This is a genomic window from Microcoleus sp. K5-D4, assembly GCF_036704575.1.
In the GTDB taxonomy this organism is placed as follows: domain Bacteria; phylum Cyanobacteriota; class Cyanobacteriia; order Cyanobacteriales; family Microcoleaceae; genus Microcoleus.
Genome location: NZ_JAUBSD010000015.1, coordinates 1 through 88,628, shown reverse-complemented (window position 1 = coordinate 88,628; position 88,628 = coordinate 1). Strand labels below are relative to the sequence as shown.

General features: G+C 46.3%; 79 protein-coding genes, 1 tRNA gene and 1 pseudogene. 46 read left to right on the top strand and 35 right to left on the bottom strand.

Features of this window, described 5'->3' with window-relative positions; translation table 11 throughout:
- Together QUA77_RS07345 and QUA77_RS07340 are read left to right on the top strand one after the other, a co-directional pair.
- A pseudogene (locus QUA77_RS07345) lies at positions 1-141 on the top strand (photosystem II q(b) protein); the annotation flags it as partial.
- Positions 142-578: 437 nt separating this feature from the next.
- A complete protein-coding gene (locus tag QUA77_RS07340; RefSeq protein WP_333449715.1) occupies positions 579-1,349 on the top strand; it encodes a GerMN domain-containing protein in 771 nt (256 codons plus the stop codon).
- A gap of 115 nt (positions 1,350-1,464) precedes the next feature.
- Here QUA77_RS07340 and QUA77_RS07335 read toward each other — a convergent pair whose 3' ends face one another.
- From QUA77_RS07335 to efp, 3 genes are all read right to left on the bottom strand, one after another.
- Positions 1,465-1,857: an ArsR/SmtB family transcription factor gene (locus tag QUA77_RS07335; protein WP_006631662.1), complete on the bottom strand. Its 393-nt coding sequence runs from the start codon at positions 1,855-1,857 to the stop codon at positions 1,465-1,467.
- A gap of 30 nt (positions 1,858-1,887) precedes the next feature.
- Positions 1,888-2,445 carry an acetyl-CoA carboxylase biotin carboxyl carrier protein gene (gene accB / locus QUA77_RS07330; protein ID WP_333449714.1) on the bottom strand — a complete coding sequence of 186 codons (558 nt, stop codon included), beginning with the start codon at positions 2,443-2,445 and terminating at the stop codon, positions 1,888-1,890.
- A gap of 206 nt (positions 2,446-2,651) precedes the next feature.
- Positions 2,652-3,209, bottom strand: a complete 558-nt coding sequence (gene efp / locus QUA77_RS07325) for an elongation factor P (RefSeq protein ID WP_333041804.1) — start codon at positions 3,207-3,209, stop codon at positions 2,652-2,654.
- A gap of 437 nt (positions 3,210-3,646) precedes the next feature.
- On the opposite strand from efp, the gene QUA77_RS07320 reads away from it, so the two are divergent.
- From QUA77_RS07320 to thiL, 3 genes are all read left to right on the top strand, one after another.
- Complete coding sequence (locus QUA77_RS07320) at positions 3,647-4,771, top strand: peptidylprolyl isomerase (protein WP_333449713.1); 1,125 nt, start codon at positions 3,647-3,649, stop codon at positions 4,769-4,771.
- 242 nt (positions 4,772-5,013) lie between these two features.
- The gene (locus QUA77_RS07315; RefSeq protein ID WP_333449712.1) at positions 5,014-5,328 is read left to right on the top strand and encodes a hypothetical protein; all 315 of its coding nucleotides are present in this window, start codon (positions 5,014-5,016) and stop codon (positions 5,326-5,328) included.
- 32 nt (positions 5,329-5,360) lie between these two features.
- Positions 5,361-6,356: a thiamine-phosphate kinase gene (thiL, locus tag QUA77_RS07310; RefSeq protein ID WP_333449711.1), complete on the top strand. Its 996-nt coding sequence runs from the start codon at positions 5,361-5,363 to the stop codon at positions 6,354-6,356.
- Between the two features lie 71 nt (positions 6,357-6,427).
- Here the strand turns inward: thiL and QUA77_RS07305 are convergent, their stop codons facing one another.
- Positions 6,428-7,084: a hypothetical protein gene (locus QUA77_RS07305; protein WP_333041810.1), complete on the bottom strand. Its 657-nt coding sequence runs from the start codon at positions 7,082-7,084 to the stop codon at positions 6,428-6,430.
- 156 nt (positions 7,085-7,240) lie between these two features.
- Complete coding sequence (locus QUA77_RS07300; RefSeq protein ID WP_333449710.1) at positions 7,241-8,431, bottom strand: cysteine desulfurase family protein; 1,191 nt, start codon at positions 8,429-8,431, stop codon at positions 7,241-7,243.
- 110 nt (positions 8,432-8,541) lie between these two features.
- On the opposite strand from QUA77_RS07300, the gene QUA77_RS07295 reads away from it, so the two are divergent.
- Positions 8,542-8,685, top strand: coding sequence for a hypothetical protein (locus tag QUA77_RS07295; RefSeq protein WP_333449709.1), 144 nt, complete (start codon positions 8,542-8,544; stop codon positions 8,683-8,685).
- Here QUA77_RS07295 and QUA77_RS07290 read toward each other — a convergent pair whose 3' ends face one another.
- A complete protein-coding gene (locus QUA77_RS07290; protein ID WP_333140808.1) occupies positions 8,686-9,090 on the bottom strand; it encodes a DUF7682 family zinc-binding protein in 405 nt (134 codons plus the stop codon).
- 191 nt (positions 9,091-9,281) lie between these two features.
- On the opposite strand from QUA77_RS07290, the gene QUA77_RS07285 reads away from it, so the two are divergent.
- Both QUA77_RS07285 and QUA77_RS07280 read left to right on the top strand, forming a co-directional pair.
- Positions 9,282-10,943, top strand: coding sequence for a DUF655 domain-containing protein (locus QUA77_RS07285; protein WP_333449708.1), 1,662 nt, complete (start codon positions 9,282-9,284; stop codon positions 10,941-10,943).
- Positions 10,944-11,142: 199 nt separating this feature from the next.
- On the top strand, positions 11,143-11,787 hold the full coding sequence (locus QUA77_RS07280) for a hypothetical protein (protein ID WP_333041817.1): 645 nt from the start codon (positions 11,143-11,145) through the stop codon (positions 11,785-11,787).
- A gap of 136 nt (positions 11,788-11,923) precedes the next feature.
- Here QUA77_RS07280 and cax read toward each other — a convergent pair whose 3' ends face one another.
- From cax to QUA77_RS07250, 6 genes are all read right to left on the bottom strand, one after another.
- Positions 11,924-13,024 (bottom strand): calcium/proton exchanger, encoded by a 1,101-nt coding sequence (gene cax, locus QUA77_RS07275; RefSeq protein WP_333041818.1) that lies wholly within the window; start codon positions 13,022-13,024, stop codon positions 11,924-11,926.
- 219 nt (positions 13,025-13,243) lie between these two features.
- A complete protein-coding gene (locus QUA77_RS07270) occupies positions 13,244-13,702 on the bottom strand; it encodes a hypothetical protein (protein ID WP_333041819.1) in 459 nt (152 codons plus the stop codon).
- Between the two features lie 382 nt (positions 13,703-14,084).
- Entirely contained in the window at positions 14,085-14,705 is a 621-nt protein-coding gene (locus QUA77_RS07265) for a DUF6391 domain-containing protein (protein WP_333064845.1), read from the bottom strand.
- 182 nt (positions 14,706-14,887) lie between these two features.
- Entirely contained in the window at positions 14,888-15,598 is a 711-nt protein-coding gene (locus tag QUA77_RS07260; RefSeq protein WP_333449707.1) for an MORN motif-containing protein, read from the bottom strand.
- A gap of 102 nt (positions 15,599-15,700) precedes the next feature.
- Positions 15,701-16,453 (bottom strand): MORN motif-containing protein, encoded by a 753-nt coding sequence (locus tag QUA77_RS07255; RefSeq protein ID WP_333449706.1) that lies wholly within the window; start codon positions 16,451-16,453, stop codon positions 15,701-15,703.
- 183 nt (positions 16,454-16,636) lie between these two features.
- Positions 16,637-18,049 carry a hypothetical protein gene (locus QUA77_RS07250; RefSeq protein WP_333449705.1) on the bottom strand — a complete coding sequence of 471 codons (1,413 nt, stop codon included), beginning with the start codon at positions 18,047-18,049 and terminating at the stop codon, positions 16,637-16,639.
- A 229-nt stretch (positions 18,050-18,278) separates the two neighbouring features.
- Here QUA77_RS07250 and QUA77_RS07245 point away from each other — a divergent pair, with 229 nt between their 5' ends.
- From QUA77_RS07245 to QUA77_RS07225, 5 genes are all read left to right on the top strand, one after another.
- Positions 18,279-18,947, top strand: a complete 669-nt coding sequence (locus tag QUA77_RS07245; protein WP_333449704.1) for a retropepsin-like aspartic protease — start codon at positions 18,279-18,281, stop codon at positions 18,945-18,947.
- A 426-nt stretch (positions 18,948-19,373) separates the two neighbouring features.
- A complete protein-coding gene (gene gpmI, locus QUA77_RS07240; protein ID WP_333449703.1) occupies positions 19,374-20,972 on the top strand; it encodes a 2,3-bisphosphoglycerate-independent phosphoglycerate mutase in 1,599 nt (532 codons plus the stop codon).
- Between the two features lie 335 nt (positions 20,973-21,307).
- Positions 21,308-21,547 (top strand): preprotein translocase subunit SecG, encoded by a 240-nt coding sequence (gene secG, locus QUA77_RS07235; protein ID WP_015175238.1) that lies wholly within the window; start codon positions 21,308-21,310, stop codon positions 21,545-21,547.
- Positions 21,548-21,638: 91 nt separating this feature from the next.
- Positions 21,639-22,385 carry a peptidase gene (locus tag QUA77_RS07230; protein ID WP_333449702.1) on the top strand — a complete coding sequence of 249 codons (747 nt, stop codon included), beginning with the start codon at positions 21,639-21,641 and terminating at the stop codon, positions 22,383-22,385.
- A gap of 75 nt (positions 22,386-22,460) precedes the next feature.
- Complete coding sequence (locus QUA77_RS07225; RefSeq protein ID WP_333449701.1) at positions 22,461-22,895, top strand: NUDIX domain-containing protein; 435 nt, start codon at positions 22,461-22,463, stop codon at positions 22,893-22,895.
- A gap of 290 nt (positions 22,896-23,185) precedes the next feature.
- On the opposite strand, the gene QUA77_RS07220 is transcribed toward QUA77_RS07225, so the two are convergent.
- Positions 23,186-23,698, bottom strand: coding sequence for a rhodanese-like domain-containing protein (locus QUA77_RS07220; protein WP_333041832.1), 513 nt, complete (start codon positions 23,696-23,698; stop codon positions 23,186-23,188).
- Between the two features lie 379 nt (positions 23,699-24,077).
- Between QUA77_RS07220 and QUA77_RS07215 the strand changes: the two genes are divergently transcribed.
- Genes QUA77_RS07215 through QUA77_RS07205 form a run of 3 tightly spaced genes read left to right on the top strand, consistent with a single transcriptional unit; the run spans position 24,078 to position 28,274 of the window.
- Positions 24,078-24,800: a hypothetical protein gene (locus QUA77_RS07215; protein WP_333449700.1), complete on the top strand. Its 723-nt coding sequence runs from the start codon at positions 24,078-24,080 to the stop codon at positions 24,798-24,800.
- A 48-nt stretch (positions 24,801-24,848) separates the two neighbouring features.
- Positions 24,849-26,777, top strand: coding sequence for a P-loop NTPase fold protein (locus QUA77_RS07210; protein ID WP_333083795.1), 1,929 nt, complete (start codon positions 24,849-24,851; stop codon positions 26,775-26,777).
- A 42-nt stretch (positions 26,778-26,819) separates the two neighbouring features.
- Positions 26,820-28,274, top strand: a complete 1,455-nt coding sequence (locus QUA77_RS07205) for a DUF1802 family protein (RefSeq protein WP_333449699.1) — start codon at positions 26,820-26,822, stop codon at positions 28,272-28,274.
- A 59-nt stretch (positions 28,275-28,333) separates the two neighbouring features.
- On the opposite strand, the gene QUA77_RS07200 is transcribed toward QUA77_RS07205, so the two are convergent.
- The 3 genes from QUA77_RS07200 to QUA77_RS07190 form a co-directional block, all read right to left on the bottom strand.
- Positions 28,334-29,050, bottom strand: coding sequence for a Uma2 family endonuclease (locus QUA77_RS07200; RefSeq protein WP_333449698.1), 717 nt, complete (start codon positions 29,048-29,050; stop codon positions 28,334-28,336).
- Positions 29,051-29,183: 133 nt separating this feature from the next.
- Positions 29,184-32,195 carry an EAL domain-containing protein gene (locus QUA77_RS07195; protein ID WP_333449697.1) on the bottom strand — a complete coding sequence of 1,004 codons (3,012 nt, stop codon included), beginning with the start codon at positions 32,193-32,195 and terminating at the stop codon, positions 29,184-29,186.
- A 275-nt stretch (positions 32,196-32,470) separates the two neighbouring features.
- Positions 32,471-33,304: a prohibitin family protein gene (locus QUA77_RS07190; RefSeq protein ID WP_333449696.1), complete on the bottom strand. Its 834-nt coding sequence runs from the start codon at positions 33,302-33,304 to the stop codon at positions 32,471-32,473.
- 626 nt (positions 33,305-33,930) lie between these two features.
- On the opposite strand from QUA77_RS07190, the gene nfi reads away from it, so the two are divergent.
- From nfi to QUA77_RS07135, 11 genes are all read left to right on the top strand, one after another.
- The gene (gene nfi, locus QUA77_RS07185; protein WP_333042515.1) at positions 33,931-34,584 is read left to right on the top strand and encodes a deoxyribonuclease V; all 654 of its coding nucleotides are present in this window, start codon (positions 33,931-33,933) and stop codon (positions 34,582-34,584) included.
- A 454-nt stretch (positions 34,585-35,038) separates the two neighbouring features.
- Positions 35,039-35,269: a KGG domain-containing protein gene (locus QUA77_RS07180; protein WP_006631632.1), complete on the top strand. Its 231-nt coding sequence runs from the start codon at positions 35,039-35,041 to the stop codon at positions 35,267-35,269.
- Positions 35,270-35,891: 622 nt separating this feature from the next.
- Entirely contained in the window at positions 35,892-36,422 is a 531-nt protein-coding gene (locus QUA77_RS07175; RefSeq protein WP_333042512.1) for an FHA domain-containing protein, read from the top strand.
- Between the two features lie 101 nt (positions 36,423-36,523).
- Complete coding sequence (locus tag QUA77_RS07170; RefSeq protein WP_333449695.1) at positions 36,524-38,527, top strand: FHA domain-containing protein; 2,004 nt, start codon at positions 36,524-36,526, stop codon at positions 38,525-38,527.
- Positions 38,528-38,670: 143 nt separating this feature from the next.
- Complete coding sequence (locus QUA77_RS07165; protein WP_333042508.1) at positions 38,671-39,099, top strand: hypothetical protein; 429 nt, start codon at positions 38,671-38,673, stop codon at positions 39,097-39,099.
- 180 nt (positions 39,100-39,279) lie between these two features.
- Entirely contained in the window at positions 39,280-40,419 is a 1,140-nt protein-coding gene (locus tag QUA77_RS07160; protein WP_333042507.1) for a DNA cytosine methyltransferase, read from the top strand.
- A gap of 196 nt (positions 40,420-40,615) precedes the next feature.
- Positions 40,616-41,956, top strand: a complete 1,341-nt coding sequence (miaB, locus tag QUA77_RS07155; RefSeq protein WP_333449694.1) for a tRNA (N6-isopentenyl adenosine(37)-C2)-methylthiotransferase MiaB — start codon at positions 40,616-40,618, stop codon at positions 41,954-41,956.
- Between the two features lie 193 nt (positions 41,957-42,149).
- Positions 42,150-43,220, top strand: coding sequence for a D-alanine--D-alanine ligase family protein (locus QUA77_RS07150; RefSeq protein WP_333449693.1), 1,071 nt, complete (start codon positions 42,150-42,152; stop codon positions 43,218-43,220).
- A gap of 261 nt (positions 43,221-43,481) precedes the next feature.
- Positions 43,482-44,564: an AI-2E family transporter gene (locus QUA77_RS07145; RefSeq protein ID WP_333449692.1), complete on the top strand. Its 1,083-nt coding sequence runs from the start codon at positions 43,482-43,484 to the stop codon at positions 44,562-44,564.
- Positions 44,565-45,150: 586 nt separating this feature from the next.
- Positions 45,151-46,386: an HhoA/HhoB/HtrA family serine endopeptidase gene (locus QUA77_RS07140; protein ID WP_333449691.1), complete on the top strand. Its 1,236-nt coding sequence runs from the start codon at positions 45,151-45,153 to the stop codon at positions 46,384-46,386.
- A gap of 263 nt (positions 46,387-46,649) precedes the next feature.
- Positions 46,650-47,522: an MBL fold metallo-hydrolase gene (locus QUA77_RS07135; protein WP_333449690.1), complete on the top strand. Its 873-nt coding sequence runs from the start codon at positions 46,650-46,652 to the stop codon at positions 47,520-47,522.
- A 223-nt stretch (positions 47,523-47,745) separates the two neighbouring features.
- Here the strand turns inward: QUA77_RS07135 and QUA77_RS07130 are convergent, their stop codons facing one another.
- From QUA77_RS07130 to gcvH, 3 genes are all read right to left on the bottom strand, one after another.
- Positions 47,746-48,078: a hypothetical protein gene (locus QUA77_RS07130; RefSeq protein ID WP_333449689.1), complete on the bottom strand. Its 333-nt coding sequence runs from the start codon at positions 48,076-48,078 to the stop codon at positions 47,746-47,748.
- Positions 48,079-48,196: 118 nt separating this feature from the next.
- A complete protein-coding gene (gene gcvP / locus QUA77_RS07125) occupies positions 48,197-51,148 on the bottom strand; it encodes an aminomethyl-transferring glycine dehydrogenase (RefSeq protein ID WP_333449688.1) in 2,952 nt (983 codons plus the stop codon).
- A 383-nt stretch (positions 51,149-51,531) separates the two neighbouring features.
- On the bottom strand, positions 51,532-51,921 hold the full coding sequence (gene gcvH, locus QUA77_RS07120) for a glycine cleavage system protein GcvH (protein ID WP_333449687.1): 390 nt from the start codon (positions 51,919-51,921) through the stop codon (positions 51,532-51,534).
- A gap of 59 nt (positions 51,922-51,980) precedes the next feature.
- On the opposite strand from gcvH, the gene QUA77_RS07115 reads away from it, so the two are divergent.
- Positions 51,981-52,814, top strand: coding sequence for an alpha/beta hydrolase (locus tag QUA77_RS07115; protein ID WP_333042491.1), 834 nt, complete (start codon positions 51,981-51,983; stop codon positions 52,812-52,814).
- A 114-nt stretch (positions 52,815-52,928) separates the two neighbouring features.
- Here the strand turns inward: QUA77_RS07115 and gcvT are convergent, their stop codons facing one another.
- From gcvT to QUA77_RS07100, 3 genes are all read right to left on the bottom strand, one after another.
- Positions 52,929-54,080, bottom strand: coding sequence for a glycine cleavage system aminomethyltransferase GcvT (gcvT, locus tag QUA77_RS07110; RefSeq protein WP_333042489.1), 1,152 nt, complete (start codon positions 54,078-54,080; stop codon positions 52,929-52,931).
- A gap of 192 nt (positions 54,081-54,272) precedes the next feature.
- A tRNA-Ala gene (locus QUA77_RS07105) sits at positions 54,273-54,345 on the bottom strand.
- Positions 54,346-54,498: 153 nt separating this feature from the next.
- Positions 54,499-54,702, bottom strand: coding sequence for a hypothetical protein (locus QUA77_RS07100; RefSeq protein WP_190659577.1), 204 nt, complete (start codon positions 54,700-54,702; stop codon positions 54,499-54,501).
- 976 nt (positions 54,703-55,678) lie between these two features.
- Here QUA77_RS07100 and QUA77_RS07095 point away from each other — a divergent pair.
- Both QUA77_RS07095 and QUA77_RS07090 read left to right on the top strand, forming a co-directional pair.
- On the top strand, positions 55,679-56,281 hold the full coding sequence (locus QUA77_RS07095) for a hypothetical protein (protein ID WP_333449686.1): 603 nt from the start codon (positions 55,679-55,681) through the stop codon (positions 56,279-56,281).
- A gap of 169 nt (positions 56,282-56,450) precedes the next feature.
- Positions 56,451-56,798 carry a transposase gene (locus tag QUA77_RS07090; protein ID WP_333449685.1) on the top strand — a complete coding sequence of 116 codons (348 nt, stop codon included), beginning with the start codon at positions 56,451-56,453 and terminating at the stop codon, positions 56,796-56,798.
- Positions 56,799-56,973: 175 nt separating this feature from the next.
- On the opposite strand, the gene QUA77_RS07085 is transcribed toward QUA77_RS07090, so the two are convergent.
- On the bottom strand, positions 56,974-57,435 hold the full coding sequence (locus QUA77_RS07085) for a cupin domain-containing protein (protein ID WP_333449684.1): 462 nt from the start codon (positions 57,433-57,435) through the stop codon (positions 56,974-56,976).
- Positions 57,436-57,696: 261 nt separating this feature from the next.
- Between QUA77_RS07085 and QUA77_RS07080 the strand changes: the two genes are divergently transcribed.
- The 3 genes from QUA77_RS07080 to QUA77_RS07070 all read left to right on the top strand — a co-directional run bounded on the left by QUA77_RS07080 (position 57,697) and on the right by QUA77_RS07070 (position 61,900).
- Positions 57,697-59,151 (top strand): folate/biopterin family MFS transporter, encoded by a 1,455-nt coding sequence (locus QUA77_RS07080; RefSeq protein WP_333449683.1) that lies wholly within the window; start codon positions 57,697-57,699, stop codon positions 59,149-59,151.
- A gap of 130 nt (positions 59,152-59,281) precedes the next feature.
- Positions 59,282-60,778 carry a carotenoid oxygenase family protein gene (locus QUA77_RS07075; protein ID WP_333449682.1) on the top strand — a complete coding sequence of 499 codons (1,497 nt, stop codon included), beginning with the start codon at positions 59,282-59,284 and terminating at the stop codon, positions 60,776-60,778.
- Between the two features lie 222 nt (positions 60,779-61,000).
- Entirely contained in the window at positions 61,001-61,900 is a 900-nt protein-coding gene (locus tag QUA77_RS07070; RefSeq protein WP_333449681.1) for a DUF4436 family protein, read from the top strand.
- Between the two features lie 116 nt (positions 61,901-62,016).
- Here the strand turns inward: QUA77_RS07070 and QUA77_RS07065 are convergent, their stop codons facing one another.
- On the bottom strand, positions 62,017-62,871 hold the full coding sequence (locus tag QUA77_RS07065; protein ID WP_333449680.1) for an SGNH/GDSL hydrolase family protein: 855 nt from the start codon (positions 62,869-62,871) through the stop codon (positions 62,017-62,019).
- A gap of 358 nt (positions 62,872-63,229) precedes the next feature.
- Between QUA77_RS07065 and QUA77_RS07060 the strand changes: the two genes are divergently transcribed.
- The 8 genes from QUA77_RS07060 (at position 63,230) to QUA77_RS07025 (ending at position 71,725) form a co-directional block, all read left to right on the top strand.
- Entirely contained in the window at positions 63,230-63,472 is a 243-nt protein-coding gene (locus tag QUA77_RS07060) for a DUF7219 family protein (protein WP_333061297.1), read from the top strand.
- Positions 63,473-63,578: 106 nt separating this feature from the next.
- Positions 63,579-64,112, top strand: a complete 534-nt coding sequence (locus QUA77_RS07055; RefSeq protein WP_333449679.1) for an RDD family protein — start codon at positions 63,579-63,581, stop codon at positions 64,110-64,112.
- 38 nt (positions 64,113-64,150) lie between these two features.
- Positions 64,151-64,339: a 50S ribosomal protein L33 gene (gene rpmG / locus QUA77_RS07050; RefSeq protein ID WP_190658616.1), complete on the top strand. Its 189-nt coding sequence runs from the start codon at positions 64,151-64,153 to the stop codon at positions 64,337-64,339.
- 168 nt (positions 64,340-64,507) lie between these two features.
- Complete coding sequence (gene rpsR, locus QUA77_RS07045) at positions 64,508-64,723, top strand: 30S ribosomal protein S18 (protein WP_006631377.1); 216 nt, start codon at positions 64,508-64,510, stop codon at positions 64,721-64,723.
- A gap of 313 nt (positions 64,724-65,036) precedes the next feature.
- On the top strand, positions 65,037-67,043 hold the full coding sequence (locus QUA77_RS07040; protein WP_333449678.1) for a ribonuclease R family protein: 2,007 nt from the start codon (positions 65,037-65,039) through the stop codon (positions 67,041-67,043).
- A 446-nt stretch (positions 67,044-67,489) separates the two neighbouring features.
- On the top strand, positions 67,490-68,932 hold the full coding sequence (locus QUA77_RS07035) for a 1-acyl-sn-glycerol-3-phosphate acyltransferase (protein ID WP_333449677.1): 1,443 nt from the start codon (positions 67,490-67,492) through the stop codon (positions 68,930-68,932).
- A gap of 157 nt (positions 68,933-69,089) precedes the next feature.
- Positions 69,090-69,977, top strand: a complete 888-nt coding sequence (locus QUA77_RS07030) for a histidine kinase dimerization/phospho-acceptor domain-containing protein (protein ID WP_333042321.1) — start codon at positions 69,090-69,092, stop codon at positions 69,975-69,977.
- 284 nt (positions 69,978-70,261) lie between these two features.
- Positions 70,262-71,725: an IctB family putative bicarbonate transporter gene (locus QUA77_RS07025; RefSeq protein WP_333449676.1), complete on the top strand. Its 1,464-nt coding sequence runs from the start codon at positions 70,262-70,264 to the stop codon at positions 71,723-71,725.
- A 282-nt stretch (positions 71,726-72,007) separates the two neighbouring features.
- Here QUA77_RS07025 and QUA77_RS07020 read toward each other — a convergent pair whose 3' ends face one another.
- The 3 genes from QUA77_RS07020 to smpB form a co-directional block, all read right to left on the bottom strand.
- Positions 72,008-72,238 (bottom strand): Osc7112_2153 family protein, encoded by a 231-nt coding sequence (locus QUA77_RS07020; protein WP_333061305.1) that lies wholly within the window; start codon positions 72,236-72,238, stop codon positions 72,008-72,010.
- Positions 72,235-72,951 carry a tetratricopeptide repeat protein gene (locus tag QUA77_RS07015; RefSeq protein ID WP_333042317.1) on the bottom strand — a complete coding sequence of 239 codons (717 nt, stop codon included), beginning with the start codon at positions 72,949-72,951 and terminating at the stop codon, positions 72,235-72,237. The genes QUA77_RS07020 and QUA77_RS07015 overlap by 4 nt, the downstream gene beginning before the upstream one ends.
- Positions 72,952-73,673: 722 nt before the next feature.
- Positions 73,674-74,141: an SsrA-binding protein SmpB gene (gene smpB / locus QUA77_RS07010; RefSeq protein WP_333042316.1), complete on the bottom strand. Its 468-nt coding sequence runs from the start codon at positions 74,139-74,141 to the stop codon at positions 73,674-73,676.
- A gap of 127 nt (positions 74,142-74,268) precedes the next feature.
- On the opposite strand from smpB, the gene xrtO reads away from it, so the two are divergent.
- Positions 74,269-75,843 (top strand): exosortase O, encoded by a 1,575-nt coding sequence (gene xrtO, locus QUA77_RS07005; protein WP_333449675.1) that lies wholly within the window; start codon positions 74,269-74,271, stop codon positions 75,841-75,843.
- Entirely contained in the window at positions 75,833-78,733 is a 2,901-nt protein-coding gene (locus QUA77_RS07000; RefSeq protein WP_333449674.1) for a TIGR02921 family PEP-CTERM protein, read from the top strand. The genes xrtO and QUA77_RS07000 overlap by 11 nt, the downstream gene beginning before the upstream one ends.
- A gap of 205 nt (positions 78,734-78,938) precedes the next feature.
- Here the strand turns inward: QUA77_RS07000 and QUA77_RS06995 are convergent, their stop codons facing one another.
- The 4 genes from QUA77_RS06995 to QUA77_RS06980 form a co-directional block, all read right to left on the bottom strand.
- A complete protein-coding gene (locus QUA77_RS06995; protein WP_333040003.1) occupies positions 78,939-79,241 on the bottom strand; it encodes a Rieske (2Fe-2S) protein in 303 nt (100 codons plus the stop codon).
- A gap of 142 nt (positions 79,242-79,383) precedes the next feature.
- On the bottom strand, positions 79,384-80,052 hold the full coding sequence (locus QUA77_RS06990; protein ID WP_333040001.1) for an HAS-barrel domain-containing protein: 669 nt from the start codon (positions 80,050-80,052) through the stop codon (positions 79,384-79,386).
- A gap of 146 nt (positions 80,053-80,198) precedes the next feature.
- Complete coding sequence (locus QUA77_RS06985; RefSeq protein ID WP_015175937.1) at positions 80,199-80,390, bottom strand: NAD(P)H dehydrogenase subunit NdhS; 192 nt, start codon at positions 80,388-80,390, stop codon at positions 80,199-80,201.
- A gap of 131 nt (positions 80,391-80,521) precedes the next feature.
- Positions 80,522-81,592, bottom strand: a complete 1,071-nt coding sequence (locus tag QUA77_RS06980; protein WP_333039998.1) for an Mrp/NBP35 family ATP-binding protein — start codon at positions 81,590-81,592, stop codon at positions 80,522-80,524.
- Between the two features lie 190 nt (positions 81,593-81,782).
- Between QUA77_RS06980 and hemF the strand changes: the two genes are divergently transcribed.
- Positions 81,783-82,826: an oxygen-dependent coproporphyrinogen oxidase gene (gene hemF, locus QUA77_RS06975; protein ID WP_333039996.1), complete on the top strand. Its 1,044-nt coding sequence runs from the start codon at positions 81,783-81,785 to the stop codon at positions 82,824-82,826.
- A 57-nt stretch (positions 82,827-82,883) separates the two neighbouring features.
- The gene (locus QUA77_RS06970; RefSeq protein WP_006631392.1) at positions 82,884-83,246 is read left to right on the top strand and encodes an STAS domain-containing protein; all 363 of its coding nucleotides are present in this window, start codon (positions 82,884-82,886) and stop codon (positions 83,244-83,246) included.
- A gap of 245 nt (positions 83,247-83,491) precedes the next feature.
- Here the strand turns inward: QUA77_RS06970 and QUA77_RS06965 are convergent, their stop codons facing one another.
- On the bottom strand, positions 83,492-84,112 hold the full coding sequence (locus tag QUA77_RS06965) for a chromophore lyase CpcT/CpeT (RefSeq protein ID WP_333039995.1): 621 nt from the start codon (positions 84,110-84,112) through the stop codon (positions 83,492-83,494).
- A gap of 134 nt (positions 84,113-84,246) precedes the next feature.
- A complete protein-coding gene (locus QUA77_RS06960; protein WP_333039993.1) occupies positions 84,247-85,419 on the bottom strand; it encodes an RNA-guided endonuclease TnpB family protein in 1,173 nt (390 codons plus the stop codon).
- A 344-nt stretch (positions 85,420-85,763) separates the two neighbouring features.
- Here QUA77_RS06960 and psb29 point away from each other — a divergent pair, with 344 nt between their 5' ends.
- Positions 85,764-86,477: a photosystem II biogenesis protein Psp29 gene (gene psb29 / locus QUA77_RS06955; protein WP_333449717.1), complete on the top strand. Its 714-nt coding sequence runs from the start codon at positions 85,764-85,766 to the stop codon at positions 86,475-86,477.
- A gap of 243 nt (positions 86,478-86,720) precedes the next feature.
- Here the strand turns inward: psb29 and QUA77_RS06950 are convergent, their stop codons facing one another.
- Both QUA77_RS06950 and QUA77_RS06945 read right to left on the bottom strand, forming a co-directional pair.
- Entirely contained in the window at positions 86,721-87,257 is a 537-nt protein-coding gene (locus tag QUA77_RS06950; RefSeq protein WP_006631395.1) for a late competence development ComFB family protein, read from the bottom strand.
- Between the two features lie 208 nt (positions 87,258-87,465).
- Complete coding sequence (locus QUA77_RS06945; RefSeq protein ID WP_333449716.1) at positions 87,466-88,407, bottom strand: M23 family metallopeptidase; 942 nt, start codon at positions 88,405-88,407, stop codon at positions 87,466-87,468.
- Between the last annotated feature and the right edge of the window lie 221 nt (positions 88,408-88,628).

Sequence of the window (88,628 nt, the reverse complement as noted above, 5' to 3'; positions counted from 1 at the left end):
AATACTTGGGCTGATGTGATCAACCGCGCTAACTTGGGTATGGAAGTAATGCACGAGCGCAATGCTCACAACTTCCCGCTTGACTTGGCTGCAAGTGAAGTCACCCCAGTAGCTTTGGTTGCTCCTTCTATCAATGGCTAAGTTTTAGCAATTGATTGACAAAAAGCGCTCCTAGAAATAGGGGCGCTTTTTGTTTTGGGAAAATATTTTTCTAGAACAGTTTCTATCCGTTAAATCCCTTAAATCCGTTACCCCCCTTACCTCCGTTACATCCATCCGTGGCCTTCCTTCTTGCTTTTTACTTATTTTTTCTTCCTTTATTCTTTAATTTTTTATGATTACTATAGAATATAGCCACTAGGTTGATTGAGATACTGTGACATACTCCACGGGCGAAATCTTATATTATGGTCTAGGATTCCAATAGTCAGATTCAGAATATGTTGGGCTTGCTATAAAGTTTTCGCGAGCAGCAATGCAATTGTGTCAATTCCAGAATCTAACCATAGACAAATGTAGCTGATCAGGAGTCGCTCCTCACCGTCCCAAGCGCTCTATCTGTAAGGAGAATTTGTATTATGAAAGATGGACAAGAAGTACGCCGCGTCTCCACAGCCGTCATTGCCGGTGTTTGCGGGTTGGCTTTACTGACGGGAGGGGGCATTGCCTGGTGGACCGCGAACCGTTCGCCAACCCCTGCAGATACGCAGTCTTCTGCTCAAACTACCGCTCCCCCCCTTTCCCCAAGTTCTGTGGAATCTCCTGGTGTAGTTATCCCCGTACCCCCTCCAAATCCTGTACAAGTGCCACAGGTTCAGACGCCGCAGGTTCAGACGCCGCAGGTGCAGACGCCGCAGGTTCAGACGCCTAACGCTTTGGTGCCAAAGTCGCCGCAGCCGAAGCCTTTGCCGCAGACTGATGTCCAGACAGTGCAAGTCTACTGGGTTAAAGATGCGAGCGGCAAATTTGAGGGAGTTCCTACGAAAGTAGCTGTCAAACAAGCTGACAAGCCTGATGCAGCTTTACAAGCTGCTTTTAACAGTTTGTTGGCGGGGCCCAAGGATGGAACTGTTTCGAGCGAAATTCCTAATGGGACAAAACTCAGGGGTTTGAGTGTTAAGAATGACGGAGTTTATGTCGATTTGTCGGCAGAATTTACTTCGGGGGGAGGGAGCAATTCGATGACTGGCCGGTTAGGGCAAGTTATCTATACGGCTACGAGTTTACAACCGAATACCAAGGTTTGGATTTCGGTGGAAGGGAAGCCTTTAGAACTTTTAGGCGGCGAAGGTTTGGAGGTGGCTCAGCCGAGTACCCGCCAAAGCTTTGACAAAAATTTTCCCCTTTAGTAGTTATGAGTCATTAGTTACAAGTGATTAGTAATCGGTCTGAAGGCCGAGAATAGGAATTGATAACTGATGACTCATGACTGAGGATTGAGGATTGAGGACTGGCAACTAATTTTCAGTGCTTCGTCGTTAGGCTAAATGCTCGAAAGTGTAGGGCTTGCTGTTCGATCCGGCTGGCAAGCCGATCGCACACCATATTACACAGCTCAAAAATTAACTCGTCTTGCACCTTATAATAGGCTGAAGTCCCTTCACTCCGGCGAGTGAGGATACCAGCTTGGAGCATGAGTTTTAAGTGCTTAGAAACATTGGCTTGACTCGTTTGAGTAGCTTCCACCAATTCTTGCACGCATTTTTCGCCGTCGCGAAGCAAGTTCAAAATTCGTAAACGCATGGGTTCGCTCAAAATACTGAAATACTCAGCAACTTGTTGCACGACCTCTTGCGGGACAGGCTGGGATGACTTCATCAAACTCACCGGAGAGAAGTGATCGGGAAATATTAGCATTTATTCTGTCCATAACAATAAAGTAATGCTTCAATCCGGATTAATTCGCATCAACACTTGACCGTATTCGACAGGTTCGCCATTTTGAACTAAAATTTCCATCACTTGACCGGAGACTTCATCAGCATCGATCTCGTTCATCAGCTTCATCGCTTCGATAATACAAACTGTCTGGCTGACCTTGATGCGATCGCCCACGTTGACAAAAGGTGGCTCATCAGGAGCAGCAGCGCGATAAAACGTTCCTACCATCGGCGAGATAATTGGCACCCATTTCGTATCGACAGAAGCAGGTACGGCAGCGGGTACGGCGACAGGGGCGACGGGTACAGGGGCAGCCTGATCCGCTGCTAAATTTTGGTCAACAGCAGGAGGGGACGCTAAGGTGGGGCTAGGAACCGCGCCCAACGCGCTCGGAGCGACAGTCGCCACGGCAGCAGGGAGCGCAGCAGAGGTGCCTGGTGAACTTGCCAGAATGCCTTTGCGTACTGTCAGTTCAATATCCCCACTTTTTAAGGTCAGTTCCGAAATGCCAGTTTTGTCTAATACAGTTAGCAGGTCACAAAGCTGGTTTAAGTCTAGTTGCACAGCAGATTCAAGGGTAATTGAGAATTGAAAATTGAAAATTGAAAATTGAAAATTAAGAACCAGGCGAAGCTAAGAGCATCAACGACTTTGGAGGCAAAAGGGATAGTTTTTAAGCTGTGAGCGATGAGTATTGAATTGGGACTTCTTTAACTCATAACTCATAACTCAGAACTAAAAACTAAAAACTCCCTTTCCCTCCCTCGTTTCTACTCTCGACCGAGGTACTTGTCTTCACGAGTATCAATCCGAATCCGTTCTCCAATGGAAATAAATAGAGGCACCATAATCTGAGCTCCGGTGGAGAGGACGGCGGGTTTACTGCCACCGGTGGCAGTATCTCCTTTGACTCCGGGATCGGTTTGTATCACTTCCAAGACGACAGAGTTGGGCAGTTCCACTTCCATGATTTGGTCGTTCCAGCGCAGGATGCTGACTTCCATCCCTTCATTGAGGTACTTGACACGATCGCCTATTTGCTTAGCATTGAGGCGACTTTCCTCGTAAGTTTCCATATCCATAAAGACGAAATCGTCGCCCTCTTTATAGGTATGCTGCATCACACTCTTTTCCAGGTTGGCTTGAGGCATAGTCTCGCCCGCCCGGAAGGTTTGTTCTACTACGTTTCCGGTTTGGACGTTTTTTAATTTTGTCCGCACGAAAGCCGAGCCTTTTCCTGGCTTGACGTGGAGGAATTCGATAACCCGCCACACGCCGTTATTCCATTCAATTGAAACACCTGGTCGAAAGTCGTTACTGGAGATCATATAAATTTTTGTGGGCAATCCCGTCGCCTTTGGGCACGGGGGAACTACAGTCAGTCGATTTTAGATTTTAGATTTTAGATTTTAGATTTACTCCACAGATGAATGGGGGAGATTTAACCTTGGTCTAAAATTTTGATCTCTCCACGACAGGAGTCTGGGGATTGTATCCGTTTTTGAGCGGGTCAGGTTAAAGCCGCAGTCTAGCTGACGGCATCAAAAAGCAATTGGCATTTTATTTTACCGTTCAAAGGGAGCAAGTGCTTTACTGAAATGTTAATGGCAGTGGGCAGTGGGCTGTTGTCAGTTGAGTGTTGAGTATTGACTGTTGTTAGTGGGTAACTCCTCCCGGGCCAAACCAACAGACACTTTAGATGGGTGGCAGCTTAGAGGGCGGGCAGCGCTGTGGGAAGATAAGAGAGGCAATAAAAGTTAAAGTTATGTTGCATTGGCCTAATTTCTCGATCGATACGTGCAAGCGCTGGGTCAAAACCGTCGCTTTAGCGCTCTTGCTGTTCACTCTCTCCCTGAGTTTCAGTGCAGTCTCCCATGCCAAACGCCCCAGCAGCAGTATGCCTGCTGGGAATGCGATTACGGACGGGCGGGCGCTGCTGCGCTTCGCTTTACCTATTGACAATCAGACCGTACGAGAGTTGCAAATTAGTCTCGAAGACATTGGCAACCACATACGATCTAAACGTTGGGGGCCTATTAGCAGCGATGTCAGTAAAGCTTCCAGGATTCTCAACCTTCGGGAATCTGACCTTTTAGAAAGTATTCCCGACGCCAAAAAGCCGGAAGCTGAGGCGCTAGTTGCAGGAGTCAAGGAGAAAGTTGCTCAACTGGAAAAGGCTGTTGAGGCTAAAGACAGGGACAAAGTGATTGACTTGAAAGCCACCATCCTAGGTTCGGTAGGCGAAATCGAAGAGTTGATGGTGACAAAGTTTCCGTTTGAAGTGCCTGCCAAGTATGCTAATCTGCCTCAACTGAAAGGGCGCGCTACAGTGGCTGTACAAACTGAAAAAGGGGAAATTACTGTTGTGGTTGACGGCTACAGCGCCCCGGTTACGGCTGGTAATTTTGTGGATTTAGTGGATCAAGGTTTTTATGACGGTTTGCCGTTTATTCGATCCGAAGAATCCTACGTTTTGCAAACCGGAGACCCCGAAGGCAAGGAAGAGGGTTTTATTGACCCAGCTACTGGCAAATACCGGAATGTTCCGCTGGAAGTGCTCGTCAGGGAGGAAAAAGAACCTATTTACGGGATTACTCTAGAAGATGCGGGGCGTTATCGCGACGAACCTGTTTTGCCTTTTTCTGCTTTCGGTACAGTGGCCATGGCACGTACAGAAACTGACCCTGATAGCGCTTCTTCTCAGTTTTTCTTTTTCTTGTTTGAACCTGAACTCACGCCCGCTGGCCTGAATCTGTTGGACGGCCGCTATGCTGTTTTTGGTTACATGATTGAAGGAAAAGAAGTTTTGGAGCAACTGAAGCAGGGAGACAAGATTGTATCTGCTAAGGTAGTGAAAGGAATCGAAAATTTGGTGCGACCTCAAGTTTAATTAATGACGGCGATTGAAATCGCTTTTACACCAAAGTGACGGCGATTGAAATCGCTTTTACACAAACAAAGCCCGCCTGCGCGGGCTCAAAAAATCAATAGTGACAGGCATTGAAATCTTTTCTAAATAAAGGTAACGGCGATTGAAATCACTTTTACACAGACAAAGCCCGCCGAAATCATGCTGGAAGAAGAGATAATTTTTATAGTTTCGTTATTGAAAGTAGGAATTCAATCGAGAATATGGCTATTTTACAATTTTTATTGGTAATGGGTTTGGGCGGATTCGCAGGCTTGTTGATTGTAAAAAATGTGAATGAAAACAATCAAAAGCAGCGGTTGGATGAGGCTTTTTATCAGTTGTTGGAAACTCAAAACAGTCAAATTTCGCTGATTCAACTGGCGGCTAATGCTAGGGTTGAGGCTGAAGTTGCTCAGCAGTATTTAACTCGGCAAGTTAAGATTTTTTCGGCGGTTTTAGAGGTAGATGATGAAGGGGATACTTTTTATAGGTTTCCTAGGTTGCGCTTGCCACCGAGTTCGGGTAAGGAATGGTGAATTGAGAAAGTGCGATCGACTAATTCAAATTTATGCAAGTTAAAGATATCGGTGAACAAGGCCTTTTAAGAATATTGCAAAAATTCTGCCCCGCAGAGATAGTTGGTGATGATTGCGCTGTCATGCCTACAACTCCCAACAAATCTCTCGCTATCACTACAGATATGTTGGTGGATGGAGTGCATTTCAGCGATCGCACTACGGGGCCTTATTACGCAGGATGGCGCGCCGCAGCAGCGAATTTGTCGGATCTGGCTGCGATGGGAGCAAAGCCTCTGGCGGTGACTGTAGCCCTCGCTGTGGCGGCGGATACGGCTGTGGAGTGGGTTGAAGAGTTTTATCGGGGGATGACGGCTTGCTTGCAAGAATATGATACGCCGATCGTCGGTGGCGATGTTGTGCGATCGCCCGTGGTGACGGTGGCGATTACTGCTTTCGGACAAGTTGAGTGCGATCGTACCATTAGTCGGTCAAATGCGCGATCGGGCTGGGCGATTGTCGCTACTGGGATTCACGGAGCCTCCCGCGCGGGATTAGAATTGCTGTTAAATCCAGAATTCGGGCAAAATCTTACAGAAGTCGATCGGGCTTCTTTAATTCTCGCTCACCAGTGCCCTAAACCGCGGCTGGATGTTTTGCCGGTTGTTTGGGAGATTTTAGATTCTGCGGGTGAGTTTTCCATCGCCGGAATGGACAGCAGCGACGGTTTAGCAGATGCGATTATTCAAATTTGTCGGGCTAGCAGTGTTGGCGCAAAAGTCGATCGCACAAAAATACCAATTCCCAATATTTTCAGCGAAATCGTATCAACCGAAAAAGGTTTAGATTGGGCATTATACGGCGGAGAAGATTTCGAGTTAGTGCTGTTTTTGCCGATCGCGAATGCTGAGTTATTGCTGGAAAAAATAGGAAATGGTGCTGCAATTGTGGGAATCGCTACGGGTAGCAGCGATATCTGGTTGACTGATAGCAGCGGTATTTATCCTGATGCTATATTAAAGCTCGATCAAGGATTTCAACACTTCTGAATTATCTCGTTTGTCCGCATAGGCGGACTTGGTTTGTATAGACGCGATTTTAAGCGCCTGGTTTTTGCCCGTTACAGATTTTCCGCCAGCGAACCGTTGATTCTGTTATTGTAGGCAGTAGCTAGATTATTTTGGGTTTGCGTCCATTTTTCACTACCGGGTTCGCGATTATTTAAAACTATTTGATAACCAGTAATGGCAATTTCAATATTATTCGCTCTATTCCCACTTGGAAAGTCACTAATATGAATACTCAAATTTTCAATAAGACCGATAATTGAGCTAATTGTTTCTGAGTTTTCGCCAGCAATTAACTTCTGCGCCACTTGCTGTAAAGTCTCGGCAAAACTGGCATTAAGGAGATGTTGTCGCCCTTCCAGCATGGGGTAAATTACTGCTATATTTCCCTTGCTATCTTGTTCGGCTTGCAATAATTCTAGGAAAAAGTTTGCATACTCTTGGAAATTTTCACTGACCGAGTTATTGCTATCTCCGTCATCGTTGATATCGAGGATTTGCGCTAGGTAACTAGCTAGATGTCGAAGGAATTTAGCGCCATTTTCCCCTCCTTGTTCTGCCAAGGTTGAGGCTACTAACTCGCAAGTTTCCAGAAATCCGCGATCGAGTAATTCTGAGTTATCCTGTAATATCTGCGATTCGTCTCCATTGGGGGCATTCAGCAGGGTGTGAATTAATTGCAGATAGGCTTGGGCGCGGTTTTCTTCCATTATGGGGAGTTGTGAATAACACCGGAATAGATTTTATCATGATTGGGGGTGGGTTTTTGGGGTTGTTTCTGATTTTTGATGATTTTGACCGCAGATGTTGGCGGATGTACGCGGATGGACGCTGATAGATACGGCTATCTAGGTTTGCAGTTAATCTTAACGTCTAGATAATGCTACCTTTGGCATTAATCTATCTAAGATTTGCTCGATCGCAATTACTGTCCAATCAATATCAGCTTCTGTGGTTTCTCGTCCTAGAGTTAATCTAATTCCACCAACTGCGCCGATTTCGTCATATCCCATTGCTAATAATATCGGACTGGGAGTTAGTTTGCCGCTGCTACAAGCGGCACCGGAACTAATGCCAATTCCGGCTAAATTTAACTGTCTCACCATAGTTTTGCCTGTGATTTGCTCTGTGTCTCTCTTTTGGTAAGGGCGACAGGATGGGGAGACGATGCAAAAACTGACGTGGTGGGGCAGTCGGTAATATCGATCGCCCGTTGGTACTAAACTGGGTACGTGGGATAATCGGTCAAAAAGTCGATCGCGCAATGCAATTAACCTCGGCGTTTCCACATCTATTTCCTGCAATGCTAACTCCGCCGCCACGCCAAAACCGACTATTGCCGGCAGCGCTTGCGTCCCGGAACGCAGTTTCAATTCTTGACCACCACCGCCTAACATTGGCATTAATTCTACTCCCGGACGCACGTAAAGCGCGCCTGCACCTTGTGGCCCGTAAAGTTTGTGACTGGAAACCGAAAGCAAGTCTACCGGCAGTTTCTGCACGTCAACTTGCAGCTTGCCGGCAACTTGAACTGCATCGGTATGAAACATGATATTGCGATCGCGCGCAATTTGTCCTAATGCCTCGATTGGTTGCAGCGTGCCAACTTCGCTTTGTCCGTAAATGATTGAAATTAACACTGTATTCGATCGCAGCGACTCTTGCAAATCCAAAGGGTGAATTCGCCCAAATTTATCCACCGGTAGGCGCGTCACTTCCCATCCCAACTGTTCGAGTTGTCGCGCCGGTTCTGCTACTGCGGAGTGCTCTACGCTGGAGATAATAATATGCTGTGGCTTTGTATAAAGACGGGCAATTCCCATAATTGCCAAATTGTCCGCTTCAGTGCCGCCACTGGTAAAAATTATCGATTCCGGTAGCGCGTTAATCAAGCTAGCAACCTGCATTCTTGCTAATTCTAAAGCTGTCGCCGCCCTTTGTCCCCACTCGTGCAAGCTGGAAGGATTTCCCCACTGCTGAGTGAGAGCTTTTTGCATGGCTTGAATCGCTTCTGGGCGTGTCGGCGTTGTAGCACTATAGTCGAGATAAATTTGCATGGCTTTAATTAAATGACGAACTAATAATGAATGATTGACTACCTAATGAATAAGGCACTTATCCTAAAGGCATAAATGATTATTGACTCATGACTCATGATTGTTAAATTATGACTGATCGCAACCGCCAATTGCCAACTAATAACGGCAAGCCAACTCACAACTGTCAAATCCCAACTCCCAACAGTCAACTGTCAACTCCCAACCCTCCTCTCTTGCAAGCTGTCAACTGTCAACTGCCAACTGTCAACTGACTAATGACTTCCTGGTTTGCAGACGTTGTAGTCTTCGTGCGACAAAACTTTTTGGGGAATTAAGAAAGTGCCGCAATCTTCACAAAGCATTCTGTAGTTGCGAGTTACAGGAATACTGATTATCAAACGGTTGTGACGCAGGCGTTTGCCGCCGAAATCTCTGTAATTCTTATTTTCGCCCAAAGCTGCTATAATTGCCCGGGCTTTGGTAACTACGTGGTCGGGCAGACCTCTGAGATCGATGATATCTCTAGCAAATGATGCTTCCCTCTCTTGTTTTTTGGTTTGTTTTTGTGTCAGCACTTCAACGTAATGCTGCTGCGCCACCAACTCTTGCGTGCAGCGATGGCACGCTTTACCATATCCTTTGTGACCGCACGGAAAAATTGTTTTTCTTTTAGCCATAAAGCAGCGGTATAGGGTTTGACCCACGCCCCTGAATGCTGCTACCCTACCAGTGATGCTTCCGGCATCGAGGCAGTTCTACAAGACGCAAAATCTATTCCCTTGCATAAATTTAATAGGTTGTAACTTTACTTTATCCAATAGCTTTGAACTGTGGTTCGGCTAATAACCTCTATATTTTTTAAAATTTTGTGGCTGTATTGTATTATCATTTACTCGGTTTCTGTTGTGCTGGGCTGGTGGCGCTCAATCTGGCGGGCTGCGGACAAACAAAGCAAGACGTGCAGAATTTACCTCTCAGTCTGGCTCCATTGCCTCAAGACCCCTTGTTGCAAGTATACTTCAATCAGTCGATCGCTTCGAGTTATACAGAGCCTTACCGCCAGCAAACTAGACCTGGGGATGATTTAGAAAACTTAATCGCTGTTGCGATCGCTAATGCTGGATCGACGATAGATGTAGCGGTTCAGGAGTTTCGCTTGCCCAGTATTGCGAGGGTTTTGGCCGATCGACAGCGATCGGGAATTAAAGTGAGATTAATTGTCGAACATATCTATAGTCGCCCTTGGAGCGATTTTACAGCTCAGGAGTTAGCGAAATTACCGGAAAGAGAGCGCGATCGTTATACCGAATTTGTGCAACTTGCCGATGGCAATAAAGATGGTAAATTGAGTGCCGATGAAATCAAGCAAAATGATGCTTTGGTAATTGTCAAGGATGCGGGTATTCCTGTAATTGACGATACTGCTGACGGCAGTAAAGGCAGCGGTTTGATGCACCATAAATTTGTGGTAATTGATGGCAAAACCGTAATCGTCACTTCTGCTAATTTTACCACAAGCGATATACATGGCGATTTCAAGACACCAGCAAGTCGCGGCAATGCGAACAATTTGCTGAAAATTGAAAATGCTCAAGTAGCGCAACTATTTACTCAAGAATTTAACATCATGTGGGGCGACGGGCCCAAAGGCAAACCGGACAGCAAGTTTGGCATCAAAAAGCCGTTTCGTCAAGTGCAAAAAGTAAGAGTAGGGAATTCGATAGTTGGGGTGCAATTTTCGCCGACGGCTGCGACTTTGCCTTGGGAAAAAAGCGCCAACGGTTTGATAAATCGAACTTTGGGTAGTGCTAAAAAGTCGGTTGATTTGGCCCTGTTTGTATTTTCGGCTCAGCGGTTGTCAAATACTTTGGAAATTGAAGCTGGGCGAGGAGTGGCGGTGCGAGCTTTAATTGACTCTAACTTTATTTATCGCTCTTACAGTGAAGGTTTGGATATGATGGGGGCGACTTTGATGCAAGATTGCGGGTTAGAAACTGACAATCGCCCTTGGAGAAAGCCGCTGACCGCAGTGGGAGTGCCGCTGTTACCAATGGGCGATCGCCTGCACCACAAATTCGGCGTTGTGGACGGCAAAACGGTACTTACAGGTTCTCACAACTGGAGTGAGGCGGCAAATCACGGGAATGACGAGACGCTGCTGGCGATCGAGAGTCCCACAGTTGCGGCCCATTTTGAGCGGGAGTTCGATCGGCTTTACAAAGGCGCCATATTGGGAATTCCCGCCCGAATCAAACAGAGAATTGATGCTAAGAAAAAAGAGTGCGATTCACTACAAGCAGCATCAAAATCTGCGGGTGCCAAACCTCAAATTGCTGCTAAAAAATTAGTTAATTTAAATACAGCCAGTCAGGAAGAATTAGAAACCTTGCCCGGGGTTGGCCCGAAGTTAGCCGAGAGAATTATTGCAGCGCGACAGCAGCAACCTTTCACTTCTTTAGAGGATGTGGCACGGGTACAGGGAGTTGGGGACAAGATTTTAGAGAGATGGCGCGATCGAGTAACTTGGTAGTTAAGTTCATACTCAGGACTTCATTCCTGGCTCTACAAAGTTCGCAGTCAGGACTTCTGTTTTTCCTTTCGCAACTAAGCATCAAGGACTCAAATCTTCACTAAAAAACTATCCGAGCGACTTTGACAACATATCTGCTGTCAAGTTAAAATAATAAGTTGTTAACAAAAGGCTATCTATTTACATTAGAGGTAGAGAGATGAAACACGCCATATTTGTTACGGGTAGACCAAAAATCCAATTTCTAGCTATTTTCCTGGGGGCAATTTTTTTGACGCTAGCAGCTTTCACAGTCAGCGCTCAGCAGACTAACGAAGCACAATTTAGGGTCAAAAACGAAAACACTTTTAATATTAATTTGATTCAATTTAAGCGCATTGAATATGTAGGTTCATGTGCAGGTACTGTCTTCTCTCCTGATTCGCAAAGCGCTCGATTTGTCTCCAGCAAGACTCCCCCCGGCCCTAACAGGAGGGTGATGATTAAAAATGTGACTGATGGCATGGAAACTAACCCCTATCCCTACACAGACAGAGGTTACGACAAAGGAGAATTTTCCGAGGATTTTGGATTTAAGTTAGGTAACAGTCACAAAACAAGAACTTTTTCGGTTTTAGAGGGAGAAAATAAGTTTCTCTATGAAATTAAAGAAAATGACCAAGTTATAGAACAGGGTGCCCTTACGGCTGAAGTTTCTATACAAAGCTTAGGTACTTTTCCCCGTCAGCAAATTTGTGAAGATAAGGTGGAATGTCGGGATACTTCTGATTGTCGCGACCGTAAAGGCAGAAAAAGAAGTTGCAGACGAGAGTGTTTTCCTGTTCAACAGTGTCGCTGTCCGTAATTACTTTCTGTCCTAAAATTATTTTTTTAATTAAGGGCCGAAGACAAAGAGGAATAACAAACCAGAAATAAGATAAGTTATTTTCCAGGGAAGAGGGGCAACCCCGGAGGGTTGCCCCTCCCAGAAAATTATTGGTTTAAGTAATGGGGTGAAAGTAAAATGCTGCTCCTAAGACGATATATGTTGCTAAAAGCAGCACTCCTTCGAGCCAATTAGAACGCCCGTCGAGACTAATTAGATTAGCAATTGTCACCGCAATGGCAACTGCAACTACTTCAAAGGGATTGAAGTTTAAATCCATCGGCTGATGAATCACTAATCCGATAATCACCAACACCGGCGCTACCAGCAAAGCAACTAGCAAACTCGATCCCATCGCCACAGAAACCGACAAATCCATATTGTTTTTCATCGCCACTCCCACAGCCGTTACATATTCGGCAGCGCCGCCAACAATCGGCAACAGAATTACCCCTGTAAATAGCGGCGTCAATCCCAATCCTTTGGTAGTTTCTTCGACAACGCCAACGAAAATTTCTGATTCAAAAGCAACGGCAACAGTTGAGGCAACTAGCACCCCTATCCACAGCCACAAATTCGGTTTGTGCGTAGTAGATTCCTCTTTGGTATTTTGCGGATTTTCTGACTCTAGTTCTAGTAACCCAACATCGTAAAGATAGCTGTGAGTTTTTAATGAAAATAGGAGAGTTAGAGCGTAAACTGCAATTAGGACGATCGCAGTTATTAAGGAAAGATTCTGAATGGCTGCGGGTTCGACTCCATTGGAGGTGTAAATTACCATTGTCGGCAGCAGGATTGCAATCACTGCTAGAGTCATTGTGGAACCGTTTACCCGCGCGATAATGGGTTTAAATTCCTGTTCTTTGTAGCGGATTCCTCCTAACAGCATGGAAAATCCCATGACTAAGAGCAAGTTGCTGATAATTGTACCTGTTATGCTGGCTTTCACAATGTCAATTAATCCAGCTTTCAGGGCAACTATGGCAATAATTAATTCCGTAGCATTGCCGAAGACTGCATTTAATAAGCCGCCTATGGAGGGGCCTGTGACGATCGCCACTTCTTCTGTTGCTGTACTCAACCAAATCGCCAGAGGTATAATGCCTAAAGCGGATGTGATGAAAACTGCCAGGGAACCCCAGTGCAAATACTCAGCGGCGATGGAAATGGGGATGAAAATTAACAGCGCTATAGAAAGAATCTTTTTGATTGACATAGGAACTCGGATGGTGTATTGAAGAGTGAGGTTTAGCTAGCGGAGCGATCGTCAAGTTGATTTTACATGATTCAACTATCCTCTGACTCACCCAAATACGGATACAAGCCCCGGACTTAAGTTGTGGAGAGCAATCATGGTTTAGACAAAAGTTATACCCCCAGTGAACGGCTGTGGAGTGAATCTAAAATCTAAAATTTGAACTAGACTGACTGTTGTCTATCTGAGAAAAAGTGCGCCGTCATTCCGAATCCTTAAAGATGTTTTATCCAAACCTAAATCATTTGTCTCGTCTAATCTTACCTCTACTGTTCCTTCGCCACCAGGTTTCAAACTGGGTTTCAATAATGCGCCATCTAGTCGCCTAAATACAATTGAGGTCGGTAGTGTCAATGCTGGCAGCGCGACTGTTGAATTTTCCGCTAAACTCTGGCGGTTAGTCTGTCCAACCACCTGAAAAAATAGTCGATCGTTGGTTTTATTCGTTAATCTAACATTGACTTTGCCATTAACGGGAACTATTTTGCCGTCAGGAGCTTTTTCGGGTTCGTTAGTTTGGGATATTTCGCCAGCAAAACTCGCAGATTCGGTGAAAGGCAAAACGCTGTTGGCTACTACGGCTAAGCTGACAGCCAGTAGACTTGGCAGCCAGGTTTTATCGATCGGTAATTTGCACATTTATTTTGTTGACTTTGGATCTAAAAATTCTAATAAGGGATTTTACCTTATCCTGCTATTTTCTGACAAGTCGCCTAGGAAGTAAATCCGAGCTTTTCATAGCTGACACATTAGCGGTAAAGATGAAATTTTAATATAATATGAAGTTATAAAAATATGGAAGATATAGATATTAGTATGTAGTGCCCAGTTATCGAATAAAAGCACGTTGATAAGTCGCCCCAATTAACTTTTGAATAGTACCGATTCTCTCAAAATGATGAATAAGGAAGAAGGAAGTTAGGCAACAAAGCCGTGTAGGGGATTTAACGGGTCGAAGTTGAGGGAAGAAAGAAGATTGTGTCAATTTTCCCCCTCTTCCACTCTTCCCCTCCCCCAGCAACTATTCAACCCAACGTACCCGCACAAAATGAGCTTCGCGTCCCCAGAAGTCGTGACTTACGGTAATATCAACAACACTCAAATTAAACGGAATAGCAGTTGTAACGTAACGCTGAGCCAGAGATCCCACATCAGGAGCTAACTGAGCCGCAGCAGCCGCCGCTGCACCCAAACCTAACAGTTGCAGAATGGGCCCCCGAGGCAGGGCTAAATTGATGCCTACAGCAAGTCCTGCCGTCAGCAGCATTGCCACCGACAAATTCGTGCCACAGCGGGGATGTACAGCTAAATCCCACTCTCCGCTGCCAATCCGCTGCAAAGCCTCGCGCACAGCCTGACGCAACTGTGCAATGTTAACGTGGCCATAAAGATAAAACCCTTGATCTGTGGACATCCCGCCCAATAACTCATTATCGGTTCTTGCTGTGGTCGCACCAAACGATTGACTTAGTACCCAAACCGTAGCGTGTTCCAAAGCATGAACTTGGCGCAAAGTCAAGACTTCCTTCAAACCGGGCACAAAATTGAGTTGTCGCAACAAATCAGCATCTTGAGTCCGCTGCGGGGCAAAGTCGAAGGGAAACTGGCCGGTGCGGCCGGAAGCAGAAGCAGTAGTTGTCATATCAAAACGCCTCCATTAACTCCATTAAGTGGATATTTAACATTAGCAATTCGGTTGAGAAAAAGCCGATGATAAATTATCAATAGTTTTGACTTTAAAACCTAGCAATGGCAGGTTTTGTGCAAAAAATATTAGCCCTCCACCTGCCCTTACTAATAGATTAGATCGCACTTATTCCCAGTTTATTGCTCTTGCCGCTGGCCGTCGCGGAATACTCCCGGAATTCGCCGGCCTCTGGTATCGATAATTGTGCCTTTGCCGTGAGGCAATCCCTTGCGTAACTCTCCCTGATAGCGGATACCGTTGGAGAACGAACAGTTACCCCTGCCATCAAGTTCTTGAGTATAGAACTGTCCCGAACACCGACTGCCGTCAGCCCGGGTGAACGCTCCCGTACCTAAAGGCTTGCCCCCTAAAAATTGACCCACAAAGCGATCGCCATTAGCAAAAATGAATTGCCCTTGTCCCGTGGGCACGCCTACTTTTTGATCGAGAGAAAACGACCCTATATAGCGATCGCCATTAGTAAAAATAGCAGTCCCGGAACTAACTTTGCCATCTCGGAATATGCCCTCCACGCGGGCGTCGTCCTTAAATATAAATTGTCCTCGACCATTTGGTTTACCCAGACGGAACTGCCCCTCATAGCGATCGCCATTGGAATATATGTATACCCCAGCGCCACTGGGCAAACCGTTAACGAACTGTCCGATGTAGCTATCACCGTTGTTATAATCGCACCTAACTCTACCTGTAGCGATAGTTGGTACGCAGCGGCCTGTTCTAGCTTCTGTTCCTTGCGCCATTGAGGGCAAGGGATAAGTCGCGTAACTACCAATTAACACTGATGCAACTAATAGAGGGATTCCACTGGTTTTTAAACGGGAAATCATTAACTAAGTCTCTCCTATGCGCTTCTGGATATTATTTTCCTTCGTCATTTGTCTTTTGTCCGATTTCTGGTCAAAAGTTGCCTGAAAACCTCAATTTATCCTTTACGAAACTCCGGGTTTGCCGTTGCGAAATACCCCCGGAAAGCGCCTACCGCTAGCATCGATCATCGTCCCGACACCGTGAGGCACTCCCTTTCGCAATTCTCCTTCATAGCGCGTCCCGTTGGGGAAAGTGCAGGTGACACTAGCATCAAGTTCTTGATTAAAAAACCTGCCAGAACAGCGAGTGCCGTCTTTGCGTACTAATACCCCAGGGCCAAAGGGCGAGCCTGCAAAGAATTGTCCTTCATAGCGATCGCCATTGGTATAAAAAAATTGACCTCGCCCTGATGGTTGACTGCTAATGGCATCAGTCTGAACGTTCCTGACGACTGCGAAGTTTCCGACATAGCGCTCGCCGTTGGCGAAAACGACCGTCCCAGATCTCATTGTGCCGTCTTGGAACACGCCTGTGTAGCGGGCATCATCTTTAAAAATGAATGTCCCTCTACCATTTGGCACTCCATTCCGAAAATTTCCTTCGTAGCGATCGCCATTAGCGTACACGTAGACTCCACTGCCGTCGGGCAGGCCGTTGACGAAGTTTCCCTCGTAGTTATCGCCTCCCTCGTAATTGCATTTTACTCTCCCCGTCGGAGGGTTTCCTTGGCAGAATGGAGAGCGTTTTCCTTCTTCTGGTTTTGGATCAGGTGTTGCTTGAGCCATTGATGGCTGGGGATTCAAGAGATTAGTGGCGCTGCCGATAGAAGAAGCAACTAATATCACCATCCCTAGTTTTTGAATTGAACCGAGCATGATCAATCTCCTTTAACTTCAATTACTAATAGGGATTTTCTAGAAGGGAATACTGACTGAAAATTCCTCTATTTTTTAATCCCTGTACTAATTTTACCTTCAGGTTCGAGATCTGCTCTAAATGCAAAAAGGCAAAAACTCTAAGTTTTGCCTTTAGCATTTTTCCTGCTTTACTGTCAATTTTCAGCGTCGCGCTGAGCTATTCGGATTTGGGAGACGGCTAATAACTGCATTGGCTGGTTGTGTTTGGCGACTGGCGGGTTTTTCGCCCACACCTTTGGCTACCTCAACGCCGTTTTCCTCCAGAATCACGATCGGATCGGCTCCTTGCTTGAGATCGACCCGCTTCACCAACACTTGCCCGTTAGACAGCCGCTGCCCGACTTTGACATATCGGCTGGTTGGTTCATTCGGTACTTTGACAATCACTTGCGTCTCGTTCCCGACTTTTACCACCCCGCTGACTTCAGTGCCTGTAGCAAGGTCAGTAGAAGGCGGTGGCGGAACTACTGGGATCACCGGAGGCGGCGGGGGATTTGGGTCTACCCACTGGGGCGGGCGCTTGTCTACTGGCAGTTCCGGCAGATCCGGCACTCCTATGGGTCTCGCTGCTATTGGTTGGGGGGGGCGCGGGGGTCCTGGACGGCGAGTCTGGGGATTCCGCGCATCTTGGGGTCTACTTGCTATTGGCCCAGTAGTTCCAGGAGGGCGGGTGCCAGTACCTCTTCTGACCCTGGCATTGGGGTCTCTCCATTGGGGGGGGCGCTTGTCTACTGGCAGTTCCGGCAGATCCGGGACTCCTATGGGTCTAGCTGCAATGGGTTCGAGTCCAGGCGGGGATGTACGAGTAGGACCTAACTGAGGAGCATCTAGCCCCGGAACTATGGGCGGCAAGCCAATTTGTCCCCCGGTGCCTCCGGGTAAGGAACCATTTCTGCCACCGCCACCGCCATTTAACCGAGGAGGAGTTCCCCCTGGTGGAACTATGGGACGCGAGTCAATTTGCGCCCCATCACCTCCGGGAAGTAAATTTCCCGATCGACCTCTTAGTTGCTGAGTGCCGGCTCGACCGCCCGTGGGTCCTCTGGGGATAGTAACCGTCTGATTAGGCCTGTTAAGTGGGGGGGGAGCCAATAACTCGGGAAGTTCGGGTAGCACGGCAACTTGTCGCTGTGGCAGTTTGGGGAGTTCTGAGGTAGTCCCGCCCGCTCCGTTGGCTCCTGGAGGGATTTGTAATACGATCGGCGGCAGTGGCCCAAAGGGGTCTAACTGAGAAGGATTGGCTGTCACAGGGCCTTGGGGTACTGGCTGAAGCGGAAGCGTTGGATTCCTGTCCTTTTTGTTGCCGATGCCTGTTTGAGCCTGTCTTGCTCGTTCGTCTGGGTTGGTTGATCGAATTAACCCTGGAGGCTGGGCGGCTACTATTGGAGACTGGAAAGTCTGAGTTCCTGGGGTGGGGCTGGCAGAGGCGGCCGGAGACGGAGAGGCTGCACTGGGACTAGGGCTGGGGCTGGCTGTGTTGCTGCCCTCGCCACCACAGCCTGCGATCGAGAAAGCTAGTAGTCCTATAGTCGCAAAATATAAAAGTTTGTACATTGCCGATCGCCCCTAACTGCTTAATTTCAAGATATCCAACAAGGCTCTGCAATTACAGCCTGTTGCCGTTTATCAGTTTATCTGTGTTCGATGTTATGCGATCGCTTGAAAATTGCCAAGTTTTCCTGATGATCTGATCCGGGGATCAAGCGATCGGTTTTTGGGAGCGGGTTAGGATATCAGTGGCGGTTGTTGTTCGACATATTGAATCAATTAAGGTATTTAGATAATGGCAAAAGTGATTCTCAAGCGAATTTGGCGATCGGGCTTTGTTTTTGCGACCGTTTTGGTGGGTGTGGGATCGGCGGGCGGCGAGGTGCATTCTCATTCACATCAGCCAGAAACTCAGGTGATGACATTGGTGCCCGATATGAGTTCCCAGCAGCTCGTGAAGCGGAGCTATCCCGAAGGGAATCGCACTATAACGGGCTCGGAATTCACAACTGGCAAATTGTACTCTCAGTTTTGGAACCCATCCAATCCTGGTGCTAAACCCCCAGCAAATCAACCGGCTAAGCCACCGGGGAATCCACAAGTATTTCAAGCTAAAATCAAGCGTCGCGCAGGCGGGACGCCGGTGATTGATGTGGTATTTAACGGCAACAAGACTTTTGAGATGATTCTCGATACCGGGGCGAGCGGCACTTTGATTTCTCAGCGGATGGCTACTGCACTGGGAGTAAGGCCGGTGCGTACCGTGAGAGCAGGGATCGCTGATGGTAGCGTTGTCGAGTTCCCGATCGGTCGAGTGCGATCAATTCGGGTTGGGGGTGCTGTGATCCAAAATGTCGAAGTGGCGATCGCCAAACAAATGCCAATAGGTCTGCTCGGTCACGATTTCTTTGGCAATTACGATGTCAAAATTAAAAAAGATGTTGTAGAATTTTATGTCCGCTGAAAGTGAGCCGATTCGGAAACGGATTTGGGTTCAACTGGTTTAAAGTTATTCCCAGCCCAGTCAAAGCGGTTTAATCTCTTCCTTTAGGCAGTAGTAAAAGTCAGCCATCTGTGGTACTGTTCTTAGTGTTTCAATAGCAACCTACCGTTGAACAATTCGTGAAAATGCGGCGGCAAAAGCAGGGTCGCTGTTGGTGAGATCGATAACAGCCTCCGACTGTGCATTCACAGTACAGGGCAAGGCAATCAATTAAACAATTCCCAAAGCAGGTCGAGATTAGTTCCCAAAATACTGTGGCTAAGGGAATTGTGGTGGGCTTTGTTCAGCCGGAGCCTAAAAAATATGTAAACTGATTAGCGGCAAATGTTCCGCAAAATCGGAAATCATGACGATCGAGAAATTAATTATTGTAAATAAGGTATTCACATGGCACAAGCGTCTGTATCTCCTGTAGTGCTGATTATTCTAGACGGCTGGGGTTATCGTGAAGAAAAAGACGGAAATGCGATCGCCGCTGCAAAAACACCCGTGATGGACAGTCTCTGGGCCGCTTATCCCAGAACTCTGATTCACACATCGGGCCGGGCGGTAGGGCTGCCAGACGGGCAAATGGGTAACTCAGAGGTTGGTCACTTGAATCTGGGCGCGGGCCGCGTCGTTCCTCAAGAGTTGGTGCGGATCTCGGATGCAGTGGAAGATGGTTCTTTGCTCAACAATAAAGCGCTGGTTGGGCTTTGCGAGAAAGTCAGCGCCACGGGCGGCAAGTTACACCTGACTGGTCTTTGTTCTGAAGGTGGGGTTCATTCCCATCTCAGTCATATTAAGGGTTTGCTGCAATTAGCAAAGGTACAGGGAATTTCTGATGTTTGCATTCACGCGATTACTGACGGTCGTGATACTACTCCGAAAGAGGGTGTCGAAGCTCTAGGGAAGATTGAAAGTTATATCGCAGAGGTAGGGGTCGGTCGGATTGCGACCATCAGCGGCCGCTACTACGCGATGGACAGGGACAAGCGCTGGGATCGGGTGCAGCGGGCTTACGAGGTGATGACGACTGAGGGTGCTCCTGATGGTCGATCGGCTGTGGATGTGTTGCAGGCCTCCTATGCTGAAGGAGTGACCGACGAGTTTGCAGTTCCGACTCGAATTGCGCGCGGAGCTGTGACATCCGGCGATGGGATGATTTTCTTTAATTTTCGCCCAGACAGGGCTAGAGAATTGACTCAGGCTTTTGTATCTCCCGATTTTAAGGGGTTTGAACGGCAGTTAATTGAGCCGCTGGCGTTTGCGACTTTTACTCAGTACGACCCGAAACTATCGGTAATGGTGGCTTTTGAACCGCAGAATTTGAACAATATTCTGGGCGAGGTGATTTCTAAGCACGGTTTGCAGCAGTTGCGGACGGCGGAAACTGAAAAGTACGCTCATGTGACTTATTTTTTTAATGGGGGTCTGGAAGAGCCTTTTTTAGGGGAACACCGGGAGTTGGTGCAGAGCCCGATGGTGGCGACTTACGATGAGGCGCCCCAGATGTCGGCGGACTTGGTGACGGATGGGGTGGTGACGGCTTTGGAAAAAGGCATCTATTCGTTTATGGTGATTAACTACGCTAACCCGGATATGGTTGGTCATACGGGGATGATGGATGCGACGATAATTGCGATCGAAACTGTGGATAAATGTTTGGGGCGGCTGTTGAGCGCCATTAGTAAAGCTGGGGGAACGGCAATTATTATTGCCGATCACGGAAATGCTGAGCAGATGTTTGACGAGGACGGGAATCCCTGGACGGCTCACACTACTAACCCGGTGCCGTTTATTCTGGTAGAAGGCGAAGGTCGGAAGATTCCGGGTCACGGAACGGATGTTCCTCTGAGGGCGGATGGTTGTTTGGCGGATATTGCGCCGACGATTCTGGAGCTGTTGAGGTTGCCTCAGCCCCCGGAGATGACGGGACGCTCTATGATACGATCGGCTGAGTTTGAAGTTCGTGCCAATCGCACTCCGGTGCGAGTCCGATTGTAGAAAGTCTGGGTCAAATCTCGCTACAGGTAGGGACGGCACTGCCCATAGGTGTCAACTTAACGTCAAACGTAATACCGGTCTGCTGTTTGACGATTAGGCCTCGATCCCCCCTAGCCCCCCTTAAGAAGGGGGGGACCGGAAATGGATCAAAGTCCCCCTTGTTAAGGGGGATTTAGGGGGATCTAGACTCAGGTAAAAGCGATATTTATCAAGGGTTTTAGGCTTAAGTTGACACGCCTTGGACTCTTGGAGTGTCTCTGCATAAATTGTGTGCGATCGACCGAATTTGATATGATAATAAATTACCGATTACTAATTACCAATTACTCCAGATTATGAATATTGTTTCTGTGTTACAAGTTATCTGGTCTTTGTCTGCTTTAGGACTTGTGGTTTTTGTGTTGCTGCACAGTCCTAAAGGCGATGGTATTGGAGGGATTGGCGGACAAGCTCAATTGTTTACCAGCGCCAAGAGTGCAGAAACGAGTCTGAACCGGATTACTTGGGGTCTGTCTATTGTTTTTATGGGTTTGACGGTGATTTTGAGTGCCGGTTGGTTGGCGCCTAAGTTATAAGATTTGGATTTTTAACCGCAGATGAACGCAGATAGACGCAGATAATATCAAGTTCATCTGCGTTTATTTTCGTCTATCTGCGGTTGCAACAATGCGGTTGTGGAAAGTTACAGTAAAATCTCGATTGCTGGCTGGTTTGGGATTGGCTGTATGTTGTTTTAGCCTGATAATTTTTACTCAGGTTAATACTCCGGCGGCGACTGTTTCTTCTCTCCCGAATAGTTTTCCGAATCCACAGGTTCATCCTTTGCCGCCAACGCTGGCGAATTGGCAAGATTCCACGGATAGTGGTGATTATTTTGACCAGGTTAAGCCACCGAAATTCGGTTACTTGTTGTGGTCTAAGTTTCCGATTAAGGTTTATGTTGAGCGTCCCGTTGATGCTAATAAGTCTGAAGAATGGGTGGCGGCTGTGTTGGATGTTGTCCGGGAATGGGGGGTTTATTTGCCTTTGGAAGTGGTGGATAGTTCGGAGGTGGCTGATATTAGGATTTTACGTCGGGCTCCGCCTTTGCGTCAAGGGGTTTTACGATCGCGCTCTGGAGAGGCTACCTATGAATTGTACGCCCGTCGGGATGGGTATAAAACTGTGTTATCTCATCGGTTTTCGGTTTATTTGAATCCGAATCAAGTGGGTAAGTATATTCCGGCGACGGCGCGGCACGAGTTGGGTCACGCTTTGGGAATTTGGGGCCACAGTTTGATGGAAACTGATGTGCTTTATTTTTCTCAGGTGAGAAATCCTCCGCCTATTTCAGCGAGGGATGTTAATACTTTGAAGCGGGTTTATGAACAGCAGACTCGCTTGGGGTGGGAATTTCAGATACTCGGCGATTGAAATCGCATCTACACCAATTAAGTGCGCTTACGCGGACTAAAAAAAACATAATAGTTAATAGGAAATATCAGGAAAATGAAAGATGAATGTTTTGGGATTGTGCCGATTTTTGGAAAGGAAGCTGATGCTTTGTTTTTGTTAATTCAACATCAAGCGGGACATTGGGCGTTTCCGAAAGGTCACGCGAACCCCGGGGAATCTCCTGCAGAAACGGCAAGGCGGGAATTTCTGGAGGAAACAGGTATATCGGATTTTGAAATGCTTGATGAGCCGAGTTTTACCGAACACTATTCTTTTGTTAAGGATGGGGAGCCGATTGAAAAGACTGTGACTTATTTTTTAGGTTTTGTCAATTCGATGGAAGTTGTTTTGCAAGAGGAGGAAGTTCAAAATTCTGCTTGGCTTGCTTTTGAGGAAGCGGTTAAACGGATTACTTTTGATGCAAACCGCTTAATGTTTGGGGAAGTTAAGGCATATTTGGATGGCAGGAAGTTAAGAGTCGGCGGTTGAAACCAAGGCTATACAAAGGAAGTCACTCTGTAAGAGACTAAGAAAATTGAGGCAGGATTTGGTATAAGTCAATATGGTTCAGTTAAGCCCGATCCCCTTCTTAAGGGGGGGACAAGAAGTTACTCAAAGTCCCCCTTCTTAAGGGGGATTTAGGGGGATCTCCGGGGAATAAACAGTTTTAACCCAAGCGTATTGGGGTATAAGTTCTGATAGAAAAACCCGGTAACTTTTGCGATACCGGGTTTATTAAGTGTCAGATTTTATGGGCGACTCCTGCCGCCAATCTGAGGTTATTTGTTGATTTTCTGAGCTTCGGCGTGGTGTTGCAAGCGAGAGAAAACGTTGTAGGCGTCGGGGCCGGGAGTATCGTGTTCGGCAGCGCCGTCGATGGGGCCGTCAATGGCTTTCCAAGCAGGAATTCCGCCTTTTAGTTCGGCTACTTTTTGAAAGCCTGCTGCGCGGAGAAGATTGGCAGCTTCGGCGGTTTGTTGGTCGTTTTCGCCGTAGATGTAGATGTCGCGGATGGGTTCTAAACTCGATTGTGCTCTAGCGACTAATTCGTCCATTGGCATCATTACTGCGCCGGTAATGTGGCTTTTGGTGAAGCTTTCAAAATCACGAGCGTCGATGATTGTGAGTCCGGGTTCGCCCCAATCTAAACGGGCTTTGAGGTCGTGGCTAGATGCTTGAGCTTTTAAACCGGGAGGGGTGGGAGTAACGTCGGGAAGTTTTTCTTTGATGTTGGAAATTTGGTCGGGAATAGTTTTCATGGGTAAAATGTTGTTCAATGTTTTGATTGCCATTGCAATGTAACAAGAGGTTTAGGTTGAATTCGTCTTTCTAAAGGCTGAATCTGGCATTGAACTAAAGTCGCAGTTAAGCTGATTTGCTGGTTATTAGCTGCGGTTGGGATCGCTACATTTGTTGAGGTTGCTAGAGTGTAGCGGGCTGTGCTAAAAATTGTTTCGATCGCATTTGGTGCAGAGAATTTGAACTGTGATCGCTCGTTTGATTCGCTATTTTATCAAAAGAACACATTTTAGTCAATTCCAATTATTTTTAAATGAAATTTGCATAAGTTGTGGGTAGCCTCCGGCGGAATTTTTCGGAAAAGTTTAAATGTTTCCCAGCAAGGTTTCTGGTAAGATTTGATAGTAAGAACAAGTATTTAAAGGTATAGATATGTCTGAGAAAGATGAAATTGCGGTGCCTAAATCTTTGACACCTGAAGAGCAAGCGCTTTGGGATGCGAAGGCGAAAGTTCGGGTACTGCTGAATTTGTGGGATTTGAGCGGCGGGAAGATGAAGGTGAAAAAGGGGGAGTTGACTAAGCGGATTGTGCGGACTAATGAGACGAGTCAGAGATATGTGGAAGTGCTCGGCGAGTTGCAGGCAAGTGGGGCGATCGAGTATTCGCTGGTAAATCGGGTGACGCTGGTGGAATTGAGCGCTAAGGGGAAAGAAGTTTTAGCGCAGGGGCTCAAAAGTAAGGATTCTTTGTTTGAGTTTGATGGTTCTCAAATTGGTACTCGGTTGGGAAATTCTTTGTTGAAGTGGATTCGGCATCAGGATGGTGCGACGAGTGTTGCTGTTGAGAAGGGGAAGGGGGATGTAGGGACGATCGCATCCTATGACGATTTTAAAGCTGTGGCGCTTGATGTGTATGACAGCTTGAACCGGGATTATAACTTGGACGATTTAGTGCCGATTTATCGGATGCGTCGGGCGATCGGCGAAAGGGTAGGGCGATCGGAGTTCAATGAGTGGCTGTTGGAAATGCAGGCTAATGACATTTTTCAGCTTATAGGTGGTGAAATGACAGACATCACGCCCGATAAAACTGAAGATTCTATCAAAACTGCACTTGGTGCACTCCGTTACTATGTCAAACGGCTAAATCCTTAAAATTGGCCTAAATCCCTTTGTAAATTCGTTAACCTCACACAAAAAATCATGACTAATTCTTCTTTTTCTTCCATTGAAGACCTGAACGCCGCTCTTTTAAATCAAAATCCATTTGCTAAACCTCCTTTTCTCAATGCTGGTGATGTTTGGGGCCAGGAATTCTTCGATGTTGAGACAATAAATGCCCACGCCTCTGATGCTGTATTTCAGGCCCTAGCTCAAATTCGTGCTGGTCACTACCAGACAACTTCCATCGCTATAACGGCTCAGGATGGAACTGGCAAAACTCACATTATTAGCCGTATCCGCCATCGCCTACAGGAGCATGGCGGGGGCTTGTTTGTCTACGCTAATAAATATGGTAATATCAATCAAATTAAGCAAGGATTTCAGCGAATATTGGCTGAGAGCCTGGGAAAGATTGGTAGAGATGGGGTGAGACAGTGGCAAGAACTAGCAACGGCAATGGCTAACAATGCTTTAAAGGTTTCCAAACCCAATGCTAAAGTTTTTTCTCCTCAAGAACTATTGGGAAAATTTAAGGCAGGCACGCCCAAGCAACTAAAAAAGTGGGTTAAGGATCTAACAAAAGCATTTCTGCAAGCGAAAAGTGTTAACGATCCTGATATTGTCAAGACAATTTTTTGGACACTCTCCGACGAGCAATCACTTTATGCAATCAAATGGTTAGAGGGTCAAGAACTTGCTAAATACAAAGCCGATGAGTTGGAACTACCAACTCAATGCCAATCTTTTGAGGCGGTTTTGCAAATCTTAGATTTGATTAGTGAGTACAAGGAACTGGTTATTTGCTTTGATGAGTTAGACACGCCTGATGCCTACGACGATATTAGTGGCTTACACATCAGTCAGATTGTTGCAGGACTTATCAAAGATTTGTTTCAAAATCTAAACCGGGGTTTGATACTGAGTGTAATGATGCCTCCTCAATGGAGCAATAAAATAAAGCAGCTACCTGGTGGAGTGTTCACTAAGGTTTCGGTTCAGGGAAATCCGATTGACTTGAAATACATGGATGCAGAATCAATTGTTAACTTAGTTAGCTTTTGGTTAGACAAATATTATGAACGGCAAAACTTAACTCCTCATGAGCCAATTTATCCATTCACTCAAATTCAACTTAGCGAGCTTGGCAAAGGAAAACCCACTGCTAGAGAGGTTTTGAAGTGGTGTAAAGAAAATTGTAAGCCTCCTATTTCTACGGGTGAAGGTACTAAAAATCCCGATATTTCTAATCCCGTTGAACTTGCTTTTGTCAAAGAGCTAGAGGAAGACATAGGAAATGATTTAGAAGATAATTATCTGCTTGCTGATGCTATTTTATTTGGATTTCAGAGTTTGATTGGTCAGACGGTGGAAAGAGTAACAGTTGAGGAAGCCACAGATCGAGTTAGAAAACGTGGAGGCAAGGATGATTACATCAATTTCAAAGTAATTGGTAAAGACAACGGAAAAGATGTAATCATTGGAGTAGCAGTGCTTCAGTATGCTGGTGGCAAAGGGTTAGGAGCGGGTTTAAGAAGGTTAAATGATTACGAAGCTTTTAATCTGACTCGTGGTTGTTTGGTTCGTTCCCAGAGCAAAAAGATTACTTCCTACCTTGAGCAACAGTATCTTGTCCCGCTCATTAAACAGCAAGGTGGAGAGTATGTCGAACTGAAAGAAGATGAAATTAAACCGCTGTTAGCTATTCGGGCTGTTCATCAGAAGCGCGAAGTAGATTATGGGGTGAGTGAGGAGGAAATTTTCAATTTTATTACAGAAAAAGGTGCTGAGAAAATGCTAGGGGCTAGCAACCCTTTGCTTACAGAGATTCTTAGCGATCCGTCCTATCAGGTTCCTACCGATCTAATAGAAGATGAACCCGTAGCTGTAGCGGAGTCTATTATGGATGACTTATCCGAGTCAGAAGAATTAGATAAGTCGTGCGATAATTTACTGAGCGACTTTAATTAAGGCTTCCTAAACTATCAACTTCATATTGGGACAAATACTCTCATGTCGTTAGTCAATATTGACAGGGCTATCCGTTTGCCGGCCCCAGACGTAGAAGGTTTAATCCAAGGGCGAATGATTGCAGCGATAGTTTGGCGAATGTTTAATCAGGGAGAACAATATGCACTCTATCCTGGCAATGTTTCAGGTGATTTGCCTTGCGATGGATATTATCGATCGCATTTTTTACCCGTTGCTCAAAAGGCACTTGCTCAGTTAAATTCAGATAAAGTTTCGATCGAAGCTTGGGCTAGGTGCGAATTTTGCCAACCGCTGAACGATTCTGAATCATTAGAGGCTTTGTCGCGGTTAACAGTCTGGAAAACAGAGGCATTACAGCAAATTCTCCAGCAGCGTCCTTTTATTTTTGTAGCTTACCTGCGGGTTTATTTGCTGCCTCAGCCGCTGGAAATGCCAGTGCATCCCAGCGGCAACTTTGTATCTTTGCCGCATTCCCTAACTGTTACTGATTCAACGCCAGTGTTGAGCGAGTCTATCTTTGCTAAACGCCGTAAAAAGCTGGAAAAACTAGAGCCGCCAGAACATCCTGAATTGGAAGAGTTGCAAAGTGCATTAGTGCATTTATCCACCACCAACCCAAAAGCCAAACAACTAGACGCAGAAATCAAAATGTTTCTAGGTTGGTCGGAAAAATTACCAGCAGCAAAACCAGATCCTGATTTAGATTGGATTAAAACGATCGCAGCTTTGGGAAATCGCAGCATAGAACTAGAAGAAAAAAAAAGCAACTATCAAGCAGGCACCGATTTTGAGAATATCACACGTCAAAGTCTTGAATTCTTAGGATTCAAGATTGAGAATGCCTACAAAGGCGGTGCTGGTGGCTTAGATTTATTTTGCTCCCAACCCTATCCCTTAGTTGGTGAGTGTAAAGCGGGTAGACTTATCCCCAGTCGAACTGCTGAGGAATTGATTAAACTGGGAGGAATGCACTTAAGTCGGGATAAATTTTTAGAATCTACCAAGTTAGTGATTGGCCCAGGCAATCCTTCGGTGGATATGTTGAAAGCAGCACAAGAATGGAAAGTTAGTATTATCAATGCCATGACTTTACAGAAGCTAGTTGAGTTAAAAGCTAAATATCCAGGTGCTGTCAACTTAGTTGAACTCAAGCCCTATCTAGAAATGGGGCGGCAAATTGACGACTGGATTAAGGATTATATTCAGAAAGTTGAAAGAGAAATTAGGCTGCGCTCGCAAATCATACAAGCAGTTAAACAACTATGCTCAGATAGCGACTTTACAACGGTTGTTGAGATTAAAGTTCAATACAATGCTACATTTGCCGCCACTGATTCTAAGCTGACAAACGAATCAGTAAAGGATTTGACTATAGAACTTTCTTCACCGCTGACGGGTTACTTAGGGCGAATTAAAGGAGATAATGGGCAAAGTGATCGCTTTTATTTCCTGCGCGACTTGCCGCTAGATGATTGAGATACATCAAGGGCGATTCCCTACGGGATAGCTTCGCCGCGCGTACTCGATCCAATTTCCTACACAGCATCAGGATCTACGCCCAATTCCCGCAACCTCGCCGCCAACCTTTCAGCTTTCTGCAATTGAGCTTGTTCTGCCTTAATTAACCCTTCTACCAATGGCGGATCTAAAATTTCATTGACTGATAATCTCAGATTGGGAAATACTACAGATACCATTTCCTCATCCGGCAAGTAATCTACCTGTGTATAAACGTCATCACCTTCGGGAAATGCCATAACTCGCACCCGCTGTCTGTTTTGTGTCGGATCAACAATCACATATTCCGGCACGTTAGCCTGTTCGTATTCTGTTCGTTTAAGTACATAATCGGCTCGCCGATCTTGGCTCACTACTTCTACTACAAATAAAGGTGTTTCGCTCAAGTCTAAGATGCCAGAACCGGGTCTGGCAAGAGCTTGTTCCCACAAACTTTCTGTGCAAACAACTACATCGGGAATCCGAGATGTCGCCTCTTCGGTTCTGACTCCTACAGAAGTTTTGACGACTAAATCGAGATTGTGTTCAGCTAGGTAACGCTGCAATTTATAAACCCAAAATTCGCAGATGCTTGTATGTAATGCGCTAGCCGTTGCTATCGGTATTAATTTGCCTTTGTACAATTCATATTGTACATCGTCATTGCTTTGATAAACTCTGTATTCTTCAAAGGTCAATGTCGGCGAAGTATCGAGCTGTTTTTCTTCGACTGCTGGCACAACAGATTGAGACATATATTTTTTCCTATCTCTATAGTTTGCTATTATACTAAATTTTGATTTTAACACCCAAGGCATTGAGTACGAAAAGATCGATCGCCCTTATTGACAATCAAGCAATTTGATCCGGTTAAATATTTGGTTCAGTTCACCATTTGGGCGATCGCCTCAACAAGGCTGTAGCTGCCTCACTGTCGAGAGGTTTAGAGAAAAAGTACCCCTGACCGTACTCGCAGCCGATCGCCCGCAGTTGAGCCAATTGGACGGCGGTTTCGACCCCTTCTGCCACTACCTCCATCCCCAAACTGCGGGCCAGCATCACGATCGCCCGCACGATTTCCAAATTTTCGCCCATTTCCCCGATGCGACTGACAAAAGAGCGATCGACCTTCAAAATATTAATCGGGAACTTGTGCAAATAACTCAGAGACGAATAACCAGTGCCGAAATCATCAATGCACAAATCAATCCCCAAGTCTCTCAACTGCGAAAGCATCGCCGCCGCCGCTTCCCCATCTTCCATCACCACACTCTCAGTAATCTCCAACTTCACACAGCGAGCGTCAACACCCGTTTCCTGGAAAACTTGCTTAATTTGCTCGATGGATTCCGGTTCCGCAAACTGCCTCCCCGAAAGATTTACTGCTACAGTCAGCCGCGAATTTCCCACAGGTAAATTCAAACTCTGCCACTTAATAATTTGGCGACAGCTTTCGTTCAAAACCCACAAACCCAAAGGCATGATTAACCCAGTTTCCTCAGCCATCGCAATAAATTCCATGGGGGAAACTAAACCCCTTTCCGGGTGCAGCCAGCGCACCAGCGCCTCAAATCCGATAACAGAACCCGTTTTTAAACTAACGATCGGCTGATAATAAACAGTAAAAGGACATTCCAATTTTAAAGCAGTCACTTGCGACTTCGGACGCTCCAATCTCCGATCAATTTCACTCATCGGCGAGTTTTCCGCCGCCGTCCCACAGGCGAAATCCACTATCGAATATTTCAAATTTAGTTCTTCAACCGACTCCCGCAAATCGTGTTCCAAGTGCATCAAAGCCACAGCCTGAGTGTGCATCGCACGGGTAAAAACTTCGTAGCGAGCTTTACCGAGAGCTTTTGCCCGGTACATTGCAATATCAGCATCGCGCAAAATATCTCCCGGCCACTGATATTTGTCGGTACTCAAAGCAATGCCGATGCTAGCAGTAATTAAAACTTTATTACCTTCCAAATTCAGCGGTCGTTCGATCGTTTTGAGAATTGCCTTTGCTTGGGCGATCGCCTCATCAACACCATGAATTTCTTCCAGCAAAATCACAAACTCATCTCCCCCCAGACGAGCCACCGTATCGCCTGGCCGCAAACAAGTCAAGAGACGGCGAGCGACAGCCACCAACAGCCGATCGCCCGTGCGGTGTCCCTGACTGTCATTAATCACCTTAAACCTGTCCAAATCCAGAAACAGCACCGCAAACTGCTCGCTCGGATGCCGTTGGGCGCGGGCAAAAGCTTGGCCCAACCTGTCAGTCAACAAAGCACGGTTCGGCAACTCCGTCAGCGCATCGTGCAAAGCATCGTGCAACAATTGTTCTTCAGCCAGCTTGCGCTCAGTCACGTCGTGACAGTTGACCACAATTCCCCGCACCGAAGGTTCGTCGAGCAAATTAGTCGCCACCGCTTCCAACACGCACCACGAACCGTCCTTGTGTTGCACTCGGTATTCCGCCATTCCCAGGCTAACTCTCGGCATTTGCATGACACCTTTGAACACTTGATCGACTATCAGCAATTCGTCAGGGTGAATCAAGTCAAATATAGACCGGCCGAGGACTTCCGCCGTCGGGTAGCCCAAAATCCGCTCTAGGGAAGGAGAGACATAGCGGCAAAAGCCTTTCTCGTCGAGAATTACAATAATGTCTCTAGCATTTTCAATCAACGATCGAAAGCGCTTCTCGCTTTGCCGCAGCTCTTGTTCGGTGCGCTTCCGGTCAGTAATATCGGTATTCATGTAAATCAGACCGACAATTTTCCCTGTAGGGTCTTTAATAGCATCGGCCCGCAGCAACACTTGCAAAGTTTCACCGCTTTTAGTGCGGTTGGTAATTTCACCAGACCAAGAATAACCTTGGGCGATCGTGTGGAGTACCTCCCTGGCGACTGCGGGGTCAGCAAAAACTGCCGATATACCTCCGGCTAGTTTAAATTCCTCTGCGGTGTCCCATTCAAATAGCTGAGAAAACGCTTGATTTTGATAAATGTGAGTGCCGTTCGCATCGCTGATCCCGATCGCGTCACTCGAACTTTCCACCGCCTTGCGAGTCAGCACCAGAGCTTCTTCTGCCCGCTTGCGCTCGGTAATGTCAATCCCTACCAGACAAGCTGCTCTGCCACGATCGTACTTTTGAGCCACAATCAAATAATATCCCGCCGACTCTCCGCCGTCGGTTTTTACCTTAACGTTGAGTTCTTTAACCGCTTCCGTAGCGTCGCTGCCAAAAAACTCCACCACAAAAGAGTTAAAATCCGAGCTAGCGCCCAGAAAACCAATATCTTGACCGACAAAAGCCGACGGCCGCAAACCATGCAGTTTGGCTAAGTGCTGGTTAACCCCCAAATAGCGCAAATCCGAGCTAATCCAAGATACTGTTCCCGGAACTGCTTCCAAAATCGTTTGCAGTTGGTCGTTAGCTTGCTGCAATGCTTGTTGCACTTCACATATTGGTTCCGACAAGTCAGATTGAACTCCTACAAAGTGAGTCAAATTAGCGTTGTCGTCTCGCACGGGAGATAGCGATAATTTGGCCCAAAATGGAGTGCCGTCTTTGCGGTAATTTTTGATTGGTGTCTGGATTTCTCGACCTTGGCGCAAAGCGTCGCGGATCTTAGCTACAGTAGTTCGATCTGTATCCGGGCCTTGCAAAAATCGGCAATTACGCCCCAAGATTTCACTGGCGCAGTAACCTGTCATCCGTTCAAAGGCCGGATTGCAATAAATTATGGGACAATCCGGTGCATTGGCGTCAGCAATGACAATGCCGCTGCTAGTAGCTGCCAAAGCTCGATCGCGTAGCCACAGGGCTTCTGACGCAGTATGGCGATCGCCGACATCCCCGACTTCATCTAAATTAGAAATTGACTGGTTCTCCCGATCTCCCATCAGCCGAACTTTCAAGCAAACCTTTACAATTTCCGAGTTGTTTCTTACTCTAACGTTTTTCAGGACTCGCGCAACGTAAATTGTATCTCCGCATTTAAGTAAGCGGGATTTCACGTTAGTTGCTTGGTATTTTCTACCCTTGCTGTTGGGCATTTAAAAAAGCACATCTTCACTTCCGCAGTGAAAAACCCTCCATTCTTCTCCCCCTCAGACTCTCTCCCCCTCTCCCCTTCTCCCCTTCTCCCCGCGCCCTGGCAATCATGATCTGCAGCAGCTTATTTAGCAGGAGTTGCAGCTTGAGAAGTCGGCGGCGCAATATTAATTAATGGCAAAGTTCCGCCTCCTCCCATTACTGTCGGAAACTGACCGTTCCATTTTTCAATTGCTTGCTGCTGCAAAATTTCTGCCGTTAAAGTTTGTCGCTGCAAGCGTTGAGCTTCTGCATGACCTTTAGCACGGTTGATTTCAGCTTGAGCGTCTTGGGTTGCTTTTTGAACTGTAAATTCTGCTTGTTTGGCCTCTTGTTCTGCTATTTGTTTGGATTCGATGGCTTTGCTAAATTCTGGAGAAAAGCCAAAATTGATTAAAGAAACATCTCTGACAATGACGCCGTAAGGTTCCAAACGCTTTTTGAGGCTGTTGTCGATTTCAGTTTTGAGTTCGGTGCGCTTAGTGATAATTTCTTCTGCGGTTTTTTTAGAAGTTGCTGCTTTGAGAACTTCAGAAATTGCCGGACTTAGAATGCTGGCAACAATTTTTTCTTCGTCTCCTATTTGTTGGTAAATTTGATTTACTTGGGCGGGATCTACATTCCAGTTGACTGCCAAATCTGTAGTAATGCTTTGCAAATCTTTGGATGCTGCATCGGCTTTCAAATCTGTTTTTTGTACCCGCACGCTGAGAGTTTTTACAGAGGTGACGAGCGGTAAAATCGGGTGAATGCCTTCATCTAAAATCGCGTCTTGAACTTTCCCGAAGCGCATCATAACGCCGCGTTCCCCTGGGCCGACAATGGTAAAAGGTCTTAAAATCAAGGCTGCGATAATGAAGACGATGCCACCGACGATGTAGAGAGCTAGGTTGTACTTAACACTTTGCATGGTTTTCATATGTTGATTCACCTATGTTGTGTTACTTGATGTTAGTTTTATATTCATCTTATCTAAGATTATAGCTTCATGTTAATGGTGCAACAGCTCATAAATTCATTGATTTTTTTTCATAAAAGTCATATAGTTGCGAGGATCAGGGAACATCTTAGCTCGATGAGCGGGGATGTACAATGGCACTTGTAGCTGGGTGAGATTATTGATTAATAAATGTTTCAATCATCTTGACAAAGAGGACTTTTTTAGATAAAGCAGAAGTAAAGAAAGAACTCGATCGCTCTTTGACAAGCGATAAAATGGCGATCGCAAAGATAAAGCTTTCTAGAAAGCTAAAAAATCAGCATCAAATAGGTATTTTTTGTAAATTTTGAGTAGAAAATTGGAGAAGGGTGTCGATAAAACCTTTGGGGGTGGGTTCAAGCACAAGCGAAAGATAGAATTTTACTCTCCGACCTACAGACTCTATTTGTAAAATTAGCCTAGGTCGCCTTGCTCAACCCTCCGGAGTAGGAAAAAAGACTCCTTTGGCAAGTTAGGAATTTATAGCTACAAACGATAAAAATCCGAGTTTAAAAATGGCCGAAAAGAAGTTAAGCTTAGATGAGAACGGTTGAAGAGAAATCAAAATGTTGCAGCGACACCCTTGGCCGCAGACAGTTGAAGAGGCGATCGCCATTCAAGAACAGCTTCGGTCAGAGGTAATTACCGCCAATCAACTGGAGACAGTTCAGTACGTCGCAGGCGTAGATGTCGGCTACGACAGTGTAAACGATGTATCGCGGGCCGCTGTAACAGTTCTGAGCTTTCCCGACTTGCAGTTGCAGCAGCAAGCTGTGGTTCGCAGTCCTACCACTTTTCCTTATATTCCGGGTTTCCTGTCTTTTCGAGAAGTGCCTGCCGTTCTCGAAGCTTTAGAAAATATCAGTTTGAGGCCAGACTTGATATTGTGCGACGGGCAAGGACTAGCGCATCCCCGCAGATTCGGTCTTGCGTGCCATTTGGGGGTTTTGACCGGGATTCCCACGATCGGAGTTGCCAAAAATCGATTTATTGGAGAACATTCAGAAGTCGGACTCGACCGGGGCAGTTGGCAACCCTTGCTTCTGGAGGGATCAACGGTAGGCGCAGCGCTAAGGACGCAAACAGGGGTAAAACCGATGTATGTTTCGATAGGTCATAAGGTAAACTTGATAAGTGCGATCGAGTACGTCCTGCGCTGCGCCCCAAAATATCGCTTACCAGAAACAACTCGATCGGCAGACCAACTAACATCGGGATAACTGGCAAGCGCGGAAGGCATCAAAAAAAAAGTAAAAAGACCAAAAAAGCATCCGTCTTTGGACTTTTAATTTTTGATGTGGCGCCGCCCGAGTCAAAAAATCCTCTGAGTCTACTGCCAATCAGCTTTCGGTTCCATCCTTCCAGCGAACTAAAGAATGACTATACCTGAGAAAGAGGTATAAAAGTTGGGGGGGTTTATAGAATGATGGAAAGACAGTAACCAGCTTAAAACATTGGCGGCTCTAACTATAGTGGCCGGGCGTGAACTATTTTTAGTTCACATTTGTAAATTATGAAATATTCATCCTGCGAGTTAAACCAAAAGCTTAGATTCGTCTGATGAGGTTTCATAATTTACCGTCGGATATCTCACCACTGACTGGAAGTAACCATCACAGTGGGAGGCGAAGGCGCGATCGAGCTAAAAAATCAGAAACAAACAAGGAGACAGTCATGGCTGAGAAAAGCAAACGCGGATTCGCTTCTATGGATGCAGAAAAACAGCGCGCAATTGCTAGCAAAGGCGGAAAAGCTGCACACGAGAAAGGAACTGCACACGAATTCACCCCTGAAGAAGCCAGACAAGCTGGTCAAAAAGGCGGCGAAGCTGTCAGCAGAAATCGCGAACACATGGCTCAAATTGGTCGCGAAGGCGGTCGCAAAAGCCGCAAGAGCGAAGCTTAAGTCTTTCAAGGCTGGCCCTGTAATGAAAGATTGCACAGTTGCAGCGTGAGAGATAGCACTAGGACAGTAAACGTTTGAGGAGGTGGGGCGATCGAAGTTACCAAGGTAGTTCGATCGCCCCACCTCCAAAATTCGTGACTAGCGCACCAAAGCTTCGCAAATGTGAAAACCCCACAGGAATTAGTTTTTAGCAATCGCTGCTCAATCTTTAACGGCAAATTTTTAACAAAGCTGCACTGCGGTCAAGAATTTTGCGGGGAAGAAAAGCGCGCAAGCGCGAGTCAGTCTCTCAAAAACAGCCAATACGAGCACTAAAAGCCCCGAATTCAGGGCTTTTTTGTTTAGCTGCACATAATATTTTTATATCAATTCCGGTTGCACTCCTCATGATGGTTGACTGTTGACTCTTGACTCTTGACTCTTGACGGGCGGGTCGAAAAACTGAATAGTTGAGTGTTAACTGTTGACTCGATTTTATTATTTCGATGCAACCGGAAACGATATTAGAAGTTCGATCGAGTGGGCGTCAATAATTATAATTAAGTTTTTTGGTGAGGAAGTCCGTCCTCAAAATAAATCAGCTAATATTTTTTTATTATATTTTTGAGCTAACTATAAAATCATGACAAACCAGCTCACTTTAGCATGGACAGAAGCTGGGGTGCGTCAAACTCAGACAATTCAAAACGGACAGCCGAGCAAAAATCCGGGAACCGTGAGGCTAGGGCGCGATCCGGCGAAGTGCGATATAGTATTTTCGCATCCCAGCGTATCGGGGCTGCACGTTGAAATATTTTTTAATCAGGAATTGCAGGAGTATGCAGTGCGGAATTTGCGCGAAAGCAATCCGCCGCTGGTAGATGGAAAAATTCTCGCCCGAGGCGAAGCAAAATTGAACTCGGGAAGTCACATCCATTTAGGGCAAGTGCAAATCGAGGTGGTGAATGTGACGGAGGTGCAGGTAGCCGCGCCCCAGACAGTTTTGCTGTCTGGGCCTCCCGCACCTGGTAATTTTCAGCAGACGGGGCCTTCAAAATACGGTTTGCAGTGTCCCAAATGCAGCCGAATTTCGCCTTACGCGCAGTTGAATGCGGGGTGTCCGTGGTGCGGTACTTCTTTGGCGGCGGCGGCGAGTGTGATGATCTCTCCGTGAGAGTTTGAAAAAGGGAAAATCGGGCTATCCGCTAAACACTCTCAACTTCAAAAATCTTTTTTGCAGAAAGCTCAAAGCCGACGGCTGATGTTTAAAAAATCATGAATTCTCAACCCTTGCGCCTGCGACTGACTTGGACAGATACAGCTACGGGGGATTGTCGATCCCCGATACTCGACTTACCCATCGCTTTGGGACGAATTTTTGAAGCTATGCCCCCTACAATCAACGGGAAACGAGTTTCTCGAATTGCCCTCAGCAGCAGTCAAGTTTCTCGCTTTCACGCAGTGATTGGCACCGAAGGTAACAGTATTTTACTTACTGACACGGGCAGCCGCAACGGTACTTTTGTTAACGGCATTCGCCAAACCCGTTGCGTGCTGGCAAACGGGGATATGCTGCAAGTTGGGCCCTACGCGATCGGCATTTCTTTTGCTGTGAATTCCCCTGAAATGCCGTCGGTCAATTTTCACATTTTCTTTAACCCGCAGACCAATGGGCCAGATCCGGCGTTGGGGCAGCCAGTAATGTTGCAGCTTCCTCAAACAAGGAGTAGGGGAGAATTTCCGCCGATCGAATTTTTGCAAGCTTCTCAAGTGTCAATGCGATCGATCGAATCTAGGGGACTGCCTGTGGCAGAAGTTGATTGGGCTGCTGTTGGCGGTGGTTTAGGCAGCTTTATTTGGGTGGATTTGCTGAGAATTTGCGGCGTGAACACAGAGCGAATTGCGGTTTTGGGCATGGAAAAGCAGCCTTACGCCCGCTATCTGCGTTTGTGCCTGAATTCTCAAATTCCGCTGCGGGAACGCCTACGATCGAATTCTGACTCTTGTCCAGACAACATTTGGGGGTGGCCTCCCTATGCTTTGCGGGAAGCTTGGCAGGAATTGCGGAAAGGGGGTTTGGGGATGTCGTTGAAGTTGATGTGGCAGGTGTTTGCTGAACCGACTTTTGCCGAAACTTATACGCCTCGCGCTGGTAATGTGTTTGATTCTATTGACAGGGAAGTCGATCGAATTGGGTGGAATCAGATGTTTCGCTACGGTAGAGTGCGGGGAATTCGCAAAACAGATGACGGCAGGTACGCGATCGCTTATTCTCGATCGAATGCGGATCACCGCGACCACGCTTTTTTAATCGCCAAATACGTACACTTAGCCACCGGCTATCCCGCCATTCAATTTCTGCCCGATTTGCAAGCTTACCGCGAAAAAACCCAGGATTTTGAGTCGGTTGTCAACGCTTATGAAAGCCACGACGGCGTTTACGAAAAATTGGAGGCCAGCGGCGGCAGCGTGTTAATTAGAGGCCGGGGAATTGTGGCTTCGCGGGTGGTGCAGCGAATTTACGAAGCGCGACAGCGGAACCGCAATATTCAAGTATTGCATTTGATGCGATCGCCCAAACCTCAAGGTAACAAATTTAAACTCGCTCAGCGAAGAGTCGAAAATCACTACGAATTTCAACCTTTCAACTGGCCAAAAGCTTGCTGGGGCGGCGAACTGCGAGTAATTTTGGAAAAAGCCGCCCCCGAATTGCGGCCGCAGTTGCTCACCGACTGGGGCGGAACTACTACAGCCCAGCGCAGCGACTGGCAGCGGATTGTCAAAGAAGGTTTAAGTCAAGGATGGTATCAAATTACCTTCGGGGAAGTCGAGCGAGTCGAGCGCGACAGTCAAAACCGCACAGTGACGTACATTCAGGAGAAGGAACTCAAGGGGCAAATTAAGTTAGAAGCTGATTTTATTATTGATGCTACGGGTTTGGACGCTAAGGTAAAAACCAGTCCCCTGTTAAATGATTTGGTAGCTCAATATAATCTTCCCCTCAACGGTTTGGGCCGGCTGAGTGTTAACAACGATTTTGAAGTGCCCGAATTGCGGAATTCTTCTGCTAGCAACACAGAAGGGCGGGTATACGCAGCCGGCGCGATTACTCTGGGAGGGCCTTACGCGCCAGTAGACAGTTTTTTGGGCTTGCAATACGCCGCCTTGCGATCGGTTGAAAGTCTGGCCGCCAACCGAGTTGCTGGTGTGCGGAAATTGAGCGTTTGGCGATCGTTTGTGCAGTGGTTGAAGTGGATTTTAAATAAATCTCCCGACTAACTTGAAGGACGAAGTTCGGCAACAAGCAATGTAGAAGATTGAATTGATTTAACTGAGCTTCGCGTTCAATCTAAAATCTAAAATCTAAAATCCCAAATCGCACAACCTTCCCATTCAATCTAAAATCCAAAATCTAAAATCGCATGACTCCCACCTTATTCGGCCGCTGGCAAACTCGATTATTTTTATTTGCCACCGTAGGCGTTTTAGTTACGCTGCCCTTTTGTCTGGGTTTAATTACCTCCCAATCAGGCTCAATCTTTTTCTGGATTTTAGGGTATGTAGCGATTTGGGGCCTCGGCTGGGATGCTTTATATATCTACATCCAACAGTTCCGCTGGGATCGAGATTGGCCCGGCGCGTTTCAATTACTCGCTGGAATTTGGGAAGCACTTTTTGTGTTATTTTTAATCAAAATTATCGGTTTGCCGGGGATACCTGCACAAGATTTTGACTTGGGAGCTTTTGCCTTGCATTATAGTTTAGTGTGGCTGGCTATTTATCTGGCATCCCAAACACTGATGCGGATTTTGTTTCCCCACTGGCGTTTCCGAGGCGGGCAATGGTTGTAATAATACCTGTAGGGGCAGTTTTTACCAACAAGAATCGCCTCAAACCAATAATCTCATAAACCCGCTCCGGCCATTCTACCAATTCCCAATTCCCTACAGAATTTACAGTCAGGTGTACCGAACCCTGGGCACTCAACATAATTTATAGTAAGCTCAACTCAAAATTGCTCTGATCCTTCAATGCACCGTCCTCCTTGTATTTTCTCATTTTTTTCGGGTTCTGGCTTCCTCGATTTGGGCTTTGAGTCGATCGGCTTTAATGTAGCGTATGTCAATGAAATTTTCCCACCTTTCATGCAAGCATACCGCTATTCTCGGCAGTGCCTGAATTTGCCGCTACCAGAATACGGATATTGCGAAGGAGAGGAAGCAGATGTAACTCGACTTGTAGGGGGAGAAGCAGCTTTTCGCCTGCGGGAATTAATGCAAGATGCCCGCAAGCATCACGATATTGTAGGATTTATCGCGGGGCCGCCTTGTCCTGACTTTTCTATTGGTGGTAAAAACCGAGGTGGGGAAGGAGATAAAGGCAAACTTTCAGCTTCCTACATTGAATTAATTTGCCAACAGCAGCCGGATTTCTTTTTGTTTGAAAACGTCAAAGGTTTGTGGAGAACCCAAAAACATAAAGCTTTTTACGGGGAACTAAAACATCAGTTGGCTGATTCTGGATACGTTTTTGCCGAACGTTTAATTAATGCGATAGAATACGGTGTGCCGCAAGATAGGGATAGAATTATTTTGATTGGAATTAAAAAAAGCCTTATCAAAAATCTGGGCATTTCCCTAGAAGAAAAAAGCCAAATGTTATCCGAAAGTTTATTTCCTTGGCAAGGTCATATATTATATCCCAAATCAGAAATTTTTTCTCATCCTTGGCCTGAGAGAAATGCCTTTGCAGCCGATAACTTCTTGCCTTGTCCTGATGACCTGCCCCAAAATTTAACGGTAGAATTTTGGTTCCAAAAAAATGACGTTCTCAACCATCCCAATGCCAAACACTATTTTCAACCCAAAGCAGGCATTAAGCGGTTTGCGTCCGTTGATGAAGGAGATGATTCAAAAAAATCTTTCAAGCGATTGCACCGGTGGCGTTATTCGCCAACAGCTTGTTACGGCAATAACGAAGTTCACTTGCACCCTTACAAACTTCGCCGGCTTTCAGTTGCAGAAACACTGGCTATTCAGTCACTGCCAAAAGATTTTGCACTGCCGGAAAAGATGACGTTGACTAATATGTTTAAAACTGTTGGCAATGGGGTTCCTTATTTGGCTGCACAAGGTATTGCCAAAACAATTTTACAGTTTTTATATAACTAAAAAAAACGAATAGCCAGATACCCAACTTCGCCGAATTTGTCGGGTATCTAAAACTCTTTGTAGTGCTAAGGGGCGCATTGCGTACCCTACAATTACTAAAATTCCCAATTACCAGACGTATCTCGTTTAACACAGAAGTGTTATAATAAAGTGTTAAGGTTGAAAACCTATATTTTTTATTTGCCTGCAATTCGCCATGACCGTTAAACCCCGCCGCTATCACATCACTACTTTCGGATGCCAGATGAATAAAGCCGACTCGGAACGGATGGCCGGCATTCTGGAAAATATGGGCTTTGAGTTCTCGGAAGACCCGAACGAAGCTAGCTTAATTCTCTACAATACTTGCACGATTCGCGACAATGCCGAACAAAGAGTTTATTCTAACCTCGGAAGGCAAGCTCATCGCAAGCGCCAAGAACCGGGTTTAACTTTAATTGTAGCTGGATGCGTGGCGCAGCAGGAAGGTGAAGCGCTGCTGCGGAGAGTGCCGGAATTAGACTTAGTAATGGGGCCGCAACACGCTAACCGACTTGAAGATTTGCTGGAACAAGTTTTTGAGGGCAATCAAGTTGTGGCGACAGAAGCTGTTGAGATTATGGAGGATATTACTAAGCCGCGCCGCGACAGCAAGGTGACTGCTTGGGTGAATGTAATTTACGGCTGCAATGAACGTTGCACTTATTGTGTTGTCCCCAATGTTCGCGGGGTTGAACAGTCGCGAATGCCGGAGGCAATTCGGGCGGAAATGGAGGATTTGGGCCGTCAAGGTTACAAGGAAGTAACTTTGTTGGGGCAAAATATTGATGCTTACGGACGCGATTTGCCGGGGACAAAACCGGACGGCAGCAACCAGCATACTTTGACGGATTTGCTTTATTTTGTTCAGGATGTGCCGGGAGTCGATCGCCTGAGATTTGCTACTAGCCACCCGCGCTATTTTACGGAAAGATTGATTAAGGCTTGTGCGGAATTACCGCAGGTTTGCGAACATTTTCACATTCCTTTTCAGTCCGGGGATAATGATATTTTGAAAGCGATGTCGCGAGGCTATACTCAGGAGAAATACCGCCGGATTATTGATACAATTCGCCATTATATGCCCGATGCTTCGATTACTGCTGATGCGATTGTCGGTTTTCCTGGGGAGACGGAAGCGCAGTTTGAGAAGACTTTGAAGTTAATCGAAGACGTGGGTTTCGATTTGGTGAATACTGCGGCTTATTCCCCGCGCCCGGGAACGCCGGCGGCTTTATGGGAAAATCAGTTGAGTGAGGAGGTAAAAGCCGATCGCCTGCAACGAATCAATCATGTAGTCACAACAACGGCGATGGAACGATCGCAGCGCTATTTCGGACGCACTGAAGAGGTTTTGGTGGAAGTCCAGAATCTCAAAGATTCAACTCAGGTGATGGGACGCACTCGCGGCAATCGTCTCACATTTTTTAAGGGCGATATTGCAGAATTGGCGGGTAAAATTGTGCGGGTTAAAATTACAGATATTCGCGCTTTTAGTTTGACGGGAGAAATGCTGTAAGCTGTTGGGGCATTTAAATTGTATGTCAAGAAATAATCAAACTATGACTGGGGAGTTTCTTCGATACCGCCCGCAATATACAATTTAAATTCGCAACAGCTTATGCTTAATTCTTAGTTTCTGTCGCATACTTCCTGTGATAGCTGCGCTAACTGCGTGTATATTTGTCAAAAAGTACCGGGAGTATTGAAAAATGACAAAGATGCGGATCGGGCTATTGTTCGGGGGGCGATCGGGCGAACACGAAGTCTCAATTAGTTCGGCGCGGGCGATCGCCCGCGCCCTCGCTGCTGAGGAAAATGCCTCTAAATACGAAGTTCTGCCCTTTTACATCCAAAAAAACGGCCGCTGGCTGTCGGGAACATTACCTCAACAAGTCTTAGCCAGCGGAAAACCTCTGGAAATAGAGGAAGAACTAGGACAAAACGACTCTCCCGCTGGACAGTTTCCTAATTTTAATGCCGTAGATGTTTGGTTCCCAGTTTTGCACGGACCAAACGGTGAAGACGGTACGGTGCAAGGGTTACTGAAATTAATGCAAGTTCCTTTTGTCGGTTCCGGGGTTTTAGGTTCGGCGCTGGGAATGGATAAAATTGCCATGAAAATGGCTTTTGCTCATGCTGGTTTGCCGCAGGTAAAATACATCGCTGTCAACCGTTCCGAAATCTGGTCTAATCCTTGCGTTTTCCCCAAACTGTGCGATAAAATTGAAGCAACTTTGGGCTATCCTTGCTTTGTAAAACCCGCTAATTTGGGTTCGTCTGTGGGAATTTCTAAAGCTCGATCGCGCGCTGAATTAGAAGCAGCACTCGACAGCGCCGCCAGCTACGATAGGCGGATAATTGTCGAAGCGGGTGTAGTTGCTAGAGAATTAGAATGTGCTGTTTTGGGTAACGACAACCCCCAAGCTTCAACGGTGGGAGAAATTAGTTTTCAAAGCGATTTCTACGACTACGAAACTAAATATACCCAGGGACAAGCCGACTGCTCAATCCCCGCAAAAGTCAGCGCTGCGATCGTCTCCCAAATCCAAGAAATGGCAGTAAAAGCATTTTTGGCTGTAGACGCGGCAGGTTTAGCGCGAGTAGACTTTTTCTACATTGAATCAACCGGAGAAGTTTTGATTAATGAAATCAACACTTTTCCCGGCTTTACAGCTACCAGTATGTATCCGCAAATGTGGGCAGCGGACGGCATTTCTTTCCCGGAATTAGTAGACCGTTTAATTCAATTAGCTCTCGAACGGCACGGGGAAAAAGGTTGAATCGCGCGCTGCCAACTGCTGCCTTGCCAACAGCAAAAAATATTTTTTTCGCAGGTGATATATCCATACCAGCGGAAACGATATAACATGGTTGTGGCAGGCAGTGCCTGCCAGCAACCCAATTTCCGCTGCGGGTCGATCAACTGGGAATTTTCAGCGGTCGGGTATAAATAAATGCAACATAAAATGGTTAACGGAGAAGGGCGAATAGCAGTGTCAATCTCACATCTTGCATCTCAAATTTTAACTCGGTTAACTTAGATGAGACGTTTCACTCAACTGCCGCAGTGGTGGACTTACGGACTGGTATTTCCCCTAGCGGTACTCAACTGCTGGTTAGCCCTCCTAGTCTTTGAATATTTTCGCGCCCTGATTACAGTTTTGGTCGTCGCCACAGTGCTGTCTTTTTTGCTAGATTATCCAGTGCGCTTTCTGCACAGATACGGCCTGAAGCGCGATCGAGCAGTTTTGTCGGTATTGTTTTTGACTTTACTGCTATTGGTGGTTTTAGGTCTGACTCTAGCCCCGATTCTGCTAAACCAAATTACTGAACTTGCCACCCGACTGCCGACTTGGATAGTTTCTGGCACAGAACAGATTGAAGCGTTCAACAAGTGGGCGGAAAATCGCAATCTCCGCATTGATGTCAGCGGTTTGACTACCCAATTGAGCGATCGACTTTCATCTCAATTGCAGTCTCTCACTGGCGAAATTCTCAAATTTGGCTTGGGTGCTGCAGACAGTCTGTTGAATTTCCTCCTCACAATAGTCGTGACATTCTACTTGCTCTTGCACGGCGATCGCGTATGGGAAGGATTGTTTAAATGGTTTCCTTCCAAGCTAAGCCTTCAATTGCGAGAGTTGCTGGCGCGAAGCTTCCACAACTACTTCGTCGGGCAAGCAACTTTGGCAGGTTTGATGGGACTGTCTATCACTGTTGCTTTTTTAATTTTGCGAGTTCCCTTCGGACTTCTGTTCGGTTTGGGTGTGGGTGTAATGACTATGATTCCCTTCGGGGCACCTTTCAGTATTTGCATTGTCAGTTTGCTGATCACATTAAACAATTTTTGGCTCGGCGTTACAGTTTTAGCTGTCGCTACAGTAATTGAGCAAATAATTGAAAGCGGGGTTGCTCCTCGGTTATTAGGCGGTTTTATCGGTCTCAATCCTGTGTGGATTTTAGTGGCGCTGCTGGTGGGGGTTAAGGTGGCGGGAGTCGCAGGTTTGTTAGTGGCTGTGCCGATGGCTGGTTTTATTAAGAATACTGTTGATGTTTTGGAGAGTTCGAGGAACAAGTCGAGGGAAATCGATTCGGTTAGTTCCATTGAACATATGGAGCAATAAAATTCCTCCCTAGGTTCAACTTTTAGATTTGAAGAGAGTTTTTGCAGGCTATTTTGACTTAGGTTTAGTTGGTACTTTAGCTTGAGGCTTTACAGGTTTTTTACTTCCTGCTTTCGGGTGAGGCTTTCCGGTGCTTTAGCTGCTATCCTTCCTGGATGCAGGCGGGGTCAAAAACTCCGTTTCTAGGTTAACGTCGATCGCTCACAACGAAGATTTTGCGTAGAAACCGGTTTTTTTTGAGTGCAAGCAAGATTGTTGTTGACTTCGGATATCAATCCAGTGAAAAGTTCGCGGGAAATGCGGAATATGCGAGCTGGCTACCGTAGTTTGTATTATCGCACTCAGACAGCAAGTCGCCAGTGCCGACCCAGTTCGATCGCACTCAAAAGCTCGATTTCACAAACAAGTTGCCTGCGACTGTCCGGTTTCTACCCCAGCTTGTAGGGTAAACCCCACCAGTCAAGCAGACATCACAAATGCTTGAATTAAAATTAAAGAGCCTTTACTTCTAACTTAATTACAGTAGGTGCTAAAAATGCAAAACCATAATTATAACTCTCGCTCTAACTCTCACCAAATCAATACTATGTCAACTCAAAATATGCCTGCATCTCAGCGTTCTCGCACTTTTGCGTTGCCGAAAAAAATTGCTTTTTTATCTCTCCTTTTACTCGGCTCCACTGCAACTGTTGGGTGCAACGCCCTAACTTCTCAAGTTCCTGGAAGTTCTAACGCCATTCAAGCTGAACCTTCAACTACAGCGCCAATCTCAGCATTGCCTGCAAATATACTGCCCTCTCAAGACTCTAATTTTGTCACTAAAGTTGTGCAGGAAGTCGGCCCGGCAGTGGTGCGGATCAATTCGTCTCGCACGGTTACGAACCAAGTTCCAGATGAGATACCCGAGCAATTCCGCCGCTTCTTCGGTTCAGAATCTCCGATTGCGCCGGGAAATCGGGTAGAACGGGGTTCAGGTTCGGGTTTTGTTTTTGGTTCTGATGGCCGCATTTTGACTAACGCTCACGTCGTTAACGGGGCGGATACGGTGACGGTAAAACTGAAGGATGGCCGCGAATTTGTTGGCAAAGTTTTAGGCGTAGATACAGTTACTGATGTGGCTGTTGTTAAAATAGAAGCTAACAATTTGCCTGTGGTGAGTTTGGGCAAATCTGAAGAGTTACAGCCGGGAGAATGGGCGATCGCGATCGGCAATCCCCTCGGTTTGGACAATACTGTGACTGTGGGCATTATTAGCGCTACAGGCCGTTCTAGCGCCGATGTCGGTGTTCCCGACAAGCGCGTCAGCTTTATTCAAACCGATGCTGCGATTAATCCCGGCAATTCCGGTGGCCCGCTGCTGAACCAGCGCGGTCAAGTTATCGGCATGAATACGGCGATTATTCAAGGCGCTCAAGGATTGGGTTTTGCGATTCCGATCGATCGAGCACAACAAATTGCCGACCAATTAGTAACAGCAGGAAAAGCCGAACATCCTTATCTCGGCGTTCGGATGTTGAGCATTACTCCCGAAATCAAGAGAGAATTTAATCAAAATCCCAACACCAAATTGAGGCTGACTGAAGATAAAGGCGTGTTAGTTTTGGGAGTTGCGAAAAATTCTCCGGCGGCACAAGCTGGAGTTCGCCTTGCGGATGTGATCAAGAAAATCAACGGTACAGAAGTAAGTGATGCTGGCAGCGTACAGCAAATTGTCGAGAAAAGTACAGTGGGCAGCGATCTGCAGCTTGAATTGAGCCGCGGCGGACAACCTGTTACTGTGGCGGTGAAAGCGGGTGCTTTTCCAGCGGATCTGCAGCCGTAGAATTGTTGATTGAAACTTATATCTTGCACGCACAAGCAAGAGTCCGGCAGGGCTTTAAACCCCTGCCTCAAAGTATCAGTCCTATCCAAGAGGACTGATACTAATCTACTGTCAATAAATACGGATTAATTATTAGTCGGTTTTAACATTAGTCGGTTTTAACCGGATTGTGCTGTGATAGGGTTTCAACCCCCGTCGGCAGGTCAGGGGTACTCGTTATAGTAAGTTACCATAATTTATATGGGTTATTAAGAGGTAGAAAGATGGCTAACATTAATCGGAGGCGTACTGAAAATATTAACGGTAACTTTTATGTAGACAGTACCTGCATTGACTGCGATACTTGTCGGTGGATGGCACCTGAAGTATTTGGTCAAGCGGGAGAACAGTCTGCGGTTTACCACCAGCCAACTAATGAAACTGAAGAAATGCGATCGCTCGCGGCTCTTTTGTCTTGTCCCACAAGTTCGATCGGCACTGTAGAAAAACCCAAAAGCATCAAACAAGCCCAGCAACTGTTACCCGCACTCGTAGCAGAAAATGTCTATCACTGCGGCTACCACTCAGAGAAATCCTACGCCGCAGCCAGCTATTTAATTGTCCGTCCCGAAGGAAATATTTTAGTTGATTCTCCCCGTTTTGTGCCGCCGCTAGTCAAAAACATAGAAGCAATGGGCGGCATTCGCTATCTGTACTTGACTCACCGCGATGATGTGGCAGATCATCAACAATACCGCGATCATTTTGGCTGCGATCGCATTCTCCATGCTGATGAAATTAACCCGGGTACTCGCAGTGTAGAAATTCAATTGTCAGGCAGAGAACCGCATCAAATCGCAGATGATTTGTTGATTATTTCTGTACCCGGTCACACGAAAGGTCACACAGTTTTGCTGTACAATAACAAGTTTTTGTTCACCGGCGATCATCTTGCTTGGTCGGAAAGCTTGCAGCAGCTAGTTGGCTTTCGCGAAGTCTGTTGGTATTCTTGGTCGGAACAAATCAAATCTATGCAAAATTTGGCTAATTACTCGTTTGAATGGGTGTTGCCGGGACACGGCCGCAGGTATTATGCCGATCGACAAACAATGAGCAATCAAATGCAACAGTGTGTTGCTTGGATGCTCAGTGCTTAATACCGCAGATTTCAACTAAGTGAAGTACATTCACCCCACCCGCCCTATCGAGTACCCTCCCCTTAATAAGGGGAGAGTTGGGGAGGGGTGTACTCCATTTAGATGCCAAACGCTGTAGTTGAAAACCCCTTTTATTCTCCGCCGTTGAAACAACTATTAGATACACAAAGTCCTAGCAGAGGGGGACTAAGAAGAAGTGGGGATATTTAAGCCGGATTGGGTATTAAGCCTTTGGAATGGCAACCAAAGTGATAGAATTAGCGGGATAAGTTGCCTGAAAACCGGCGGCGCTGACACCTAAATCGGTCTGACGGACGATCGCCTGCAAATTCGCATCGCTATAACTGTAAACTTGAGCTTTGGTGGCTGGGTTAAATCCTTTCAAACTCAACTTGCTGGTCAAATTTTGGCTAGTTTTATTAATAATTACCAGCGTCAGAGTACCATCACTGGTACGATCGGCTGCGTAGATTGACAAAAGCCCTTGATCTGTGCTAGCTGAGCGCACCCAAGTATCGCCGTACTTACCGCCTTTTCCGTCGTAATTCATGTACATTCAGAAAGCCTAAGCCCCCGGTTCCGATATACATTTAAATTTTATTTTTTGGACGGGCTAGAAGCACCCCACAAGATTATATGCGTAAGGTGCCCATTGCCCACCCGGAGAGACTTATTTAACCTTGACTGTAAGCCTCCATTGGCAAACAAGAACAGACAAAATTGCGATCGCCAAACGCATTATCTATCCGCCCCACCGCCGGCCAAAACTTATATTCGCGAGTCCAAGGTGCCGGATAAGCCGCTTGCGCGCGAGTATAAGGACGATTCCACTCATCAACCATCAGAGATTCTGCGGTGTGCGGCGCATTTTTTAACACATTATTTTGCGCGTCAACATTACCGTTCTCAATCTCCGCAATTTCAGCTCGAATTGCAATCATTGCATCGCAAAAACGGTCTAATTCCTGCTTCGATTCGCTTTCGGTAGGTTCCACCATTACCGTACCAGCAACCGGCCAAGAAACCGTCGGCGCGTGATAGCCGTAATCCATCAATCGTTTAGCGATATCTTCAACTTCAATAGCCGCAGACTTTTTGAGTGATCGCAAATCTAGAATACACTCGTGCGCCACTAAACCCGCTTTCCCTTTGTACAAAACCGGATAATAAGATTCTAAGCGTTTTGCCATGTAATTAGCATTAAGAATTGCTACTTTTGTTGCCTCAGTTAAACCCACTCCTCCCATCATCCGAATGTACATCCAAGAAATAGGCAAAATGCTAGCACTTCCCCAAGGCGCTGCGGAAACAGCACCAACTGTTGACTGTTCACTGTTAACTGTTGACTGTTGACTGTTAAGAATAGAATGACTGGGCAAAAATTCTACCAAATGAGACATTACCCCAATCGGCCCCATTCCCGGCCCGCCGCCGCCGTGGGGAATACAGAAAGTTTTGTGCAAATTCAAGTGACAAACATCAGCACCAAAATCACCAGGGCGGCACAAACCAACTTGAGCATTCATATTTGCGCCGTCCATATAAACTTGTCCACCGCAGTTGTGGACAATCTCGCAAATCTCTTTGATTTCTTCCTCAAAAACGCCGTGCGTAGATGGATATGTCACCATCAAAGCCGCCAGTTCATTTTTGTGTTTTTCTGCTTTTTTATGTAAGTCAGCAACATCAATATTGCCCTGGGAATCGCACTCTACAGCAACTACTTTCATCCCCGCCATCACTGCGCTAGCCGGATTTGTACCGTGGGCGGACTGGGGTATCAAACATATATTTCGGTGAGATTCGCCTCGGTGTTCGTGGTATTGGCGAATAACTAACAAACCCGCGTATTCGCCTTGGGAACCGGCGTTTGGCTGCAAAGAAATTCCCGCAAAACCTGTGGTTTCTGCCAGCCACTGTTCTAGTTGCACGAACATCTTTTGATAGCCACGAGTTTGATCGCGGGGTGCAAAGGGATGTATCTTGCCAAATTCTGCCCAAGTCACGGGCATCATCTCTGCAGTGGCATTCAATTTCATTGTGCAAGAACCCAAGGGAATCATCGATGTATTTAGCGATAAGTCCTTGGCTTCTAAACGGTGCAAATACCGCAAAAGTTCAGTTTCTGAATGATAGCTGTTGAAAACTGAATGGGCGAGATAGCTGCTGGTGCGATCGCAAAAATCTGGTAATGTCAGATATAAGCTCAATGCGTCTGCATCCAGCGGAATGTTGAGAGCATTCTGCCCGTCCGCCCTGATATAATCTTTATCCTGTGCAAAAATTTTCCACAACTCTTGCACATCTTCAACGGTGACAGTTTCATCTAAAGTGATTCCCACTGTCGAATCATCGAAAACTCGGAGATTAATTTTGCGAATTTTAGCAGCTTCTAGAAGTTCTGACAGCGGTTTATCTCCCAATTCTACCCGCAAAGTATCGAAGAAATGTTGAGAACCAATTTTGTATCCGAAACTTCTTAAACCGGATGCCAAAAGTGCCGTTAAACTCCATACTTTCTCAGCAATGTCTTTCAGTCCAGACGGGCCGTGATAAACAGCATACATACTCGCCATCACTGCCAGCAAAACTTGAGCAGTACAAATATTGCTAGTAGCTTTTTCGCGGCGGATGTGCTGTTCGCGAGTTTGCAAAGCCAAGCGCAAAGCAGATTTGCCGTTGGCATCTTTAGAAACGCCGACAATTCGCCCGGGAACTTGCCGTTTAAACTCTTCTCGCGTGGCGAAATAGGCTGCGTGGGGCCCTCCAAATCCCATCGGCACTCCGAAGCGCTGAGTGCTTCCTACAGCTATATCCGCGCCGAATTCGCCGGGGGGTGTGAGCAAGCAAAGGCTCAATATGTCGGCGGCGACTGTGACTAATGCGCCGACTTCGTGTGCCGATCGAATAAAATCGGTATAGTCGTAAATTGCGCCGTCTGTGGCGGGGTATTGCAGGAGAGCGCCGAAGATTGTACGATCGAACTCAAAGCTTTGATGGTCGCCGACAATCACCTCAATTCCCAACGGCTTAGCGCGAGTTTGCACCACTTCAATAGTTTGAGGGTGGCAATCTTGGGAAACAAAAAACGCTTTTGCCCCCTTCTTGCTGGCGCCGTAACTCACCGCCATCGCTTCCGCCGCCGCTGTCCCTTCATCCAGCAAAGAAGCGTTGGCAATTTCCAAACCAGTGAGGTCAATTATCATGGTTTGGAAGTTCAGTAAAGCTTCCAATCGCCCTTGAGCAATTTCGGCTTGGTAGGGAGTGTAAGCTGTATACCAGCCGGGATTTTCTAGGATATTCCGCTGGATGACGGGGGGAGTGATGCAGTCGTGATATCCAGTGCCGATGTACGATCGAAATACCTGATTTTTTGCAGCAATTTCTTTCAATTCTGCCAAAGCGCTGTACTCGCTTTGCGCTGCGGGAAGTTGTAGGGGTGCAGAAATGCGAATCGCCGCTGGAACCGTTTTGTCAATCAACTCATCGAGGCTGGAAATGCCCAAAACATTGAGCATTTGCTGGATTTCGCTGGGTGTCGGGCCAATGTGGCGGCCCGCAAAACCATTGATGGAGGAAAGGTTTTGCTGCTGACTGGGTTCAAGTTGAGGGCTGTAGAGTACCAAGGCGGATTCTCCTGAATAGACTTTTGCTTCTTTGTTTGTAACATTTTGCTAAGAAAACCAGGAAGATTTTCTGCGTCTCTCAAAGTCCGACAGGGGTTGAAACCCCTGTCTCATAGCTAAAGTCGTCTTCAGACGACTAAGCAAGATTTTTTGCGTGTATCAAAGTCCGACAGGGGTTGAAACCCCTGTCTCATAGCTAAAGTCGTCTGAAGACGACTTTAGATTAAGCTGCACTTATCGCAACTCCCCGCGCAACTGGTTAGTATTTCAGTCGTCTTTAGACGACTTGTGCTAAAAGCCCCGTGGGTTTCAACCCCTGGCGGATTGCGGAATTATCAACGAGTCCTAGCCCCCAATTCCCACTCAAAACTCAAAACTCAAAACTACTCCCCTTCCACCATTTTGCGATACTCCGGGGCCGAGAAAGCCTCGTCTGCTTCGCTGGGATTGTCAACGCGCACTTTCAGCAGCCATCCAGCGCCATAGGGGTCTTCCGCCAAATTTTCGGGAGACTCTATAATGTCATCATTGCGTTCTACAACTGTACCGGTAACTGGTGCTTTCAAGTCTTCAACGGCTTTCACTGACTCGACTGTACCGAAAGCTTCTCCCTTTTCCAACCCTGCACCGACTTCTGGCAAATCTAGAAACACGATATCGCCGAGTTGGTCAACTGCAAAGGCACTGATGCCGATGGTGGCAATTTCGCCTTCGAGTCGGATGTATTCGTGGGTGTCTAGGTATTTCAGGTCATCGGGGTATGTTAGTGCCATGTCTTTTCTCGCAATAAAAAAGTATTAGTTAAATCTTATTCAACTATGAGCCTTTAGTGATGGCTAACTGGAACAAAAAAAATATTAAACGCTTGCTTTTTGGAGAATTTTCTGTCAAAAGACTGATGCTATCTATAATTTTTATTTACGCATTTCTGTGTTTTTACGGTTTCTTTTTTTCAGAACGGCTAATTTTTCAACCTCCCCCATCTAGTCAGAGTAATAGCAGGGAAGTTATCAAAGTTAGCTCAGCTAATGGCGTGAAAATTTCTACTGTTCATTTTCCTAACCCGCAAGCTCAATATACCATACTTTACAGTCACGGAAATGCGGAAGACTTGGACAGCATTTTGTGGCTACTCAGAGAGATTCGAGATAGCGGGTTTGCTGTGTTTGCCTATGATTATCAAGGTTACGGCACGAGCCAGGGAAAGCCTTCTGAGTATAATACTTATCGTGATATTGAGGCTGTTTACAATTATTTAACCCAACAGTTGGGAGTACCTGCAAAGCAAATTATTCTTTACGGGCGTTCTGTGGGGGGTGGGCCGGCAATAGATTTGGCGTCGCGGCAAAAAGTCGGCGGTTTGGTGGTTGAAAGTTCCTTTGTTTCGGCTTTTCGGGTGTTGACGCGGATTCCGATTTTACCCTTTGACAAGTTTGTGAATATTGATAAAATTGGCAAAGTGCGATCGCCTGTTTTGGTGATACATGGTAAGGCTGATGAGGTGGTGCATTTTTGGCATGGAGAGCAGTTGTTTGCAGCGGCAAAGCAGCCGAAATTGAATTTTTGGGTTGATGGGGCGGGTCATAATGATTTGATGGATGTGGCGGGCGATCGCTATGCTGCAACTTTGCGACAATTTGCTAAGCTAGTAGATGAGTCTTCTTGACCACAATTATGAGCAACGGGCTAGAAGCCCGTTCCACAACAACACATACACTTACACTTTATTGTGAACCATTGCTGTGAGCAACTCCCCTGAATTAATGCTCACCTACTTAAGTTAAATGGGGCGATTTTGCGATCGATAAAATGGTTTTTTCACCACACTAGCCGGATAGTTTTTTCCGCGAATTTCGACCTCTAATTGCTGACCGATTTTAGCTAATTTTGCCGGAACAACCGCGAGGCCCACTGCCCGATTCAAAGTAGGCGATAATGTACCGCTTGTAACTTCTCCTACTTTTTCGCCTTCACATATTACGGGATAACCGTGGCGCGCAATGTGCCGCCCCTGCATTTCTAACCCTACCAACCGCTTGGATACTCCACTCGCTTTTTGCTGTTCCAAAACCTCACGGCCAATAAAATCGCCTTTGGTGTCGAGGTGAACAACCCAACCCAATCCAGCTTCTAAAGGCGTGATATTGTCGTCGATATCTTGACCGTAAAGAGCCATTGCTGCTTCTAAACGCAACGTATCCCTCGCGCCCAAACCGCAGGGCACAACGCCAGCAGCTAACAATTTTTGCCACAGTTGTTTTCCTATTTCGGCATCCACCATGATTTCAAACCCATCTTCGCCGGTGTAACCAGTTCTCGCGATAAAACTCGGCTGTCCCAACAGATTTGTTTCTAAGTGACCGAATGCCTTAATTGGTGAGAGGTTGTCTTCCACAAAAGGCTGGAGATAGTTAACAGCTTCTGGTCCTTGAATGGCAATTAAAACTTTATCTTCGGAGAGGTCTGTAAAACTGAGTTCGCTCAATTCTAAGTGAGTGGTGATCCATGCTTTGTCGGCGAGGCGAGTGGCGGCGTTGACAATGATTACTGCACGTTCTTCGCTAGTGATAGGGTCTGGTTCTTGGCAGTAGAAAATAATGTCGTCTAAGATGCAGCCTTTGGCATTTAGCAAGACTGTATATTGAGCTTGACCGGGTTGCAAGCGGCTCAAGTCTGAGGGTACTAAGGGTTGAAATTTTTCTATTACTTGTTTCCCTCTCAAACCAAATTTTCCCATGTGGGAAATGTCGAACATTCCTGCTTGCTGTCGTACTGCTTGGTGTTCGCTGCTGATGCCTGCGTACTGCACCGCCATCTCCCACCCGGAAAAGGGCACCATTCGGCCTTTGAGTTCTAATGATAGGTCGTACAGAGGCGTGCGGGCAAGTTGGCTCGGACTCTCTGGATTGCTGGGTTCAGTTGACTTTGCCACAGGTAGCGCTTTGGTTGCGGGTAGACTGTTTTGATTTTACGGGAAAATTGGTTTTCGCGGTGTGTGGCGCGATCGAATTTAACGACACGGCAATGGTGTTTAGGTACCAGTCGCGATCAAATTTAAGCACACGCTGGTACTGTTTGGGTACAAATTAGGACACAGCAGTGATGTATCCCTAATCTTAATTTATGGAGAATAGCGGGCTCGAACCGCTGACCCCTACAATGCCATTGTAGTGCTCTACCAACTGAGCTAATTCCCCTTTCTTTTCGCGCTCTCAATCATGCCTTAACTGGCCAATATTTGTCAAGCTTTTTGAGGAAATTAGTTTTGAACCCTGGATTGGCAAGGCTTTCGGTTTTTTTTCCAAAAAAGTCTCCTCGCTTCTGGACAATGGTCAATCCCCTACTATGATCTAGTAAGTGTGTTGCGATATTTCGGTCAAATGGCTCAAACAAGACCCCATGAGGAAGTAGACGACTAGCAGAGCGGCGGCTGAGACCGCAACTAGGGTGCCGGCTAGCATTAGTGAAAATTCCCGTTGCGCGATCGCCTCCTGCATTAAGTGCAAAGACCAGGCAACGAGGGCAACGTCAATTATTAAAATAGAAACCAGCATAAGTTACGATTTGTAACAGCTTACCTATTGTAACAAAACTTTTCGCTCAGTGCAGATAAGCTCAGGCGTATTTAACTTTTGCTGTAAAACCCGAAGGGAGCAGCGGAAAGCTACTGAGAAAAAATGATAGCTTTTATTGATAATTACAATATGCAAAGTAAATGAGAGCTAGCTCAGCTTTAGATGTGGCGTTTTTGACTCTTGAGCCAGCGATTAAGAGCGGGATACGTGCACTTCACACGCTTTTTTGAGGGGTCAGGGTGCGATCGCTATTCTCGCCAAACCCTTACTTTCATAGCTTTAGCCTTTATCGACTTGTTTTGATTTCAAATTTTCCACTATTTGAGCAATCAGTGGACGATAAATGGTGTTATCTAAGTGTTCCTTGTACCACTTCTTATAATTCCCACTATTACAGCTTATTCCAGGCTTATGAAGTACACCGCGCTCTCACGGGGCTTCTTTACAGTTCTCGCATCATGAGTGATTCTGTTCAAAAAACCCGGTTGATCGCGCTCTACATCTATAGGAAATATGCTGTATCCCTCTTCTGTCACTAAGCGGCAGAATAAAATAATAATTCATTCTCATTTATCAAGTAAGAGAAGGGATTTGGGTAAAAATTCATTAACGATATTAATTGACCCAAGCCTGTAGATAATTGTGGAATAGGAAAAAAATTTATCCATTTTTGTATAAAGTTAAAGCTAATTAAAGCTTGTAGTATTAATCAATACTCCGGACAGTTTTTAAATAGGGATGCGCTCGAAATAAAGCACAAAAGCGAAAAAAGTGAGTGCAATCTGAACCCAAAATAAATAGAAATAAAAAACGGCGTTCTTTTAGGTTAAAATATAAAAATACACAAGCTTAATAGATTGCCTTATGAAGATTATTGAAGAATCCATCTTTACAATAAATCCCGGGGATGAGTCAACCCCCAAAGAAGTTTTTAGTCACTTTATTTTAAACTATTTTGGTTGTCGAGGGCAAGGTCAATTTCACGAATCTCAGTCGTTATAGTTATTTGATAGAAAAAAACTACCGTCGTCACTTTCTCAAAAGCTTTAAATTTCCACAATTTACTCAATATTTTCTTGAACTTGCTTTGAATCCTGAACACACAGTCATTGCTGTTATTGAGGGTTATTTTTTGAGAAAACGTGGCCCAAAAACTGACGGTAAAGCTTATTTTTATAATGGTGTAGCTGGTAAATCGGAACAGGGGTGGGAAATTGCTGTGATTTCTATTGTAGAAATTGAGAGTCGTTTATATTATAGCTTAAGCGTACAGCAAACTCCATCACGTCCTCAAATAAAGCCCGTGAAAAAACTGCCAGAAAATCAGAAGAATTGCTGGTCAAAAAACACTCGCCAAAAACAGGACTCTCAAACTTCAAAGCCTGACATCACAAGAGTTAATGACTATGCACAACATTTGAATAATACTCGTTATTTCTTCCCAACTTTTGTATGTTGTTTGGTCGCTGATGGCTATTACTACCGCTCTAAATTCTGGGATGCTGTGCGGGAGTTAAATTTAGACTTTATTAGCAAGCTAAGAGTTAATGCTAATTGACGCTATCTTTATACAGGCGAACAAAATAAACTGGGAACTCCTCGTAAATATGATGACAAGGTTGATTGCCATGATTGGAGTCGTCTTAATTTTGTTAAATAAATAAAACCGGGAGTTTCAATCTCTACATTGATTTTAGGCGAGTTGTTGTTTAAATTGCCAAATTAGTTTGGCTTGTATCTCTGAAGTTCAAGCCAACGGCCAAATCACAAATGCTTTATTATTTAGCACTGATGTTCACCTACCTCCCGAACAAATTGTTGAGTATTATCAGGCTCGTTTCCAGATTGAATTTATTTTTCGTGATGCCAAGCAATTTACGGGATTGTCTGATTGTCGAGCTCGTCATTTACCACAGCTTGATTTTCATTTTAATGCCAGTCTTATTTCCTTAAATTTAGCCAAACATCTACTCTATAGTTGTCATTCATCTGCCAAGTCGTTTGTGTTTTCAATCTGTTCTTATAAACGGTGGGAATTCAATAAACACTTACTTTTTACTTTTATTTATAAGTGAGGTTTAGACCCGGATTTGATTTAAAATCATCCTGATATTCCTTCAGTCTTGTCTTATGATACTTTAGCTGCCTAAAAACTGTCGTATTGTTATATCACAACTCATCTTTCTGATAAATGCTATACCACAAAGCGTGTTCCGCCGAAGTCCCAAGATTCACTTAACTCATAAAATTTTAACTCTCATAAACCTCGCCATTTTTGCGAGTAAAAATCCAACTATTCCCGTTAGCTTTCGCAATTAGATCGTCATCGGGATATTCGGCACTATCTCCCGGAGTGCGATCGCCAATTTCGAGATAAACAACATCTGCATTCGAGCGGTTAACTAAATGATGCCCATCTGAATCCCCCGCCCGAAAACCCGCGGCCATACCCGGTGTCAGCACTTGCTCTCCCGAATTTGTAATCAGAGTAACTTCCCCTTCCAGAACATAGATTAACTCATCTTGGCGGGTATGCCAGTGCCTGAGAGCAGAACAACTTCCCGGCGCAAGTCTCACCCAATTTACCCCAAAATTATGCAATCCGGCCGCATCGCCCAAGCGTTTTTTAACTCTCCCCGCAACAGCAGATTGGAATTGCTGAGGGTACTTGGAACCCGTAATTTCCGGCAGATTTTTAGAATCAATAATCATATAACAAAGCTGACAGCAGTTGTGAGTTTTCTCTTCTTTCTCTTGCTTGGCGTCCTAGGGTTTACGCGCGGCTTCGCCTAACGCGCCTTCGCGGTTCGTTTTTCTGTTTTTATTATTACAAAACACGCTTAAATTCAAGATAAATACAATTTTATAGCACTTACCAGATCCCCGCCACTCTCGCCTCCCACCTCCGACAGTTCCCGGAAGTCATTAAGAATGTGTTATAAATATTGAGATTCATTAAGAAATATTGCTCAAATGCTCGTTTCCCCCTCCGGCGTCAGCAAACTCAAAGAATCTTTAAAAGAAAAAGTATTCTTTGGGAATGAGCCAACCCCCGAACTCATAGCCATCTTACTGATTTACTTTGTCCAAGGCATTCTCGGACTCGCCCGCTTAGCCGTCAGCTTCTTTCTCAAAGACGAACTAGGTATGAGTCCGGCAGAAGTCTCGGCAATGCTGGGCGTCGTAGCCCTGCCTTGGATTATCAAACCCGTGTTCGGCTTCATGTCCGACGGTTTGCCGATATTCGGCTACCGCAGACGCCCTTACATCGTTCTCTCCGGGCTGCTGGGAACCTTAGCATGGGTGAGCCTCGCAACAATTGTACACACACCGCTTGCAGCTACAGGCGCGATCGCCCTGAGTTCCCTCTCCCTCGCCGTCAGCGACGTAATCGCCGACTCCCTGGTAGTCGAAAGGGCTAGAAAAGAATCCGTTACCGACGCCGGTTCCCTGCAATCCTTGTCTTGGGGTGCTTCAGCCCTCGGCGGACTAATTACAGCCTACCTCAGCGGTTCCCTGCTGCAACACTTCAGCACCCACACAATATTTTTAATCACCGCATCTTTCCCGCTAATTGTATCAGCAACAGCTTGGTTAATTGCCGAAGAAAAAACCAACAAAAGAACCGACTTTGAAACTGTCAAAGACCAACTAAAACAACTAAAGCAAGCTGTTACCCAAAAAACAATTTGGCTGCCCACCGCCTTTCTCTTCCTCTGGCAAGCCACCCCAAGCTCAGACTCCGCCTTCTTCTTTTTCACCACCAACGAATTAGGCTTTCAACCAGAATTTCTCGGCCGAGTGCGCCTCGTTACCAGCATTGCCGCCCTCGCCGGCGTCTGGCTGTTTCAACGATTCCTCAAAACAGTTCCATTTCGAGTGATTTTTGGCTGGTCAACGGTCATTGCGACTGCTTTGGGGATGACTACTTTATTATTAGTAACTCATGCCAACCGAGCTTTAGGAATTGACGATCAATGGTTCAGCATTGGAGACAGCCTGATCCTGACAGTAATCGGACAAATTGCTTATATGCCAGTGCTGGTACTCTCCGCGCGCTTGTGTCCCCCAGGCGTCGAAGCAACTTTATTTGCACTGCTAATGTCAATCACAAATTTAGCAGGACTTTTGTCCCACGAGGGCGGTGCACTTTTAACCCACTTGCTAGGAATTACCGATCGCAATTTCGATAACCTCTGGCTGCTAATTGTCATCACAAACCTGTCCACACTTCTGCCGCTACCGTTCTTAAATTGGCTGCCCGCCGACAGTACAGAAAGCCGCGATCAAAACAATCAAAAGTCTCTTCCCGTATTAGAACCAGAAATGGGCAGTTCCAAACCTGGTGGACAGCATTTCATGCCCGAATACTTTCCCGACTTAGTACCAACAGTAAGGTCACAAAGCCGCACCGCAGATAGCAAATAAAGGAAGGCACACACGGATTTTGACACGGATACATGGATGAATTTAACTGTGTTTCCCAATTCTCCGACTTTCCTTCTCTCTGCGCCCTCTGTTTTCTCTGCCGTTAAATCAATAAAAGCTTATTATACCCATGCAAAAATTACAGATTTCACAACCTCAAACAGCAGCCACAAAATCATCCTACGATCGCACAGACTGGCAGCGCGGCTACGAATCTCAACCCAACGAATCCGACTACTGGATTGACGACATAGAAGGCGAAATCCCCCCCGGCTTGCAAGGCACATTCTTTCGCAACGGGCCCGGATTATTGGATGTCAACGGCCAGCGCATCCACCATCCGTTTGACGGCGACGGGATGGTTTGTGCGATCGCAATATCCGAAGGCCGCGCCCATTTCCGCAACCGATTCGTCCGCACAGAAGGCTATCTCGCCGAACAAGAAGCCGGAAAAATTCTCCACCGAGGCGTTTTCGGCACACAGAAACCGGGCGGCTGGCTAGCCAACATCTTTGATGTCAAAATCAAAAACATTGCCAACACCAACATTATTTATTGGGGCGACAAACTCCTAGCGCTTTGGGAAGCCGCAGCACCCTACAGACTAGACCCGCGCACCTTAGAAACACTCGGGTTAGACACCCTAGACGGCATTTTACAACCCGGTGAAGCCTTCGCCGCCCACCCGAGAATTGAAAAAGGGAAAAATGGCAAAGGAGACAGATTGGTAAACTTTTCTGTCAAGCCCGGTTTGTCGAGTACCATCACGATTTACGAACTCGACGAAAGCGGCAAACTTTTGCAGCGTCACGCCCATGCAATACCGGGTTTTGCCTTCCTGCACGACATGGTAATTACCCCGAATTACTGTATATTCTTCCAAAATCCCGTCTCATTTAATCCTCTACCATTCGTGTTAGGATTGCGGAGTGCTTCCCAGTGCATTCAATTTTCGCCAAACAAGCCAACGCAAGCAATTTTAATTCCCCGCAACGGCACTGACGAGGTAAAGATATTAGAAACTGAACCTTGTTTTGTCTTCCACCACTGCAACGCTTGGGAAGAAGGAGACGAAGTTTTTGTTGACTCAGTTTGTTACGAATCATTTCCCACTGTAGAGGCGGACGGCGATTTTCGGGAGGTTGATTTTGAGAGCGTTCCAGCGGGGGAATTGTGGCGGTTTAAGTTAAATTTGCAAGACAAAACGGTACAGCATCAAGTTGTTGAAACTAGGTGCTGCGAGTTTCCCACTTTGCATCCGAATAATGTCGGACAACCTTACCGATATCTTTACATCGGTGCTGCTGATGCTCCCACTGGGAATGCTCCTTTGCAAGCTATTCTCAAAATGGATTTCGTGACTGGTGAAAGGCAAATTTGGAGTGCGGCACCACGCGGTTTTGCGGGGGAACCGGTGTTTGTTCTCCGTCCCGATGCTGTTGCTGAGGATGACGGCTGGCTGCTACTTTTAATGTATGATGCAGCTCATCATCGATCGACCTTAGTGATTTTAGATGCTCGCGACATCACCAAAGGGCCCCTAGCGCGCTTGCATTTAAAACAGCACATTCCCTACGGTTTGCACGGAAGTTTCACACCAAATGTACTGCTTCCTATCGGTTCGTAGTTCGGCTACTATGGGCGGGCAGGATGCCCACCCTACAAAAAAGAAAATTGAACTCTTGTGGAACAGGCATCTTGCCTGTTCCTAAACAAGTAATTGAGAATGGTCTAATATCTCACTTTTAACCGAATTTAGCTATGAGCCAGGGGTTTACACCCCTGGCTGACTGACTGCGGAGAGTGCGGGAAATACTAACAACAATTTACACAGAAAAATCCATAGTAAATGCAAACAGTCAACAAATTTAATCTAAAAAAAATACTTATTTTAATTTGCAGTCTGGTCGCAATTTTCGCAATCATCTTATCTATTTACTCTCACAACGCTAACGCCCAAGAGCCTTACAATCCATCTCCCGAAATCGTTGTAGCGTCCAAAGGCTTGGTTGAGGTCAAAATGACGTTAATTGGTGTCGATCCCATTAAAAACGAATTAGAAGCCCGCTTGCAGTTTGAACTCAAAGGTATTTATAAAAAAGGGCCGACTTACCCGGCTCAAGACTTGTTAATGACAGTTAACGGCGCAAATGTACAGGATTCGGAAATTACCTTTAAAGAAGGCAAACCGATGATTGTTCCTGCATTAAAGTTTAACTTAGTAAAGGGAAAAATTAATAATTATCCGTTTGACAAGCACATTGCTAAAGTAGCTATTTCGATCGACCCGCTGCCTTCGATTGGGAAAAAGTTTGCTCCATTTGAACTGAATCCCGTGCCGCTGGAATTTAATTTTCATGCCGATGTTCCAGGCTTCGACATCAGTTATAAGCCGATGGAAGAGAATTCCTCTATCTTTATTTATATCGATGTTTCTGCAACTCGCTCCATCCCGGTGAAGTTCTTTGCTTTAGTGATTATTATCATCATGTGGGTGCTGTCAATTATGGCGCTTTTGCTAGCATTAAAAGTTATGAAATCAGGCAAGTTGCCGGAAGTTGGAATGCTGAGCTGGACTGCTGTGATGCTGTTTGCTTTTCCCGCTATTCGCAATGCTCAGCCGGGAGTGCCGCCAGTGGGAACTGCCAGCGATTTCCTTTCGTTTTTTTGGACGGAAATTATTGTTGTTGTGGCGTTAGTGATTATCGGTAGCTGTTGGTTGAAGCGGTATCATCCGCCGATGGAATGATTTTAGATTTTAGATCTTAGCTTGGAAAAATTCACCCCAGAGTTAAATCAGGGGGCTTCTACGCTGGATGCTTTCAATTAACAGCCAACAGTCAACTGTTAACTAAATTCCAAGATTCAATTTTTGATTTCTAAATTCTCAATATCCTTTGCGGGTACACCCAAACCGCGCAAGATAGTAAAAGCAATAATTCGATATCCCGACGGATTGGGATGAACTCCATCTGCGGCTAACAAATTCAGAGTCTTGCCCGCGTGTTTTTGATACGTGCCGATAACTTCCCGACAAGGCCCATTCAAATCGATAAACAAGCACTGATTCTGCAACGCAATTTCTCGCATCGCGGCAATATACTCTTGCAACCTGCGATTTTCTGGGCCGTCGAGAATTTCGCCGATAGGAGTAGGAGAAAGCAGTACAACTCGAATTCCTGCGGCTTTCGCCGCCAACACCATTTGAGTTATTTTCTCCCGATATTCTGCCAGTGGCACTCCCTGGGGCAATTTGCCTTGCGGATAAAACTGACGGTTTTGGAAGTCGAAGAAAGCGTGCCAAACGTCGTTGACTCCGACATTAATCATCACTAAATCTGGCTTTTGGTCGATCGCATCTTTCTGGAAGCGGGCTTGCATATCCGTCGCCCTATTACCGGAGATTCCGGCGTTGACGATTTCGATTTTGCGATCGGGATAAAGGGCATTCAGATAGCGTTGCAGCAGCCAAACGTAACCTCCAGGGTATTTCCCAGCCTCGGTGATGCTGTCGCCCACTGTCACAATTTTGCGCTTGCCGGCGAGCACGTTTTGGATTTCTGGTGGCGGCGTTGCTTCGGATAGGGATTCTTTAAACACGGGAATTAAGGAGTGAGGAATGTTGAAGGCGATAACAGCAGCTATTACGGCGAGGGCAAGTCTAATTAAAACTTGCCTCAGCCGGGATTTGGGACTGGGCGATAGCCCATTGGGAGACATTACGCAGATTCCTAATAAAAATCTAACTATTGATGTATGCAATAATATTATCCATTTTTGGTTTTTTTGTCACTTATTTCAATAACTCAGTCCAGGACTAACAAAAACCTGGTTTCGACGCCAAATCGGAAGTTATAAGCCTTAAGGCAGGAAGCTGGTTGTTGACCCCGCCTGCGTAAGTTGTACACGTGAAATTACAGAGAGTTTTGTCGCCCCGATCTGTGGGTGTAATTCCAATCACAAAAAAAATCGCAAAATGTCACATGATTTTTGCTACTTAGAGCACATCTTTAAAAGGGAAGCGCGGTTTATAATATTCATATGTTCAGGGAACAAGTTTTCATGCGAGGTTAAAGCAATGGTAGCAAATTCAAATTTTTTATATCCTCAAAATCGCTATTACGGTGAAGTAAAGCCAGAGAATTTGGTATTTAATGCGAATTTACAAGAGTTTTCTCAGCGAGTGGGTTACATCAGTTCCTTGACATCTAACGGTAAAATCTCTGTGGAACAGGCATTTACTCAAATACAAAAACTTTGGGAAGAGGTGGAAAACTCGAAAAAGCAGTTGGGAATTGGCGAAAATCCCTTTTCAGCTTGAATAATTAGCGGTTGGCTTGGAAGTTGAGTTACGCGCCATTGATGCCGATCGATTAATCGAGAGCTTAAAATCAAAAAGTAGCTAGTGGCGATCGAGCTTTTTGCCTATGAGTTCCGATTTAGTACCCCTCCTTCCCAAAGTATCCGTCGGCCGCCGCGCTGCGGCCCTCTGCATAGACGGAATCGCAGTTTGGCTGCCCAGTTTGCTTCTGGGCAATAATGCGATCGTCCAAACCATATTTTTTGTCCTGCTGTGGCTGATCATGCGCGTAGCCATCGTCAGGAAAAACCAAGGTCAAAGTCTGGGGCGCTGGGCCTTGGACATGAAAATTGCCGATACCAGATTCCAACGAACTCCCGGAGTGCAAGAACTGTGCAAGCGCGAGGCATTGCTGGGCTTTTGCGCGGCATTAGCCTTCGCAGGTATAGCTGGGCTCACATCTACCAACGCCGCCGTCTTGCTGCTGATGCTGCCCCTGGCGATCGACTGTAGCGTTGCCCTCAACTCCGGCGAAAGGTTTCCCCAAGCTTTTCACGATCGCATCGGCGGGACGATGGTCGTCGGAACCCGCCGCGGCTACTCCCTCGACATCAAAGTTAGAAGATTGCTTGACCAAGTGCAGAGCAATGTGAGAAGATAATAAATTGTGTTTAAATTAGTCGAAATTTATTTAGAATTATGGCTAAAGGCGTCCGCATCATAATTACTCTAGAGTGTACTGAGTGCCGTACAAACGTAAGCAAACGCTCCAAAGGCGTCTCTCGGTACACCACCACCAAGAACCGTCGTAACACGACGGCGCGGCTAGAACTCAAAAAGTTCTGCCCCCACTGCAACCAGCACACTGCCCACAAAGAGATCAAGTAGTGATTAGTCATTAGTCCTTAGTCATCAGTCATCAGTTGTTGGCAATTGATATTGATCGGCGAAAAGCAGATAATTAACCAATGCTTTCCTGACGGCTAGCAACTAACGGCTAATAACTAAAAACTCACAATCAACAGTCAACAAACAACAGTCAACAAACAACAAACCATGACTTATTTTCGCCGGCGCGTTTCGCCCATCAAACCAGGAGACCCGATCGACTACAAAGATGTCGATTTGCTCAAAAAATACGTCACAGAACGCGGTAAAATTTTGCCCCGCCGGATTACCGGTTTGACGGCTAAACAGCAGCGAGACCTGACCAGAAGCATCAAAAGAGCAAGAATTGTAGCTTTGATGCCCTTCGTAAACCAAGAAGGTTAACAGGATTTGGGATTTTGGGTTTTAGATTTTGGACTGGGAATAAGACTTGCGCGAAAAAAACGTCTTTCTGTCATTAATTGTGCAGCAAGAATGCAGCGAAATAATCGCGAAATAGGGTTAAGAGTCGCCGCAGCGCAAGTCTTAATCACAAGTCAAAAGTTAAAAAAAAAGCAAGAAGAAAAAACAACTTTTTAGATTTTAACTTTCAAAATTGACCAGAAAAATTGCCAATATCCAAAATCTAAAATCGCAAGCTCGAAACTCGATAAGTGGCTACTGTAAAAATCCAAAATCTCAAATATAAAGCTGGCAAGTGGAGAAGGGAACGTTAGTAGAATTTAGAGTGCACGGCGACCGCCGTCTGGCAGTTGCCGATCGCCCCGACGGCAAGAAAAACTGGGTCGTGGTAGACGAAAACGGTCAACCGCACAGCATACCGCCCAAACAAATCACCTACGAAGTAGTCGGAGAAACTTACAAACCCTCCGATATTCCCAAATTTCTCAAAGAAGTAGAAGCCTACTCAGATCCGTCGAGTTTGGAAGTAGCTTGGGAACTTTTAGTCGGGGACGGAGAAACGACAGATCCCGAAGCCCTGGCAATGCTGCTATTTTCGGAACGCAGTCCGGCCCAGTGTTACGCGGCTTACTGTTTGCTATCAACAGACAAACTGTATTTCAAACAAAAGGGCGATCGCTACGAACCGCGATCGGCCGCCCAAGTAGCCGAAATCAAACACCAGCAAGAAGTAGAACAGCAGCGACACCAAGAATCCCAAGGATTTTGGGATCGAGTCAAACAGCGGCTGGCAGGGGAAAATGTAGATTGGGAACACAGCGATCGAACTCGCCTCGACGCCCTAGAACGCTTTGCCCTCCTCGGAGAAGAAGCAACGCACCGCACCCCAGCCTTAGAAACTTTAGCCAGCTTACAACGATCCGAAAACCCCGAAGCAGCATTTGGCCTCCTAGTCGATCTCGGCCTGTGGAGTACCCACGAAAACCTGTTTTTGCGGCGCAGCCAAATTCCCCTACAATTCTCCGCAAAGGTATTAGAAGTGGCCCAACGCTGCCTAGAAAATCCCCCAACCGACTCCGACACAAATCGTCTCGATTTAACTCACCTCAAGGTTTACACGATCGACGACGAAAGCACCACGGAAATCGACGACGGCCTCAGCTTAGAATTCCTCGAAAACGGCCAGCAGCGCCTGTGGATACACATCGCCGATCCCACCCGCCTGCTTTCCCCCGGAGACGAACTCGACCTCGAAGCCAGAAAGCGCACCACTACGGTTTACCTGCCCACGGGAATGATCCCCATGTTTCCCCCAGCTTTGGCAACCGGGCCGATGAGTTTAATTCAAGGCAAAGAGTGCAGCGCCCTCAGCTTCAGTGTCACCTTAGACGAAATCGGCGCGGCTCAAGATTACAGCATCCACATCAGCACCATCAAACCCACCTACCGCTTGACCTACGATGACGTAGACGAAATGCTGGAGTTGGGAATCGAAGCAGAACCGGAAATAGCAGCGATCGCCTCAGCAGCAAAACTGCGCCAAAAATGGCGGGAAGCCCAAGGCGCAATCAGTATTTTCATGCCCGAATCCGTCATCAAAGTCAACGGCGACGATATCAAAATCCACGTCATCGACGACTCCACAGCCCGGATGCTAGTAGCCGAAATGATGATTTTAGCAGGCGAACTAGCCGCCCGCTACGGTCAAGCTCACAGCCTACCAATACCCTACCGCTATCAGCCGCAGCCCGAACTCCCTCCCGATGAAGAACTGCTAGCTGTACCTGCAGGCCCCGCCCGCGCTTGCGCCGTGCGTCGGTGTATGCCCCGCAGCGAAATGGGCCTTACCCCCGGACGCCACGCCGGCTTGGGTTTGGAATTATACACTCAAGTTACTTCCCCGATCCGCCGCTATACCGACTTGCTGACTCACTTCCAAATCAAAGCCCACCTGCGGGGCGAACCCCTGCCTTTTTCCGCTGAAGAAATACAGGACATCGTGATGTGTCTCGGCACCGCAGTTAAAGAAGCATCCACCGTCGAACGCCAAACTAACCGCTATTGGGGATTGGAATATTTGCGGCGCAACCCAGACGAAGTTTGGGAAGCTTTAATGCTGCGCTGGTTGAGGGAAGACAGCAATCTGGGATTGATTTTATTGGAAGAGTTGGGTTTAGAATTGGCAATGCGATTTGGTCGATCGGTCGAAATAGGCGATCGGCTAGAAGTCAAAGTCACCCACTGCGATCCGCGATCGGATGTCATTAACTTCCAAGAAATGATATTTGAAGCCGCACAATAGGATTTTAGATTTTAGATTTTGGATTGGAAAAATCTGTGTTGAAGGCTGAAACTGAGGATAAATCTCGTTTTTAGTCGAGTTTCTGACCCCCTCGCATCCCCCTTGTCAAGGGTAGGGGGGTAAAAAAGATGATGGTTTCATATCTAGTCCTGTAAAATAATCGTAATTCTGGTCAAGGCTAGTTCATCCCCGATCTGTAATATAAGCCAGAAATCCCGTAAACCCGCCCCGACCAAAATATTGGGGTCGATCGACTCGACATCATATCCGATCCCAGACGGGCAATACTTTTGACGTTAAATTGACACGCTTTGCTATCTCCTCTCTTCCTCCGTGTCCTCTGTGTCCTCTGCGGTTAATAAAAAAACTTCAGCATTGTAAAAATTGGAAGTTTTTACCCCCACCTAGTAATCTAAAATCTAAAATTTAAAATTTAAAATCCCCAAATGCCCAATTCAATTAGCCAAGTTCAGCCACCGCTGGAATTCATACCCCCAGCCTACAACCCGCTAGTGATGCAAGGCTGCCAGCAAATACTCCCCTGGTGGCTGCGATTTCGGACGAGTATCAGCCAGGTTCAAGCCGAAAACGTCGAAACCCTCGCCGAACTATTCCACCAATTTCAAAATCAGAAAGTTCGCTTCTTGCTAGCCTTCCGCCACCCCAACTCAGACGATCCCTACTGTTTGGGACAACTAATTTGGAAACTCGTTCCCCAGGCAGCGCGGGCCAAAGGCATTCCCCTGCAATTCCCCGTACATTCGCACTTTATCTACGATCGCGGCATTCCCCTGTGGGCCGGTGCGGGAGTCGGCTGGTTGTATGCCCAACTCGGTGGCACTCCGATTGTTCGCGGGAAGATCGATCGCGTCGGATTGCGATCTGCCCGCAATTTATTTGCCAACAGCCAATTCCCGATCGCCGCCGCCCCAGAAGGCGCCACCAACGGTCACAATGAAATAGTTAGTCCCCTCGAACCGGGAATTGCTCAAATGGGTTTCTGGTGCGTTGAAGATTTGCTGAAAGCCGGACGCACTGAAAAAGTTTTAATTGTGCCGATCGGCATTCAATACCGCTATGTCAACCCACCTTGGCAACCCCTAGAAAAACTTTTAACTCAATTAGAAATCGATTGCCGACTGCCACCCTTAGAACGCACCGATCTCGCTAATTTAGAGACCGCAAATCCCGATTCCGAAAACCACAATCACAAATTCCAATATCTGCGTCTGATTCGACTGGGCAGCCATTTATTAGCAGTAATGGAAGAGTTTTACAGCCGTTTTTATCATAAAAACTTACAGCCTGAAACATCTATTTTAACATCATTATCGCTACCAGAAAAAACGGGAAATGATTCTGGAAATGAAGTAATGATGGCTCGACTGAAAGCCCTGTTAGACGTGGGTTTGCAAGTAGCAGAAGAATATTTTAACTTAAAGCCCAAAGGCAGTTTAATAGACCGCTGCCGCCGTGTGGAACAAGCAGGCTGGGATTATATTTATCGAGAAGATATTAAAGATATTGCAGCACTTTCTCCCTTAGAAAGAGGATTAGCCGATCGCCTCGCTGAAGAAGCAAGTCTTCGGATGTGGCACATGAGACTTGTAGAAAGTTTCGTGTCCGTCACGGGCAGGTACGTCGCAGAACAACTGACAGCAGAACGTTTGGCAGAAACAACTTTACTGCTGTGGGACGTACTGGCTCGCATCAAAGGGGGAAATCCTTTCGGCAGACCGAAGTTGGGCAAACAGCAGGTACAAATGACCGTGGGCGAACCCATATCAGTGAGCGATCGTTGGGATCGATATCAAACCAGCCGCAGGTTAGCAGTTGCCGAACTCACTCAAGACTTGCAATCAGCTTTAGAAGCAATGATTAAATCTTAATTAGTCAGAGAAGGAAGAGCTTCTAGGGAAGAAGGAATATATATTTTTATTCACTACGTTTTTTTGTGGTGAATTATAAACAGATTGTTATAAACTTTTGGAATAGGTCTAATGAACCGCAAACGCTCGCTCGACAATGAACCAATAAAAATTAGCGATGACTAACAAACCTATCGATTTGTCTACTAACTCAATTAAAGTAAAACTGCTGAATAATTTAGCGCAGGAATTGCTCACACCGCTCACTTCTGTCCTCGGCATGGCAAGCGTGTTGAAACAAGAAATTTATGGCCCCTTAACGAGCAAGCAAAAAGAATATATTGACGTGATCCAAGACAGCAGCCGCTCTTTGCGATCGCTAGTTGAAGAAATTTTGGAACTGGCAGAACTAGATGATTCCGCTTTCACCTTGAAGCGAACCGCAGTCGATATAGAAACTTTGTGCCAGCAGGTGGTGACAATCCTGTCGTCGGCAGCAAGTAGACGAGAGCAAGAAATTAATTTGTCGATGGGGCCCGGGTCGCGCATCTGGTTGGTAGATAAAGATAAGGTTCAGCAAATGCTGCACCACTTAATTTTTAGCATTATTCAATCTGCTGGGGCAGGCAGCGTGATTCGAGTCCACGTTTCTCGGAAAGAAGACGGTATCAACATCGGAGTTTGGGTTTTTCATCCTTGGTTAGGGGAAAGTTTGCCCCATGCTAAACTCTACACCGACTACTTGTTGAAGGCCGGATCTGGTAGCGGTTCGCCATCGAACTCCGAAATCGACTCCGAGGGAGTCGAAGCGCAACTCCCGACACAGGGTTCGCAGCGATTAACGCTGGCGTTTTCTGAGTTGGCGGCTTTGGTGGCCCAGAATGCCGAGGATACCGCACCGGTGTTAGCTGGTTACGGGGCGCGGGAACGCTTGGGGCTGCTGCTTTGCTGCCAATTGGTGGAAATTCAAGGCGGCCAACTCTCGATTCAAGGCGCCCCGGAATCTGGATATCGCTACGTGCTCTGGCTGCCCTGCACAAATGCTACGGAATTGTTGGAAGGCTAAAGAAGGAAGAAGGAAGTTCGGCAACGGATTTTCTAACGGATGTAACGGATGGAAAGAAGAAGGAAGAAGAAACAAGTCATTTGTTAATTAATACTGAGATGTTGCACCATTCTCAATAAGGCTTTTATTCGCGGACTCGCGTGCCCCACCCACAAGAAATTTATTCTTTGTGGAGCCGACCAGAAAAGCCTTAAGGGAGAATGGTGCAAGATTGGAGTTACTATCAATTGTCGATGCTTTTAGACTCAATTCCCAATTCCCAATTACCAATAATCAATCTAAAAATGAATTCAGTTTGGCAACAGTTAACTCTGGCAAATTTGCCGCTCTCTCAGTGGCAAAGTAGAAGTTATTTATTCAATTTGGCGATCGGCTCTTTACGCAGTTGGCGGCAGAGTAGCTGGCTGATGCAGTGGGCTGAACCCTTGGGTTTTGTTTTGCTGGGCTTGACTTTCGGTTTGGCGCCGTTTGTAAACAATGCCTTGGTGGGGGTGTTGATGGCGGCTAGCGCTGCATTTTGGGTGCTGCTGACTGTTTCCGACGATCGCGAGATCCCCTTCACGCCGATTCATTTGCTGGTTCTGCTGTACTGGGGCATTGCCACCGTCGCAACCGCCATGTCGCCGGTCAAAGTCGCCGCTGCTACTGGTTGGAGCAAGCTAACGCTGTATTTGCTGTTTTTTGCGCTGATGGCTCGGATATTGCGAGATCCCCGTTGGCGATCGTGGTTAATTGCGGTATTTTTGAATGTCTCTTTAATTGTCAGTTTCTACGGCGTGCGGCAGTGGATTGATAAAGTGCCACCATTAGCTACTTGGAACGATCCGACTTCTACTCAAGCCAATGTCACGCGAGTTTACAGCTTTCTGGGAAATCCTAACTTGCTTGGTTCCTATTTACTGCCGGCCATTGCATTGAGCGCCGCCGCACTTTTTGTGTGGAAAGGATGGGGAACAAAAGTTTTAGCGCTGACGATGCTGGTGGTGAATTGCGCGTGTTTGCGCTACACGGACAGCCGGGGTGCTTGGATTGGTTTTGTGGCTCTACTGGTGGTATTTTTAGTGCTGCTGTGGTACTGGTACACCCCTTTGATGCCTAGGTTCTGGCGAACTTGGGCCCTGCCGTTAGGGTTAGGAGGTTTGGCTGGGGCCTTAATTTTGGGAGTGGCTTTAGTGGAGCCTATGCGCGATCGAGTTTCGAGTATGTTTATCGGTCGAGGTGACAGCAGCAACAATTTTCGGATTAATGTTTGGACGGCGGTGATTGACATGATTCGCGATCGGCCAATTCTCGGAATAGGCCCGGGAAACACTGCTTTTAATAAAGTTTATCCGCTTTATATGAAGCCGAGATTTACCGCTTTGAGCGCTTATTCTGTGCTGCTGGAAATTGCGGTGGAAACCGGTTTTATCGGTTTAATGTGTTTCCTTTGGCTGATGACTGTCACGGTCAATCAAGGTTTGTTGCAGATCAAACATCTGCGGGATTCACAATTTAAGATCTCTAGTTTAGAGGAAGAATCCCAAAATCCAAAATCTCAAATCCCAAATCTCAAATCGAATCAGGGGTTTTGGTTGATTGGGGCGATCGCAACTTTAGCCGGCATGATGGCCCACGGTTTTGTCGATACAGTTTGGTATCGGCCGGAAGTTAATATGCTTTGGTGGTTGATGGTGGCGATTATTGCTAGTTTTTACAGCAACTCACACCAGCAGCCGCAAGATTTAGCTTTGACGGAGGGCGAGTAGATAGAATTGCTGGCGGGGATTTTCTCCCCGCACACTGCGGATTCCAGCAATAGCCGATACAGCAATGATTAGGAGTTATACCAGTTCAAAAAAAGAATGCAGCTTTATGCAAGCTGCAAACCATTATAGCCATAAGTTATTTCCAATTCTTCAATTATTAATCTCAAATCTCAAATGCTATAAGGTGCGGACGGGGCACCCTGCATACTACTACTACATACTACATACCTGTTGCTGTAAAGTGGTGATGGTACACTCTACAAAATTTATTGAAAATAACTCTTATTCTTCGCTCTCCGAAGGCATGATTAATCTGGGACACGGATATTTTCCACCATCTCTATCTCTGCACCGCCGCCTCCTCGCTTGATTGGAGTCGAACGGCGTTTCGACTGATTCATTAACTGTAATTTTAACAGTCGAAGGAGTTGGCAGTGCTGTTGAGGCTTGACTTAGCTCCACTACCGTTATAATTGCCAGTATGGTTGATGAAAACAAAACTGTGCGTTTCATTTATTTGTTTTTTCCTCGTTTAATCGTTGACGTGCCATCCCTATCCATATATCCTCATCGAATTCTTGAGAATCCGCATACTTTAGACAAATTTTCCACTGCGGTAGCGCTGCCTTAGTATTTTTCATTTTTTCTAGGACTTGCGCTTTTAAGCAGTAAGTTGCTGGTCCTTCACTATCAAGTTTAATCGCTTCATCCAGATGTTGCAATGCCTCTGAATATCGACCCTGTTCCAGGCGAGCCCATCCCAAGTTTTTGAGTAAAGAATATTTTACTTGATCGTCCTCAGCTAATTTCAAACCTTGCCACAGGAAGTGAACGGCAGCCGGATAGTTTTTTTGATCAACTATATATAACCGAGCCAGATTGCTGTAAGCAGCAGGTAGACCGAGTTTTGCAGCTTGCAGATATTTTCCTCGGGCGCATTGTAAATCTTGCACCTCTTCGCAAAGCCATCCTAAATTGTAAAGAGCTGTTCGGCTTTTTGGATCTACCCAGAGCGCTAACTCATATGCTTGTTGAGTATCAGCGAATCGATTAGCTTTGTAGTTTTCAAAAGCCATATTATTAAAAAAAGATGCCAGTTCCGGCAACCCAATTTGCCAGCCGCCCAAGCCTACTGCTAGCATCAGCAATAAGGCTCCCCACTTGGAGTTCTGAGGCTTTTTTGCTGGCTCTTTCATAGCATTGAAAATGTTAGCTAATGGTGTCATTTTTAGCATTTTTTAACTTGAGAGTTAGGCGATATTTTGTTTGCCAATTTTAATTGCCACCCTAATGGCATCATAATCTTACGAAATGACTCATGATTGAACCCATTTCTCATAAGAGTTTGTTAGTCCACAGCCGAATCCTTGGGGAATGCTCCCACTACCCAGATGTATTCGAGCATAGGTTAATCATTCATGAGGCTCCACAAGCCATCCGGATATTTTCAGGAAAAAGGAAGCGGGAAGCAGGAAGAAGGTAAAACTCTTCCCCTTGCCTAAGTAATAATGCTTAGTCAGCCGTCAGTCGATCGACAGTATGCGACTCTATGAGGAGATACAGCGTATTCCAGGTTTATGAAGTGTAGGGACTTACCCTGGGCCGTTTCCGTACGGGGATAGAACGAGCTGGGGTTTAGTTCATCAACATAGAATCTGTTGTAAGATGGACTCCAGTCAAATAACTCTAATTAAGTTGGTAGTGACGATGGAAGTCCTCAAAATCCTCAAGGGAGGATTTTGAAACATATTATGATGAGTAATGAACCGAAATCGATTTAAAATAGCCAATCATTAATCAGCAATCACCTATCATGAATCAGTAATGACTCCTGACTAATAAACATCTCCATAAATTAACTTTCAACCTTCGAGTAGCAAAGGTTTGAGTTTATTTTTTGGAGATATTTAATGACTAATGACTAATGAGTGATGACTAATGACTCTGACTAAAATTGCTTCATTGCTCTTTCCATATCCCGCTTATCTTCACGTTTCTTCAAATCTTCGCGCTTGTCGTACAGTTTTTTCCCTTTACCCAAACCGATATCAAGTTTTACCCAGCCGCCTTTCAAATACATTTTTAACGGCACTAAAGTCAAGCCTTTTTCTTCCACTTTGCCGATTAATTTGCGAATTTCCTGCTTGTGCATCAGCAATTTACGGGTGCGGCGGGGTTCGTGATTAAAATAGTTGCTAGCACTTCTCCAAGGCGAAATGTGAACGTTTATCAGCCACAGTTCCCCGTTCCGAACTAAGCCATATCCGTCCCGCAAATTTGCTTTTCCTTCCCGAATAGATTTGACTTCGGTTCCCTTCAACTCGATTCCCACTTGGTATGTCTCTATAATTTCATAGAGATGGCGCGCTTGTCGGTTATCGCTAAGAATTTTGTATCCTGGGCTTTTTTCGCTCATTTTTACCTCCGCTAAAATTAATTATTATAACGCTAGCTTCTCTGTAGAGAAAATCGAAGCTTGACAAAACTTAAATAATCGGTCTAGACATTACCAATTTGGCTGAGCTAAGATGTCACCAACGTGAATGTCAAGCGGTATAATGCAGCGCACCAATATCACTGATTCTGCAACTCCAGATTCTGTTACTCCTCATCCTGCGGTTAATTTGGTTTGGCTGGCTCCTTTTTTGCTGGCGCTTGCTTGGTTTTGGGCCAATATCTTGGCAGTTAAGTGGCTGTTATCCTCGTTTGTTGAGATACCCACACTGTACAAAATAGTAATTGGTTTTCTGATTGTAGCATTAGTAGTGCGATCGAGCGGGAACTCCGTTAGCGCAGCCCTCGAAGAGGATCGCCCGCCGGGATTTTCACCCAATTTCGTTTTGAGGCGAGATCCGCTGCTGTTGATGTTGGGTGCGGGTATTTTCTCGATCGCCCTTCAGTGCATAATTGATATCAAACAAATTAATGTTCTGCTATTTATCCTAGGAACTTACGGGCTGTGCGGCTTATTGGTGGAGCAGAACTTTTGGCGAAAAAACTTGCCAGTTGCTGGCTTGCTGGGTTGTATTTTACCATTTAATAGTCAGTTGAATAGCGGCTTAGGTTTGCCGGCACGAGTGCTCACTGCTCAGGTAGTAGAACAGTTGCTTTCTCTGCTGCACATAGGGGCTATTTCTTCTTACGATATTATCGTTTTGGAAAACGGCATCGCTCACGTTGACGTGCCTTGCAGCGGCATTAAAACTCTCTTAGTGGGAACGCTATTTTTGCTTGCTGCTACCTGGCTAGAAGGTCGCAAATTGAGTTTAAAATGGCTTGCAGTATGCGCTGCTAACTTCTTAATGTTGGTGTCTGCTAACGCTTTGCGGGTTGCCGTGCTAGTGCTGGTTGCCCAAGTTTTCCAACAGCCAACTTATGCAGCAATGCTGCACGTACCGCTAGGAATTGTGGGTTTAATCGGCGCTTGCTTCTTAAGTTGGTTGATGCTGCAAAAAGTTCCGAAATTTCACGAAACAAAAGAAAGTGATTTTAACTCGCAACGGGATTTAGAAATACTCAAAAATCAGCCTTTGGCAAAACCGGGACTAATTGTGGCGGTGGCTGTTTTGGGTGCAATTTCTCAATTGTATCATGTAGAAAGTGAAAAATTAGCGATCGCCCCCCTGAAATTTCCCGAACCGATTGTATCCGAATCAATCCCGCTGAATCCCAGCGAAGAAAAATTCTTTGGGAATTACCCCGGCACCCAAACACAAAAAATCAGATTTGTCGCGGGCAACTTGCGCGGTTCCATGCTCACAGTAGCGAGCACATCCTGGCAAACTTATCACGCCCCCGAGTTGTGTTTTGTAGCGAGCGGAATTCCCGTCAATCGCATAGAAAAAAAACAACTAACTCCTTCAGTAACAGCGCGCTGGCTGTCTCTCAAAAACAACCAATTATCAGCAGCATACTGGCTGCAATCTGCACAGATAACTACAGATAACTTCATGTCCCGTATCGGCAGCGACCTCACTCACAAAAACCACAACTGGGTGCTAGTTTCCATTTTATTTGACAGTTCGTTACAAGCCGAAAACTATGAAGTAAAAAAGTTTGCTAGTAATGTATACGATACCGTTAAAGAAAGCTTACAAGGAGAAATGAATGAAAATTAAACAGGTATTTGATGGAGTTTTTAAAACAATTTTTTGGCTGTGGAATTTGACTTTTTTATCGATTGTTTACTTGGGAATCTTGCCGATTATCGGAGTGCCATTAATTATGGCGACAATCGATGGCAGCATCCCCTTCGAGTTTTCTTTGACGATGGCAGCTACGATCGCAGTACCCACTGTATGTACAGTAATAGGAGCTAGGCGTTTTAGCAAGCAACCCCTACAGCTAATGCGCTGGTTTTACGGCGTAGAAGCACCGCTATTTTTGCTGTGTTTGCTCCGCTTGTTCCTGCTGCGAGAACTCACCCCAGCTAGTTATCAAATCATCGCGACTATTGCTTTGTGCATTGCAGCATTTTTAGTGGAAATGCTGTACGGATATCTGGGTAAAAAAGAAAATGTTCAAAATCTCTCAGATTCCCAGAAATTCCATAATAAACAGCCTCGTTTTTTCAGGCTAATCGGAGAAAAGCGAAGTGCGTGGTTGCAATTAGGATGCCACAGTTTAATGCTAGTAGTTGGCCTTTGGGCGGCAACATTGCTGATGTATTACGCTGTACCTGTGGCATTGTATACACTTTATGGATTCTTCACTGTAGTCATTGAATTTTTCAAATTTACATGGATATCAGCATGGTGGGATATCTTTAGATACGGGGAGTGGATCTGGGGTTTAATTTGGATACCGCTATCGTTTATATTGTTTGGTTTAACCTGTAGCTTGTTCGTGGTCATGCCTTCGCTGTACGGCTTTCTCTACCTTCATTCCGGGCGGAAAATATGGCAGAGTTTTGCTGCACAATACGGGAAAAATAAAGCGATAATCGGAAGTTTAGGAGTAATAGCAGCTTGGCTGGCTATTTTTTCCGCTTTGCAGCAGCAGCCACAAGTTGCAGCACTGAAAATGTTGGCAACTCCCCCCGCAAATGACACGGTTCGCCAAACTTTATTAGCCAAATCTGATGCGATTCGATCGGGGTTAGTTAACGCTTATTTGTCTCCTTACCGCTACCTCAGCACTGTGGGAGAAAACAACCACATTTATGAGATGTACAAAAATAGTTTGAATTTGCCTGACGGAGCAGCTCAAACGGTGCAGAACAGCTATAATTTTTTAATGTCGCCGTTTTTGTATCAAGGCTCTAGTGCTGATGTGGAAAAAGCCGAAAAACTCTACGGCGAATTCTTCGACACGGAACTGCAAAAAGGCGACACAGAAGCAGTAAAACACGCGGTGCAGTCAACATCAAATCGCGAAGAAGCAAAAGCCGGTTTGCTGAATGTCAGCGATGAAAAAGTATGGTTGCAGTCGCAAGAAGTAACAGTCAAAGAAAATGGCGATTGGGCTGACGTTCAACTCTACGAAGTTTACAAAAATCAAACGCCGAACTTACAAGAAGTATTTTATTACTTTTCCCTGCCCGAAAGCGCCGCAGTTACAGGAGTTTGGCTAGGAGATACTGGCGATTTAAACAAACGTTTTGTATTTACGGTATCGCCTCGCGGTGCCGCACAGCAAGTCTACAACCAACAGGTAGTAGAAAGGGTAGATCCGGCTTTGCTAGAACAAATTGGCCCCAAACAATACCGTTTGCGGGCTTTTCCAATCCCGGCTAAACGAGAATTCACCCAAACTGAGGGGCCAACGGAAATGCACCTGTGGCTGACTTACAAAGTCATGCGCCAGCCGCAGGGTTGGGCGATGCCTGTTTTGGCTGAAAAACGCAACATTTTTTGGGATCAAAATACTCGCCGCACGATCGCCGGAAAAGAGGTAAAATACAGCGCGAAAGAAGCCATAGAAACTTGGCTGCCACCCTTTTTGCCAGCAGTCGCACAGCAACCTCTAACAGCGCAGCAGGCGCTTCTACCGGGAGGAAATATCATTTCTGCTAAGCCGCTGGCTGATGCAAATTACTCGCTACCGCAAGGCAAGAGATTTGCAGTTATTCTGGATACTTCACGCAGCATGGCGGCGGAAAGTAAGGAAGTAAAAGAGACTTTTGAATGGTTGAAAACTAATGCAGCACGCAAAAATGCTGTTGATTTGTATGTCGCCAGCGCTGCGGGAATGCCACCTAAGTTTGTGGAAGATTTACGCAGTTTCGATGCGGCAAAGGTGACATTTTACGGTACAATCCAGCTCAAAGATATGCTGCAACAGTTTGCACAGTTGCAGGGCGATAAAAGTTACGATACTGTATTTTTGGTGAGCGATCGCCACAGTTACGAATTATCGGACGATCGCAAACTTAAACTTTCCATCTCTTCACCTCTATGGACAGTGCATTTGGGAGGTTTGCCCCCCGGCTACGACGACGCAACTTTAAAGGTGATTCAAGATAGCGGCGGCGGAGTTGCTACGGATATGAAAGAGGCGATGCAGCGAGTAGCAACAACAGCAGCTTCGGGCAAATCTACAGTTAGCGTTGTTGACGGCTATGCTTGGAGTTATGCCAAAACCCCGCAGTCGAAAAAAACCGCAAAATCGGCGGCAGTCGCAGAGTCAAAAAATGCCGGCAATGAAGGCTTTAAACCGATAGCTGCGCGGCAGTTGATAACTGCACTTAGCAAGCAGAAAAGTTCCAATCAACTGACGCAACTGGATGCGATGCACGCTGTAGCTAAAAATTTCAAAGTGGTGACGCCTTATTCTTCGATGATTGTGTTAGTTAATGACGCGCAAAGGGAGCAGCTAAAAGCAGCGGAAGCTAAGAGCGATCGATTTGAACGGGAGGTAGAATCGGGTAAGGAGGAGTTAACTAAGCCGAATAATCCTCTTAATGTTTCGGGGGTTCCTGAGCCCGAAGAATGGCTGCTGTTGGCGGTAGGTGCGATCGGGCTTTTGGTGGTTTTCCTCCGTCAGCGGGGTGCGAAAACGGTAGGTTGAAATTTAATCCGGGTTGGCTACTCCCTCAATGGTTCGGCGGTTGAAACCGCTACTACAAAAACAAAGTCTGCCTCCGCAGACTAACAGAGTGAGGGGGTATTTAAGCCGGACTTGATATCACATATTAATCTACAGTCGTCTTGAGACGACTTTAGCTATGAGACAGGGGTTTAAACCCCTGTCGGACTTAACAAATAACGAATAACTAATCTATTTCTACAAAAACGCGATCGCCCTCAATCTTTACCGGATAAGATTCCAGAGAATCGCTGGGTGCATTCAAACACTTACCCGTATCTAATTGGTACTGATATTTATGAAACGGACAGGTAATGATACCGCTGCTTACCTTACCCATGTCGATCGGATATTCTAAATGAGTGCAAGCATTACGGTAACAAGTCACATTCATGCCTTGACGATTCAAAATCACTGAAGTTTCGTCAACTTTTACCTTCAAGACACCACATTCGGGAACTTGATTTAGCCCTGTTATCTCTACCCACATAAAATATTTTGCCTCCAAAAAACCTGATCTGGACTGACGCAGAACCTAATTATCTAGGGTGCACATTGCACACCTTACTGCTATCCGTAGCGTGTCAAACCACTTTTTGCGTAAGTCCAGATTATCTTATTCCAGCTTTTCCCTACGGATGAATCTGACTTAAAATCACCCTCAACCTGTCATAATCATCCTTCAGCAAAACACTCAAACTCCTCCCCGCTTCCACCAACCAAGATCGATCGCGCATCCGCAACTGATAAATCTCCCGAATCGCCGCCGCCGTCAGCGCCTCCACCGGCGCATTAGCCACCCCCAGCAGCGTCCTCAAAAAATCCAACTGCACGGTAAAATCAATCACCTCATCCGGTTCGCAGCGGTAAACCGCCTGGTGAATTTGCGGCGGGCGCGGCGGCAAATACTGATAAATTTTACCCCTCGATGGGCCGTGACCGTTCAACCTTTCCGGCGCAGCCTCATACCCAACAATCGCCACTCGAAACTCGGTTTTGAGCATAGCAAAAATCTGCGGTTGTTCTTCCCGCAACTCTTCCAGCGACAAACCCAAAGCGCGAGCTCTGTGCACCGAGTCGATCGGGCTAGTCGTAGCGTAATAAACCACACCGTAAATTTGATTTTTTGACTCTTCATCCTCGGCCTTCACCCAACTCCCAAAAGGCGGCATCACGGGAAAACTTAAGTCTTCCGGTTCCAAACATTGAGCCAAAAACTCCGACGTTGCCGTCTCGATTACCTCAGCAATGCGATCGGGATGGCGCTCTTTTATAGCAAATTGGGGTAAAGGTAAACGCATAGTTTTAGTGATTAGTCATTAGTCATTAGTCATCAGTTATCAGTCATTAGTCATTAGTCAAGGGTTTTCATTTAGTAGCCTGGTCTTGGGTACTTTACCAATTACAAATTACAGATTACCCATTACCAATGACTAATGACCGCTGACTATTTCGCGCGGCCAGCCGTAGCATCGACAAGTTCCAACTGCGACAGGCGGAACGTAATCAGCTTGTCCCAATTCCCGCCTTCAAACAGTACCGCGACCTTTCCGTCGCTAACTCGCTGGACTTGTCCTTGAAAGGCGTAGTAAATCTCACCCTTATCTTTAACTCGAACTGCCGAACCTGGAAAAATCATAATTGTTTGAATGTTAAGTTTGCTCTTTATAGCTTACCGTTTATCGTTTCTAGTTCCCAAGCAGAGCCTGAGAACTAGGCAAATCTTCGTCAACCGGAAGACGCGAGGCAAAGCCTCGGAACGAGAGTTTGTTAGGCTAAGGCTGCTACGGAAACTTTACCCGCAATGCGGCCCGCGATCGCCCGCAACTCCCTAGCTGAAGCAGAACCCGGTTGCCCCACCACGATCGGCACCCCCGAATCGCCACCTTCCCGCAACGGAATTTCCAGCGGAATGCGGCCTAACAGCGCCACTCCCAACTCAGCAGCAGTCTTTTCCCCGCCACCAGAACCGAAAATATCGTATTGCTTGTCAGGCATATCGGGCGGCACAAAATAGCTCATGTTTTCCACAATTCCCAACACCGACACTCCCAACTGCTGGAACATTTTTAAACCCTTGCGGGAGTCCAACAATGCCACAGTCTGCGGTGTTGTCACGATCACAACACCAGCCATCGGCACCGCTTGCGCCATTGTCAACTGCGCGTCTCCAGTACCCGGAGGCATATCGACAATCAAATAGTCTAAATCGCCCCAATTCACCTGATAGAGGAACTGCCGAATGATCCCGTTCAACATCGGGCCGCGCCAAATCACGGGCTGGTCTTTGTCAATTAAAAACGCCATCGACACTAATTTGACGCCGTAGTTGAAGGCGGGTTCGAGGCTTTCCCCGCTTTTCCCGTCCCTAACCATCACTTTCGCGTCCCCCAAACCCAACATTGTCGGGTCATTGGGCCCATAGATATCGGCATCCAGCAAACCCACCTTAGCGCCGGTTTGCGCCAGCGCTACTGCCACATTTACCGCCACCGTGCTTTTGCCGACTCCACCTTTACCGCTGGAAATTGCGATAATATTTTTAACGCCTTCAATGCCTTGGCGATCAACCACTCCCTTTTGCTGGGGCGTCTCGGCTGTCACCTCCACCGCCACTTTTTCGACTCCTGGCAACTGTTTGACCGCTTTTTGGCAATCTTCGACAATAAATTCTCGCAGCGGGCAAGCAGGCGTTGTCAGCACTAAAGTAAAACTGACGACACCGCCGTCAATTTTTATGTTACGAATCATGTTCAATTCCACCAAACTCTTTTGCAGTTCGGGGTCTTGCACGGGTCGCAGGATTTCTAAGACTGAACTAACATCGAGTGTCTTGGGCATTGTATTCTCCACCATAGCTCTGCAATTGGGTTTGCGAATTTTCGATCGCAGGTTTAAGTATATTTTTATTGCTATTTTTTAATGTAACTTCATAGCGATCATTTGCAGACCTGCGGTGGCATAATTACATGACGACTGGATTTGGGATTCATCGCCCATCTAAAACTCAAATCTGACAACAGAAAATTTTATGACAGTTTCTACAACACTTAAAACCGCCACTTCCCCGTTTTTGCCACCCGCTGACTCTAGAGCTAGAGTCAGCCAATTTATGAAAAGCCTACAAGACGAAATTTGTCAATCCCTCGAACAGCTCGATGGCCTGGGCAAATTTAAGGAGGACTCTTGGGAACGCTCCGAAGGCGGCGGCGGACGTTCTCGCGTCATGCGCGAAGGCGATGTGTTTGAACAAGGGGGAGTCAATTTTTCCCAAGTGTGGGGCGAAAGTTTGCCGGCTTTGATTCTGGCAAAGCACCCAGAAGCTGCAGGTCACGATTTCTATGCAACGGGGACTTCTATGGTGCTGCACCCCCGCAATCCCTACTTGCCTACGGTTCACCTGAATTACCGCTATTTTGAGGCCGGCCCGATTTGGTGGTTTGGGGGCGGTGTGGATTTGACTCCTTATTACCCGTTGGCTGAGGATGCAGCTCATTTTCACAAAACTTTAAAAGCAGCTTGCGATCGCCACCATCCCGGATATTATCCGACATTTAAACTCTGGTGCGACGAATATTTCTACCTGCCTCACCGCCAAGAAACCCGGGGCGTGGGCGGTCTGTTTTTTGACTATCAAAGCGCTCAAGGCGCGCTTTACCGCGACCATCATGTCAAAGGCAAGGCCGCTGAGTGCAGCAACAACATCGGCGTGCCGGAACCTAGGACTTGGGAGTCGCTCTTCGCCTTTGTACAGGACTGCAGTCGGGCATTTTTGCCGGCTTACACCCCCATAATTGAAAAGCACCGATCGAAAGAATACGGCGAGCGCGAGCGTAATTTCCAACTTTACCGCCGCGGCCGTTACGTTGAATTTAACTTGGTGTACGATCGAGGCACGACCTTTGGCTTGCAGACCAACGGACGCACCGAATCGATTCTCATGTCCCTGCCACCTTTGGTACGCTGGGAATATTGTTACGAGCCAGAACCCAACTCTCCCGAAGCCGAACTCTACTCCAAGTTCTTAAAACCGCAAGATTGGGCGAATTGGATGCCTCAGCAGTCACCGACCTGAGTTAAACTACTGGGACAGTAACCACCGCGATAGATAATAAATTTGAGGGAAGGGTCAGTGATTCATATTGATCAAAAAACCCACACGCTTCAAGACGGTACAACAGTTATCGTCTTAGCACCGACAGGACGGTTGGACATCACTACAGCTTGGCAATTCCGCCTCAAGTTGCAAGAGTGTATTTCCAAACTTAGCCGCCATGTTGTAGTGAATCTTGGTCAGGTTAACTTTATCGATAGCTCTGGCCTGACCTCACTTGTAGCAGGTATGCGGGATGCGGATAAAGTTAAGGGAAGTTTCCGCATTTGCAATGTTCATCCCGAAGCCAAACTGGTGTTTGAAGTCACCATGATGGATTCTGTGTTTGAAATCTTTGAAACGGAAGAAGAAGCTCTAGAGGGGGTGCCGCGCGCAAGTTGACCACTCCCGCTTGCATCGCTTTCGGTGTAAGCGCAATTTCAGCTTGAGGCTCACAAAAAGCGCCGGAACCCTTCACAAGAAGAGGAAGCAGGTAAATTCTTGCCAGCTTCCTTATGCTTTCTTCCTTTCTTGAGAGGTTGAGAGGTTCACCAAAACACTAAAGTAGAAGAATAGGTCAAGGTAAAGTCTTGCCTTCTATCCTAGATAGCTAAATCTTTCTTCCTTGTTTCTTGTTACTTCTTGCTTCAAACCAATATCTCAGCAGCAAAATCCTGACGCTTGACAAATCTAAAAGGGCCCATTAAAGCTCCCCAGATAGCCTTGCCTGTCGTGGGGCTTATTCCTTTGTCGTAGCTGAGAAATTCCTCGCCTGCGGCTTCAAATCCCAAGTCTACTTGGTAATTTTGCCCCCCGTAGGCAAAGCCGCAGCGAGTGCCCTCCGGCAAAGATGCCCGAAAGCGATAGCTGTTTGAGGCTAAATTTTCCACTGCAACGGACAGGGTGCAGCCCGGGAGGAGTTGGATTTGCTCCTTCGTTAGCTTTCCAAGCAAGTCGGGGTTGCAACCGGCTCCTTTGACGGCTGTAATGTCGTTGAACATATAATACTGAGCTTCAATCAGTCCTGGCGCTATCTGTGAGTGCCTCAGTTGCACGATGCGGGGGCGGTATGGCTTGTCTAATTCCAGAATGTTGGCTTGTTCGGCAAACAGCGCAATGCTGGGTTCGGAAAATAACGGAACCGGCAGGGGTCTTTGCCACAAACGAAGGTGGACGTACCAAGCCGGCTCTGCTAGCGCTTGTTCTCGGTTGTCAAATTCGCCCGCCATGTACTGGGCTAAAGCTATTAATTCTGGAGAAATTGTCATGTTTGTTTGATTTTTGACGATTAGGACTTGACAAAAAAAACTTAATTGTGATACACAGCTAGCCGATCGGGGCAAGTCAGAAGATTAGATTTTTGACATCCACCCTGACCTAAAGGTACAGGGATTCCCAATCGTCACCGATTAGGTTTCTGCTTCATAGCACCCGCCCTAACAGATTTGCTCTGTTCGGGTCTTACGGTCGCTCCACAGACTGACACGGCTAGCCCAGCCGCCAAAATGTTTTTTGCTGCGTTAATGTCACGATCGTGGTTTGCGCCACACTTAGGGCATTCCCATTCTCGAATATTCAACGGCAATTTTTCAACAATGTGACCGCAGTTTCCACAGCGTTTAGAGCTGGGAAACCAGCGGTCTATTTTTACAAACTCTCGCCCATACCACTGGCACTTGTAACTTAGCTGGCGAATTAACTCGCCCCAACTAGCGTCACTAATAGCAAGAGCTAATTTATGGTTTTTCACCATATTCTTGATAGCCAAGTCCTCAACGACAATCGTTTGATTTTCACGAATGATTTGAGTTGTTAGCTTGTGCAAGAAATCTTTGCGGACATCCACTATTTGTGCGTGGACTCTAGCCAGTTGCACCCGCGCTTTTTCACGGTTACGACTTCCTTTTTGCTTTTTGGCTAGAGCTTTTTGCTTCCTTTTTAACTTCTTACGAAGCTGCTTGAAATGCTTGGGGTTGGCAATCTTATTGCCGTCGCTAGTAGCAATCAGGCTACTAATTCCCACGTCCAAGCCGATTGTTTTATTTGTTTTGGGAAGTGGTTTGAGCGTGTAGTCGTCTACAAGTATAGAGACATACCAGCGTCCAGTCGGTGTTAGTTTTACCGTAATAGTAGAAGGAACACAGCTTGCTGGAATTTGTTTGCTCCAGCGAATAGGTAGCGGGTCATTGCACTTTGCCAGAAACACTTGCCCGTTTTTCCAACGGAAAGCTGACTTGGTGAACTCAGCGCTACCACCGTTGTGTTTTTTTTTGAAATTAGGGTACTTGGCTCGTCCCCGAAAGAAATTGGTAAAAGCTGTTTGAAGGTGTCTGAGTCCCTGTTGAAGAGGTACGCAACTAACTTCGTTGAGGAAGTCGAGTTCCTCTTCTTTTTTCCAATTCGTCAGCATCGAGGAAGTTTCTCTGTAGCCAACCCTCTCTTGACGCTCGTACCAAGCTTCCGTGCGGGCCGCCAAAGCCTTGTTATACACTAACCGGGTACAACCCATTGTCCGTCGCAAGAGATTTTCTTGCTCGACGGTCGGGTAGAATCGGTAGCGGTAGGCTTTTTCCATCTTGACGCTCTAGCACGTCTTTTGTGAGTTAGTTGTTTTGGTTTTGTGTCTTTTTGTGAAGCCGTCCTATAAGGACGGGGTTTCTACCCATTTTTCTGATGAGCGATCCCAGAAGAGCTATGATTGTAAAGATACTGGGGTTTTGCCCCTCCTCTTGCGACATATTAATGGTTGCTGCCGATCGCGCGTAAAATTTTTTTGATAAAATTTTGTCTCGCAAGGAGGCGGCAACGCTTAAAAAACTGGCAATCTTTGTCAGCCCGATCGCAGAATTGACTCCCCGACTTTACTCACGCCGCGCTGGCACGCCCGCTACGGCAAAATTATTTATCTATAAGACTCAGGTGAACAAGAACCGTACTGTTTCAGATACTAAGCGAAGTTTCTATACGATTCACACTCGACCGATCAACTCAATTTACCGTCGAGTGGTGGAAGAGTTGATGGTAGAAATGCACTTGCTTTCAGCGAATGCCGATTTTCAATACGACCCGATTTATGCTTTGGGTGTAGTGACAGCTTTTGATAGGTTCATGCTTGGGTACGCCCCAGAAGCCGACAGAGTTTCGATTTTTAACGCTTTATGCAAGTCCCTAGAAGACGATCCAGAGCGCTACAAGCAAGACGCTCAGCGATTGGAAAGCTTGGCGGATAGACTTTCCGGGCAAGAGTTGCTCTCGTGGCTCGATCGCTCGACCAGCTTTGAAGATACAGCGGATTTGCAAGCGTCTTTAGGGGCGATCGCCAGCAACCCTCAATTTAAGTACAGCCGGTTGTTCGCGATCGGTTTGTTCTCACTATTAGAAAAAGCTGACCCTAACTTAGTAAAAGACCAAGAAACGCGAAACGACGCGATCGCCAAAGTCTGTGCGGCATTGCACCTGCCAGAAGACAAAGTTAGCAAAGATTTAGATTTGTACCGCAGCAATTTGGAAAAAATGGCTCAAGCACGAATAGTGCTTCAAGATGTCATCCAAGCGGAACGGAAAAAACGCGAAAAACGAGAGACAAAAGTTACCGTCGGTCCTTCGGCTGAGTCTTCTGACAGCAGTAATTAATCGTTTGAAGGAAGAAGGAAGTTCGGCAACGGATTCGCTCGACGGATGTAACCGATGTCAGGAACAAGGAAGAGGGAGTTTTTTATTTTTTACATAAAATAGAAAACTCTTAAATTTTAATTTTTTGTTCTTGAATTCTGGCTTCTGCCTTCAGATGAATCTTGGGGGCTGCGGAAACTAAAAATCCCGCTTTCTAAATTGAGCGGGATCGACTTAACCATAAATAGAGCTTTTGGGGTCGTACTAAGGCTGTGGCTCAAAATTAGTGGCGTTAGCTTGCAGCCAAGTGCTTAGCTGTGAAAGAACTTCGTTTCCCGAAGACTTGCCCAAAGCTGTTGGGTTTGGGGTGTCGGGCCTGTCCAAGTTGCGGGCGATCGCTGCGTTGACTTCTTTGGAAATCAAATCGTGAAGTTGCTCTTTAGCCCTAGCCCTTTGAAAGTGAGCTCCCTCTTCCGTCGTAGCGTACAGAGGTGGCAGCCTATTTAAAGCATAAGCTGCAATATCTCCCACATCCAGACTAAGGTCGCTCGTGGCTTCAATTTCGGCCACCCTAGCGATCGCATCGCTGAGTACCAACTCTTCCATCACGTTGATGAACTGTTTGCGTGGCAGAACTACAACTTCGCCAGTCAACAAAGAGCCCATCAGGCGATCGAGAGCCATGTACTCTTCGATCGACAATTCCGAAGCCGTATTGCAGATCCGTCCCACCTCAGCTTCCATTGACGGCGTTAAATAGCCATCCTGCAAAGCCTGTTCAACAATTTTTTCAATACTCATATATGCGTCCCCGCTCAACGGCATCATCAATAAAGTTTTGTGAAGACGCGATTGTTAGCGTCTTGAGATTCGAGCTTTGAGAGTTGAGTTGACAAATTTTATACAAATCCTAACTCAATACTGATAACCCATCAGAGTTATCTGCACACCCTAGCCACAAACTTACCCCATAATTGACTGATAAATCCGTCAAAACCTGTAAAAACTCCTACTCAACTCCCTGAAGCCGCCAAGGTACAGGATCGACGGACTGCCCATGCACGTAAAGTCCCCAATGCAAGTGAGGGCCTGTGGAAGCCCCCGTTGACCCCAGAGCACCGATTACTTGACCGGCTTTCACGACATCGCCTTCCTTGACATCAATCCGGCTGAGGTGCATCAAAATACTTGCTACCCCCTGCCCGTGGTCGAGACCAACGACATTCCCGTGGATTTTGAAGCCTTGAGATTCGCGTCCCACTAGAGACACCCGACCTGCTGCTGGTGCGACTACAGGGGAACCGTAAGCACCCGCGTAATCCACGCCGCGGTGGTAGTAGTCTTGAGCAAATACCCCATTATAATAGCGTCGCACCCCGTAAATAGTGGTAATTTCGCCGGAGTTGGGGCGCAACAATTTGCCGTCCCAAAATTTTTCGGGTGTCACCAGTGCTTTAAATGCGTCTACGCGATCAAATTCGGCATCTGTACCTTCCTCGTCTTTCCCAGGCGGTAGCCAGATGGATTGGGTGGGAAAATCTCGACCGCGCACTTGCACGCTCAACTTCTGCACTTGTCCATCACCTGCGACTTGAAGAAGGCGGGCACCGGGTTTCTCTACCGGCGTCGTCGGCAGCAGGGCCCGAAAGCGACCGTTGCCGATCGAAAACGCGGGGTAGTTTTTTTGCTGAAGAGAAACTGTTGGAGTTTCCCCGCCGTTACCGTCAACCTGAATGATTACTGACAGCGTATCTCCCAGTTGGGGATTTGTCGGCGTCACAACTACCTGCAAAGCTTGCACCGGCAGGGCAAAACTCAGAAAGCCAGCAACAATTCCCCCGATCGAACTGACGGTTAGCTTGTTTGCTTTCAACTGCCCCCACCGCAAAATCCGACCTGTAATTATTTCCGTACTTAGCCCACAGTTGTCTCGATTCACAGTCATTACCATCACTAGCTGTCCTTAACCTTTGTCTCGCTGATATATTTTTAATATCTAGACTAACTATACCAATCCGCAATGATTCGAGAGAAACAGCCGTAGGTAAAAAGCTTGGTCAAAGATCTGGAGATGATAGACTAACTTAAATAAATACAATACTTCGGACAGTTTTTAAAGAGGGATACGATCGCAATAAAACAGAGAAGTGAAAAAGTGAGTGAAATCTGAGC

Bases quoted from the DNA above. Each gene is read 5' to 3' on its own strand.
- QUA77_RS07340 (WP_333449715.1), top strand. From the start codon at position 579: ATGAAAGATGGACAAGAAGTACGCCGCGTCTCCACAGCCGTCATTGCC.
- QUA77_RS07335 (WP_006631662.1), bottom strand. From the start codon at position 1,857: ATGCTAATATTTCCCGATCACTTCTCTCCGGTGAGTTTGATGAAGTCA.
- efp (WP_333041804.1), bottom strand. From the start codon at position 3,209: ATGATCTCCAGTAACGACTTTCGACCAGGTGTTTCAATTGAATGGAAT.
- QUA77_RS07320 (WP_333449713.1), top strand. From the start codon at position 3,647: ATGTTGCATTGGCCTAATTTCTCGATCGATACGTGCAAGCGCTGGGTC.
- QUA77_RS07315 (WP_333449712.1), top strand. From the start codon at position 5,014: ATGGCTATTTTACAATTTTTATTGGTAATGGGTTTGGGCGGATTCGCA.
- thiL (WP_333449711.1), top strand. From the start codon at position 5,361: ATGCAAGTTAAAGATATCGGTGAACAAGGCCTTTTAAGAATATTGCAA.
- QUA77_RS07305 (WP_333041810.1), bottom strand. From the start codon at position 7,084: ATGGAAGAAAACCGCGCCCAAGCCTATCTGCAATTAATTCACACCCTG.
- QUA77_RS07300 (WP_333449710.1), bottom strand. From the start codon at position 8,431: ATGCAAATTTATCTCGACTATAGTGCTACAACGCCGACACGCCCAGAA.
- QUA77_RS07295 (WP_333449709.1), top strand. From the start codon at position 8,542: ATGACTGATCGCAACCGCCAATTGCCAACTAATAACGGCAAGCCAACT.
- QUA77_RS07290 (WP_333140808.1), bottom strand. From the start codon at position 9,090: ATGGCTAAAAGAAAAACAATTTTTCCGTGCGGTCACAAAGGATATGGT.
- QUA77_RS07280 (WP_333041817.1), top strand. From the start codon at position 11,143: ATGAAACACGCCATATTTGTTACGGGTAGACCAAAAATCCAATTTCTA.
- cax (WP_333041818.1), bottom strand. From the start codon at position 13,024: ATGTCAATCAAAAAGATTCTTTCTATAGCGCTGTTAATTTTCATCCCC.
- QUA77_RS07270 (WP_333041819.1), bottom strand. From the start codon at position 13,702: ATGTGCAAATTACCGATCGATAAAACCTGGCTGCCAAGTCTACTGGCT.
- QUA77_RS07265 (WP_333064845.1), bottom strand. From the start codon at position 14,705: ATGACAACTACTGCTTCTGCTTCCGGCCGCACCGGCCAGTTTCCCTTC.
- QUA77_RS07260 (WP_333449707.1), bottom strand. From the start codon at position 15,598: ATGATTTCCCGTTTAAAAACCAGTGGAATCCCTCTATTAGTTGCATCA.
- QUA77_RS07255 (WP_333449706.1), bottom strand. From the start codon at position 16,453: ATGCTCGGTTCAATTCAAAAACTAGGGATGGTGATATTAGTTGCTTCT.
- QUA77_RS07250 (WP_333449705.1), bottom strand. From the start codon at position 18,049: ATGTACAAACTTTTATATTTTGCGACTATAGGACTACTAGCTTTCTCG.
- QUA77_RS07245 (WP_333449704.1), top strand. From the start codon at position 18,279: ATGGCAAAAGTGATTCTCAAGCGAATTTGGCGATCGGGCTTTGTTTTT.
- gpmI (WP_333449703.1), top strand. From the start codon at position 19,374: ATGGCACAAGCGTCTGTATCTCCTGTAGTGCTGATTATTCTAGACGGC.
- secG (WP_015175238.1), top strand. From the start codon at position 21,308: ATGAATATTGTTTCTGTGTTACAAGTTATCTGGTCTTTGTCTGCTTTA.
- QUA77_RS07230 (WP_333449702.1), top strand. From the start codon at position 21,639: ATGCGGTTGTGGAAAGTTACAGTAAAATCTCGATTGCTGGCTGGTTTG.
- QUA77_RS07225 (WP_333449701.1), top strand. From the start codon at position 22,461: ATGAAAGATGAATGTTTTGGGATTGTGCCGATTTTTGGAAAGGAAGCT.
- QUA77_RS07220 (WP_333041832.1), bottom strand. From the start codon at position 23,698: ATGGCAATCAAAACATTGAACAACATTTTACCCATGAAAACTATTCCC.
- QUA77_RS07215 (WP_333449700.1), top strand. From the start codon at position 24,078: ATGTCTGAGAAAGATGAAATTGCGGTGCCTAAATCTTTGACACCTGAA.
- QUA77_RS07210 (WP_333083795.1), top strand. From the start codon at position 24,849: ATGACTAATTCTTCTTTTTCTTCCATTGAAGACCTGAACGCCGCTCTT.
- QUA77_RS07205 (WP_333449699.1), top strand. From the start codon at position 26,820: ATGTCGTTAGTCAATATTGACAGGGCTATCCGTTTGCCGGCCCCAGAC.
- QUA77_RS07200 (WP_333449698.1), bottom strand. From the start codon at position 29,050: ATGTCTCAATCTGTTGTGCCAGCAGTCGAAGAAAAACAGCTCGATACT.
- QUA77_RS07195 (WP_333449697.1), bottom strand. From the start codon at position 32,195: ATGGGAGATCGGGAGAACCAGTCAATTTCTAATTTAGATGAAGTCGGG.
- QUA77_RS07190 (WP_333449696.1), bottom strand. From the start codon at position 33,304: ATGAAAACCATGCAAAGTGTTAAGTACAACCTAGCTCTCTACATCGTC.
- nfi (WP_333042515.1), top strand. From the start codon at position 33,931: ATGTTGCAGCGACACCCTTGGCCGCAGACAGTTGAAGAGGCGATCGCC.
- QUA77_RS07180 (WP_006631632.1), top strand. From the start codon at position 35,039: ATGGCTGAGAAAAGCAAACGCGGATTCGCTTCTATGGATGCAGAAAAA.
- QUA77_RS07175 (WP_333042512.1), top strand. From the start codon at position 35,892: ATGACAAACCAGCTCACTTTAGCATGGACAGAAGCTGGGGTGCGTCAA.
- QUA77_RS07170 (WP_333449695.1), top strand. From the start codon at position 36,524: ATGAATTCTCAACCCTTGCGCCTGCGACTGACTTGGACAGATACAGCT.
- QUA77_RS07165 (WP_333042508.1), top strand. From the start codon at position 38,671: ATGACTCCCACCTTATTCGGCCGCTGGCAAACTCGATTATTTTTATTT.
- QUA77_RS07160 (WP_333042507.1), top strand. From the start codon at position 39,280: ATGCACCGTCCTCCTTGTATTTTCTCATTTTTTTCGGGTTCTGGCTTC.
- miaB (WP_333449694.1), top strand. From the start codon at position 40,616: ATGACCGTTAAACCCCGCCGCTATCACATCACTACTTTCGGATGCCAG.
- QUA77_RS07150 (WP_333449693.1), top strand. From the start codon at position 42,150: ATGACAAAGATGCGGATCGGGCTATTGTTCGGGGGGCGATCGGGCGAA.
- QUA77_RS07145 (WP_333449692.1), top strand. From the start codon at position 43,482: ATGAGACGTTTCACTCAACTGCCGCAGTGGTGGACTTACGGACTGGTA.
- QUA77_RS07140 (WP_333449691.1), top strand. From the start codon at position 45,151: ATGTCAACTCAAAATATGCCTGCATCTCAGCGTTCTCGCACTTTTGCG.
- QUA77_RS07135 (WP_333449690.1), top strand. From the start codon at position 46,650: ATGGCTAACATTAATCGGAGGCGTACTGAAAATATTAACGGTAACTTT.
- QUA77_RS07130 (WP_333449689.1), bottom strand. From the start codon at position 48,078: ATGTACATGAATTACGACGGAAAAGGCGGTAAGTACGGCGATACTTGG.
- gcvH (WP_333449687.1), bottom strand. From the start codon at position 51,921: ATGGCACTAACATACCCCGATGACCTGAAATACCTAGACACCCACGAA.
- QUA77_RS07115 (WP_333042491.1), top strand. From the start codon at position 51,981: ATGGCTAACTGGAACAAAAAAAATATTAAACGCTTGCTTTTTGGAGAA.
- QUA77_RS07100 (WP_190659577.1), bottom strand. From the start codon at position 54,702: ATGCTGGTTTCTATTTTAATAATTGACGTTGCCCTCGTTGCCTGGTCT.
- QUA77_RS07085 (WP_333449684.1), bottom strand. From the start codon at position 57,435: ATGATTATTGATTCTAAAAATCTGCCGGAAATTACGGGTTCCAAGTAC.
- QUA77_RS07080 (WP_333449683.1), top strand. From the start codon at position 57,697: ATGCTCGTTTCCCCCTCCGGCGTCAGCAAACTCAAAGAATCTTTAAAA.
- QUA77_RS07075 (WP_333449682.1), top strand. From the start codon at position 59,282: ATGCAAAAATTACAGATTTCACAACCTCAAACAGCAGCCACAAAATCA.
- QUA77_RS07070 (WP_333449681.1), top strand. From the start codon at position 61,001: ATGCAAACAGTCAACAAATTTAATCTAAAAAAAATACTTATTTTAATT.
- QUA77_RS07065 (WP_333449680.1), bottom strand. From the start codon at position 62,871: ATGTCTCCCAATGGGCTATCGCCCAGTCCCAAATCCCGGCTGAGGCAA.
- QUA77_RS07060 (WP_333061297.1), top strand. From the start codon at position 63,230: ATGGTAGCAAATTCAAATTTTTTATATCCTCAAAATCGCTATTACGGT.
- QUA77_RS07055 (WP_333449679.1), top strand. From the start codon at position 63,579: ATGAGTTCCGATTTAGTACCCCTCCTTCCCAAAGTATCCGTCGGCCGC.
- rpmG (WP_190658616.1), top strand. From the start codon at position 64,151: ATGGCTAAAGGCGTCCGCATCATAATTACTCTAGAGTGTACTGAGTGC.
- rpsR (WP_006631377.1), top strand. From the start codon at position 64,508: ATGACTTATTTTCGCCGGCGCGTTTCGCCCATCAAACCAGGAGACCCG.
- QUA77_RS07035 (WP_333449677.1), top strand. From the start codon at position 67,490: ATGCCCAATTCAATTAGCCAAGTTCAGCCACCGCTGGAATTCATACCC.
- QUA77_RS07030 (WP_333042321.1), top strand. From the start codon at position 69,090: ATGACTAACAAACCTATCGATTTGTCTACTAACTCAATTAAAGTAAAA.
- QUA77_RS07025 (WP_333449676.1), top strand. From the start codon at position 70,262: ATGAATTCAGTTTGGCAACAGTTAACTCTGGCAAATTTGCCGCTCTCT.
- QUA77_RS07020 (WP_333061305.1), bottom strand. From the start codon at position 72,238: ATGAAACGCACAGTTTTGTTTTCATCAACCATACTGGCAATTATAACG.
- QUA77_RS07015 (WP_333042317.1), bottom strand. From the start codon at position 72,951: ATGACACCATTAGCTAACATTTTCAATGCTATGAAAGAGCCAGCAAAA.
- smpB (WP_333042316.1), bottom strand. From the start codon at position 74,141: ATGAGCGAAAAAAGCCCAGGATACAAAATTCTTAGCGATAACCGACAA.
- xrtO (WP_333449675.1), top strand. From the start codon at position 74,269: ATGTCAAGCGGTATAATGCAGCGCACCAATATCACTGATTCTGCAACT.
- QUA77_RS07000 (WP_333449674.1), top strand. From the start codon at position 75,833: ATGAAAATTAAACAGGTATTTGATGGAGTTTTTAAAACAATTTTTTGG.
- QUA77_RS06995 (WP_333040003.1), bottom strand. From the start codon at position 79,241: ATGTGGGTAGAGATAACAGGGCTAAATCAAGTTCCCGAATGTGGTGTC.
- QUA77_RS06990 (WP_333040001.1), bottom strand. From the start codon at position 80,052: ATGCGTTTACCTTTACCCCAATTTGCTATAAAAGAGCGCCATCCCGAT.
- QUA77_RS06985 (WP_015175937.1), bottom strand. From the start codon at position 80,390: ATGATTTTTCCAGGTTCGGCAGTTCGAGTTAAAGATAAGGGTGAGATT.
- QUA77_RS06980 (WP_333039998.1), bottom strand. From the start codon at position 81,592: ATGCCCAAGACACTCGATGTTAGTTCAGTCTTAGAAATCCTGCGACCC.
- hemF (WP_333039996.1), top strand. From the start codon at position 81,783: ATGACAGTTTCTACAACACTTAAAACCGCCACTTCCCCGTTTTTGCCA.
- QUA77_RS06965 (WP_333039995.1), bottom strand. From the start codon at position 84,112: ATGACAATTTCTCCAGAATTAATAGCTTTAGCCCAGTACATGGCGGGC.
- QUA77_RS06960 (WP_333039993.1), bottom strand. From the start codon at position 85,419: ATGGAAAAAGCCTACCGCTACCGATTCTACCCGACCGTCGAGCAAGAA.
- QUA77_RS06950 (WP_006631395.1), bottom strand. From the start codon at position 87,257: ATGAGTATTGAAAAAATTGTTGAACAGGCTTTGCAGGATGGCTATTTA.
- QUA77_RS06945 (WP_333449716.1), bottom strand. From the start codon at position 88,407: ATGGTAATGACTGTGAATCGAGACAACTGTGGGCTAAGTACGGAAATA.